Annotated in this window: 100 protein-coding genes, 7 tRNA genes, 4 pseudogenes and 1 riboswitch (1 of these 112 running past the window's edge); of the genes and pseudogenes, 74 read left to right on the top strand and 37 right to left on the bottom strand. The window is 63.9% G+C overall.

What is annotated here, in order from left to right:
* From J2X98_RS13610 to J2X98_RS13595, 4 genes are all read left to right on the top strand, one after another.
* Positions 1-381: the 3' portion of a nucleoside hydrolase gene (locus J2X98_RS13610; protein ID WP_307309024.1), read on the top strand. The gene continues 645 nt to the left of window position 1, outside the view; the window shows 381 of its 1,026 coding nt (coding positions 646-1,026); its start codon lies beyond the left edge, outside the window; its stop codon occupies positions 379-381.
* A 145-nt stretch (positions 382-526) separates the two neighbouring features.
* On the top strand, positions 527-1,417 hold the full coding sequence (locus tag J2X98_RS13605) for an ECF transporter S component (protein WP_307309022.1): 891 nt from the start codon (positions 527-529) through the stop codon (positions 1,415-1,417).
* 10 nt (positions 1,418-1,427) lie between these two features.
* Positions 1,428-2,216 carry an energy-coupling factor transporter transmembrane component T gene (locus J2X98_RS13600; protein ID WP_307309020.1) on the top strand — a complete coding sequence of 263 codons (789 nt, stop codon included), beginning with the start codon at positions 1,428-1,430 and terminating at the stop codon, positions 2,214-2,216.
* Positions 2,209-3,825: an ABC transporter ATP-binding protein gene (locus tag J2X98_RS13595; RefSeq protein WP_307309018.1), complete on the top strand. Its 1,617-nt coding sequence runs from the start codon at positions 2,209-2,211 to the stop codon at positions 3,823-3,825. The genes J2X98_RS13600 and J2X98_RS13595 overlap by 8 nt, the downstream gene beginning before the upstream one ends.
* On the opposite strand, the gene J2X98_RS13590 is transcribed toward J2X98_RS13595, so the two are convergent.
* The 9 genes from J2X98_RS13590 to J2X98_RS13550 form a co-directional block, all read right to left on the bottom strand.
* Positions 3,762-5,993 carry a 3-hydroxyacyl-CoA dehydrogenase NAD-binding domain-containing protein gene (locus J2X98_RS13590; RefSeq protein ID WP_307309016.1) on the bottom strand — a complete coding sequence of 744 codons (2,232 nt, stop codon included), beginning with the start codon at positions 5,991-5,993 and terminating at the stop codon, positions 3,762-3,764. The genes J2X98_RS13595 and J2X98_RS13590 overlap by 64 nt on opposite strands.
* On the bottom strand, positions 5,990-7,270 hold the full coding sequence (locus J2X98_RS13585; RefSeq protein WP_307309014.1) for a thiolase family protein: 1,281 nt from the start codon (positions 7,268-7,270) through the stop codon (positions 5,990-5,992). Before J2X98_RS13585 ends, J2X98_RS13590 begins: the two co-directional genes overlap by 4 nt.
* Before the next feature lie 121 nt (positions 7,271-7,391).
* Complete coding sequence (locus J2X98_RS13580; RefSeq protein WP_141940943.1) at positions 7,392-8,726, bottom strand: HRDC domain-containing protein; 1,335 nt, start codon at positions 8,724-8,726, stop codon at positions 7,392-7,394.
* A 12-nt stretch (positions 8,727-8,738) separates the two neighbouring features.
* Complete coding sequence (locus J2X98_RS13575; RefSeq protein ID WP_141940944.1) at positions 8,739-9,425, bottom strand: DUF3000 domain-containing protein; 687 nt, start codon at positions 9,423-9,425, stop codon at positions 8,739-8,741.
* Positions 9,426-9,483: 58 nt separating this feature from the next.
* Positions 9,484-10,581 carry a threonine aldolase family protein gene (locus tag J2X98_RS13570; protein ID WP_307309066.1) on the bottom strand — a complete coding sequence of 366 codons (1,098 nt, stop codon included), beginning with the start codon at positions 10,579-10,581 and terminating at the stop codon, positions 9,484-9,486.
* Positions 10,582-10,623: 42 nt separating this feature from the next.
* A complete protein-coding gene (locus tag J2X98_RS13565) occupies positions 10,624-11,367 on the bottom strand; it encodes an SDR family NAD(P)-dependent oxidoreductase (protein ID WP_307309009.1) in 744 nt (247 codons plus the stop codon).
* Complete coding sequence (locus tag J2X98_RS13560) at positions 11,364-12,731, bottom strand: DUF6421 family protein (RefSeq protein WP_307309006.1); 1,368 nt, start codon at positions 12,729-12,731, stop codon at positions 11,364-11,366. Before J2X98_RS13560 ends, J2X98_RS13565 begins: the two co-directional genes overlap by 4 nt.
* Before the next feature lie 197 nt (positions 12,732-12,928).
* Positions 12,929-13,390 carry a peptide-methionine (R)-S-oxide reductase MsrB gene (gene msrB / locus J2X98_RS13555; protein WP_307309063.1) on the bottom strand — a complete coding sequence of 154 codons (462 nt, stop codon included), beginning with the start codon at positions 13,388-13,390 and terminating at the stop codon, positions 12,929-12,931.
* Between the two features lie 59 nt (positions 13,391-13,449).
* Entirely contained in the window at positions 13,450-13,941 is a 492-nt protein-coding gene (locus tag J2X98_RS13550; protein ID WP_141940948.1) for a hypothetical protein, read from the bottom strand.
* A gap of 156 nt (positions 13,942-14,097) precedes the next feature.
* Between J2X98_RS13550 and J2X98_RS13545 the strand changes: the two genes are divergently transcribed.
* The 3 genes from J2X98_RS13545 to J2X98_RS13535 are packed head-to-tail and all read left to right on the top strand — an operon-like array spanning position 14,098 to position 17,837.
* A complete protein-coding gene (locus tag J2X98_RS13545) occupies positions 14,098-15,369 on the top strand; it encodes an alpha/beta hydrolase family protein (protein ID WP_141946262.1) in 1,272 nt (423 codons plus the stop codon).
* 1 nt (position 15,370) lies between these two features.
* On the top strand, positions 15,371-16,942 hold the full coding sequence (locus J2X98_RS13540; protein WP_141940949.1) for a succinic semialdehyde dehydrogenase: 1,572 nt from the start codon (positions 15,371-15,373) through the stop codon (positions 16,940-16,942).
* A gap of 40 nt (positions 16,943-16,982) precedes the next feature.
* On the top strand, positions 16,983-17,837 hold the full coding sequence (locus J2X98_RS13535) for an SDR family oxidoreductase (RefSeq protein ID WP_307309000.1): 855 nt from the start codon (positions 16,983-16,985) through the stop codon (positions 17,835-17,837).
* Here J2X98_RS13535 and ybaK read toward each other — a convergent pair.
* From ybaK to J2X98_RS13520, 3 genes are read right to left on the bottom strand one after another with little or no spacing between them, the layout of a single operon-like run.
* Entirely contained in the window at positions 17,820-18,320 is a 501-nt protein-coding gene (ybaK, locus tag J2X98_RS13530) for a Cys-tRNA(Pro) deacylase (protein WP_141940951.1), read from the bottom strand. The two genes, J2X98_RS13535 and ybaK, sit on opposite strands and share 18 nt — an antisense overlap.
* A gap of 10 nt (positions 18,321-18,330) precedes the next feature.
* Positions 18,331-18,780: a SufE family protein gene (locus J2X98_RS13525; RefSeq protein ID WP_141940952.1), complete on the bottom strand. Its 450-nt coding sequence runs from the start codon at positions 18,778-18,780 to the stop codon at positions 18,331-18,333.
* A gap of 30 nt (positions 18,781-18,810) precedes the next feature.
* Positions 18,811-19,734: a sulfurtransferase gene (locus J2X98_RS13520; RefSeq protein WP_141940953.1), complete on the bottom strand. Its 924-nt coding sequence runs from the start codon at positions 19,732-19,734 to the stop codon at positions 18,811-18,813.
* A 215-nt stretch (positions 19,735-19,949) separates the two neighbouring features.
* Here J2X98_RS13520 and zapE point away from each other — a divergent pair, with 215 nt between their 5' ends.
* Complete coding sequence (zapE, locus tag J2X98_RS13515; protein WP_307308996.1) at positions 19,950-20,987, top strand: cell division protein ZapE; 1,038 nt, start codon at positions 19,950-19,952, stop codon at positions 20,985-20,987.
* Positions 20,988-21,002: 15 nt separating this feature from the next.
* On the opposite strand, the gene J2X98_RS13510 is transcribed toward zapE, so the two are convergent.
* From J2X98_RS13510 to J2X98_RS13480, 7 genes are all read right to left on the bottom strand, one after another.
* Positions 21,003-22,211 carry a benzoate/H(+) symporter BenE family transporter gene (locus J2X98_RS13510; RefSeq protein WP_307308994.1) on the bottom strand — a complete coding sequence of 403 codons (1,209 nt, stop codon included), beginning with the start codon at positions 22,209-22,211 and terminating at the stop codon, positions 21,003-21,005.
* Positions 22,212-22,367: 156 nt separating this feature from the next.
* A complete protein-coding gene (locus J2X98_RS13505) occupies positions 22,368-22,631 on the bottom strand; it encodes an antitoxin (RefSeq protein ID WP_307308992.1) in 264 nt (87 codons plus the stop codon).
* A 145-nt stretch (positions 22,632-22,776) separates the two neighbouring features.
* Positions 22,777-22,848: transfer RNA gene (locus tag J2X98_RS13500), tRNA-Val, on the bottom strand.
* A gap of 33 nt (positions 22,849-22,881) precedes the next feature.
* Positions 22,882-22,954, bottom strand: a tRNA-Gly gene (locus J2X98_RS13495).
* Between the two features lie 52 nt (positions 22,955-23,006).
* Positions 23,007-23,078: transfer RNA gene (locus J2X98_RS13490), tRNA-Val, on the bottom strand.
* Positions 23,079-23,116: 38 nt separating this feature from the next.
* Positions 23,117-23,187, bottom strand: a tRNA-Cys gene (locus J2X98_RS13485).
* 47 nt (positions 23,188-23,234) lie between these two features.
* Positions 23,235-23,307 (bottom strand) — tRNA-Gly (locus tag J2X98_RS13480).
* 308 nt (positions 23,308-23,615) lie between these two features.
* Between J2X98_RS13480 and J2X98_RS13475 the strand changes: the two genes are divergently transcribed.
* The 14 genes from J2X98_RS13475 (at position 23,616) to hisF (ending at position 34,923) form a co-directional block, all read left to right on the top strand.
* Positions 23,616-23,687: transfer RNA gene (locus J2X98_RS13475), tRNA-Val, on the top strand.
* 103 nt (positions 23,688-23,790) lie between these two features.
* Positions 23,791-24,651, top strand: a complete 861-nt coding sequence (locus J2X98_RS13470; protein WP_307308988.1) for a cytochrome — start codon at positions 23,791-23,793, stop codon at positions 24,649-24,651.
* A 74-nt stretch (positions 24,652-24,725) separates the two neighbouring features.
* A complete protein-coding gene (def, locus tag J2X98_RS13465) occupies positions 24,726-25,328 on the top strand; it encodes a peptide deformylase (protein WP_141940958.1) in 603 nt (200 codons plus the stop codon).
* Positions 25,325-26,245, top strand: coding sequence for a methionyl-tRNA formyltransferase (gene fmt, locus J2X98_RS13460; protein WP_307308984.1), 921 nt, complete (start codon positions 25,325-25,327; stop codon positions 26,243-26,245). Before def ends, fmt begins: the two co-directional genes overlap by 4 nt.
* Positions 26,242-27,864: an RsmB/NOP family class I SAM-dependent RNA methyltransferase gene (locus J2X98_RS13455; RefSeq protein ID WP_307308981.1), complete on the top strand. Its 1,623-nt coding sequence runs from the start codon at positions 26,242-26,244 to the stop codon at positions 27,862-27,864. Before fmt ends, J2X98_RS13455 begins: the two co-directional genes overlap by 4 nt.
* 69 nt (positions 27,865-27,933) lie before the next feature.
* A complete protein-coding gene (gene rpe, locus J2X98_RS13450; RefSeq protein ID WP_141940961.1) occupies positions 27,934-28,611 on the top strand; it encodes a ribulose-phosphate 3-epimerase in 678 nt (225 codons plus the stop codon).
* Positions 28,612-28,652: 41 nt separating this feature from the next.
* Positions 28,653-28,802: riboswitch (FMN riboswitch) on the top strand.
* Between the two features lie 171 nt (positions 28,803-28,973).
* Positions 28,974-30,113, top strand: a complete 1,140-nt coding sequence (gene ribD, locus J2X98_RS13445) for a bifunctional diaminohydroxyphosphoribosylaminopyrimidine deaminase/5-amino-6-(5-phosphoribosylamino)uracil reductase RibD (protein WP_141940962.1) — start codon at positions 28,974-28,976, stop codon at positions 30,111-30,113.
* Complete coding sequence (locus tag J2X98_RS13440) at positions 30,113-30,787, top strand: riboflavin synthase (RefSeq protein ID WP_141940963.1); 675 nt, start codon at positions 30,113-30,115, stop codon at positions 30,785-30,787. Before ribD ends, J2X98_RS13440 begins: the two co-directional genes overlap by 1 nt.
* Complete coding sequence (gene ribB, locus J2X98_RS13435) at positions 30,784-31,539, top strand: 3,4-dihydroxy-2-butanone-4-phosphate synthase (RefSeq protein WP_307308971.1); 756 nt, start codon at positions 30,784-30,786, stop codon at positions 31,537-31,539. Before J2X98_RS13440 ends, ribB begins: the two co-directional genes overlap by 4 nt.
* Positions 31,536-32,270: a GTP cyclohydrolase II gene (gene ribA / locus J2X98_RS13430; protein WP_307308968.1), complete on the top strand. Its 735-nt coding sequence runs from the start codon at positions 31,536-31,538 to the stop codon at positions 32,268-32,270. The genes ribB and ribA overlap by 4 nt, the downstream gene beginning before the upstream one ends.
* 32 nt (positions 32,271-32,302) lie before the next feature.
* On the top strand, positions 32,303-32,791 hold the full coding sequence (gene ribH / locus J2X98_RS13425) for a 6,7-dimethyl-8-ribityllumazine synthase (protein ID WP_307308967.1): 489 nt from the start codon (positions 32,303-32,305) through the stop codon (positions 32,789-32,791).
* 102 nt (positions 32,792-32,893) lie between these two features.
* Entirely contained in the window at positions 32,894-33,157 is a 264-nt protein-coding gene (locus J2X98_RS13420; protein WP_009358176.1) for a phosphoribosyl-ATP diphosphatase, read from the top strand.
* Between the two features lie 85 nt (positions 33,158-33,242).
* Positions 33,243-34,103 carry an ATP phosphoribosyltransferase gene (gene hisG, locus J2X98_RS13415; protein WP_307308963.1) on the top strand — a complete coding sequence of 287 codons (861 nt, stop codon included), beginning with the start codon at positions 33,243-33,245 and terminating at the stop codon, positions 34,101-34,103.
* A gap of 43 nt (positions 34,104-34,146) precedes the next feature.
* Positions 34,147-34,923: an imidazole glycerol phosphate synthase subunit HisF gene (gene hisF / locus J2X98_RS13410; RefSeq protein ID WP_307308960.1), complete on the top strand. Its 777-nt coding sequence runs from the start codon at positions 34,147-34,149 to the stop codon at positions 34,921-34,923.
* Between the two features lie 132 nt (positions 34,924-35,055).
* On the opposite strand, the gene J2X98_RS13405 is transcribed toward hisF, so the two are convergent.
* Positions 35,056-35,700: a TIGR03085 family metal-binding protein gene (locus J2X98_RS13405; RefSeq protein ID WP_141940969.1), complete on the bottom strand. Its 645-nt coding sequence runs from the start codon at positions 35,698-35,700 to the stop codon at positions 35,056-35,058.
* A 112-nt stretch (positions 35,701-35,812) separates the two neighbouring features.
* Between J2X98_RS13405 and hisI the strand changes: the two genes are divergently transcribed.
* The 11 genes from hisI (at position 35,813) to pyk (ending at position 51,215) form a co-directional block, all read left to right on the top strand.
* On the top strand, positions 35,813-36,289 hold the full coding sequence (gene hisI, locus J2X98_RS13400; protein ID WP_307308958.1) for a phosphoribosyl-AMP cyclohydrolase: 477 nt from the start codon (positions 35,813-35,815) through the stop codon (positions 36,287-36,289).
* A gap of 109 nt (positions 36,290-36,398) precedes the next feature.
* The gene (locus tag J2X98_RS13395) at positions 36,399-37,961 is read left to right on the top strand and encodes an anthranilate synthase component I (RefSeq protein WP_141940970.1); all 1,563 of its coding nucleotides are present in this window, start codon (positions 36,399-36,401) and stop codon (positions 37,959-37,961) included.
* Positions 37,961-38,635 carry a Trp biosynthesis-associated membrane protein gene (locus J2X98_RS13390; protein ID WP_307308954.1) on the top strand — a complete coding sequence of 225 codons (675 nt, stop codon included), beginning with the start codon at positions 37,961-37,963 and terminating at the stop codon, positions 38,633-38,635. Before J2X98_RS13395 ends, J2X98_RS13390 begins: the two co-directional genes overlap by 1 nt.
* Before the next feature lie 105 nt (positions 38,636-38,740).
* Positions 38,741-39,028, top strand: a complete 288-nt coding sequence (locus tag J2X98_RS13385; RefSeq protein ID WP_056333411.1) for an HGxxPAAW family protein — start codon at positions 38,741-38,743, stop codon at positions 39,026-39,028.
* Positions 39,028-39,849 carry an indole-3-glycerol phosphate synthase TrpC gene (gene trpC / locus J2X98_RS13380; protein ID WP_141940972.1) on the top strand — a complete coding sequence of 274 codons (822 nt, stop codon included), beginning with the start codon at positions 39,028-39,030 and terminating at the stop codon, positions 39,847-39,849. Before J2X98_RS13385 ends, trpC begins: the two co-directional genes overlap by 1 nt.
* A gap of 127 nt (positions 39,850-39,976) precedes the next feature.
* Complete coding sequence (gene trpB / locus J2X98_RS13375; protein ID WP_307308949.1) at positions 39,977-41,296, top strand: tryptophan synthase subunit beta; 1,320 nt, start codon at positions 39,977-39,979, stop codon at positions 41,294-41,296.
* Positions 41,297-41,307: 11 nt separating this feature from the next.
* Complete coding sequence (trpA, locus tag J2X98_RS13370; RefSeq protein ID WP_307309058.1) at positions 41,308-42,141, top strand: tryptophan synthase subunit alpha; 834 nt, start codon at positions 41,308-41,310, stop codon at positions 42,139-42,141.
* Between the two features lie 3 nt (positions 42,142-42,144).
* Positions 42,145-43,311 (top strand): prolipoprotein diacylglyceryl transferase, encoded by a 1,167-nt coding sequence (gene lgt, locus J2X98_RS13365; RefSeq protein ID WP_307308945.1) that lies wholly within the window; start codon positions 42,145-42,147, stop codon positions 43,309-43,311.
* Positions 43,312-43,572: 261 nt separating this feature from the next.
* Positions 43,573-48,186: a glutamate synthase large subunit gene (gene gltB, locus J2X98_RS13360; RefSeq protein WP_307308943.1), complete on the top strand. Its 4,614-nt coding sequence runs from the start codon at positions 43,573-43,575 to the stop codon at positions 48,184-48,186.
* Positions 48,179-49,636: a glutamate synthase subunit beta gene (locus J2X98_RS13355; protein ID WP_141940976.1), complete on the top strand. Its 1,458-nt coding sequence runs from the start codon at positions 48,179-48,181 to the stop codon at positions 49,634-49,636. Before gltB ends, J2X98_RS13355 begins: the two co-directional genes overlap by 8 nt.
* Positions 49,637-49,712: 76 nt before the next feature.
* Positions 49,713-51,215: a pyruvate kinase gene (pyk, locus tag J2X98_RS13350; RefSeq protein ID WP_307308939.1), complete on the top strand. Its 1,503-nt coding sequence runs from the start codon at positions 49,713-49,715 to the stop codon at positions 51,213-51,215.
* Positions 51,216-51,346: 131 nt separating this feature from the next.
* On the opposite strand, the gene J2X98_RS13345 is transcribed toward pyk, so the two are convergent.
* Positions 51,347-51,952, bottom strand: a complete 606-nt coding sequence (locus J2X98_RS13345) for an ANTAR domain-containing response regulator (RefSeq protein WP_141940978.1) — start codon at positions 51,950-51,952, stop codon at positions 51,347-51,349.
* 204 nt (positions 51,953-52,156) lie between these two features.
* On the opposite strand from J2X98_RS13345, the gene J2X98_RS13340 reads away from it, so the two are divergent.
* Positions 52,157-52,238 (top strand) — tRNA-Leu (locus J2X98_RS13340).
* A gap of 899 nt (positions 52,239-53,137) precedes the next feature.
* On the opposite strand, the gene J2X98_RS13335 is transcribed toward J2X98_RS13340, so the two are convergent.
* From J2X98_RS13335 to J2X98_RS22245, 5 genes are all read right to left on the bottom strand, one after another.
* Entirely contained in the window at positions 53,138-54,181 is a 1,044-nt protein-coding gene (locus J2X98_RS13335; RefSeq protein WP_307308936.1) for a ketopantoate reductase family protein, read from the bottom strand.
* A 43-nt stretch (positions 54,182-54,224) separates the two neighbouring features.
* Complete coding sequence (locus J2X98_RS13330; protein WP_307308933.1) at positions 54,225-55,124, bottom strand: intradiol ring-cleavage dioxygenase; 900 nt, start codon at positions 55,122-55,124, stop codon at positions 54,225-54,227.
* A gap of 16 nt (positions 55,125-55,140) precedes the next feature.
* Complete coding sequence (locus tag J2X98_RS13325) at positions 55,141-56,214, bottom strand: maleylacetate reductase (RefSeq protein WP_307308932.1); 1,074 nt, start codon at positions 56,212-56,214, stop codon at positions 55,141-55,143.
* 38 nt (positions 56,215-56,252) lie between these two features.
* Positions 56,253-56,660 (bottom strand): nuclear transport factor 2 family protein, encoded by a 408-nt coding sequence (locus J2X98_RS13320; RefSeq protein WP_307308930.1) that lies wholly within the window; start codon positions 56,658-56,660, stop codon positions 56,253-56,255.
* 255 nt (positions 56,661-56,915) lie between these two features.
* Positions 56,916-57,671, bottom strand: coding sequence for a helix-turn-helix domain-containing protein (locus J2X98_RS22245; RefSeq protein ID WP_373460887.1), 756 nt, complete (start codon positions 57,669-57,671; stop codon positions 56,916-56,918).
* Positions 57,672-57,936: 265 nt separating this feature from the next.
* Between J2X98_RS22245 and J2X98_RS13315 the strand changes: the two genes are divergently transcribed.
* The 8 genes from J2X98_RS13315 (at position 57,937) to J2X98_RS13280 (ending at position 65,309) form a co-directional block, all read left to right on the top strand.
* Positions 57,937-58,725 (top strand): SDR family NAD(P)-dependent oxidoreductase, encoded by a 789-nt coding sequence (locus tag J2X98_RS13315; protein ID WP_307308927.1) that lies wholly within the window; start codon positions 57,937-57,939, stop codon positions 58,723-58,725.
* 174 nt (positions 58,726-58,899) lie between these two features.
* Positions 58,900-60,009 carry a sugar ABC transporter substrate-binding protein gene (locus tag J2X98_RS13310; protein WP_307308924.1) on the top strand — a complete coding sequence of 370 codons (1,110 nt, stop codon included), beginning with the start codon at positions 58,900-58,902 and terminating at the stop codon, positions 60,007-60,009.
* Positions 60,009-61,550: a sugar ABC transporter ATP-binding protein gene (locus tag J2X98_RS13305; protein WP_307309057.1), complete on the top strand. Its 1,542-nt coding sequence runs from the start codon at positions 60,009-60,011 to the stop codon at positions 61,548-61,550. The genes J2X98_RS13310 and J2X98_RS13305 overlap by 1 nt, the downstream gene beginning before the upstream one ends.
* An 85-nt stretch (positions 61,551-61,635) precedes the next feature.
* On the top strand, positions 61,636-62,589 hold the full coding sequence (locus tag J2X98_RS13300; protein ID WP_307308921.1) for an ABC transporter permease: 954 nt from the start codon (positions 61,636-61,638) through the stop codon (positions 62,587-62,589).
* Positions 62,582-62,962, top strand: a complete 381-nt coding sequence (locus J2X98_RS13295; RefSeq protein ID WP_307308919.1) for a hypothetical protein — start codon at positions 62,582-62,584, stop codon at positions 62,960-62,962. The genes J2X98_RS13300 and J2X98_RS13295 overlap by 8 nt, the downstream gene beginning before the upstream one ends.
* Entirely contained in the window at positions 62,959-63,666 is a 708-nt protein-coding gene (locus J2X98_RS13290; protein ID WP_307308916.1) for an SDR family NAD(P)-dependent oxidoreductase, read from the top strand. The genes J2X98_RS13295 and J2X98_RS13290 overlap by 4 nt, the downstream gene beginning before the upstream one ends.
* A 13-nt stretch (positions 63,667-63,679) precedes the next feature.
* Positions 63,680-64,738, top strand: a complete 1,059-nt coding sequence (locus J2X98_RS13285) for a 2,3-butanediol dehydrogenase (RefSeq protein ID WP_307308912.1) — start codon at positions 63,680-63,682, stop codon at positions 64,736-64,738.
* Positions 64,739-64,922: 184 nt separating this feature from the next.
* Positions 64,923-65,309 (top strand): nuclear transport factor 2 family protein, encoded by a 387-nt coding sequence (locus tag J2X98_RS13280; RefSeq protein WP_307308910.1) that lies wholly within the window; start codon positions 64,923-64,925, stop codon positions 65,307-65,309.
* Between the two features lie 45 nt (positions 65,310-65,354).
* Here J2X98_RS13280 and J2X98_RS13275 read toward each other — a convergent pair whose 3' ends face one another.
* Positions 65,355-66,593: an IS256 family transposase gene (locus J2X98_RS13275; RefSeq protein WP_373460889.1), complete on the bottom strand. Its 1,239-nt coding sequence runs from the start codon at positions 66,591-66,593 to the stop codon at positions 65,355-65,357.
* A gap of 514 nt (positions 66,594-67,107) precedes the next feature.
* Positions 67,108-68,139, bottom strand: coding sequence for a LacI family DNA-binding transcriptional regulator (locus tag J2X98_RS13270; RefSeq protein WP_307308904.1), 1,032 nt, complete (start codon positions 68,137-68,139; stop codon positions 67,108-67,110).
* Positions 68,140-68,290: 151 nt separating this feature from the next.
* Here J2X98_RS13270 and J2X98_RS13265 point away from each other — a divergent pair, with 151 nt between their 5' ends.
* The 23 genes and pseudogenes from J2X98_RS13265 to J2X98_RS13150 form a co-directional block, all read left to right on the top strand.
* Positions 68,291-69,667 carry an FAD-dependent oxidoreductase gene (locus J2X98_RS13265; RefSeq protein WP_307308901.1) on the top strand — a complete coding sequence of 459 codons (1,377 nt, stop codon included), beginning with the start codon at positions 68,291-68,293 and terminating at the stop codon, positions 69,665-69,667.
* Positions 69,667-70,671: a zinc-dependent alcohol dehydrogenase gene (locus tag J2X98_RS13260; protein ID WP_307308899.1), complete on the top strand. Its 1,005-nt coding sequence runs from the start codon at positions 69,667-69,669 to the stop codon at positions 70,669-70,671. The genes J2X98_RS13265 and J2X98_RS13260 overlap by 1 nt, the downstream gene beginning before the upstream one ends.
* 50 nt (positions 70,672-70,721) lie before the next feature.
* On the top strand, positions 70,722-72,095 hold the full coding sequence (locus J2X98_RS13255; RefSeq protein WP_307308895.1) for an MFS transporter: 1,374 nt from the start codon (positions 70,722-70,724) through the stop codon (positions 72,093-72,095).
* Between the two features lie 153 nt (positions 72,096-72,248).
* Complete coding sequence (locus J2X98_RS13250; protein WP_307308892.1) at positions 72,249-73,097, top strand: sugar phosphate isomerase/epimerase family protein; 849 nt, start codon at positions 72,249-72,251, stop codon at positions 73,095-73,097.
* Positions 73,094-74,242 carry a dihydrodipicolinate synthase family protein gene (locus tag J2X98_RS13245; protein ID WP_307308888.1) on the top strand — a complete coding sequence of 383 codons (1,149 nt, stop codon included), beginning with the start codon at positions 73,094-73,096 and terminating at the stop codon, positions 74,240-74,242. The genes J2X98_RS13250 and J2X98_RS13245 overlap by 4 nt, the downstream gene beginning before the upstream one ends.
* Positions 74,243-74,335: 93 nt before the next feature.
* Positions 74,336-75,019 carry an SDR family NAD(P)-dependent oxidoreductase gene (locus J2X98_RS13240; protein WP_307309055.1) on the top strand — a complete coding sequence of 228 codons (684 nt, stop codon included), beginning with the start codon at positions 74,336-74,338 and terminating at the stop codon, positions 75,017-75,019.
* 153 nt (positions 75,020-75,172) lie between these two features.
* Positions 75,173-76,360, top strand: coding sequence for a glycerate kinase (locus J2X98_RS13235; RefSeq protein WP_307308885.1), 1,188 nt, complete (start codon positions 75,173-75,175; stop codon positions 76,358-76,360).
* Between the two features lie 143 nt (positions 76,361-76,503).
* Positions 76,504-78,111: a GMC family oxidoreductase gene (locus tag J2X98_RS13230; protein WP_307308882.1), complete on the top strand. Its 1,608-nt coding sequence runs from the start codon at positions 76,504-76,506 to the stop codon at positions 78,109-78,111.
* Between the two features lie 12 nt (positions 78,112-78,123).
* A complete protein-coding gene (locus J2X98_RS13225; RefSeq protein ID WP_307308879.1) occupies positions 78,124-79,236 on the top strand; it encodes a LacI family DNA-binding transcriptional regulator in 1,113 nt (370 codons plus the stop codon).
* Between the two features lie 240 nt (positions 79,237-79,476).
* Positions 79,477-80,586 (top strand): sugar ABC transporter substrate-binding protein, encoded by a 1,110-nt coding sequence (locus tag J2X98_RS13220; RefSeq protein WP_307308877.1) that lies wholly within the window; start codon positions 79,477-79,479, stop codon positions 80,584-80,586.
* A gap of 71 nt (positions 80,587-80,657) precedes the next feature.
* Complete coding sequence (locus tag J2X98_RS13215) at positions 80,658-81,617, top strand: ABC transporter permease (protein WP_307308875.1); 960 nt, start codon at positions 80,658-80,660, stop codon at positions 81,615-81,617.
* Positions 81,581-83,131 carry a sugar ABC transporter ATP-binding protein gene (locus J2X98_RS13210; RefSeq protein ID WP_307308872.1) on the top strand — a complete coding sequence of 517 codons (1,551 nt, stop codon included), beginning with the start codon at positions 81,581-81,583 and terminating at the stop codon, positions 83,129-83,131. The genes J2X98_RS13215 and J2X98_RS13210 overlap by 37 nt, the downstream gene beginning before the upstream one ends.
* Positions 83,132-83,133: 2 nt before the next feature.
* Entirely contained in the window at positions 83,134-84,141 is a 1,008-nt protein-coding gene (locus J2X98_RS13205) for an ABC transporter permease (protein WP_307308870.1), read from the top strand.
* Between the two features lie 120 nt (positions 84,142-84,261).
* Positions 84,262-85,374: a Gfo/Idh/MocA family protein gene (locus tag J2X98_RS13200; RefSeq protein ID WP_307308867.1), complete on the top strand. Its 1,113-nt coding sequence runs from the start codon at positions 84,262-84,264 to the stop codon at positions 85,372-85,374.
* 10 nt (positions 85,375-85,384) lie between these two features.
* Complete coding sequence (locus J2X98_RS13195; RefSeq protein WP_307308865.1) at positions 85,385-86,410, top strand: aldo/keto reductase; 1,026 nt, start codon at positions 85,385-85,387, stop codon at positions 86,408-86,410.
* A 60-nt stretch (positions 86,411-86,470) separates the two neighbouring features.
* Positions 86,471-88,006 (top strand): aldehyde dehydrogenase family protein, encoded by a 1,536-nt coding sequence (locus J2X98_RS13190; RefSeq protein ID WP_307308862.1) that lies wholly within the window; start codon positions 86,471-86,473, stop codon positions 88,004-88,006.
* Between the two features lie 871 nt (positions 88,007-88,877).
* Complete coding sequence (locus J2X98_RS13185; protein ID WP_307308856.1) at positions 88,878-89,942, top strand: IS110 family transposase; 1,065 nt, start codon at positions 88,878-88,880, stop codon at positions 89,940-89,942.
* 84 nt (positions 89,943-90,026) lie between these two features.
* Positions 90,027-90,527: pseudogene (locus J2X98_RS13180) on the top strand (transposase); the annotation flags it as partial.
* Positions 90,528-90,577: 50 nt separating this feature from the next.
* Positions 90,578-91,592: pseudogene (locus J2X98_RS22320) on the top strand (IS30 family transposase); the annotation flags it as partial.
* A 93-nt stretch (positions 91,593-91,685) separates the two neighbouring features.
* Positions 91,686-92,132, top strand: a complete 447-nt coding sequence (locus J2X98_RS13165) for a helix-turn-helix domain-containing protein (RefSeq protein WP_307308847.1) — start codon at positions 91,686-91,688, stop codon at positions 92,130-92,132.
* A gap of 47 nt (positions 92,133-92,179) precedes the next feature.
* A complete protein-coding gene (locus tag J2X98_RS13160) occupies positions 92,180-92,986 on the top strand; it encodes an IS3 family transposase (RefSeq protein ID WP_307308845.1) in 807 nt (268 codons plus the stop codon).
* A 28-nt stretch (positions 92,987-93,014) separates the two neighbouring features.
* Positions 93,015-93,188: pseudogene (locus tag J2X98_RS22315) on the top strand (IS30 family transposase); the annotation flags it as partial.
* 27 nt (positions 93,189-93,215) lie between these two features.
* Positions 93,216-93,950, top strand: a pseudogene (locus tag J2X98_RS13150) (IS256 family transposase); the annotation flags it as partial.
* Between the two features lie 135 nt (positions 93,951-94,085).
* Here J2X98_RS13150 and J2X98_RS13145 read toward each other — a convergent pair.
* Positions 94,086-95,114, bottom strand: coding sequence for a DUF4192 domain-containing protein (locus J2X98_RS13145; protein WP_307308842.1), 1,029 nt, complete (start codon positions 95,112-95,114; stop codon positions 94,086-94,088).
* A 656-nt stretch (positions 95,115-95,770) separates the two neighbouring features.
* On the opposite strand from J2X98_RS13145, the gene J2X98_RS13140 reads away from it, so the two are divergent.
* The gene (locus J2X98_RS13140; RefSeq protein WP_307308840.1) at positions 95,771-95,974 is read left to right on the top strand and encodes a hypothetical protein; all 204 of its coding nucleotides are present in this window, start codon (positions 95,771-95,773) and stop codon (positions 95,972-95,974) included.
* 171 nt (positions 95,975-96,145) lie between these two features.
* Here the strand turns inward: J2X98_RS13140 and J2X98_RS13135 are convergent, their stop codons facing one another.
* The 8 genes from J2X98_RS13135 to chvE form a co-directional block, all read right to left on the bottom strand.
* Entirely contained in the window at positions 96,146-97,732 is a 1,587-nt protein-coding gene (locus tag J2X98_RS13135) for an IclR family transcriptional regulator (protein ID WP_307308837.1), read from the bottom strand.
* A 476-nt stretch (positions 97,733-98,208) separates the two neighbouring features.
* Positions 98,209-99,648, bottom strand: a complete 1,440-nt coding sequence (locus J2X98_RS13130; protein ID WP_307308833.1) for a sugar porter family MFS transporter — start codon at positions 99,646-99,648, stop codon at positions 98,209-98,211.
* A 370-nt stretch (positions 99,649-100,018) separates the two neighbouring features.
* The gene (locus J2X98_RS13125) at positions 100,019-100,951 is read right to left on the bottom strand and encodes an intradiol ring-cleavage dioxygenase (protein WP_307308830.1); all 933 of its coding nucleotides are present in this window, start codon (positions 100,949-100,951) and stop codon (positions 100,019-100,021) included.
* 44 nt (positions 100,952-100,995) lie between these two features.
* Complete coding sequence (locus J2X98_RS13120) at positions 100,996-101,934, bottom strand: aldo/keto reductase (protein ID WP_307308827.1); 939 nt, start codon at positions 101,932-101,934, stop codon at positions 100,996-100,998.
* Positions 101,935-102,063: 129 nt separating this feature from the next.
* A complete protein-coding gene (locus J2X98_RS13115; protein WP_307308824.1) occupies positions 102,064-103,143 on the bottom strand; it encodes a maleylacetate reductase in 1,080 nt (359 codons plus the stop codon).
* A 69-nt stretch (positions 103,144-103,212) separates the two neighbouring features.
* Positions 103,213-104,454: a multiple monosaccharide ABC transporter permease gene (gene mmsB / locus J2X98_RS13110; RefSeq protein ID WP_307308821.1), complete on the bottom strand. Its 1,242-nt coding sequence runs from the start codon at positions 104,452-104,454 to the stop codon at positions 103,213-103,215.
* The gene (gene mmsA / locus J2X98_RS13105; RefSeq protein WP_307308818.1) at positions 104,451-105,989 is read right to left on the bottom strand and encodes a multiple monosaccharide ABC transporter ATP-binding protein; all 1,539 of its coding nucleotides are present in this window, start codon (positions 105,987-105,989) and stop codon (positions 104,451-104,453) included. The genes mmsB and mmsA overlap by 4 nt, the downstream gene beginning before the upstream one ends.
* A gap of 73 nt (positions 105,990-106,062) precedes the next feature.
* Positions 106,063-107,184 (bottom strand): multiple monosaccharide ABC transporter substrate-binding protein, encoded by a 1,122-nt coding sequence (chvE, locus tag J2X98_RS13100; RefSeq protein WP_307308815.1) that lies wholly within the window; start codon positions 107,182-107,184, stop codon positions 106,063-106,065.
* A gap of 347 nt (positions 107,185-107,531) precedes the next feature.
* On the opposite strand from chvE, the gene J2X98_RS13095 reads away from it, so the two are divergent.
* The 8 genes from J2X98_RS13095 to J2X98_RS13060 all read left to right on the top strand — a co-directional run.
* Positions 107,532-109,139, top strand: coding sequence for an IclR family transcriptional regulator (locus J2X98_RS13095; RefSeq protein ID WP_307308812.1), 1,608 nt, complete (start codon positions 107,532-107,534; stop codon positions 109,137-109,139).
* A 153-nt stretch (positions 109,140-109,292) separates the two neighbouring features.
* On the top strand, positions 109,293-110,375 hold the full coding sequence (locus J2X98_RS13090) for a Gfo/Idh/MocA family protein (RefSeq protein ID WP_224025931.1): 1,083 nt from the start codon (positions 109,293-109,295) through the stop codon (positions 110,373-110,375).
* 20 nt (positions 110,376-110,395) lie between these two features.
* Positions 110,396-111,262, top strand: a complete 867-nt coding sequence (locus tag J2X98_RS13085) for a sugar phosphate isomerase/epimerase family protein (protein WP_307308807.1) — start codon at positions 110,396-110,398, stop codon at positions 111,260-111,262.
* 90 nt (positions 111,263-111,352) lie between these two features.
* Positions 111,353-112,366 (top strand): inositol 2-dehydrogenase, encoded by a 1,014-nt coding sequence (gene iolG / locus J2X98_RS13080; RefSeq protein WP_307308804.1) that lies wholly within the window; start codon positions 111,353-111,355, stop codon positions 112,364-112,366.
* A 137-nt stretch (positions 112,367-112,503) separates the two neighbouring features.
* Entirely contained in the window at positions 112,504-112,752 is a 249-nt protein-coding gene (locus tag J2X98_RS13075; RefSeq protein ID WP_224025934.1) for a hypothetical protein, read from the top strand.
* 68 nt (positions 112,753-112,820) lie between these two features.
* On the top strand, positions 112,821-113,507 hold the full coding sequence (locus tag J2X98_RS13070; RefSeq protein WP_307308798.1) for a substrate-binding domain-containing protein: 687 nt from the start codon (positions 112,821-112,823) through the stop codon (positions 113,505-113,507).
* Positions 113,508-113,604: 97 nt separating this feature from the next.
* On the top strand, positions 113,605-114,801 hold the full coding sequence (locus tag J2X98_RS13065) for a thiolase family protein (RefSeq protein WP_307308795.1): 1,197 nt from the start codon (positions 113,605-113,607) through the stop codon (positions 114,799-114,801).
* A gap of 3 nt (positions 114,802-114,804) precedes the next feature.
* Positions 114,805-115,343, top strand: a 539-nt coding sequence (locus tag J2X98_RS13060; protein ID WP_307308792.1) for a 3-oxoacid CoA-transferase subunit A, incomplete at its 3' end; no start/stop codon positions are given.

The following is a 115,343-nucleotide window of genomic DNA, read 5'->3' as shown; positions in this document are numbered from 1 at the left end:
GGCGCCGCCGTCCCGGAACTGGTACTCCCTGAAGACCCGGAAGGCCGTCGCAGTACCTCCGACAACACCCTCATCAGGCACCTTTCCGACGCACTGCGCTTCTACTTCGAGTTCCACCGCCTCTACGACCAGGGGTATATCGCTCACGTCCACGACTTTTTCGCCGCCGGAGTAGCCGCCGGGACTGTGGAGTACACCGACCGCCCTGCCACCGTCGACGTCGAAACGGATTCGCCGCTCCTGGTGGGGACCACCGTGGCGGACTTCCGGGGCCTGTGGGGCGCCGCGCCGAATGCCAGGATCGTGTCCGGCAACAATCCGCAGCAGGCGTTCCGGGAGCTGGTATCCGCTGTCGGGAACCTTGCCCGGCGCGTGGGATGAAAGGCCCCCGGCGGGGAAATCGCCGGTAGAATGGGCTGCGGACCGGCCCGGCGCAGTTGCCGCCGGCTGCTGCCGAGGTGACATAGGCAGCGACACCCAGCCCGGTACTGCCGGGCCACTGCCCGCACCCAAAGGAACATTCCCCATGTCATCGTCCTCCCTGACGCTCCCGGCCCAGGAACGCCCGGCGGCCCGCCGGCGGCTGCTGGAAATCCTCGGCGCGCTGGCCATCGCAGCCACCTACGTCTACCTGGTCCTCAACCAGCCTGCAGACATCACTGGCGGCCCGGGCAGCGCCTCTGCCCTGATTGCCCTTACCGGCTTCCTCGCCGGCGCAGTGCTGCTGATCGTCGCCGTCCTGCCCACGCTGCCCGCTTCCACCCTGGTGCTGATCCCGGTGGCCCTGGTCCTCAACATCGTGCTCGGCCAGTTCGTTGGCAGCACGCTGGTGCCGTTCTACCTCGACGCCATCGGCACCGTGCTGATCGCGGTCCTGGCCGGCCCGGCCGCCGGCGCCGCAACCGGCGCCCTGGGCAGCATTGTCTGGTCCTTCTTCAACCCCACCGTGCTTCCGTTTGCCGCCGGCGCTGCGCTCATCGGCTGCCTGGCCGGGCTGGCAGCACGGTACGGCCTCTTCCGCCGGTTTTACCTGGCGCCGGTCGCCGGCTTCGTCACCGGAATCATTGCCGGCGTGGTGTCCGCGCCCGTGGCTGCTTTTGTCTTCGGCGGTACTTCCGGCGTCGCCACCGGCGCGATCGTCAGCGCCTTCCGCGCCATGGGCGACACCCTCCTGGCCGCCATCACCAAGCAGGCACTGATCTCCGACCCCATGGACAAGGCCATTGTGTTCACCATCGTGGCCCTCCTGGTCTACGCGCTGCCCCGGCGCGTACGGCAGCAGTTCCCCTTCATCCGGCGCCACCGGGTCCTCGCCGGTGACAGTGCGGCCACGAAAACCGGGCTGAACGAGCCGGCCAGCGGCAGCGCCTCCGGCCCGGCACCGGGTTCAACCCACGGGTCCGCGCGGAACGGCTGACGCTGACACCGTGACAGTATCCGCGGCAGGAGGCGCCCCGGCGCCGGCCAGGCGGGAGCGGCTCAATCCGCTGACCCGGCTGGCCGCCGCCGGAAGCACTGCGGTCATTACGACGGCGGCAGCAAGCTGGCCGCTGTCAGTTGCCGTCATTGCCGCCTGCCTTGGCCTGTCGGTGGCGGGCGGCAACGCCCGCCGCGTCGTGCCGGCCGCCGCGGCAGTCATGGTCCCCCTTGGCCTGTCACTCCTGGCCCTGCACGGCTTGTTTTTCCCCGAGGGAAGGACCCTCCTGGCGGCGTGGGGCCCTGCCCGCATCACGGCAGAGGGTCTGGACTTCGCCGGCCAACGCATCCTGCAGCTGGCGGCCGTGGTGGTGGCCCTGCTGCTGTTTTCGTTCAGCGTCAGCGTCCCGGACCTCGTAGCGGCGATGTCGGCCCGCGGAGTGCAGGGCCGGTTCGCCTTCGTGCTGGCGTCTACCCTGACCCTGCTGCCGGCCATCGGGCTGCGGGCGCGGCGGATCCGGCAGGCGCAGGAAGCCCGCGGCCTGGTCATCTCCCGGAGCCTGGTATCCAGGATTGCCGCCTTCCGGCTGCAGGCCATACCCCTGGTCCTGGCCCTGATCGAGGATGCGGGGACCAGGGCCGCCGCCCTGGAGGCGCGTGGACTGAGCAGCCCCGGGCCGCGGACCAGCTACCGGGAGGTGCCCGATTCCATTGCCCAGCGCACGGTACGGGCCATCCTGGTACTGGCGGCACTGGCAGCAGTGGTCCTCCGCGTGGTGCAGGCGGCATCAGGTGCCTGAGAGCATCACCGCGGGCGGTCCGGAGAACGCAGCCCGTACCGGCAACACGGGTCCCTCACTCCGGCCGGTGCTGGCTGCCGGTATCCGGGACTTCTCCTTCCACGACGGGCGCGTCCCGGCACTGCGCGACATCGCTGTTTCCTTTGCGCCAGGTTCGCTCACAGCTGTCTTGGGCGGCTCCGGGAGCGGCAAGTCCACCCTGGGCCGCCTGCTTGCCGGCTGGCTGCCCCCGGGCGCCTACGGCACGCTGGCAGGGTTCCTGGAGCTGTCCGGCACCCGGCTGGAGTTCGACGGCGGCCCGCAGGACCCGCGGATCAACCCGGCCCAGTGGGGCAGGCAGGTTGGTTTCGTCCCGCAGGACCCGGCTGCCGTTCTCTCCACGGTCCGTGCCACGGTGGCCGAAGAACTGGCGTTTGGCCTGGAAAATGCCGGCACGGAACCGGCAGCGATGAAGGCTGCGGTGGAACATACGGCCCGGCTGCTGGGACTTACGGGCCAGCTGGGCCACGACCCTGCGCTGCTTTCGGGCGGCGAGTTGCGGCGGCTCGCCATTGGCTGCGCCATCATTGCCGGACCTCCGGTGCTGGTCATGGACGAGCCTTTTGCCTCCCTGGACGCGGCAGGCGTGGATGACCTGGCCGCCGTGGTCCGTAGCCTCCTCAAGCACGGTACCGCCGTCGTAATCCTCAGCCAGACGGTTGAACCGTTGCTTGAGGAAGCCGGCACCTGGGTGGTGCTGTCAGGCGGGACCATCCTGGCCAGCGGGCGGCCGGCGGCAATGGGACCCACGTCAGGAGTGCTGCCGGCTGCGGTCCGGCGCGCCGGCGGGCAGGGCGGCGCCGAAGTGCAGGAGGGGGTGTCGCCGCGCATGCGCCGGCCCTCACCGCACCAGCCCGCGGCACCGGCGCTGCAGCTTCGCAACGTGTCCTTTACATACCCCCAAACGCCGGCAAGTGGAAGAACACGACCGAAACAGCGGCCGCCCGGGAACCGTGACCGGGGGCCGCTGGTGCTGCAGGACATCTCCCTGGCCGTGCACCCCGGGGAAATCGTGGCCATCACCGGGCCCAACGGCGCCGGCAAGTCCACGCTCCTGCGCCACTTCAATGGGCTGCTGCGCCCCACCTCGGGCACGGTGGCGGTCTGCGGCACGGACATTGAAGGGACCCCGGTGGGGCGGGCCGCTGCGTTGGTGGGCCTGCTGTTCCAGCAGCCGCGCGACCAGTTGTTCGAGCGGACAGTGCGCCGGGAAGTCGGGTTCGGCCTGGAACACCTGGTTGGCCGGGCAACGGCAGAGGACCGGGGGGCCGCAGCACTCCAGGCAGTGGGCCTGGCTGACATGGCTGAAGAGCATCCAGCGGAATTGCCGGCCTCCGCCCAGCGCCTCCTGGCGCTGGCAACCGTCCTGGCCCGGAAGCCGGCCGTCCTGGCCCTCGATGAGCCGACGGTGGCGCTGGACGGCGACGGGCTGGCCCTGCTCGACGCAGCCGTAGGGTCGGCAGCGGCGGAGGGCGCCGCCGTCGTGCTGGTCACCCATGACCTGGGCTACGCACGCTCGGCGGCGCACCGCATCGTGGCGCTCGACGGCGGCCGGCTGCTGCCGGCCTGACCGGCTACCCCTTGGCGGGGGCGGCGATACCCGCTGCCAGGGAACCGCCTGCCGTTCACCCGCTCCGAGGCGCCCACCCGGTCCAGGTAGGGGGTGATGCCGCCCAGGAACATGGGCCAGCGGGCCCCGAGGATCATGCAGAGGTCGATGTCCTCCGGGCCGGCCACCACGCCCTCGTCAAGCATCAGGCCGATTTCTTCAGCCAGGGCATCCTGGACGCGGAGCAGCACCTGCTCTCCCGTGGAGGGGCTGGAGCCAAAGGACATCAGCTCCAGCGTCGACTCCGGGATGGCCCGGGAGCCGTCCGGGGCTGCCTCCCAGAGCGCCTTGACGTTGTTGTCGATGAGCTTCTTCAGGTTGGTGGAGACGGGGAAGCGGTCGCCGAAGGCGGCGTGCAGCGACTCCTGGACATGCTGCGCCACGGGCAGGCCCACCATGGCCAGCAGCGTGAAGGGCGTCATGGGCAGGCCCATGGGCCGCAGCGCGTTATCGGCCACCTCTGCCGGGGTGCCTTCGTCGAAGGCCGCCGTGACTTCGCCCATGAGCCGCAGCAGGATGCGGTTGACCACGAACGCGGCGGCATCCTTGACCAGCACGCCGGTCTTCTTCAACGCCTTGGCCAGCTCGAAGGCGGTGGCGAGCACCGCATCGTCGGTCCGCGGGGCACGGACGATCTCCAGCAGCGGCATGACAGCCACCGGGTTGAAGAAGTGGAAGCCCACCAGACGCCCGGGGTGCTTGAGGTCCGCAGCCATTTCCGTCACCGAGAGGGAGGACGTGTTGGTGGCAAGAATGCACTCCGGTGCCACGATGCCCTCCAGTTCGGCGAACACCTGCTTCTTGATGTGCAGTTCCTCGAAGACCGCCTCGATCACGAAGTCGGCGTCAGCGAAGGCATCCTTGGACACGGACCCCGTCACCAGCGCCTTGGTGCGGTTGGCAGCGTCCTGGCTGACGCGCTTCTTCGCCAGCAGCTTGTCCACTTCGCCATGGACGTAGGCCACGCCCTTGTCCACCCGCGCCTGGTCGATGTCGGTCAGGACCACCGGCACCTTCAACTGGCGGGCGAACAGCAGGGCAAGCTGGCCGGCCATCAGGCCGGCGCCCACCACGCCCACTTTCGTGACGGGGCGGGCCAGCTTCCGGTCGGGGGCCCCGGCGGGCCGTTTGCCGCGCTTCTGCACCAGGTCGAGGAAAGCGTAGACCGTGGAGCGGAACTCGTCCGTCTGCATGAGGTCAGCCAGGGTTTCGCATTCCAGCGCCGCGGATTCCGCTGCTGTCATGCTGCGGTTGGCCTCCAGGAGGTCCAGGACCTTCGCGGGCGCGGGGGAGGCATTGGAGGTCTTGGCTTCGACGAATTTGCGGCCGGCTTCCACCGCGGCGGTCCAGCGGGCTTCGCTGTCCGGGGAGGAGGGGTCGACGGCGTTGGCGCGCTCCGGGACCACCTCGCCGGAGATGACGCCTGCAGCCCAGGCCAGCGACTGCTCCAGGAAGTCGGCCGGCTCGAAGAGGGCGTCCGCGATGCCAAGGCCGAATGCCTGGCTGCCGGAGAGGGCGCGGTTGTTGCTGAGCGGGTTCTCGATCATGACCTTGACGGCATTTTCCGGTCCCACCAGGCGGGGGAGGATGTATACGCCGCCCCAGCCGGGCACCAGGCCCAGGAAAGCCTCGGGCAGCGCCAGGGCGCCTGCTCCGGTGGACACTGTGCGGTAGGTGGACTGGAGGGCGATCTCCAGTCCACCGCCCAGGGCAGCGCCGTTGATGAAGGCGAAGCTGGGGACGCCCAGGTTTGCCAGGGTGGCATAAACGTCGTGTCCCAGTTGGGCCATCCACAGCCCGTGCTCGCGCTTTTCCAGCGATTTCACGGCGGAAAGGTCGGCCCCGGCCACCAGGTAGTGGGGCTTGCCGGTCACGCCGACGCCCACGATTTCGCCGCGGGCTGCGCGCTCCCGCAGGCCCTCCAGCACGGTGCCGAGTTCCACCAGGGTGTTGGGGCCGAGGGTGGTGGGCTTGGTGTGGTCCAGGTCGTTGTCCAGGGTGACCAGGGCGAAGGTGCCCGGGCTTGGTTTCCCTGCGGTTGCCGGCAGGACGATGTCCTGGACGTAGGAGTGGGTGACGTTTTCGTTGGGGAAAAGGTCCGCCAACTTGCGGAAATCTGCGGCGCTCATGCCAGGGCTCCTTCGGAAACGGCAGCGGTGGTTGTGTCCTGCGAGGGGGTGCCGCTGTAGTCGGGGTGGTGCGGGTTTTCCCAGATCACGGTGCCGCCCATGCCCAGGCCCACGCACATGGTGGTGATGCCGTAGCGCACGGACGGGTCCTCTTCGAACTGGCGCGCCAGCTGGATCATCAGCCGGACACCGGAGGACGCGAGGGGGTGTCCCACGGCGATGGCGCCGCCGTAGCGGTTGACACGGGGGTCGTCGTCGGCAATGCCGTAATGGTCAAGGAAGCTCAGGACCTGGACGGCAAACGCCTCATTGATCTCGAACAGGCCGATGTCGTCGATCGTCAGTCCCGCGTTCCGCAGTGCCTTCTCGGTGGCGGGCACCGGGCCGATGCCCATGACCTCCGGCTCCACGCCCGCGTAGGCGTAGCTGACCAAACGCATCTTCACGGGCAGTCCCAGCTCGGCGGCGGTGTCTGAGGACGCCAGGACCGCGGCAGTGGCGCCGTCGTTGAGTCCCGCTGCGTTCCCGGCCGTGACCCGGCCGTGGGCGCGGAACGGCGTGCGCAGTCCGGCGAGGTCATCCAGGGTGGTGCCGGGACGGGGAGGTTCGTCCTTGCTGTGGACGGTCCAGCCTTCCCCGGGCTTCCGGGCCGCAACCGGGACCAGGTCGGGCTGGACTTTCCCGTCACGGTAGGCCGCGGCAAGCTTGTCCTGCGAAGCAACGGCGTAGGCGTCCGTGCGCTGCTTGGTGATGGCGGGGAAACGGTCGTGCAGGTTTTCGGCCGTGTTTCCCATGTTCAGGGCGGCAGGGTCCACCAGCCGCTCGGACATGAACCGCGGGTTGGGGTCAGCACCGGAGCCCATGGGATGGTGGCCCATGTGTTCCACGCCGCCGGCAATCACCACGTCGTAGGCGCCGAAGCCGATGCCGCCTGCGGTGGTGGTGACGGCGGTCATGGCACCGGCGCACATGCGGTCAATGGCAAAGCCCGGGACCGTGCGCGGAAGGCCCGCCAGCAGCGCGGCGGTGCGGCCAAGGGTAAGGCCCTGGTCACCGGTCTGGGTGGTGGCGGCAATGGCCACTTCGTCAATGCGCTCCGCCGGCAGGGACGGGTTGCGGCGCAGCAGGCCGCGGATGCACTTCACGATCAGGTCGTCGGCGCGGGTTCCGGCGTAGATTCCTTTCTCGCCGGCCCTGCCGAAGGGTGTGCGGATGCCGTCCACAAAGACGACGTCGCGGACAGTGCGCGGGGATGCGCCGTTTCCGTGCTGGCTCACGTGTTACTCCTCATCGAGACGTAGCGCGCCGGGTGCATGCCGGAAGGCGGCAGCAACCTGACGTGGGTCACACCGATGTTACTCGTGAGTAACTTAGCCCGCAAGGGCTGGCCGGAGACGCTTACTGGCTCCCCGCGCCTGCGGAGGCCTTGGACTCCTTGCGTGGCAGCGGCTGCGGGTTCAGGAACGCGGCCGTAATCAGGGGGGCCGTGAGCTCCACCTGCCACTGCCGGGCGCCAAATGCCCGCAGCTCGGCGGAGACGGACTCTTCGGTGACCTCTGCCGGTGGCCGCCAGGCAACGCGGCGGAGGTAGTCGGGTGTCAGGAGGTTTTCCAGTGGAAGGTTCAGTTCCTCGGCCTTTGCCTGCAGCAGTGGCCGGGCGGTGCCGAGGCGCGCGGCCGCTTCAGGGTCGCGGTCTGCCCAGACCCGCGGCGGCGGCGGGGCATTGGTGGCCAGGTGCAGCGGCGGCAGGTCGTCAAGGGCTCGGGCCGCCGATATGCAGCGCAGCCAGCGCGGGGCTTCTCGCTGGGCGGCACGGCCGTGGAATCCCTTGGTGGTGAGCAGCTGCGGGACCGTGGAGGGCATAGCCTTCGCGGCCGCTACCAGGGCGGAGTCGGGAAGCAGCCTGCCCGGCGCCACGTCCCGTTTTTGCGCCAGCGAATCGCGTTCCAGCCACAGCTCGCGGACCGCGGCGAGCTGCCGGCGGTCCCTGATCTGGTGCAGGCCGGAGGTCTTGCGCCATGGGTCAACCCGCGGGGGAGCGACGCCCGCTTCCAGGATGGCGGCGAATTCCTGTTCGGCGTACTCAAGCTTGCCATCGGCCTGCAGCAGCTCGATCAGTTCCTCGCGCAGCTCGGTGAGGACTTCGACGTCCAGCGCGGCGTAGCGCAGCCAAGGCTCCGGCAGGGGACGGGTGGACCAGTCGGCGGCAGAGTGTTCCTTGGCCAGCCCGAATCCCAGCAGCTGTTCGATGACGGCGGCGAGCCCCACCCGGGGGAGTCCGGCCAGGCGTGCGGCGAGCTCCGTGTCGAAGAGCTTGTCCGGCCACATGCCAAGTTCGGAGAGGCACGGCAGGTCCTGGGTGGCGGCGTGCAGGATCCATTCGACGCCGCGGAGGGCGTCGTTGATGATGCCCAGGTTCCCGAACGGTTCCGGATCTATCAGCCAGGTCCCGGCTCCTTCGCGCCTGATCTGGACCAAGAACGCGCGTTGCCCGTAGCGGAATCCGGAGGCGCGCTCCGCGTCCACGCCGGCGGGCCCGGTGCCCGCGGCGATGGCGGCGGCGCACCGCTCCAGGCCGGACTGGGTCTCGATGACCAGCGGAACACCGTCCCTGGGGGAGTCCAGGTCAATGATTTCGGGGATGGGGCTGTCAAAGCCCTCCACCGTGATGTGGGGTGCGGCAGCAGCAGCCGGGACGCCGGCTGTGGTGTTTTCCGGAATGTTTGGGGTCATGATGCCCCCAGTTTACCGGCCAGTTCCATAACCATTCTGCTGTCTGCGCCGGGGCGGGAGCGCGGTCACGCCGTCGGGTAGCGGCGGGAGGCCGGCGAACGTGCACACCATGTCGGACCACGCTTCGAGGTGGGCCTGGACATCGGAGGAGGCGGGGGTCCAGGAAGCGCGGAGTTCGATGTCGATCGACCCCGGCCTTTCGGCCAGGGTGCCGAAGCTTTCGGAGAGGACGCGGGTGGCCGTGCCGCCTGCTGCCCGGTAGTCCGCATGGTGGTTTTCCAACGCCTCCACCAGCCAGGTCCAGGCCACTGTTCCCAGCATCTGGTCGTTGCCCATTTCCGGTTCCAGTTCGGCCCGGATGTAGGTGACGATCCGGAATTCCCCGTCCCAGACCGCTGAGCCGTCAGGGTCATGCAGCAGGATGAAACGGCCCGTTGCCAGCTCCGTTTCGTCGTCGTCCGGGGTGGCGGCAGAGGTTCCGGACGCGGCTGCGAAAGCCAATGCCGCCGGTCCGTGGACGGGTGTGGAAGGGGTGCCGGAGCCGGGTGCCATAACTTCGGCGCCCAGCGCGACGGCGAAGGGTGCCAGCCGAGCGGGGGCAGGGATCTCTGCGAGGCGCAGTTCCTTGCGGCAGCGGGCTTTCCTGAGGGTTCCCAAGGCGTGGAGAAAATCCGGGGGAACCTGGTCAAGTGCGTTCACCTTGGCAGATTACGGGCCGGGGCGGGGCGGGGCCGGAAGGCTCGCCGTCGGTCGCCCGTCAGCGGGCCTGGCCGTCCCGGTAATCCCGCAGTTCATGGCGGATTGCGGCAGCAAAGGAATCGACATCCTCCTCCGTGGTGTCAAAGGAACACATCCACCGGACTTCCCCTGCGGCCTCGTCCCAGTCGTAGAACCGGAAGGAACTGCGCAGCCTGTCGGCCACGCCGGGTGGCAGGATGGCGAAGACGCCGTTGGACTCGGTCTTTTGCGTGGGCCGGACGCCCTCGATGGTGTCCACGGCGGCGCGCAGCCGGGTGGCCATGGCGTTGGCATGCGAAGCCGAGCGCAGCCAGAGGTCGCCTTCCAGCAGGGCGACGAACTGGGCGGACATGAAGCGCATCTTGGAGGCCAGCTGCATGTCCATCTTGCGCAGGTAGACCAGGCCGTGAGCTGCCTCCGGGTTCAGGGCCACCACCACTTCGCCGAAGAGCAGTCCGTTCTTGGTACCCCCAAAGGACAGGATGTCCACCCCGGCATCCCGGGTGAAGGCGCGCAGCGGCACGCCCAGGTGGGCGGCCGCATTGGCCAGCCGGGCACCGTCCATGTGCAGCTTCATTCCCTTGGCATGCGCGTGCGTGGCAATGGCGCGCACCTCGTCCGGGGTGTAGCAGGTGCCCAGTTCCGTGGTCTGGGTGATGGAGACGGCGAGCGGCTGGGCGCGATGCTCGTCTCCCCAGCCCCAGGCTTCACGGTCGATCAGCTCGGGGGTCAGTTTGCCGTCCGGCGTGGGGACGTGCAGGAGCTTGAGGCCGCCGATGCGCTCCGGGGCGCCGTTCTCGTCCATGTTGATGTGCGCGGTGGAGGCGCACACCACCGCACCCCAGCGGGGGAGCAGTGACTGCAGTGACAGGACATTGGCGCCGGTGCCGTTGAATACCGGGAAGCATTCGATGCCGGGGCCAAAGTGTTCAACCATCAGTTCCTGCAGGCGCGCGGTGTAGTCGTCCTCGCCATAAGAGACCTGGTGCCCCCCGTTGGCCGCAGCGAGCGCCGCCAGGACCTCCGGGTGGACACCGGAGTAGTTGTCGGAGGCGAAGCCTCGGACGTTGGGGTCGTGGAGCCGCAGCGCCGCGCCGGTTTCTGCTGTTGTCGTCATGGGATTGCTCACGCTTTCAGTGTAGGTACAGTCCTGGCGGCTTCAGCCCGCCAGGAGGAGCCGGGCGCCGTTGAGTTCTGTGGACGGAGTGCCGAAAAGCCGGACGACGGCGGCAGCCAGGTCAGCGACATCCGTCGCTCCCGGGAACTTTCGTTCGGGATGGGCTCGGCGCAGGTCGTCGTCCACCAGTGCCTTAACCACCAGGATGCTGGCGGCTGCCTGACCGGTCCCGGCTTCGGCAGCCCGCCGGAAGCCGTCCGCCACGGCCAGGGTCCACGCCTCGGCTGCCGCTTTTGCGGCGACATAGCTGGCCACCGCCGCAGTGGGTTTCGCAAGGGACGTTGAGGAAACCATGGCGAACCTGCCGGTGGCGGAGGCGGCGATGTCATCGAAGAAGACCCGCGAAACATTCCGCAGGGTGGTGACCGCCCCCCGCTCCAGGAAGTCCCAGTCGTCGTCGGTCTGGTCGGTGATTCCCTTGGCCCCACGCCAGCCGCCCACCAGGTGGATCACCCCGTCCACGGTACCGAAGGCGGCGGTGACGTCGTCGCGCAACCGCCTGACCTGTTCCAGAACCGCAAGGTCGCACGTGAAGGGGGTGACGCGGTCGCCCGCTTTTTCTGCCGCCTGCCTGATCCTCGAGGGATCAGAGCCCACCGTGGCCACGCGGTGGCCCGCCGCGGACAGTGCCCGGGCGGCGGCGATCCCGGACGCGCCGCTGCCGCCCGTCACCAGGACGGTGAGGGGGCCGGGCCCGTGTCCGCCGCCGCCTTCGGAACCGGTCACAGTGCGGTGCGGCCGGTGATTCCGGCAGTTGATTCAATGACGGGGCGCATCTTCTTCTCCAATGCCTCGTAGAACATGGACAGCGGGAATTCGTCGTCCAGTACCTGGTCCGTGAGGCCCCGGGGCGTTCCCGAAAGCGGCAGCGCGTCCGGGCCCTTGGCCCACACGGAGGCCGGGTTGGGGGTGACGGTTGCCGAGACCAGCTGGTAGGCCGCCAGCCAGTGCGCGGTCTTGGGCCGGTCGATGGAACGCCAGTACAAATCATCAATGCTGGCCCCCAGGGCGATGACTGCGTCCGCCACCTCATCCCAGTCGATGGTAAGCCGCGTATCCGTCCAGTGCAGCACGTGCTGCTGGTGAAGCCAGGCGAAGAGGAGCTGGCCGCCCAGGCCGTCGTAGTTGCGCACCCGGGTGCCGGTGATGGCAAAGCGGAAGATGCGGTCGAACAGGATGGCGTACTGCACCAGCTTCGCGTGGCGCCGGGTTTCGGGGTCGGCGTCGTCATCCTTTTCAATCCGGACTGACTCGCGGAACGCCGTCAGGTCGCAGCGCAGTTCTTCCAGCGAGTACAGGAAGTAGGGCATGCGCTGCTTGATCATGAACGGATCGAACGGCAGGTCGCCGCGCATGTGGGTCCGGTCATGGATCAGGTCCCACATCACGAAGGTGGCCTCGGTCAGGTCCTGGTCCGCGAGCAGTTCCGCAGCGCCCTCAGGGAGCTCCAGCGAGGTGATGTCAGCGGCAGCCTTCAGGACGCGGCGGAACCGGGCGGCCTCCCTGTCGGCGAAAATGGCGCCCCAGGTGAAGGTGGGGGTACGGCTGACCGCTACGGTCTCGGGGAAGAGGACCGCGGAGTTCGTGTCGTAGCCCGGGGTGAAATCGATAAAGCGGATGGGGACGAACAGCTTGTTGGAGTACTCGCCGGCCTCCAGCCCCGCAATGAACTCCGGCCAGATCACCTCGACCAGGACGGCCTCCACCAACCGGTTGCTGCTGCCGTTCTGGGTGTACATGGGGAAGACCACCAGGTGCTGCAGGCCGTCACGGCGCTGCTCCTGCGGCTGGAATGCCAGCAGGGAGGACAGGAAGTCGGGGACGGCGAAGCCGCCGGCGGCCCATGCTTCGAAGTCTGCGCAGGCGGCGCCAAGGTATTCGCGGTCGTGCGGAAAGGCGGGGGCCAGGGCCTGGACCGCGGCAACGATTGACTTCACGTGCCCGGCTGCCTCCGCGTGGTGGTCGGCGTCGGGGACGGAACCGTCCTGGACCTGCAGGACCTGCAGGTCGGTTGCTGCCGCCTTGAGCCGGAGCCAGTCTTCGTTCTGCGCGGAAATCCCGGTTACGGCGGTGGTCAGGGTCTCTGTCATCGTCGGCTGCCTTTCTGGTTGCTTGCCTCTCTGGGGAGCGTAACAAGCAACCAGCAGGTCTTATGCCAAAAGGGGCAATCCATAAGAAAAGCTTAGGCTCGAGGTTTTTCCCGGGCTCTCGAGACCAGCCCTTGCTGTGGCATCAGCATGGCCGGGGCATGCGGCCCCGGCCCTGTGCTGGCAGGTCCTTCGGCGGCTTAGTCCCGGGACTGCCCATCACCGGCGTCGCCCTTGGCGACCAGCCGAAGGGAGACGGAGTTGATGCAGTAGCGCTGGTCCGTGGGAGTGCCGTAGCCCTCGCCCTCAAAAACATGGCCCAAGTGTGAGTCGCAGGAGGCGCACCGCACTTCGATCCGGTCCATGCCGAGGGTCCGGTCATGGATGTAGCGCACCTTGCCCTCAGTCAAGGGGGCCCAAAATGACGGCCAGCCGCAGTGCGAGTCGAACTTCTCGTTGCTGGTGAACAGTTCGGCGCCGCAGGCCCGGCACTGGTACACCCCCTCGGTATGCGTGTCCCAGTATTCACCCGTGTAGGGCCGTTCAGTTCCGGCCTGCCGAAGGACGTGGTACTCCTCCGGGGTCAGTTCCTCACGCCACTGCGCATCGGTTTTTTGGAGTGTGTTTGCCGCTGCGGTGTCTTCCTGGCCGCCGCCAACCATGCCCGTTGCCTTGTTACCGAAGATGCTGTTTCCAAAGATGCTCATAGCATTCCCAACGCTCAGGAGTCGCCGATAAATCCCGAGCCGGCATACAGGTGGAGAACGGGGACCCCAAGCTGGTCCTGTGCCTTGTTGGCCCAGTCGGTGTGGAAGGTGTCCGACACGGCGTGCGGCCGGGTGATGACCACGGCCTGGCCGGCTCCCGTTTCCCTGACCTTCGCCACAAGGCTGTCCACCGCCTTGCCCTCCACTACCTGTCCTGTGACGCCGGAGCCCAGTCCCGCCAGTGCAGCGAGTGATGCGGCAAGGGTTTCGTCCGCGTGGGCGCGCTCAGCGGCGGCGTCCGGGTTGCGGTCGGCCAGCTCGCGGAACGCCTTGGCAACGTCCAGCATGGACAGGTTCTCCAGGAAATCCACCAGCAGGTGCCGCTCGGTGTTTGCCGGCACCAGGACCAGCAGGCGGCTGTCCGTCCCATCCACCAGCCGTTCAATGTTCACGCGGTCGTCCGCGCCCAGGGGTTCTTCGGTCAGGATGACGATGGGATCACTCATGGCCTTAGCCTAGCGCCCGGAGCTGCTTCCACGGTACGCCCGGGACACCGGCGGGGACGGTGCGGCGACGTGCCGGAACCGGCCCGGAATGCGGGCATCGGCGGCCCGGCCGGTAAGAATAGTGCCATGGCACCTTTCCGGCGAGCGCGCCCCGCAATGACTGCACCCACCAGGGATTCAGGCGTGATGTCGCCCGGGGCAAAGTGGGCCGTTGGCGGGGCGATCGCGGGCGGTTCGGTGGCGAGCCTGTTGGGAATGGGTTCCTCGGCGCTCGCCGTCTATTTTGCGCGGCGCGTCATCACTCCGGCCCGGCAGCGGGCGGCTGACAAGGAAGTGCTGGCCGTCATCCGCGATGGGCAGAAGCAGCAGGTGATCTTTGCCGCCAATGAGGACACCACCGTGGAGGGCGTTTACGGATTCTTTTTCGACGGCGGCAAAGGGCACGCGCGGATCGGGCGCATTATTTCCTACTCGCCTGCCGAACGGACAGTCCTGCGCGAAGTTGAGGCGGTCTACAGCGGCGACCTCTCTACGGCACGCTGGGGATGGTGGAGCGGGGCCACGTATCCTGACCCGGCCGCCGTCGGACTTCCTGTGGAGGACGTGATGATCCCCGTGGAGCGCGGCGAAGCGCCCGCCTGGCTGGTCCGGGCAAAAGGCGCCGCGCGGACATGGGCCATCATGGTGCACGGGCGCGGGGCTACCAGGCAGGAGGCGCTCCGCGCGGTGGGGCCGGCCCTGGAACTGGGCCTGACCAGCCTCCTGGTGTCCTACCGGAACGACGGACTGGCGCCCTCGGCCGACGATGGGCGGTACGGCCTGGGGTCAACGGAGTGGCAGGACATTGAAGCCGCCATCGAGTACGCGGTGGCCCACGGAGCCGAAGAGATTGTCCTCTTTGGCTGGTCCATGGGGGGCGCCATCTGCCTGCAGACGGCGGACCTCTCCCGCCACCGCCATCTCATCCGGGCGATGGTGCTCGACGCCCCGGTCATCGACTGGGTCACGGTGCTGGCGCACCACGCGCAGCTGAACCGGATCCCGTCGCTTGTAGGCCGGTACGGGCAGCTGATGCTGGGCCACCCGCTGGGACGCCGGCTCACCGGCCTCTCTGCCCCGGTTGACCTCAAAGTCATGGACTGGGTGTCCCGGGCTGTGGAGCTGCGGACGCCCACACTCATCATCCACAGTGTTGACGACGAGTACGTGCCGTACGGGCCCTCCGCGCTGCTCGCCGAACGCAACCCGGACATGGTGACGTTCGAAACCTTCAACCACGCGCGGCACACCAAGGAGTGGAACGTGGATCCCGAACGCTGGGAGCGTCTCGTGAAGGCCTGGCTCCGGCAGCAGCTTGCCCCGCGCCTCAACCCGGGCGCCGGGCTCACGCCGGGCGGCCCGGCCCGGCAAACTCCTGCGGGGGCATGACATGGCACCACGGCATGCTGGAGTGACCGTAACCGACCGGGGCCGCGACGTGGCAGCGGGCCTTCCGGAACTGGTGGCCGCGGCAGCAGGGCGGCCAACCCAGGCGTCCAACGCTCCCTTCGACGGCTCGCTGGTAGGCGAAGTGCCTGTATGCACCACCGACGACGTGGACTCTGCCACAGCCGGCGCCCGCGCGGCTCAGCGGCACTGGGCAGGTCTGCCCGTCGCTGAACGCGGGGCCGTGATTCGCCGCTTCCGCGGACTGCTGCTGGACCGGGAACAGGACATTCTGGACCTGGTCCAGGCGGAGAGCGGGAAATCCCGGCTCAGCGCCTTCGAGGAGTTCGCCGACGTTGTGCTGACGGCCGACTACTACGAGCGGAATGCAGGACGATATCTGCGGCCACGCCGCCGAAAGGGTGCTGCCCCCGTGCTCACCCGTGCCACCGAGTACCGGGGGCCCAGGGGAGTGGTGGGCGTCATCAGCCCCTGGAACTATCCCCTGACCCTCGCGGTTTCCGACGCGATTCCCGCGCTGTTAGCGGGAAACAGCATCGTCCTGAAACCGGATTCGCAGACGCCCTTTACGGCCCTGCTGATGCTCAAGCTGCTCCGGCAGGCAGGCCTTCCCACCGACCTGTTCCAGATCGTCACCGGCCCCGGCACTGCGATCGGTCCGGCCCTGATTGAGCGCGTCGACTTCCTGATGTTTACGGGGTCCTCCCAGACCGGCAAAACCGTGGCCCGTCAGTGTGGCGAACGGCTGATCGGGTTCTCCGCCGAACTCGGCGGCAAGAACCCCATGCTGGTGCTGGCTGACGCCCAGGTGGGCAAGGCGGCCAGCGGCGCGGTGCACGCCTGCTTTTCCAACTCCGGCCAGCTGTGCGTCAGCATCGAACGGATCTACGTGCACGCCGACGTTTACGAGAGCTTCCTGACGGCCTTTACTGCGGAGGTCAAGCGGATCCGGATGGGTCCGGGCCCGGACTGGGACATCGGCATGGGTTCCCTGATCAGTGCCGCCCAGGTGGATCGGGTGGAACGCCACGTCCAGGATGCCCTGGCCAAGGGGGCGCAGCTGCTGGCCGGCGGACGGCGGCGGCCGGACCTGGGGCCATTGTTTTACGAACCAACCGTGCTGGCCGGAGTTACGGCGGACATGCTGCTTGCCCGGGAGGAGACGTTCGGGCCGGTGGTTGCCGTGTACCGGGCAGCGGACGACGACGAAGCCGTCGCCCTGGCCAACGACTCGGACTTCGGGCTGAACGCCAGCGTCTGGTCCGCCCGGCGCGGGGAGGCTGTTGCGCGCAGGCTCCGTACCGGCACCGTCAACGTCAACGAAGGCTACGCCGCCACCTGGGCATCCCATGACGCGCCCATCGGCGGAATGAAGGACTCCGGCGCCGGCCGGCGCCACGGCCGGGAAGGCATCCTGAAGTACACCGAGCCGCAGACCATTGCCGTGCAGAGGCTGCTCCGGGTGGCGCCTGCCCCAGGAATGTCCAACCGCACCTATTCACGAATCATGAAGGGCGCCATCACCCTGATGGGCCGTTTTCCCCGGGGCCGGTAAACGCACTTGCCCCTGCCGCACGAACTCCAGGAGAACTGATATGGCCAGAGGAACCCGTCTTTCCGGTGCAACGCTGTTGGTCACGGGCGGTGGAAGCGGGCTGGGCCGGCGCATGGCGCTGGGGGCGGCCCGGCGCGGAAGCCGCGTGGTGATCTGGGATGTGAATGCTGAAGCCGGCGCAGCGGTCTGCGGCGAGATCAGGGCGGCCGGAGGGTCAGCCGAGGCCCATGCCGTGGACGTCACCGACAGGGAAGCGGTGGCCGCTGCCGCCGCCGCGGCCGGGCCCGTGGATGTCCTCATCAACAACGCCGGGGTGGTCAGCGGGCAACCGCTCCTTGATGCCACGGAAGAGGCCATCGAACGGACCATGAAGGTCAACGTCATGGCCCTGTCCTGGGTAACGCGTGCCTTCCTCGCGGGGATGGCAAGCCGGCGCCACGGAACCGTGGTCACCGTTGCCAGCGCCGCCGCGCTGGTGGGGGTCGCCCGGCAGACCGACTACTCCGCCAGCAAATTCGCCGCATTCGGCTTCAACGAGTCGCTCCGCGCCGAGGTCCGTGCCGCCAAACTAGGTGTCAACACCCTGGTGGTCTGCCCGTATTACATCGACACCGGGATGTTCGACGGTGTCCAGACCCGCTGGCCCATGCTCCTCCCGATCCTCCAGGAAGAGGACGTGGCAACCAAGGTCCTCGATGCCATCGAGGCCGGCCGACGAAAGCTGGTCCTGCCGCCGCTCGTGAACGTGCTGCCGGTCCTCCGGATCCTTCCGGTTAACGCCTTTGACCGGCTCATGGACGTCCTCGGAGTCAACCGGACCATGGACAATTTCACCGGCCGTCCCAATAGCCGTGAAAAATCTGCGAACGGCGGAGGTCTACCCGGCCGTCAGTGAGCTGATGGGCGCCGCGACGGCGTCCGTCAGCCGCACCAGATCAGCCGGGGCGAGTTCAATGTCCAGGCCCCGCCTGCCGCCCGACACCAACAGCGTGCCAAGTTCCAGGGCACTGGCATCCAGCACGGTGGGGGACGGCTGGCGCTGGCCGAGCGGGGAAATGCCGCCGAGTACGTAGCCGGTGCGCCGCTGGGCCGCGGCGGGATCGGCCATCGCAGCCTTTTTGGCTCCAAGCGCAGCGGCCATGGCCTTCAGGTCCAGCGTGCCGCTCACCGGAACGATGCCGACCGCGAGCCTGCCCTCAACCTCCACCATCAGCGTCTTGAAGACGCGGGACGGATCGATGCCCAGGGCTTCAGCAGCCTCGGCGCCGTAGCTCGCAGCGGACGGATCATGGGTGTAGGGATGAAGCACAAAGGGAACCCCGGCCGCGGTGAGGACCGCTGTGGCCGGGGTTCCCTGGGAGCTGTTTTTGCGTGCCATGAAGGCGAAATCAGGCCTGGCTGCGGGACGCGGCGACCTTGCGCTTGATGCGGCCCAGCATGGCGGTCATGCCGCGCATGCGCAAGGGGGTAATGGCCCGGGTGAGTCCCAGCAGTTCCGGCATGTCGTCCGGCACAGCCAGGATTTCGTCCGCGGTCAAGCCGTCCAGGCCCTCGTGCAGGACACCTGCAAACCCGCGCGTGGTGGGTGCCTCGGCGGGCGCCTTGAAGAACAGGTGGACGGCGCCGTCGTCGTTGTTCCCTGTCTCGATGGTGAGGAACAGCGGCGACTGGCACTCCACCACCTGCTCAAGGAGCTCGGGATGGTCCTTGAGCCGGTCCGGAAGTTCCGGCAGCCCCTCGGAGAACTCCAGCAGCAGCTGCAGCCTCTCGGGCTCGGACAGGGCCTGGAAATCGTCCACGATGGCCGCCAGGGCGGAGGGCAAAGCTTGAGTAGTCATCGTTCCAAGTCTACGCGGGGAAGGCCTGCGTCAGGCTCCGACGGCGACGGGGACAGAACCCCGCTCGGCGCCCTTGACGATGGGGACCCGCACGGCGTTGCCCCATTCGGTCCAGGATCCGTCGTAGTTGCGCACGGATTCGAAGCCCAGGAGGTACTTGAGCGCAAACCAGGTGTGGCTGGAACGCTCGCCGATGCGGCAGTAGGCCACCACGTCGTCACCTTCGGTCAACCCGGCCTCGCCCAGGTAGATCGCCTCCAGCTCCTCCCTGCTGCGGAAGGTTCCGTCCTCGGCAGCGGCGCGGGCCCACGGGATGGAGGCGGCGGTGGGGATGTGGCCGCCGCGCAGGGCGCCCTCTTCCGGGTAGGCCGGCATGTGGGTGCGCTGGCCCGTGTATTCCTCGGGGGAGCGGACGTCTATGAGCGGCTTGCCCAGGTGGGCAAGGACGTCATCCTTGAACGCACGGATGGGGGCGTCGTCGCGCTCCACCACCGGGTAGGTGCCGGCGGCGGGGGCGGGCTTGTCCTTCGTCAGTTCACGGCCTTCGGCAATCCACTTGTCCCGGCCGCCGTCCAGCAGCCGGACGTCCTCGTGACCGAACAGAGTGAAAACCCACAGGGCGTACGCCGCCCACCAGTTGGACTTGTCACCGTAGATGACCACGGTGCTGTCACGGGAAATGCCCTTCGACTCCGCCAGCTTCGCGAAGGCCGCGCCGTCAACGTAGTCCCGGGACACCTCATCGTTCAGGTCCGTGTGCCAGTCAATCTTGACGGCACCGGGAATGTGGCCCGTCTCGTACAGCAGCACGTCCTCGTCGGACTCCACAACGACCAGCTCGCCGTTTGCCACCGCGCCGTTCTCGATGGCAGCCGCGAGCCACTCGGTGGAAACGAGCCGCTCGGGGTGGGCGTAGGCTGCGAACTTCTCATTCTGTTCAACCGGGTAGGGCATGGTTTGGCCTTTCATTCAGAGCACGGGAAACCGTGGAACCGGCATTGGAACCTGTTCCCACCCTAGCCAGCGCCCGTCGCGTTGTCCGTATTCCGTTAATAGGACGAAATGTTGCCTTGGTCACGCATAGCGGCGGAAGGCGGGCGCCGGGCAGGGGGAGGCAGCCCGTTGCCGGTATTCTTTCTGGGGACCAACCACGAGCAGAACGGACCACCTTGGTACAGATCGAACAGCTTGCCGCCCGCACTCCGGCAGTTTCGGTGGACGAACTCCTCAAAGGCTTTTATCCGTCGCCCCGGTTCGGGGAGGTTTCCTTTTCGAGCTACCGCCCGGACCCCAAGCAGCCCAGCCAGGCGTCGGCCGTGCGTGCCCTTGAGGGATTTGCCGACGGCGTGGGGTCGGGTAACGGGGGCGGCCTCTTCAAGAAGCTGTTTGGGAAGAAAGACGAATCCCGGGCCGGGATCTACCTGGACGGCGGCTTCGGCGTAGGCAAGACCCACCTGCTGGCGTCCCTCTGGCACGCCTCCCCGGGCCCGAAGGCCTTCGGTACCTTCGTGGAGTACACCAACCTGGTGGGTGCCCTCTCCTTCCGGAAGACCGTGGAGGCGCTGAGCACCTACAAGCTGGTCTGCATTGACGAATTCGAACTGGACGATCCCGGCGATACGGTCCTGATGTCCCGTCTCATGCGCGAGCTCTCGGACGCCGGGGTCAAGCTCGCCGCCACCTCCAATACGCTTCCGGGCTCGCTCGGGGAGGGCCGGTTTGCCGCCGTTGATTTCCAGCGCGAGATCCAGGTCCTGGCGGACCAGTTCGACGTCATCCGCATCGACGGCGAGGACTATCGTCACCGCGGCCTCCCCGCCGCCCCCCAGCCGCTGAAGAACAGTGAACTCAGTGCCCACATGAAGGCCGAGTTCGATGGCAAGACCGTGGCCCAGGACGAGTTCTCCACGCTGATCCACCACCTGGCCGGCGTGCACCCCAGCCGGTACCGGCAGCTGATCGACGGCATCGACGGCGTGGTGTGGCGCAATGTGGAAACCATCAAGGAACAGGCTGTGGCACTCCGCTTTGTGGTCCTGGCGGACCGGCTTTACGACAAGGACGTCCCCATCCTTGCCAGCGGCGTGCCCTTCGACAAACTGTTCACCGAGGAAATGATGGCCGGCGGTTACATGAAGAAGTACTTCCGTGCCGTTTCCCGCCTCACCGCCCTGGCCCGTGAGGGCCAGAACCACGAACCGTCGTAGCGGTATCCCGCCGCGTCACGCTGCCCGCGGCTTCAGCACAAACCGCACGGCCAGCCCGGCGAGGAGCGCCCAGAACGCCGAGCCGATGCCGGCGAAAGCGAGGCCCGAAGCCGCCATCAGGAAGGTGACGGCGGGTGCGATGCGGTCTTCCGGGTCTGCCAGGGCGGCCGAGACCGCCGTGGCGAGGGTTCCCAACAGAGCCAGCCCGGCCACGGCCTGAAGCATTCCTGCCGGGGCCTGGCTGACCACCGACACCAGGGCCGTGGAGAAGGCAGCGAGCACCAGGTAGGCCAGGCCGGAGGTAAAGCCGGCCACCCACCGCCTGCCCCTGTCCGCACCGGCTTCCTCCCCTGCGGCCAGGGCCGCGCTGAGTGCCGCAAGGTTGATGGCGTGGCCGCCGAAAGGTGCCCCCAGGACCGTTCCTGCCCCGGTGACCAGCATGGCCGGCCGCCACGGAGTTTCGTATCCAAACGACCGGAGGACGGCTACGCCCGGAACATTTTGCGAGGCCATGGTCACCACGAACAGTGGAATGGCGATTCCCGCCACGGCCTGCAGGGTGAACGCGGGTGTGGTCCAGGCGAGGGCGGGCACCAGGGCTGCAGGCTCAACAGTTGTCCCTGCCGATGCGAGCGACGTTCCGATGACGGCCAAAGCCACCAGCAAGGCCCCGGGGACAGCCCACCGCGGAGCGAACTTCATCATCACCAGCCAGCAAAGAATGACCGGCCCCACGAACAAGGGGACCGTACCCAGGGCCTTGAACGGGGCCAGGCACAGCTGCAGCAGTACCCCGGCAAGCATCGCCTGGGCCAGCGACGACGGAATGCGGGCCATCAGCCGGCCGAGCGCCGGCACCAGGCCGGCCAGGGCCAGCAGCAGCCCCGCTGCAAGGAAGGCGCCGACGGCGGCGGGCCACCCGCCGTCGGGCATTCCAGACGCCGCAAGCAGTGCCGCGCCGGGGGTGGACCAGGCCAAAGTAACCGGAACTTTGGAGCGCCATGCGAGCAGCAGGACGCCGAGTCCGACGGCGAGGGTCAGCGCCAGCAGGCCGGACGCGGCCTGGCCGGCATCGGCACCAACCGCCCGGAGCCCTGCCAGCACTACTGCGAATGAGGAGGTGAAGCCCACCAGCGCGGTGACGATTCCGGCAATGACCGGCCGTGAATCGGTCCGGGGCGCTCCGGCCTTGTCTGTCTGTGGCGGTGCGGGGGACTTGGGCATACCGGCAGGTTATCGGGGTGCCTGCAGGAAGCGGGAATTGGGACGGCCGCCGTCGTGCGATGTGCCCGGCCCTTTAAACGCCAAAGGCGCGGGCGCCGCCTCCCGGCGGGACCCGCGCCCCGTTGACGTGCTGGGGCAAGGCCCTGGCCAAATCCTCTACGGAGCCCTGTCCACCGGCGGAACCGGATTTCCAGGAGCTGCCGGGGGAACCGGTCCGGCGGCAGGTGCCTGGCCCGGGGTTCCGTTTCTGTCAATGAGCTTGGAAGCGCCATCCTGGATCTTGTCGACGTGGCCCGCGTACTTGCCGCCGGTCCTGGTGTCGACGAAATCGCCGGCCTTGGTGATGCCGTCCTTGATGGCCTGCTCGTTGTCGTGGATGAGACCCTGAGCTTTGCCCTTTAGATCGTCAATCAAACCCACGGGCACCTCCCTTCTGTCGCGGAGCCAGGTCGCTCCTCGCGCATTCGATCCTATCGGGGGCCTGCAGGCGTGCCAAGGGAAATCCGTTCGCCGGGAGCGGATGCCGGGGCAACAAAAAAGCAGCTCCGGAGAGCTGCTGTTCGTGTGGGCGATACTGGGATCGAACCAGTGACCTCTTCCGTGTCAGGGAAGCGCGCTACCGCTGCGCCAATCGCCCGGAACCGGAAGACCGGTAAGTGGGATAAAAGAGAGCGGACGACGAGATTCGAACTCGCGACATCCACCTTGGCAAGGTGGTGCTCTACCAGCTGAGCTACGTCCGCGTGCAGGTTGTCCAGGTTAACCCGGGATACTGCGGGCAAGTTGCCTTGCCAGTGGGCGATACTGGGATCGAACCAGTGACCTCTTCCGTGTCAGGGAAGCGCGCTACCGCTGCGCCAATCGCCCATTGAATCCGAAAGATCCGGAAACCATGGTTTTCACCGAGGTGGGTACGGGATTCGAACCCGTGTATACGGCTTTGCAGGCCGCTGCCTCGCCTCTCGGCCAACCCACCGTGTTAGCGTCAATTCCGAAGAATGTTTGCTGTGACAGTGTCCTGCGAGCGGACGACGAGATTCGAACTCGCGACATCCACCTTGGCAAGGTGGTGCTCTACCAGCTGAGCTACGTCCGCATTTTGGAGGGTTGATTCCTTGCCGTTTCCGGCATTTCCTCGCGTTCCAACGAGTAAAAACAATATAGGAGGTTCCGGGAATCTCCAAATCGGCCCGGCCCGGGGAACCGTCAACCCGCCTGCTTCCCAGCATTCACGCGGGTTCTGCCAAGTTACAGACGTGTAATTTGCGACGGTGGCGAGGGGGCTTAAAGGGGCAGGATGCGGCTGGCTCCGCGTCCGGCGGCCTGCTTCCAGGGAGCGCTGTCGGCTGCGGAATGTCCAATTTTTGAATTGGGGCAGAGGTGGGCTAGCATTCAAATGCATCGGGGCGATTGGCGCAGTGGTAGCGCGCTTCGTTCACACCGAAGAGGTCACTGGTTCGAACCCAGTATCGCCCACCGCAGAGGTCCGTTTCCGCTCATCAGCAGCGGAAACGGACCTTTTTTGTGTGCAGCTCCTGCCTCCGGAGCTTTTGTCGGCCCCCTGTGAAAGAGTCTTTCCATGACTGATCCGCTTCTCGCCCACGCCACCGAATACGGCCGGATGTACGCACGGTCAACGTCTGAGCAGTTCTCCGTACCCTCCATCACCACGGTCATCAGCCAGCAGCCGCACGGCCTCGATGGCTGGTTCGGCTACATGGGGGCAAGCAGCCTGGCCAACGACCCCCTGCTGTCGGACTGCCTGGGCAGCCCCGCCAAGATCAAACAGGCCATCAACCGTGCGGCCAAGGCTGCCGAAACCTACCGGGACGACGCCGCCCGGCGCGGGGACCGGGTGCACTACTACTGCGAGCAGGTGGCGTTGCGTGCACTGGGGCGCCCCCACGCCATGAAGGAAGCCCGGGAAGCGCTGGGCGCCAACGGAGAGGAAGCCTTCGCCGTTCGTTTCGACGAATGGTGGGAGCTCTTCAGGGTTGAGCCCATCGCCCCGGAAATAACTGTCTGGAACGACTCCGTGGGCTATGCGGGGACCCTTGACCTCGTGGCACGGATCAACGGGCGCATCTGCCTGATCGACTACAAGACCAAGGGCACCACCCGGGACGGGCTGGTAAAGCCCCTGGATGACAAGGTGGTCATGCAACTGGTGGCCGGCATGAAGGCCGAAGAAAGCCTGGTGGACCCCGAGGCCGGAACGTGGGAACCGTGGAAGTACGGGGAAAATCCGGTCCTGCTGGCCGTTGCCATCGGCGAGACGGAGGTCCGGCCCGTCCGGGCCAACCCCGAGGTCCTTAAGCACCACTGGTGGAAGTTCTGCGCCCTGCGCCGCGTCTGGGAGCTGTCCGCTGACACCGTCAGTGCCGGCACGGCCCTGCTGCCCATCGCCCCTCCGCCGCTGGCACAGGCCCGCACCGCCTAGGTCGGTCCAGCCGGGGTGACTGCACCTAAACTGGATAGGTTCCCTTTGCCGCCAACCGTGAGGACAAACAGCGCATGGCTATTCTGAATATCCGCATCATCGGGGATCCTGTGCTGCGCACAGTTGCCGATCCCGTGACGGAATTCGGACCCGAGCTTGCCAAACTGGTCGCCGACATGACCGAGACCATGGAGGATGTGGACGGCGCCGGCCTTGCCGCGCCCCAGGTCGGAGTCAGCAAGCGCGTCTTTACCTACCGCATCGACGGTGTGGAAGGGCACATCATCAACCCTGTCCTGGAGAACAGCGGGGACTACCAGCCGGACCACGTGGAAGGCTGCCTCTCCATTCCGGGCCTCGGTTTCCCGGTCCGCCGCTTCCGCGCCACGAAGGTCACCGGGGTGGACATGCACGGCAACCCGGTCTCCATCGAGGGGGAAGGGATGCTGGCGCGCTGCTTTCAGCATGAGAACGACCACCTGGACGGCATTCTCTACACCGACCGCCTGGAGGGTGAGGACCGGAAGGCGGCGCTGCGGTCCATCCGCAACGCCAACTACGACGCTGTCACCGAACGCACCACCGCCAAGCGTGCCAAGAGCGTGGGGTCGAGTTTCGGCGGCGCCAGCGTTGGTGGAGGCAGTGCTCCCGGCTCCAGCTTCGGCGCAGCCGGGTGAGGGTCCTTTTCGCGGGGACTCCCGCCGTCGCTGTCCCGTCCCTGGATGCCCTCGTCGACGCAGGATTCGACGTCGTCGCAGTCCTGACCCGTCCTGATGCCCCCGTAGGCCGGAAACGGGTGCTGACGCCATCACCGGTTGCCCGGCGCGCTGCGGAACTGGACATTGAGGTTATCCACGCCGCGCGCGTCGATGCTGAGGCGGTCGCCAAAATTTCCGCTGTCCATCCGGACGTGGCGGCCATCGTGGCCTACGGCGGACTGGTGCCTCCTGCTGCCCTGGACATACCGCGGCACGGCTGGGTCAACCTGCATTTCTCTTTGCTGCCCGCCTGGCGGGGCGCGGCTCCGGTCCAGCGATCCCTCATGGCCGGCGACGACGTCACCGGTGCCGTCACCTTCCGGCTCGAGGAGGGACTCGACACCGGTCCGGTCTTTGGCACCCTGACGGAGGCGGTTAAACCCCAGGACACGGCGGGCGACCTGCTGGAGCGGCTCTCCCACAGCGGTGCGGTCCTGCTGGCGCAGACGTTGTCGGCGATCCAGGCCGGGAAAGCGTCGCCGCAGCCGCAGTCCGGCGAGGTATCGCTCGCACCGAAACTGACCTTGGAGGACGGTCACCTCAACTGGTCCCACCCTGCGCTTGCCATCGGCAGGCAGGCCCGTGGTGTTACCCCGGAACCCGGCGCCTGGACGCTGCTGGACGGACAGCGGTTGAAGCTCGAGCCTGTCCTGCTCCGGCCGGACGTTTCCGAACTTGCCCCGGGCGCCGTGCAGTTGCAGGGGAAAAGCGTGCTGGTGGGGACGGGATCGCACGCGGTGGAACTCACCCGGGTCCAGCCCGCCGGGAAAAAGATGATGGCTGCAGCCGACTGGGCACGCGGTATGAATTCTCTGGAGAGTGTGGTGTTCGAATGAGCGGATCCGGCGGCAACGCAGGCGGACCGGGCAGTGCCGGGGGACGCGGCAGCGCCGGGAAAAGCGGCCACGGCGGACAGGCGGGCGGCGGCCGCGGCAATGGCGGACCAAGGGATGCCAGCAGGCGCAACGCCAAGGGACGGGAGCGCAACCGGGGCCCGCAGCAGAATTTCACGGAGCTGGCGCCGTCGCAGCGGACCCGGCGTGCCGATCCCGCCCGCCTGGTGGCTTTCGAAGTGCTGCGGGCGGTGGCAGAGGAGGACGCCTATGCCAACCTGGTGCTGCCCGCACGGATCCGGCATCACCGCCTGGACAAGCGGGATGCCGGCTTCGCTACCGAGCTGAGCTATGGAGCCCTGCGCGGGCAGGGCACCTACGACGCCATCCTGGCGCGCTGCGTGGACCGGCCCCTGGCCCAGCTGGACCCTGCCGTTCTCGACGCCCTGCGTATTGGCGCGCACCAGTTGCTGGCCATGCGGGTTCCGGCGCACGCGGCACTGGACCAGACGGTAGGGCTGGCGCGGGCCGTCATCGGTGCCGGCCCCTCCGCCCTGATCAACGCCGTCCTCCGCAAAGTGGCCGCCCGGACCCTTGAGGAATGGCTGGACCTGCTGGTGGAGGGTGAAACCGACGCGACGAAGGTTGCCTCGCTCCGGTATGCCCACCCTGAATGGATCGTTCGCGCCATGCGGCAGTCGCTGGTGGCGCACGGGCGCCCGGCAGCAGAGATCGACAGCCTGCTGGAAGCAGACAATGCGGCCCCGGTGGTCAACCTGGTGGCCCTGCCCGGCCTTGGCAGCCTGGCCGAGGCACTGGACAACGGCGCCACTCCAGGGGAACTGGTGGAAGGATCCGCACTCTCCAGCGGCGGCGATCTTGGCCGGCTGGCATCCGTGCGCGCCGGCACCACCCGGGTGCAGGACGTTGGTTCCCAGCTGGTGGCAAGGGCGCTGGCCGCCGTGGATGTGGGCCCGGGACCAGAGCGGACCGGTGCTGACGCCGAGGCATCATCCGGTGCGGGGGAGGCGTGGCTTGATCTCTGTGCCGGCCCCGGCGGGAAAGCAGCGCTCCTCGGCGCCCTGGCGCATCAGAGGGGTGCAACGCTCCTTGCCAATGAGCCTGCTCCGCACCGCGCCAAGCTCGTCAGCCAGGCCCTGTCCGCTGTCCCCGGGGCCAGTTGGCAGGTCCGGACCGGCGATGGCCGGGACGTGGGCGCCGAGCAGCCGGAACGGTTCGACCGCGTGCTGGCCGACGTTCCCTGCACGGGCCTCGGAGCACTCAGGCGCAGGCCGGAGTCCCGGTGGCGGCGCTCGCCCAAGGATATTGCGGATCTTGGGCCTCTGCAGCGCGAACTTTTGGGCTCCGCCCTCGCGGCAGTGCGGCCCGGGGGAGTAGTGGCCTACGTGACCTGCTCGCCCCATCCGGCAGAAACCACCGCCGTTGTAGCCGACGTCCTGCGCAAGCGGGACGACCTCGAACTCATCGACGCCGGGGCCGCCCTGGACGCGGTCAGCCTGACGGGAAGCCTCGGCGCCGGCCATGAGTCGACGGCACAGCTCTGGCCCCACATCCACCACACGGATGCCATGTTCCTGGCGCTCATCAAAAAGAAGTCCTGACCAAAGCGGTCCAGCGCAGGAATGCGCTTCGTCCGTAAGACACCCGCACCTTCAGCGAAAGGCACATCCGTGACGCAATGCTGCATCAACCCGAGCATCCTCTCCGCCGACTTCGTCAACCTTGAAGCAGAACTGCAGCGGATCAGCAACGCCGACGCCGTGCACGTGGATGTCATGGACAACCACTTCGTCCCCAACCTGACCATTGGGCTGCCCGTGGTGCAGCGGATCCAGGCAGTCAGCCCTGTTCCGCTCGACGCCCACCTCATGATCGCCGATGCTGACCGGTGGGCGCCCGGGTTCGCCGATGCCGGCCTGGCCTCGGTCACCTTCCATGCCGAAGCGTCGATTGCACCCATCAAGCTCGCCAGGGAACTGCGCAGCAGGGGTTCAAAAGCCGGGATGGCCCTCCGCCCCGCGACTCCGGTGGAGCCCTACCTGGACATGTTGCCTGAGCTGGACATGCTGCTCATCATGACCGTGGAACCGGGCTTCGGCGGCCAGGCGTTCCTGGACATCACCCTGCCCAAAATCCGCCGCGCGCGGGCTGCCGTGGACGGCTCCGGGCTGGGTGTGGCCATCCAGGTGGACGGCGGCATCACCGAAGAAACCATTACCCGCGCCGCCGAGGCCGGTGCCAACGTCTTTGTGGCAGGCTCTGCTGTTTACGGTGCTGACGATCCGGCAGCGGCCATCGACCTGCTGCGCAAGGAGGGCAGCCGGACGTTACGTGCGGCGACGGAATAACCGGGACCTCGTGCGGGTTATGGCACAATAACAAAACACACATACGTGCTCCGGGGTCGGTGTAAGTCCGAACCGGCGGTGACAGTCCGCGACCCGCGAGCCGGTGTCCTCTTCATGGGGATTCCGGCGGACGGTTGAACCGGTGGAATTCCGGTACCGACAGTTAAAGTCTGGATGAGAGAAGCACGTACAGCTGTATCTGCGCAGCCATTGGGCCGCGCAGCGTTCTGCTGTCGTATCCCCGGAGCCATCGCGGTTCAACAGGGAAGGAACGACACACGAATGAACCCCCAGCGATGGCTCTTTGACGCCGAAACTCCTGCCGCCTCCAGGGCAGGTACCCGCTCCGCATCGGCAACCGCATGACGGGCGCCGTGGAACTGCAGCCCGCCGCCGGGGTGGTCACTGCCTTCACTCCTGATGAAACCCGTGCCATGGAACAGGCCCTCCAGGCTGCCCTGCACGGCCCGCGCGGCGCGAACCCCCTGGTGGGTGCCGTCGTCGTCAGTCCTGAGGGCCGGCACCTGGTCACCGGCTATCACCGCGGCGCCGGCACGGCACACGCCGAGGCTGACGCAATAACGCAGGCCGCTGCCGCAGGCCTGGACCTCACCGGCTGCACCATGGTGGTCACACTGGAACCCTGCAACCATGTGGGCCGTACCGGCCCCTGCACGGAAGCGATCATTGCCGCCGGAATCACTGATGTGGTGTACGCGGTGGACGATCCCCACGATCCTGCCGCCGGCGGTGCCGCGACCCTGCGCGCTGCCGGTATCCGCGTCCGCAGCGGCCTGGGTGCAGAGGAGGCGCTGGACCTGAACCGCCAGTGGTTCGAAGCAGTTGCCGCCAAGCGTCCGTTCGTCACCCTCCACATCGCGCAGACCCTGGACGGCCGGATCGCCGCGGAAGACGGCACCAGCCAGTGGATCTCCAGCCCGGAGTCGCTCGCGGACAACCACGGGATCCGCAGCCGCATCGACGCCATCCTGGTGGGCACGCAGACAGTGCTGGTGGACAACCCCCGCCTGACGGCACGGGATCCGCACGGCAACCCCGCCCCTCGGCAGCCCGTGCGTGCCGTGATGGGGCTCCGCGCGATCCCCGACGATGCCGCCATCCACGGCGACGACGGACTGGCCGTCCACCTCCCCACCCGCGACCCGCACGAGGCCCTGTCCCTGCTGTATGGAGCCGGCACCCGGCACGTCATGGTGGAAGGCGGTTCAAGCATCCTCAGTTCCTTCCTGTCTGCGGGCCTGGTTGACGAGCTCATCGTGTACCTGGCGCCCACCCTCCTGGGATCCGGCACCCCGTCCTTGAACGGACTCGGCATCACGAGCCTTCCCGACGCCCAGCAATGGGAATGGGACGCGTCCGACGGCGGCGCGGTGCGGACGCTGGGACGGGACCTGCGGCTTCATCTGAGACCGCAACGGAAAGTTGCACTTGACCAACCACCAACCCGCGACAGCGCGGAACAAGCCCAGGGAGGCTACTGATGTTCACCGGAATTATTGCCGAGCAGGGGCAGGTGCTGTCCGTTGAGCGGGACGGGGACACCAGCGCCACCCTCAGGCTGCACGCACCCGGCTCCACCGAGGGCCTGGCACTGGGCGGCTCCATCGCCGTCAACGGGGTGTGCCTCACGGCGACCGCGATCGACGGCAAGGACTTCAGCGTGGACGTGATGGGCGAGACCCTGGTCCGCAGCACCATCGGCGAACTCGCTGCCGGGGACCGGGTCAACCTGGAGCGCTGTGTTCCCGCAGGCGGACGCCTTGACGGGCACGTGGTGCAGGGCCACGTGGACGGCGTGGGAGTCCTGCTGGAACGTGAAGCCCAGGGAAACTGGGAGCGGCTGCGCTTCGGCGTCCCTGCCAACCTGGCGCGCTACATCGCGGAGAAGGGGTCCATCGCCATCGACGGTGTCTCCCTGACGGTCACGGCAGTCAGCCCGGCGGGGGAGCAGGAACCCTGGTTTGAAGTAGGCCTGATTCCCACCACCCTTGCCGAGACCGGCCTGGGCACCAAAACCAGCGGCAGCCGGGTGAACCTCGAAGTCGACGTCCTGGCCAAGTACACCGAACGCCTGCTTGCCTTCCGTGGCGACGGTGTCCCGGCAGGTGCCGCAGCCGTTGCCGCTGACGCAGCAAGCGCGGGAGGTGCACGGTGAACGCCGCAGTGCGCGTGGACGCCGGCGTTGCCCCTGGCGCCGTGACGGAACCCGTGGCCGCCCACCCCGCGGCGGTGCCGGCAATGGGGCTGGATTCCATTGGGGACGCCGTGCGCGCCATGGCGGCCGGCCGGCCCGTGCTGGTGGTGGACAACGAGGACCGCGAAAACGAAGGCGACATTATTTTTGCCGCCCAGCACGCCACACCGGCCCTGATGGGCTGGACCATCCGGTACAGCTCCGGAGTGATCTGCGTGCCGCTGACAGGAGAGCGCGCCGACGCCCTGGCCCTGCCGCCCATGACCGCCGTGAACCAGGACGCCAAAGGCACCGCCTACACGGTCTCCTGCGACGCCGCCACCGGTGTCAGCACGGGAATATCCGCCACCGACCGCGCCCTGACCGCCCGCATCCTGGCGGACCCGCACGCCGGTCCCGCTTCGGTAACCCGACCGGGGCATATTTTCCCGCTCCGGGCAGTTGACGGAGGTGTGCGGGAACGCCAGGGCCACACTGAGGCCGCGGTGGACCTGTGCCGCCTTGCCGGGCTGGAGCCTGTCGGGGTGATCGCCGAAGTGGTGTACGACGACGGGGAAATGATGCGCCTGGACGGACTCCGTTCGTTCGCAGCTGAACATGGGTGCCCCCTGATCTCCATCGAGGACTTGGTGGCGTATCTTGAAGCCGGGGCCGGGGGAGTTCCGCAGGAAAGTGCCCGGGTGGCCCCGGGCGAAGAGAAGGAGAAGCGATGACGGCAGCGGCAGCCAGCGACGACAGCCACCAGGACGGTCACCGGACGCCCCACACGGTGTCCGGTGCGGCGCCCCATCCCGTCAGCGGAGGGCCGATTGTGCAGCTGCCCACCGCCTTCGGCGATTTCGTGGCGCAGGCATGGACGGACCTGGTGACCGGCGTTGAGCATCTGGCCGTCAGTTCCCCCAGCGCGCCCAGTGACGGAAAGGCACCCCTGGTCCGGTTGCACTCCGAGTGCCTGACCGGCGATGTCTTCGGCTCCTACCGGTGCGATTGCGGCGAACAGCTCGCCTTCGCCTTGGAAATGATCCGGGACAACGGCGGCACCCTCCTCTACCTGCGCGGGCAGGAAGGCCGCGGGATCGGCCTGGCCAACAAGATCAAGGCCTACGCGCTGCAGGAGGCGGGCTTCGACACGGTGGAAGCCAATGAGCAGCTGGGCCTGCCCGTCGACGCCCGGTGCTACAAGGCCGCAGCCCAGATCCTTGCCGAGATGGGCCTGCACGAGGTGCGGCTGCTGAGCAACAACCCGGACAAGCAGAACAGGCTGGCCAAGGCAGGGGTGAAGGTCGTGGAAATGGTCCCCACCGAGGTGCCATCCCGCGAGCAGAACATCCGGTACCTGCGCACCAAGAAGGACCGCATGGAACACCGGCTGCTGCTGGACACCCATAATGCTCCGGTGCCGGTCACGGCCCCGGACGCTTCTTACGACCACGAACAAGACTGAACTTCCAAAAGACGAACGGAACACAAGAACACATGAGCGGACACGGCGCACCCGACATCGACCTCAGCACCCTCAGCCCGGCGGAGACTTCGCAGCTGAAGCTGGCGATCGTCGCAGCCAGCTGGCACACGCAGATCATGGACGGCCTCCTGGACGGCGCGCTCCGGGCAGCCAAGGACGCCGGCATCGCCGAGCCCACGGTGCTGCGGGTTCCCGGCAGCTTTGAGCTGCCCGTTGCCGCTGCGCGGCTGGCACCGCACTTTGACGCCGTGGTTGCCCTCGGCGTCGTGATCCGCGGTGGTACCCCGCACTTTGACTACGTCTGCCAGGCGGCGACGTCGGGACTCACCGACGTCAGCGTGTCCACCGGAGTGCCGGTGGGCTTCGGCGTCCTCACCTGCGACAACGAACAGCAGGGCCTCGACCGCGCCGGCCTGCCCGGCTCCAAGGAAGACAAAGGCCACGAGGCAGTGACGGCGGCGCTGGCCACCGCCGTCGTCCTCAAGCAGTACCGCAGCTAGCAGCGGACCAGTGGCGGGCGCGGTGTGTATTCGCTCACATCGCGCCCGTCATCCAACGGCCCGGGAAGCGCCCGTGCGGCCGCAGCAAGTAGGCTGGAGGGCGTGAAGAATTTCGAGACGCTGTTCGCTGAGCTCAGCGAGAAGGCAGCCACCCGCCCGGAAGGCTCCCGCACCGTCGCTGAATTGGAGTCCGGTGTTCACGGCATCGGGAAGAAAGTCGTTGAGGAAGCAGCCGAAGTATGGATGGCTGCCGAATATGAATCCGATGAAGCCGCGGCAGAGGAAATCTCCCAGCTGCTGTACCACCTGCAGGTTCTGATGCTCGCCAAAGGCCTGACCCTGGAAGACGTTTACAAGCATCTGTAGCCACCGGTCCGGCGCACTGTCGCCGGTCCCGCCGTGGCCTGCACTGCCTGAAAACAAAGACCTTCCACCCAGAAAGAAAATCCCCATGCTGCGAGTAGCCGTCCCCAACAAGGGCTCCCTGTCCGAAGCCGCCTCCGCCATGCTCTCCGAAGCCGGATACCGCCAGCGGCGCGACAGCCGCGAGCTGGTCATGGTGGACCCCGACAACGACATCGAGTTCTTTTTCCTCCGCCCCCGCGACATCGCGGTGTACGTGGGCCAGGGAACACTCGACGTCGGCATCACCGGCCGCGACCTGCTGCTGGACGCCGAGGTCGAAGCCGAAGAGCTGCTTCCGCTGGGATTCGCCGCCTCCACCTTCCGCTTCGCCGGGCCGGTGGGCGACTTCAGCTCTGCCGCAGAGCTTGAGGGCAAGCGCCTCGCCACCAGCTACGACGGCCTGCTCCGCAACTACCTCGCCGAACGCGGCATCAACGCCAAGGTGGTCCGGCTCGACGGCGCGGTGGAATCGTCGGTCCGCCTCGGCGTTGCCGACGCCATCGCCGACGTCGTCGAAACCGGCAACACCCTCAAGGCCGCCGGCATGGAAATTTTCGGCGACCCCATCCTGAAGTCCGAGGCCGTCCTGATCCGGCGGACCGGCAAAGGCGGCGCCGCCAACGGCACGGCCAAGGAAATCGACGTCCTCATCCGCCGCCTCCAGGGCGTCCTCGTGGCCCGCCAATACGTCCTGATGGACTACGACATCCGCAAGGAGCTGGTGGAAAAAGCAGCCAGCCTGACCCCGGGACTGGAATCACCCACGGTTTCCCCGCTGCGCGACTCGGACTGGGTGGCAGTGCGCTCCATGGTGCCCAAGAAGGAAACCAACCGGATCATGGACGAACTGTACGACCTCGGCGCCCGCGCCATCCTGGTCAGCAGCATCCACGCCTGCCGCATCTGACGCCCGTACCCCACCCCAGCAGCACCGGATTCCAGGAGTTCCCATGGCAGTAGCAGTACGCGTCATTCCCTGCCTCGACGTCGACGCCGGACGCGTCGTCAAGGGCGTCAACTTCGAGGGTCTCCGGGATGCCGGAGACCCCGTGGAACTCGCCCACCGGTACGACAACGCCGGCGCCGACGAACTGACGTTCTTGGACGTCACCGCGTCGTCGGGTAACCGCGAGACCACGTTCGACGTGGTCCGCCGAACCGCCGAGGAAGTCTTCATCCCGCTCACAGTCGGCGGCGGTGTCCGTGGCGTGGCCGAGGTGGACAAGCTCCTGCGCTACGGCGCCGACAAGGCCTCCATCAACACCGCCGCCGTGGCACGGCCTGGCGTGATCGACGAGATCACCAGGCACTTCGGATCCCAGGTCCTCGTGCTGTCCCTGGACGCCCGCCGCACCCGTCCGGGATCCCAGCCCACGCCGTCGGGGTTTGAAGTGACCACCCACGGCGGCCGCACCGGCACGGGCATCGACGCCATCGAATGGGCCAGGGAAGCGGCTGACCGCGGGGTGGGGGAGATCCTGCTCAACTCCATCGACGCCGACGGCACCAAGGACGGCTTTGACCTCGAACTCATTAAACTGGTCCGGGCGGCCGTCAGGGTTCCCATCATCGCCTCCGGCGGTGCGGGGGAGCCCGCCCACTTCCCGCCGGCCGTCGCTGCAGGTGCGGACGCCGTCCTCGCCGCGTCCATCTTCCACTGGGGACCGGACAACATGATGCACCAGGTCAAGGACGCCATCCGCGAGGCCGGCTTCGAAGTCCGCTGACCCTCAATTGACCTGCTGGGCCCACGCCCGCCGGGTTCCCTGGCCGAGCTTGCGAGGTTAGGGGGCGGGTGGGAGGGCCCACGCCCGCCGGGTTCCCTGGCCGAGCTTGCGAGGTTAGGGGGCGGGTGGGGACTAAAGCCCTACTTCGGCTGACTGGAGGAGTGCGACGGCGTCGGGTTGGCCTTCGAAGGTGACCAGGGCATGGCGGGTGCGGCCATGGGCGTGCATCAGCAGTTCGCCCGGCTCGCCGACGATCGCCACCGAAACAGGGGCGCGCTTGGCCACGTGCCGCGGGCCGGACGGGCGGACGAGGACGATGCCCAGGTCAACGCCGCGGTACAGGATGGCGGCGCGCTTGACCAGTTCGTCCCAGAGCGCATCGGAGTAGGCCTCGTCAAGGGCCCTGGGGGCCCATCTGTCCACGGCGCGGCGGACGTCCTCGGTGTGCACGAAGTACTCGATCAGATTGGCGCTTTCGTCCAGGGCTTTGATGCTCATCGGCGAGAGCGCCGGCGGCCCGGCGCGGAAGGTGTTCACCAGCCGGGCGTAGTCCTCGTTGCTGGTGAGTTTGGCCGCCAACTTTGCGGTGGCCTGGTCCGATGCCTTGGCCAGGCGCTTGATGACCAGGCCGAGCCCGACGGCGGCTTTCCGCTCGCGCAGGTACAGATGCGCGGCAAGGTCCCTGGTGCGCCAGCCCTTGCACAGCGTGGGCGCATCAGGGCCGGCCGCAAGCAGGGTTTCGGCCAGGACTTCTCGGGACGGTTCGACGAAATGCATCACTTGTGAAACTAGCACGAGAGCTGTCGAGTTGGGCAGCATCGGAGGGGCCGGTGGCGTGCCGTTGTTCACAACAGGAGACAGGCCCCGCAGAGGCACTAGACTTGACCCGATGTCTGAGCAGCCAACCCCCGTCCACACCGCAGGATCCACGGTGTCCGCACCCGCGCAGTCCGTGCCGTCGTCGTCCCTTGATTCCGCGGTGCCGTCCCCCGCGGCATCCGTGCCGGCCAGCCCCCTTCCCGAGAAGCTGGCGGCGGCCCTCAAGCGTGACGCCGCAGGCCTGGTGGCCGCGGTGGTGCAGCAGTATGACACCAACGAAGTCCTGATGCTCGGGTGGATGGATGACGAGGCCCTCCACCGCACCATGACCACCGGCCGGGTCACCTTCTACTCCCGCTCCCGCCAGGAGTACTGGCGCAAGGGCGACACCTCGGGGCACGTCCAGTGGGTCAAATCGGTGGCCATGGACTGCGACGGCGACGCGCTGCTGGTGCGCGTCGACCAGGTGGGTGCCGCCTGCCACACAGGCACCCGGACCTGCTTCGACGGCAGGGGCCTGGACGTGGTGGCAGGCCAGGCAGGCTAAGCCGAGCCCGCTGCCCCGGCGGCCCATGCCAGGCCGGGGCCACCCAGCAAGCACACCCAAGGCGCCGGCATTGCCGGGCCTTCCGAAGAACAGGCGGACAAGCATAGCCATGCAGGACCTCGGAACCATCAGCCCAAGCCTCGAGGAATTCCGGGAACTCGCCGGCCACAGCCGCGTCATTCCCGTCAGGCTCAAGGTCCTGGCCGACGCCGAAACCCCCATCGGCCTGTACCGGAAGCTGGCCCAGGGCCAGCCAGGCACGTTCCTCATGGAATCAGCCGCGGTGGGCGGCGCCTGGTCCCGCTACTCCTTCATCGGCGCCAGGTCCCGCGCCACCCTGACCACCAAGGACGGCGAGGCGCACTGGCTGGGTGAACCGCCCGCCGGCGTGCCGGTCAGCGGCAGCCCCGTGGACGCCATCCGCGACACCATCGACGCCCTGCGCACCGACCGGTTCGACGGGCTGCCTCCCTTCACCTCCGGCCTGGTGGGCTTCCTGGGCTGGGAAACCGTCCGGCACTGGGAGCGGCTGGTCAGCCCTCCCGAGGACGATCTCCAGCTGCCGGAAATGGCCCTGAACCTGGTCACCGACATGGCCGTGCATGACAACGTGGACGGCACCGTCCTGCTGATCGCCAACGCCATCAACTTCGACAACAGCTCGGAGCGGGTTGATGAGGCCTGGCACGATGCCGTGACCCGCGTGAAGGAACTCCTGGCCAGGATCAGCGCCCCCGTGGTGCAGCCGGTCTCCGTGCTGGCACCTGCCGCCCTGGACTTCGCATCGAGCGTGCAGGAACGCTGGGACGAGGCGGAGTACCTGGCCGCCCTTGACCGCGGCAAGGAAGCCATCGTGGATGGCGAAGTCTTCCAGGTGGTTATCTCGCGCCGGTTCGAAATGGAGTGCAAGGCCTCCCCGCTGGACGTCTATCGTGTCCTGCGCAACACCAACCCCAGCCCCTACATGTACATCTTCAGCCTCGCAGACGCCGAGGGCCGGGAGTACTCAATTGTCGGGTCCTCGCCGGAAGCGCTGGTGACGGTCACGGGGCAGGAAGTCATCACGCACCCCATCGCCGGCTCCCGCCCCCGTGGAAAGACGGTGGAAGCCGACAAGGCCCTCGCCGAGGAACTCCTGGCGGACCAGAAGGAACGCGCAGAGCACCTGATGCTGGTGGACCTGTCACGCAACGACCTCTCCAAAGTCTGCGTGGCAGGCACCGTGGACGTCACCCAGTTCATGGAGGTGGAGCGTTTCAGCCACATCATGCACCTGGTGTCCACGGTGGTGGGCCAACTGGCACCACAGGCGAAGGCGTATGACGTCCTGAAGGCCACATTCCCGGCCGGCACCCTTTCCGGCGCGCCCAAGCCGCGCGCCCTGCGGCTCCTCGATGAGCTGGAACCGCACCGCCGCGGCATCTACGGCGGCGTGGTGGGCTACCTCGATTTCGCCGGAGACATGGACATGGCAATCGCCATCCGCTCCGCCCTGATTCGCGAGGGGCGCGCGTACGTCCAGGCCGGCGGCGGCATCGTCGCCGACTCCGTGAATCCCACCGAGGCCCTGGAGACCGTGAACAAAGCGGCCGCCCCGCTGCGCGCCGTCCACACTGCCGGATCATTGCACAACATCTCCGCGGAATCCCTCCCCGGCGGGACGGAGTCCTGATGTCGGGCCCGGAAGCAGCCGCAGGCCGCCCGAAGACGGCGGGGAAGGCCGGTAAGGCAGCCAAAGCGGGCCGTCCGGCCAAGGGTTCCACGCCGGTGTGGGCGCGCAAGTCCAACCTGGTGCTGCTGATCACCCTCCTGGCGCTTGCCGCGTTCGGAACCACCACCCAGACCTGGCTGACCGCCACCCTGGACCCCAACCAGATGGGCCAGGCAGCAGCTCAAAGTGGCATCCCGGTGCAGGGAAGCAAAGCCGCCACCGCGGTAACGGCACTGGCCCTCGTGGCCCTGGCCGGCGGCCTTGCCGCGGCCATCGCGGGCAAAATCGCCCGCTGGGTCATCACGGCCATCATCATCGTTGCTTCAGCCGGTGTGGTCACGGCCGCGGCAGCCGTCCTGGCCGATCCCCTCGCAGCCGCCCAGGGAACCATCGCAGGCGCCACCGGCGTCTCCGGCAGCCAGGCGCACGTTGAGGTCACCGCCTTCCCGGTCCTCGCCGTCGTCGCGGGCTGCCTGCTGGCTCTGGCCGCACTGCTGCTCCTGCCGGCGTCCCGCTACTGGAAGACGCGCACCAAATATGACGCACCCGCGGTGGCGGGGACCGCTGCAGCCTCCGGCCCCATGGACGAGATCGACAGCTGGGACCGGCTTTCCCGCGGTGAGGACCCCACGTAGGGCCAACGGCCACCAGCGCCGCTACGGGCGCCGGGTCCGGCGGTACGCGGGTGGCAGCCAAAAAATGGCAGAATGTAAGCAGTATCCATCCTGAGGAGATTTTCCATGAGCAAAGCACCTGCGTCCGTTTCCAAGTCAGGCACCCGCACGGTTGCCCCCGGCGCCATTGACCACAGCCAGGAACTGGGCCACGGCAACAGCCCGGCCGCCTGGACCTGCGTCATTGTCATGCTCGTAGGCGCACTCATCGCAGCCATCGCCTTCGTCATCGCCAGCACCCCCATCTTCATCGGTGGCGCCGTGGTGATGGTCATCGGCCTGATCCTCGGTTATGTCATGCGCAAGGCAGGCTACGGCGTCGAAGGCAGCAAGCTGAAGAACTCCGGCCACTGATGGCGACTGTTCTCGACGACATCAACGCCGGTGTCAGGGAGGATATGGAGGCCAGGAAGCGGCTCGTTTCGCTGGCTGAGCTGAAGGACCTGGCCCAGGCCGCGGCACCTGCCCGTGACGCCTGGGCGGCCCTCGGCGGCACCTCGCCAACCCGGGAACAGCTGAAGGTCATCGCCGAAATCAAGCGCCGCAGCCCCTCCAAGGGCGATCTCGCCAGCATCGGCGATCCTGCCTCGCTCGCCAGGCAGTACGCCGACGGCGGTGCTTCCGTCATCAGCGTCCTCACAGAACAGCGCCGGTTCAGCGGGTCCCTGGCGGACCTCGACGCCGTGCGCGCCGCCGTCGACGTCCCGCTGCTGCGCAAGGACTTCACGCTCGATGAGTACCAGATCTGGGAAGCCCGTGCCCACGGCGCCGACCTCATCCTGCTCATCGTGGCCGCACTGTCGGACACGCAGCTTTCCGACTTCAGCGCGCTCAGCCGGGAACTCGGCATGAACGTGCTGGTGGAGACGCACACCGAGGACGAGATCGAACGGGCTGTCGCGGCCAACGCGCGGATCATCGGCGTCAACGTCCGCAACCTCAAGACGCTCGACGTCGACCGTTCCGTCTTTGCCTCGCTGGCGGGGCTGATCCCGGCCGAGGCGGTCGTAGTAGCCGAGTCGGGCGTCCGCGACGCCGACGACGTCACGCATTACGCCGCAAGCGGCGCCAACGCCATACTGGTGGGCGAGGCCCTGGTAAGCCACGCCACGCCACGGGAGCGCATCGCTGAGTTCACGGCCGCCGGCGCCGCCGCGATCGCTGCGCGCAGCTGAGACACCACCGCACCATCCGGCTTCCGGCAGGGGCAGCGGCACGCTGGCCCCGCAGGGCACGCCTACCGTTCCGGCCCTGTGCCGGAACAGCACTTTTTGACCGCCAACTTCGAACAGGACAGGACTGATGGCTCAAGCACCCTCAGGAAACGCTGACAACAACACCGCGGAAGCATTCCTGCAGGGCGGATCCCTCCGCCACGCCCCGGGGCCGTACTTCGGCAACTACGGCGGCCGATGGATGCCTGAGTCGCTCATTGCCGCCCTGGACGAACTTGAAGAAACATTCAACAAGGCCAAGGACGATCCCGGGTTCCGGGCGCAGATCGCGGACCTGAACAAGAACTACTCGGGCCGCCCGTCGCTGCTGACCGAGGCCAAGCGGTTCTCCCAGCATGCCGGGGGAGCACGGGTATTCCTGAAGCGTGAGGACCTGAACCACACCGGGTCGCACAAGATCAACAACGTCCTGGGCCAGGCGCTGCTTGCCAAGCGCATGGGCAAGACCCGCATCATTGCCGAGACCGGCGCCGGCCAGCACGGCGTCGCCAGCGCCACCGCTGCCGCCCTCATGGGCCTGGAATGCGTGGTGTACATGGGCGCGGAGGACTGCCGCCGCCAGGCTCTGAATGTCGCCCGGATGGAACTGCTGGGCGCCAAGGTCATCCCCGTCACCAGCGGATCGCAGACCCTCAAGGACGCCATCAATGACGCCCTCCGTGACTGGGTGGCCAATGTTTCCACTACCCACTATCTGCTGGGCACCGCCGCCGGCGCCCACCCGTTCCCCGCCATGGTCCGGTACTTCCATGAGGTCATCGGTGAAGAAGCCCGCGCCCAGATCCTGGAACAGGAAGGCCGCCTGCCGGACGCCGTCTGCGCCTGCATCGGCGGAGGCTCCAACGCCATCGGCATCTTCCACGGGTTCCTGGACGACCCTTCCGTCAAGCTTTTCGGCTTCGAAGCCGGCGGCGATGGGGTGGAGACCGGCCGGCACGCTGCCACCATCACGCTGGGCAAGCCGGGCGTCCTTCACGGCGCGCGCTCCTACCTGATGCAGGACGACGACGGGCAGACCATCGAGTCGCACTCCATCTCCGCCGGCCTGGACTACCCCGGGGTGGGCCCCGAGCACTCCTACCTGTCCGACATCGGACGGGTCAGCTACGAGCCCATCACGGACAGCGAGGCCATGGACGCGTTCCGCCTCCTGTGCCGCACCGAGGGTATCATCCCGGCTCTCGAGTCCTCCCACGCCCTGGCCGGAGCCATCAAGGTGGGGCAGCGGTTCGCCGCTGAGGACGCGGCCTCGGCCGGCGAAAAGATCATCATCGTGAACCTTTCCGGGCGCGGCGACAAGGATGTGGCCACCGCAGCCGAATGGTTTGACCTGTTGGACAAGAATTCCGCCGAATCCGAGATCGGCAAAGAGGGGGAGCAGCTGTGAGCAGCGCAGAGATGGCCGGCCATGCAGAGACGGCCAGCAAGGCGGCAGCGGCGATCGACCGGGCCCGGTCCCAGGGGCGCGCCGCCCTCATCGCCTACCTGCCCGCCGGGTACCCCAGCGTCGAGGATTCCATTGCGGCCGGCATCGCGGCTGCCCGGAACGGCGCGGACCTGATCGAAATCGGCATTCCTTATTCGGACCCTGTGATGGACGGGCAGGTTATCCAGGCCGCCACCACCGAGGCGCTGGCCAAGGGCTTTCATGTCAGCCAGGTTTTCGACGTTGTTGCCGGCATCACCAGCCAGACCGATGCAGCCGTCCTGGTCATGACCTACTGGAACCCGGTGGTCCGCATGGGCGTGGACGAGTTCTCGCGCAGGCTGGCCGGGGCCGGGGGAGCCGGGCTCATCACCCCGGACCTCATCCCCGATGAGGCCGGCGAGTGGATGGAAGCCTCGGAGAAGTACGGCCTGGACCGGGTGTTCCTCGTGGCACCGTCCTCCACTCCCGAACGCATGCAGCGCACCGTGGATGCAAGCCGCGGCTTCGTCTACGCCGTCTCCATCATGGGTGTCACGGGCGCCCGCTCCTCGGTGAGCTCTGCCGCCAAGGATGTAGTCTCCGCAGCGCACGGTGCCGGTGCGGAGCGCGTCTGCGTTGGCCTGGGCGTATCCAACGCCGGGCAGGTCCGCGAAATCGCTGCCTACGCGGAAGGCGTCATTGTGGGCACCGCCCTCGTCAAGGCGCTGGGCGACGGCGGCGTGGATGCCGTCGCCAGCCTCACCAAGGACCTCAGCACCGGGCTCACCAGGGAAACCGGCTCCACGCAGGAAGCCGGGGCGTAAGCCATGCAGGCACTCCTTCAGGCGGCCGCCCTGTCACCCGCTTTGGTACCAGCCAGCATCCCCAGCCCGGGCTGGTCCGGGTTCGACATCCCCCTGCCGTGGGGCAACCTGCGGATCCACGCCTATGCCCTGTGCATCCTGGCGGGAATCGTCGTCGGCCTGTGGCTGACCTCCGTCCGCTGGGCCAAACGCGGCGCCCCTGAAGGCAGTGTCTGGGACATCGTCATCTGGGCGATCCCCTTCGGCATCATCGGCGGCCGGCTGTACCACGTCGTGTCCTCACCGGACGCCTACTTCGGTCCCAACTTCGACGGCACCGGTGACCTCTCCCTGATCCCGCAGATCCAGCGGGGCGGGCTGGGAATCTGGGGCGCCGTCGTCCTCGGTGCCATCGGTGCCTGGATAGGCTGCCGCCGCAGCGGCGTCAAGCTGAGCGCCTTTGTTGACGCCGCGGCTCCCGGCTTGCTCCTCGCCCAGGCCATCGGCCGGTGGGGCAACTACTTCAACCAGGAACTCTTCGGCGGTCCCACCACCCTCCCCTGGGGCCTGCAGATCGACCCCAACAACCCCAACTTCCCCGCGGGCATGCCTGCGGACACCCTGTTCCACCCCACGTTCCTCTACGAATCGCTGTGGAACCTCGCGGGCGTGCTTGTACTGCTCGCCCTGGACCGGCGCTTCCACTTCCGCCGCAGCCGCCTCTTCTGGCTGTACGCCATGTACTACACCCTCGGCCGCGTCTGGATCGAACTGCTGCGCATCGACGATGCGGAGCAGATCAGCCTCTTCGGGGTCACCACCAGGCTGAACGTGTGGACCAGTATCTTCGTGTTCCTGGCCGCCCTGGCCGCGTTCATCCTGTTGGGCTTCAAAGGACGCCCGGAACCGGACAGCGTCTACCTCCCAAGCCATGAGCCGGCCGCCGAGCCCGCCAGGGTCCCGGATCCTGGGACAGTCACAAATGTCCGTGCTCCGGACACTGTTGTCTCAGATAGTGGTTCGCGTGGTAATCTCCCTGATAACCACAGCGGTTCCAGGCACGCTTCCGACCCCACGGAAGAGGCCGAGGCTGCACCGGCGGGCGCCAAGCCCGGACCGGATGCAACGGCTGCCGGACACTCCGGCAGCACAGCCACCGGACCCGCGCCGGAGGCCGGCACCGGCAAGTAGGACGCCGGCCACGCAGGGCAGCAGAGCCACCGCTCGAAGGGCCCGAAACCACAACGTCGTGGCATGGGGCATTCTCTTGACAGCGTGAAGCTGCTGTCCGGTGGTGCCCCGGGCAGGGGCCTGCGTAACCGTTAGTTCAGCAGGCCGCGCTGACCTACAATTTCCAGTAATCAACACTTTGTTGTGCCCCTGCAACGGCGCCGACGAGTGGGGCCAACGGTGTCCCTTCCATACGCACGATCAGGAGGAAGGACGTCTCCCATGACCCAAACTCTTAACACTCCCAGCTGGTCCGAACCGGATCAGCCTGAGGCTGCATTGTCGCCGTTCAAGCGCTTTGCCGCCATGCCGGAGGCTGCCGGGCTGTACAACCCGGAGCAGGAGAAGGACGCCTGCGGCCTGGCGATCATCGCCACCCTGCGCGGTGAGCCCGGGTATGACATCGTCGACGCCGCACTGACCGCGCTGCGCAACCTTGAGCATCGCGGCGCCGTGGGCGCTGACGAAGGCACGGGTGACGGTGCCGGCCTCCTCATGCAGATCCCCGACGAGTTCTTCCGTGCCGTCACCGAGTTTGAGCTGCCGGCTCCCGGCCAGTACGTTGCCGGCACCGCATTCCTTCCTGCCGAGCAGCGCGAAGCCGCAGCTGCCAAAGCCGGAATCGAGGGCCTGGCCGCCGACGAAGGACTCAAGGTCCTCGGTTGGCGCGAAGTGCCCGTGGTCGCCGACCTCGTTGGCGCTATGGCGCGTGCCTGCATGCCCTACTTCTCCCAGCCGTTCCTCGCCGCCGCTGATGGTGGGGAACTGGACCGCAACGAACTGGACTCCCGTGCCTGGCGCATCCGCAAGCGCGCCCAGAACAAGTTCGGCGTCTACTTCCCGTCGCTGTCCTCCCGCACCATCGTCTACAAGGGCATGCTCACCACCGCCCAGCTGGAGCCGTTCTACCCGGACCTCTCCGACAAGCGGTTCAAGACCAAGCTTGCGATCGTGCACTCGCGCTTCTCCACCAACACCTTCCCGTCGTGGCCGCTGGCGCAGCCGTTCCGGACCATTGCCCACAACGGTGAAATCAACACCGTCAAGGGCAACCGGAACTGGATGCGCGCCCGGCAGTCCCAGCTCGCCAACCCGCTGCTGGGCGACTCGCCGGAAGAGCTGTACCCCATCTGCACCCCCGGTGCCTCCGACTCCGCATCCTTCGACGAGGTAGCGGAGCTCCTCTGGCTGTCCGGGCGCCCCATCACGCACTCGATCATGATGATGATCCCGGAGGCCTGGGAAAACCACGCCACCATGGATCCGGCACGCCGCGCTTTCTACGAGTACCACTCGCTGTTGATGGAACCATGGGACGGCCCCGCCGCCGTTTCCTTCACCGACGGAAACCTCGTTGGTGCCACCCTGGACCGCAACGGCCTGCGCCCCGGCCGCTTCTGGATCACCGAGGACGGCCTGATCGTCTTCGCCTCAGAAGTCGGCGTGATCGACGTCGAGCCCTCCAAGGTGGTCAAGAAGGGCCGCGTGTCCCCGGGCAAGATGTTCCTGGTGGACACCGAGGCCGGCCGCATTATCGATGACGAAGAAGTCAAGGCCGAAGTGGCCGCGGCCAACCCGTGGGCCGAGTGGGTCAAGGACAACCTGATCGACCTCAACGAGCTGCCCGAGCGCGAGCACGTGGTGCACACGGCCGCGTCCGTGAACATCCGCCAGCGCACCTTCGGCTACACCACCGAGGAACTGAAGATCCTGCTGGGCCCCATGGCCCGCACCGGGGCCGAGCCCCTCGGCGCCATGGGCTCGGACACTCCGGTGGCCGTGCTGTCCAAGCGCCCCCGCTTGCTCTTTGACTACTTCGTGCAGTCCTTCGCGCAGGTCACCAACCCGCCGCTGGATGCCATCCGCGAGGAGCTGGTCACGTCCCTGACGTGCGCCATCGGGCCCAACGGCAACCTGCTGGACACCAAGCAGGTGCGCCAGCCGCAGGTCCAGTTGCCGTTCCCGGTGATCAACAACGACCAGCTGGCCAAGATCGCCAACATCGAGGATGCCGACGGCAACCGCGTGGCCATGAAGGTCCGCGGCCTTTACCGCCCAGAAGGCGGCGAGAACGCGCTGCGTGCCCGGCTCACGGAGATCTGCGAGCAGGTTTCGGGCGCCATCAACCGCGGAGTGCAGTACATCGTGCTCTCCGACCGTGACTCCAATGCACAGTGGGCGCCCATCCCGTCCCTGCTGCTGGTCAGCACCGTGCACCACCACCTGCTGCGCAGCGCCAACCGCACCAAGACCGCCCTGGTGGTGGAGGCCGGCGACGTCCGCGAGACGCACCACGTTGCCGTACTGATCGGCTACGGAGCATCCGCAGTCAACCCCTACCTCGCCATGGAATCCGTGGAACAGCTCATTGCCGCAGGCGACGTCACCGGGGTCACCCCGCAGGACGGGGTCTACAACCTGATCAAGGGCCTCGGCAAGGGCGTCCTGAAGATCATGTCCAAGATGGGCATCTCCACGGTTGCCTCCTACACCGGCGCCCAGACGTTCGAAGCCCTGGGCCTCGGACAGGAACTGGTGGACGAGTTCTTCGCCGGCACACACTCCCAGCTGGGCGGCGTGGGGCTGGATGTCATCGCAGCCGAGGTTTCCGCACGCCACCAGATGGCCTACCCCGACGGCGGCATCGAGCAGCCGCACCGGCCCCTGCTGGGCGGCGGCGAGTACCAGTGGCGGCGGGACGGCGAGCCGCACCTCTTCAACCCGGAGACCGTCTTCCGGCTGCAGCACGCCACCCGCGAACGCCGCTACGACATCTTCAAGGCCTACACCAGGGGCGTGGACGACCAGTCCACCAACCTGATGACCCTCCGCGGCCTCCTCAAGTTCAAGAACGACCGCCCCTCCGTGCCCCTTGAGGAAGTGGAGCCGGTCTCCAGCATCGTCAAGCGGTTCTCCACCGGGGCCATGAGCTACGGCTCCATCTCCCAGGAGGCCCACGAGACGCTGGCCATCGCCATGAACCAGCTGGGCGGCAAATCCAACACCGGTGAAGGCGGCGAGGACGTGGACCGCCTCCTGGATCCGAAGCGCCGCTCCGCGGTCAAGCAGATCGCGTCCGGCCGGTTCGGCGTGACCAGCCTGTACCTGACCAACGCCGACGACATCCAGATCAAGATGGCGCAGGGTGCCAAGCCCGGCGAAGGCGGCCAGCTGATGGCGCAGAAGGTCTACCCGTGGGTGGCCCGCACGCGGCATTCAACCCCCGGCGTGGGCCTCATTTCCCCGCCGCCGCACCACGACATCTACTCCATCGAGGACCTCGCGCAGCTCATCTACGATGCCAAGCGCGCCAACCCCTCGGCGCGGGTGCACGTGAAGCTTGTCTCCGAAGTCGGGATCGGCACCGTGGCGTCCGGCGTGACCAAGGCGAAGGCCGACGTCGTACTTGTCTCCGGACACGACGGCGGCACCGGCGCCTCGCCGCTGAACTCGCTCAAGCACGCCGGTGTTCCGTGGGAGCTTGGCCTCGCAGAGACGCAGCAGACCCTGATGCTCAACGGCCTCCGCGACCGCGTGGTGGTCCAGGTGGACGGCCAGCTCAAGACCGGCCGCGACGTTGTCATCGCAGCGCTGCTGGGCGGTGAGGAGTTCGGTTTCGCCACCGCACCGCTGGTGGTGGAAGGCTGCATCATGATGCGCGTCTGCCACCTCGACACCTGCCCGGTAGGCGTCGCCACCCAGAACCCCGAGCTGCGTGCACGCTTCAGCGGCAAGCCCGAGTTCGTGGTTAACTTCTTCGAATTCCTCGCCGAGGAAGTCCGGGAGATCCTGGCCGAGCTTGGCTTCCGCAGCCTTGAGGAAGCCATTGGCCACGCCGAGGTCCTGGACACCCGGGAGGCGATCGACCACTGGAAGGCCGACGGCCTGGACCTGGACCCGATCCTGCACGGCCTGGAGTTCGACGATGACGCGCCGCTGCGGAACATGACCGGGCAGAACCACGAGCTGGATAAGCACTTCGACCAGCGGCTGATCACCATGGCCACCGAAGCGCTGACCGACCGCAGCCCGGTGAAGATCACCGTGGACGTCATCAACACCGACCGTTCAGTGGGGACCATGCTGGGCCACGTCGTCACCAAGACCTTTGGCACCGACGTCCTGGCGACGGACACGATCGACATCACCCTGAACGGCACCGCCGGCCAGTCGCTGGGCGCCTTCCTGCCGGCGGGCATCACCCTGCGGCTGTACGGCGACTCGAACGACTATGTGGGCAAGGGCCTCTCCGGCGGCCGGATCATTGTCCGCACGGACCGTACCAACGTCTTCAAAGCGGAGACCAATGTCATCGCCGGCAACGTGATCGGCTACGGCGCCACCAGCGGCGAGATGTTCCTGCGGGGCCAGGTGGGCGAACGCTTCCTGGTCCGCAACTCCGGTGCCACCGCCGTCGCCGAAGGTATCGGCGACCACGGCTGCGAGTACATGACCGGCGGCCAGACGCTGATCATCGGCCGCACGGGCCGCAACTTCGGTGCGGGCATGTCCGGCGGCACCGCCTACGTCCTTGACCTGGACACTGCCAAGGTCAACAAGGAAGCCCTGCAGTCCGGCGAACTCCAGCTCCGCGAGCTGGACGCCGAGGACCGCGACATCGTCCACGGCCTGCTGGTCAAGCACGTGGAAGAAACTGACTCCCAGCTGGCGGCGCGCCTCCTCGAGAACTTCGATGACACCGCCGCCCGCATCACGAAGGTGCTGCCGCGCGACTACGCGGCCGTGCTGCAAACCCGTCTCGACGCCATCGAAGAGGGCCTTGACCCCGACGGCGAAGAAGTATGGTCTCGAATCCTGGAGGTGACCGGTGGCTGATCCACGCGGATTTCTGAAAGTACGCCAGCGTGAAACCCAGCCGCGCCGTCCCGTTCCCGTCCGCATCATGGACTGGAAGGAAGTCTACGAGGCGCAGGAAAAGGGCACGCTGAAGGCACAGGCCGGGCGCTGCATGGACTGCGGCATCCCGTTCTGCCACCAGGGCTGCCCGCTGGGCAACCTCATTCCCGAGTGGAACGACCTCATGTGGCGGGACAAGGGCGAGGAAGCGATCGAGCGCCTGCACGCCACGAACAACTTCCCCGAGTTCACCGGCCGGCTGTGCCCGGCACCCTGCGAGGCGTCCTGCGTGCTGGGGATCAACCAGCCCGCCGTCACCATCAAGCAGGTGGAAGTCTCGATCATTGATGAGGCCTGGGACAACGGCTGGGTCAGCCCGCTGCCGCCCGCACGCCTCACCGGCAAGACCGTTGCCGTCGTCGGATCCGGCCCCGCAGGACTGGCCGTGGCCCAGCAGCTCACCCGCGTTGGACACACCGTTGCCGTCTACGAGCGGGACGACAAGATCGGCGGCCTGCTGCGGTACGGCATCCCCGACTTCAAGATGGAAAAGGAGCAGGTGGACCGCCGCGTCGAGCAGATGAAGGCGGAAGGCACCCGCTTCCGGACCGGCGTCGCCGTTGGCTCGGACGTGACCTGGGAGCAGCTGCGCCGCCGGTACGACGCCGTCGTGATCGCCACCGGTGCCACCGTACCGCGGGACCTGCCTATCCCGGGCCGGGACCTCGACGGCATCCACTTCGCCATGGACTACCTGGTGCCCGCCAACCGCGCCGTTGCCGGCGAGACCATCGAGAACCAGATCAACGCCCACGGCAAGCACGTGGTGATCCTGGGCGGCGGCGACACCGGTGCCGACTGCCTGGGCACCGCCCACCGGCACGGCGCTGCATCGGTCACCACCCTCGCCATCGGCAAGCAGCCGCCGTCGGAGCGTGCCAGCCACCAGCCGTGGCCGACGTTCCCCACCCTGTTCGAGGTGGCCAGCGCCCACGAGGAAGGCGGCGAACGCACCTACCTCGCCTCCACCGTCGAGTTTGTTGGCGAAAACGGCAAGCTGACCGGCGTCAAGGTGGCCGAGACCGAATTCGTGGACGGCAAACGCCTGCCCAAGGCTGGCACCGAGCGGATTATCCCCGCGGACCTGGTGTTCCTGTCCCTTGGTTTCACGGGCGCCGAACCGGCCGGGATCGCCGAGCAGGTCCACGCAGAGTTCGACGGCCGCGGCAACGTTGCACGCGACGGTTACTACATGACCAACACCGAAGGCGTCTTCGTTGCCGGTGACGCCGGCCGTGGACAGTCCCTGATCGTGTGGGCCATTGCCGAGGGCCGCGCAGCCGCTGCCGCCGTGGACAAGTACCTCATGGGAAGCACCATCCTTCCCGCGCCCGTCGCGCCGACGGACCGCGCCATCGCCGTCCTCTAGCCGCTGACCCGGGGATGCACCGAGGGTTCACCTCGCCGACAACTTAACCAATGCAAGAGACCAATAGGGTAGGTATATGAGACGCGCAAAAATTGTGGCTACGTTCGGCCCGGCAATTGCCAGCTACGAAAACACCCTCGCGGTGCTGGAAGCCGGCGTTGACGTCGCCCGCATGAACATGAGCCACGGCGACTACACCGTGCATGACAACACCTACGAGAACGTCCGCAAGGCGGCCTCCGACCTGGGCAAGGCCGTGGCGATCATGGCCGACCTCCAGGGCCCGAAGATCCGCCTGGGCCGTTTCGTTGATGGTCCGCACGCCCTGGCCGTCGGTGACATCTTCACCATCACCACCGAGGACGTCCCCGGTACCCAGGAAATCTGCTCCACCACCCTGAAGAGCCTCACCGAGGACGTCAAGGTGGGCGACGCCCTCCTGATCGACGACGGCAAGGTGGCCTTGCGCGCCATTGAGGTAGACGACGTGAAGGTCGTCGCCGAGGTGACCGTCGGCGGCATGGTGTCCAACAACAAGGGCATCAACCTTCCCGGCGTGGCCGTGAATGTTCCCGCCCTGAGCGAGAAGGATGAGGACGACCTTCGCTGGGCTATGCGCCGCGGTGTGGATCTGGTGGCGCTGTCCTTCGTTCGCGACGCGTCCGACATCACCCGCGTGCACGAGATCATGGACGAAGAAGGCCGCCGCGTGCCGGTCATCGCCAAGATCGAGAAGCCGCAGGCCGTTGAGCAGCTGCCCGAGATCATCGACGCCTTCGACGCGATCATGGTGGCGCGTGGCGACCTGGGAGTGGAGCTTCCGCTGGAGGAAGTGCCGATCGTGCAGAAGCGCGCCATCGAGCTGGCGCGCCGCTGGGCGAAGCCGGTCATCGTGGCCACCCAGGTGCTGGAGTCCATGATCGACAACCCGCGCCCGACCCGTGCAGAGGCGTCCGACTGCGCCAACGCCGTCCTGGACGGTGCCGACGCCGTTATGCTGTCCGGTGAGACGAGTGTGGGCAAGTACCCGATCGAGACCGTGAAGACCATGGCCCGGATCATCGAGTCCACCGAGGTCCACGGCCTGGAGCGCGTCCCCCCGCTGGGGACCAAGCCCAGGACCCGTGGTGGCGCCATCACGCGTGCCGCCGTCGAAATCGCCGACCAGCTGGACGCCAAGTACATCTGTGCGTTCACGCAGTCCGGCGACTCGGCCCGCCGTCTGTCCCGCCTGCGGCCCATCAAGCCGGTCTTCGCATTCACCCCGGTGGAGCAGGTCTGGAACCAGATGGCCCTCACCTGGGGCATCCAGCCGGTGCTGGTGCAGATGGTGGACCACACCGACGCCATGACCGCGCAGGTGGACCGCAGCCTGGAGGAAATGGGTCTGGTGGAGGACGGTGACCTGGTGGTCATCGCCGCCGGTTCCCCTCCCGGAAAGGCCGGTTCCACAAACTCGCTGAAGGTGCACAAGGTGGGCGACCTTGCCGACTCGACCCGCGGTGGAGAAGTTACCAGCAACAAGGAAAAGCTCGGCCCCTGGCCGGAAAAGAAGAAGAAGAACCAGGTCCAGGCCTAGTCTTCGGGCAACGAAAAGGACCCCTGCCTTTTGGCGGGGGTCCTTTTTGCTGCGGTGACCGTTGTCTTTTGTGACGGTTCCTGCTTTGGTGCCGGGCCGTCGTCGTAATCGATCCGGCCCGGCCCGGCGTGCTAGTTGACCTGGTTGATGATGGTTTCGGCGACCTCGCGCATGCTGAGGCGGCGGTCCATGGACGTCTTCTGGATCCAGCGGAACGCTTCCGGCTCCGTCAGGCCCATCTTGGTGGTCAGCAGGCTCTTGGCGCGCTCAACGAGCTTGCGGGTGGCGAACTGCTCCTGCAGGTCCGAAACTTCGCCCTCAAGGGCCTTGATTTCCTCGTGGCGTGAAAGTGCGATTTCCAGCGCGGGGATGAGATCGGCAGGCGTGAACGGCTTGACCACGTAGGCCATGGCGCCGGCGTCGCGGGCGCGCTCCACCAGTTCCTTCTGGCTGAAGGCGGTCAGCAGCACCACGGGGGCGATGCGGGCCTTGACGATCTTTTCGGCGGCCGAAATGCCGTCCATGACGGGCATCTTGACGTCCATGAGGACCAGGTCCGGCTTCAGTTCTTCGGCAAGCTGGACGGCCTTCTCGCCGTTGTCCGCCTCGCCCACGACGTCGTAGCCTTCACCGCGCAGGATCTCGATTATGTCGAGGCGGATGAGGGTTTCATCTTCAGCCACAATGACGCGGCGCGCCGGCTGGGACGTGGGCTTGGACTCCGTCTGTTCAGTCACGGGATCTCCTTGAAAAGGTACGGCGGGACATCACTATCTTAGGTGCCACCGCGGCTGTACTTGGCTTGCAGGGGTTCGTTTGCGGCGACGGCGGCGCGATTCTGGAATTCAGCCTATCTGCATGTAGAGTAATTCCGCGTACGTGAAGCGATCGCGTTGCTCACAGTCAGCTGTGGGCGTACCGTCTTGCTTCCCGTATTCCGCGCCCGAGTGGCGGAATTGGCAGACGCGCCGCACTCAAAATGCGGTATCGAAAGATGTGTGGGTTCGAGTCCCACCTCGGGCACGACGTATTCCCTCGTCAGGGGCGATTTTGCTTTGACGTGTTGACAAAGCTTGCACTGAGGCGCCTCTGACGCTGTGGGTGCGGGCTTTCGCCTGGTTGCCGCGGAGCCTATTCAGTTGTGCGGGGTGGGTTCGAGTCCCTGGCTGGTTGGCCTTCCTCCTGCTGGGAGTGTTCTTGTGGTTTCCTCGTTCCCGTCTTGTTGGGTGGGCCGTTGGTGGCCTACACCTATTCATGTGCCCGGGAGGGACTACAACATGACGTGGCATGTTGGCTATGCCACGTGCTGGGATCCGACGCCAGAACCGCCGGAGGTTGCGGTTGGCCGTTCCTTGTCTTACCAAAGTGAGTGTGTACAGTGTCCACACTCACGTCTGCTTTATTAGCGGCCGCAGACGGCAGATGTCTGGTTTGGACCGAGGAGTTCCTTGCGACCGGCATCAGGAAAAGAAAACAGAACTGCAAGCCAACGTCCTGGCGCCACAGCCTTATGTCAGATTGGGGTGTAGCTCAACGGCCGCTGCGGGGACCGCACCTTGTCCATCGATGGCCGATCTTTTCAGCGGGGGAGTTAGTCGCTTGATTGTGGTGGTGTGGGCAAGAAGTGATAAACGGCTGCCTCGGAATCTTCGGCTCTATGCACGCGCGTGGCGAGGAGCGGTATAGCCGCGAGACAAGCAAGGGCTGTTGCGGCCGCAGCGAAGCATTCAGTGACAGCTCTGCATTCGTCAACTGACATGATTTTCCCTCTCATTGGTTGCTACCCGACAGCACGTTAGTAAATGGAGCTGGATGGGCGGTGACGGGCCGGCCGAACATTAACCACTCGGCCAAGGAAGGGGAAGGGGTGCGTGGGCAGCACCCCTTCCCAATTTGCTCGGGACCTCCTCGGCCTAGACTCGTCAGTCCGATATCGCCATGAATTCCTTCACGAGTAGGGATGCATTCTCCGGGTTCGGGGTGAGCTCCCCGCGCTCGATTCGTTCTGCCATCTCGAGGATGATTTCGTTGACTGGCGCTGAGCCGCCGAGTTCACGACGTTTGGTGACGATGTAGCCGCTGAAACCGTCAATTTCGGCCCGGCGGCCCTTCTCCCAGTCCTGCAGGACTGCGACCCTGGTGTCGGGCAGCGAGTAGCTTGCGAGAACAGCATCCAGGAGGTCCACGGCATATTGGTCGTCTGCTGGAACTTCGTCAATGGTCTTGCCGAAAATTGGCAGCATGGTGATCCCGAGGTCCTCAGCCAATCGGTAGGCTTCCCTGCCAGCGGCGTCCATGACTTCGCGCATTCCTTCGAGTTGGACGGCGGACATGAGCGGGAGTCCTACCAGCGCTGACGGCAGCATTTCAGGGATGTTTGCAATCAGTTTCATCCACTTTGAGGACCTGATGTCCTGGCTAACTTCCACTGTGCCTGCGGCCCGGAGCACGCTTGCAACCTGGTCGATTCCCTCAGGGTTGGATCCGTCGTAGGATCCGACGGTGAACCACGTCCCGGATGGGGGAATTTGGCGAACAACGACGCCTGGATCGTACATATTGGCTGCTATACCGAGCACGGCACCAACGGTGCGTTCGGCGCCAAGAATCTCGGCGTAGTCATCAATCGTCATGCCGTTTTGCAGGCCAACCACGAGTGATTTTTCGTGGAGGACGGGCTTGATGAGTTCACAAATCCAGCGAGAGTCGTAGGTCTTGACAGAGATGAATACGATGTCGAACTTGTCTCTCAGTTCGGCCACCTGACAGATGTGGTATGCGCGTACTTGGGTATTCCGGGTGGAGTCCGGCATATGAACGGTCAGCCCGTTTTCGCGCATGGCTTCGACGTGGGCTGGCCATTGTTCGATGAAGGTTACGTCGTGTCCGGCTTCAATCATGTCGGCGCCGATTGATGCGCCGTTGGCGCCGGTGCCTACGACAGCGATCTTGAGTTCCTGGTTCATTTGGTTCCCTTTTACTTGGTTATCTCGTGCGTGGAATGAAGGGTTACTGGGAGTCTTCGGGTGCCAGTACGATGTCGAACCGCGTGCGAGCCCAAGTGGTATGGCCGAGGTCGCGTCCGTCCGGTGTGGGGGTTCCGGGAGATTGTTCGACAAAGTCCTTGATTAACGATTGTTTGACTCCAAAGACTGTGTCGTATTTCAACAGTTCGTCGCCTGCAACGAAGATGTGGGTGACGAGGGTTCGGAGCCCCTGGGCACTCACCATGAAGTGAAGGTGTGATGCACGCATGGGCGAGCGGCCTGTTGCCTCCAGCATGCTGCCGACAGGGCCGTCGTGCGGAATCGGATATGGCGTTGGGGTCAAGCCCCAGAAGCTATACCTTCCTTCCTCGTCTGCGAGGAGGTGGCCGCGGCCGCTTACCCGGCCATCGGCGTACTGGACGTCATAGAAGCCGTCCTCGTCTGCCTCCCAGACCTCGATCCGGGCGCGTGGGACGGGGTTCCCATAGGTGTCGGTTATCGTTCCCTCTATCCAGCAGGGCTGGCCGGGGGCGGCACCTGCGATGTCTCCTCCATTTGGGATCTCTGGAGCGTCGTTGACGAAGAATGGTCCGAAGACTGTTGCCTCAGTCGCTTCGCCGACAGCTTCGTTGTTGACGTTGATGGTTTGCATGGAGACGCCCAGGACGTCGGATAGCAGGATGAACTCCTGTCGTCTGTCATCGGTAATGTGTCCGACGGCGGTGAGGAATTCGATTGCTTTGTTCCATTCGGCCTCGGTCAGCCTTACCTCGCGTACGAAGGCGTGCAAGTGCGTGACAAGTGACTGCATGAGTTGCTTTAGTCGTGGGTCGGCGCAGTTGGCGAAGGATGCCTGGACGTTTGCGGTGAGGGTCTCCTCGATGGTCTTCTGCCTTACGGAGACAGGTGCTTCTGTGCTCATAGTCATGTCCTGACCCTTAGTCGCTGAGAATCTTGGGGTTGTCGCCTTGTAGTGCCGCGGTGAGCAAGGTCGTGAGGTTCTCGGGAGTGCACTTACGCGGATTCGATTCTGGGACGGCTGCCAGGATGATTTGAACAGCTTCGGGAATGTACTCGGCTTTGAATCCAAAGTCCTGAAGGGCGCGGGGTGCATCGAGCGCCTCGCGAAGTTGGCGCAATCCGTCATTCGCATCGTCGGATCCGAAGGCGCCCGCGATCCTGGCCGCCGCTTCCGGAGCTTGTGGGGCGTTGAACGCGAGGACATACGGCAGGACTGTAGCGTGGGTTTCGGCGTGGGGCATGTTCCATGTGCCACCGAGTACATGACAAATTTTGTGGTGCAGGCCTGATCCTGCGGACGCAAAAGCCACGGCGGAAAGATAGGCTCCATACAGCGCCATTTCCCGGCCTTCATGACCGGTAGGATCCTGTTTTATTAGGGGCAGTCCACGATTTAGCGCCCTTATCCCTTCCGCGCCGAGAGCTGCGTTAATTGGATCGGCCCGCGGCGCCCACATGGAGTCGACGCAGTGTGCAAGCCCGTTCAAACCGGATGCGACAGACAGTTCCACGGGCAGGGAGAGTGTCAGGTCCGCATCGTAGATGACTGTCGCGGGCAAAACCCGACTATCAATGCCTGTTGTCTTCCGTGCGCCTTCGGTTAGCCCCCATACGTTTGTAGCCTCGGACCCAGCGTATGTTGTCGGAACGGCGATGATCGGAAGGCCGGAGGTCAAGGCAACGGCTTTGGCGAGTCCAGTGGTTGATCCCCCGCCGACGGATACGAGGAGGTCGATTCCGTGCTCTGCGGCGGCGGAACGCGCCTTCTCAGCCTTTTCGGCCGGCACGTGCGGGGCGACGTCGCTATATGTCAGCGCAACGTCCACGTCTCGCGCCACTGATTCGGCGATGGCGGATTCGGCTTCCGAGGCGATGAGCATGACTTTCGATGCGCCCATAGTCCTGATTTCTTCTGCCAGGTGTTGCCCGGCTTTGCCAGAGCCGAAGAGCACGCGCTGGCCGAGCGTTTCATGTGTGAATTCCAAGCTCAAGGTTGTCACCAATCGTTTACTGAGTTCGATTTCGAGTTTTAGGTGGCGGATACGGAAGAATCGATGGGAAGGACTGTGGGCTGGTAGGCAAGGAATTTCCACCTCGAATTTTCCTTCACCCAGACGGCAAGGCAGCTATTATCTAGCTCCAACTCCTTGCCGCCTGCCGTTAGGGAGGCCCGCATCCCTCCGGCAACCACAGCAACAACGTCCGTGGCCACAATCCTTTCAATCGGATGTTCTATTTGGTGGTACCGGTAAAATCCTGCTTCGCACTTCTTTACGTACGACTCCAGAGAGTCGCGATCGCCGTTTGAGTGGGTGTAGATGAGATCTGGATGGCAGAGGGCGCTGAACGCGGCCAGGTCTCCTGTGAGGATGGCTTTGTAGCGCTGGTCTTCCAGGTCCCGGATCTCCGCTTCGGAAGAAGAGTTCCCTGCTTTCACTTGCATGACCTCCATGAGAGGGGGGGTGCCCCTGGGGAGCAGAGTGCAGAACACTCCGGATGGCTGTGGGACGGGGTATGGTCCGCGTCACATTTGATACCTAAAGGTAAATGCTAATTAACACCCTGTCAACCGTGACTAGACACACGAATGGAATACGGCAGGCATGACGGAGGATGGCTCGTCGTGTCTTCGACGGTTCGTGGGCCCCTGCTACGACGTTTTGCCGGACCGGCCCCACTCTGGCTTCTGCTATTAGTGTCCGGTTCCGGAGGAGGTTGAGGACCGACCGACTACGAACCATATGGCTACACAGGGGTCTGGGTATGGATTGCTGAGCCGATGAGGGATGGACGAATCGAAGTTCACGCTGTCACCAGGGCGCATTGTTTGTCGCGCGAAGCCGACTTGTACGTCTAGTTGCCCTGAAAGGATATGAAAGTATTCCTTGCCCCCGTGGTGCATGATGTTGTCCGGCGGGCAGGATTCCGTTCCACTTCCGTAGGTAACGCGGAGGAATTCAACCTCCGGATCGTCGGCCGGCGTCAGTCGTTCCCAGCGCACTCCTCCTAAGAGGATCTCAGCCCGCCCCTCCGCCCGCTGCAGGCCAGGAAGCTGCCCAGTTTCCGGCAGCCTGACAACATTCTTGGAGTCGTCTCCCGTTCTGGCGGGCTGCATCTGTCTCGTCGGCGTTGGGGGTGAGGCTTCTGGGACCAAACCCGCTGGGGGACGGAGGATGAGGGCCTCTTCATCGCCTTCCCGCATGACAGAGTCCAGGGTTAGCCCGAGTTCGGAGACAATCGTGTAGAGGGTGCCGACAGAGGGTGCTGCCTTGTCCCTTTCCACTTGGGAAAGGAAGCTGGCGGAAACACCTACACGCCGAGCAAGTTCACGAAGTGAGATTCTTGCAGCTTCGCGCGAGGCGCGAAGGCGGGCGCCGAGTAGCGGGCCCCCGCTGCTTCCTGCTGCCGCGATTGGCCCCTGCGCCGCATCAAGGGAAGTTTCTACCACGATACCTACTTTGCGTTGCCCTACTTGAATAGCCTGTATTTAGGCAGTATCTGCCTCCGCATCCGCGTGAAGAGACGCAATACACGTGAAGCCAGGAGCCTAGCTGCGCCCCCGAAACACACCGCCATTCGCGTGCTTTCGCGCCATCAGAAGCGACTTTCTCGCCTATTGCGACTCTTGACATGTGATGCAGATTACGTACACAGTACCATGTGCACTAATAGTAAACACTAGCGTCTAGTGAAACGACACAGGGAGGTTTGCATTGAGTTTAAGTTCAGAACCAGAAGGAAAAGTAGCGTTGGTGGTGGGTGGTGCCGGCGCCGTTGGACGCGCGGTCTGCAGGCGGTTCGTGGAAGAGGGGTATGCGGTAGTAATTGCGGACGCGCGCGGTCTCGACGCGGCCAAGTCAAGCTTGGGGCGGCATGCCAGCCGCGTGAAGGATCTCATTGAGGTGGACCTAAGGGAAGAGAATTCGGTTGCGGCCATGGGTCGGCGCCTGGAGCAATCAGGGTCCCTGATTGATGCTCTCGTGATTGTGGCCGGCGTCCAACAGCCTGCCGCTACCGTTTTGAAACTTGAAACATCAGACTGGGATCACGTCATGGACGTTAACCTGCGGGGACCGTTCCTGGTGTGCAAACACATTCTCCCCCGCCTGACACCTCATTCCTCGAGCTCGGTGGTTATTGTGGGGTCATTCTGGGCCTACGAGGGCCACGCATTCTTCTCCGCCTACTGTGCGTCCAAGGCTGGCCTTAGGGTGTTCACTCAGTCGCTGGCCGCGGAAATGGCTCCTTCGGGGATCCGGGTGAACATGGTAGCTCCAGGAAACATTGATACGCCGATGCATCACAATGCCATCGAAGCCGAAGCCGCAGAGCGGGGAATTTCCGTCGACGAGATGCGCAGCTTGGAGTGGGCCAAAATTCCGATGGGGAAGCCTGCCGATCCCCTGGAAATTGCAGACGCCGTTAACTTCCTGGTCGGAGCTTCGGCTTCGTACATCACCGGCTCGTCAATCGACGTCAACGGCGGCGTCGTCTTCCGTTAACTATTCGGGGACGAGATATTTCCTACTGATGTGTATCAGGACTGTACAAGCCGTGTGATGTGGCATATAACAGTAAGTGGCACAACTCACACGGCCGATGCAGCTGCAATGCTGCAGCTGCATCGAACCCAAGCTAATGGACGGGACGTCCGTTCAAGTTAATCAGGAGACTCAATGAAGAATCGTCCAGCTTCTGCTTCGGCTTTCGGCCTCCCGTCGACAAGCTCACGCCGATCTGTTTTGAAGGGCGCCGGGTTGCTCGGACTGGCCGCTCTTTCAGGTGGCGGCCTGGTGGCTTGCGGCCAGTCCAATACCGGGAGCAGCGGGGGATCGAACGCCAACACAGTGAAATTGGGACTCTCTGTTCCGTTCCTGACCACACCATTCTTTGCCGTCCTCGACGCCTACACAAAGTCCGAAGTCCAGGCGCAGGGCATCAGCATGCTGGAGACAACGAACGCTAATCAAGATGCGGGTAAGCAGCTGACCGATGTGCGTTCGCTGGTAAGCCTCGGAGCAACGGGCATCCTCGCCGGTGTCGTGGACAACAAGGCAATAAAACCCGCGCTTGACTACTGCGAGCAGCAGAAGGTCCCGTTCGTGGCTCTGGATGATGCTCCAGGGGCCGGAAAGGTCTACATCGTAGTCAGGGCTGACAACAAGGAAATGGGCGCCACTTCAGCCAAAAAGATGGCTGAACTCATCGGGGGGAAGGGTAAAGTCCTGTCCCTCCAGGGCGATCTCGCTACCACTAATGGTAAGGACCGCAGCGATGGGTTCAGGGAATACATGCAGGCCAACCACCCGCAAGTTGAAGTTATCGAACGAGCCGCGAAATGGCAGGGGCCGCTGGCCGGCAGCATCACTGCCACGATCCTTACCCAGACGCCCGATCTGGCAGGGATCTATATGCAGGCCGATACAACCTATGGTTCTGCGGTGCTTGCAAGCCTGAAATCAGCAGACAGGCTTTACCCGGCCGGCAACCCCAAGCATATGCCCCTTGTCGCGATCGATGGCGGGGCAGAAGGACTTGACGCCGTCAGGAACGGCACCATCGATGCCATCGTTTCACAGCCCCTCGACGGTTACGCGAAATATGGCGTCGAGTACGTCAAGAAGGCTGCTGCTGGTGAACAGCCTAAGACCGGGAAAACCGATCACAACAGTGAGATCGTTGAATTCCAGGGCAACCTGATGGATCTGCTGCCCGCCACGCTCGTAACAAAGGACAACGTAGATGACAAAGCTCTCTGGGGTAATTCCCCCAAAGCTAAAGCGTGATGCATATGGAAATCCCAACGCAGCATGAACAGCCGGGCAGGCCGCTCATAGAGGTTGACGACGTCTGGAAAGCATTCGGTGCGACGAAGGCACTTAATGGAGTAAACCTTCAGGTCCAAGCAGGTCGGACCCATGCACTTGTTGGGCGTAACGGTGCAGGAAAGTCGACATTGGTTTCGACCATGACAGGACTTGTCGTCCCCGATAAGGGCCAGATTTTGTTCGACGGCGAACCGGCCCCCTCGGTTCGTACTCCGAAAAAATGGCAGGAAAAGGTGGCCTGCGTCTATCAGCACCGGCGGCTGGTGCCGCAACTCAGCGTGGCCGAGAATCTCCTGCTGAACAACTTTCCCGTCCACGGCTCCCGCATCACGTGGAAGGATGTGTATTCCCAGGCAGACGCGATGCTTGGGGCCTGGGGTATCGACGTGGATCCCCGCAAGGAGGCGTCCAGCCTAAGTGTTGAAGACGCTCAGCTGGTCGAAATTGTCCGTGCGCTCTCGGGAGGCAGCCGTTTCGTCATTCTTGACGAGCCCACAGCGCAGCTGGTCTCTTCAGGAATCCGCCGGCTGTTTAAGGAACTCTTGCGCCTCCAGGAAGCCGGCGTGACGTTCCTGTACATCTCACATCACCTGGATGAGATCGAAGAACTGTGCCAGGACGTCACCGTCCTCCGCAACGGCCGCGTCGTCGCGACAGCACCTGTTGAGGACATGCCACAGGACAAGATCGTCGCCGCCATGGTCGGGGATGCCCAGTACGCATCCGTAGATCGTCGGCGAGAGAATTCGGTCTTAGCTCATCATGGCGGTGTACCGGCGATTCATTTGGACAAAGTCAAGGTTGAAGAGCTCGAAGAACCAGTCACTCTTAGCGTCGCACCGGGTGAAGTCCTCGGAATTGCCGGCCATGCCGGCTCCGGTTCCCGCCACTTGGCTGCTTCCCTCGTTGGACTGGTCCCGCTTGTCAGTGGCCGCGTATTGCTGGGCGGAAAACCTGCCAACGTGTCAACCCCAGCACGAGCCATTGCCGCCGGTATCGGCTATGTACCCGAGGACCGACACCGTGAGGGCTACGTGCCGATGCTGTCAATCGAGGACAATATCGCCACGTCAGTCCTTCCGCGTCTAGGCCGGTGGGGCTTCGTAAAACCCCAGGAACGGCGACGTCTGGCCTCGAATCTGAGCCAGGAACTCGACGTCGCCTGTTCATCCACGGACCAGGCCGTGGGGAGCCTCAGCGGCGGCAATCAACAAAAGGTAGTCCTGGCCCGCGCCATGGCATCCCGACCTGAGGTCCTCATCCTTGTCCACCCAACGGCCGGGGTTGATGTCGCATCGAAGGACACGCTTTTCGATGCAATCGAGCGTGAACGCCAGCGGGGCGTCGCCGTGATCATCGTCAGTGACGAAGTGGATGAACTCAGGGGCTGCGACCGGGTACTGGCGTTCATGCGAGGACGTCACGTCAAGAGTTTTGGATCAACATGGGAGGCCCGCGAAATCGTCGCCGCCATGGAAGGAGTGGAAGAGCATGTCTGAACAACTAAGCGTACAGAAAGCCCAGGGCACCGGAACACACCCCAGAGGCGCGACCCGGTCGGCAGAGCCATGGTACAAGTCTGCCATGGCAAAGCACGAGTTTGCTTTGGTCCCTGTCCTGCTGGTGGTCACCATCGTCGGCGCACTGGTAAGCCCGGTGTTCCTCAGCCAGCGCAACATTATCAACTTGCTGCAGCAATCCTCGGAACTTGCCATCGTCGTGGTCGCCCTGAGCCTGGTTCTGATCAGCGGGAAATTTGACCTTTCCCTGGAATCCACTTTTGCCCTGGCGCCCATGCTCGGAGCGTGGCTCGTGCTTAGCCCGATTGTGGGCGGTTCCGGCGTTAACCTGCCGGCCTGGCTCGGAATTCTGATCATCCTGGCCACGGGCATGGCTGTCGGCTTGATCAATGGTTTCCTCGTTATCAGGCTTGGGCTAAACGCTTTCATCGTCACTCTCGCCATACTGATACTTCTCCGCGGACTCACGCTGGGACTGGTCAGTGGTCGGACGCTCTTTGAGCTGCCCGACTCCTTCCTCTATCTGGGTCAGGCAACGTGGCTGGGAGTTCCGGTTTCATTGTGGGTCGGCGGCATAGTGTTCATTCTCGCCTCGCTGGTCCTTCGCTATCACAGCATTGGTCGCGCCCTCTATGCCATCGGTGGAAACGCCGAGGCCGCACGCGCTGCCGGCATTAACGTCGCCAAAATCCAATGGAGTGTGTTCATCGTGGCCGGGGGTCTGGCGGCCCTTGCCGGGCTAGCTCTTGCGGGAAGGACTGCGTCGGTGACCCCCTCCCAAGGAACGAACCTGATCTTCAGTGCGTTCGCAGCCGCGGTTATCGGCGGGATCAGCCTCAACGGCGGGCGGGGCACCATGCTCGGCGCGTTCCTCGGAGTCCTCCTGCTGGCGGTTATCACCAACATTTTGACGCTGTCGCAGATCCCCTCCTTCTGGATTGACGCCACGAACGGTGCTGTCATCCTGATCGCCATCCTCATTTCCCGTGCCACCGCTGGGAAGGAAGCAGTTGATTAGCGCCACGGACACACGCACGATCCGTCTGGCATATCCCAAGGAACCGAACTGGTATGCCTCGCTGTCGGACGTCATTGTGGAGGCGACTTCAGCGCTGGCGGCCGCCGCCAGGACTGCACCGCAGACCAGCCTCATCCTCGTGCTTCACGGCCAGCCGGACACACCAATACCGGCCCACATCCGTTTGAGCGCGAAGGAAGCGCTCCGCAGCCTCGTCCACACCAGCGTCTTGGAAGAGCCCACTCTTCGCGTAAACCTGCTCATCGCCCCGACATCCGATGGCCCTGACCTCCAGCTCACACTGGAGTACCTCTCCGGACCTAACGGGGAGTTCGTCCAAGGAGCCACGATCGACCTGGGGGAAGCGGCATGACCGTCGTCATTACAGGGATCGCCGGGGGCATCGGCCGGGCTGCGGCTGCTCAGTTCAAGGACCGTGACGTCGTCGGCCAGGATCTGAACACCCCGGATTCCCCGTCCGAGCTGGCAAGGCAGACCGTGGCCGGAGACTTGCGCGATGCCTTGACGCTCGAAGCCATCAAAACGGCCCTCGGCGACAATCCGCTGGACACGCTGGTTCTCGCCCACGGCATAGCCGGTGCAGGAGCGCTCAGGGACATCAGCGACGGTGACACCAGACGGATCATGTCGATCAATTTCGAAAGCGTCATCGAAACCTGGGAGTACTTCCGTTCGGATTTGGAACGCAGCCGCGGAACCTTGGTCGTCCTGGCCAGTCAGGCCGCAGTCGTCGCGGAAGCCGGCAACGGCGTCTACTGCGCCTCGAAATCTGCGCTCTTGGGTTGGGCCCGAGGAATGGATGCCCAGACCGGCGTGCGCCTGCGCGTACTCTGCCCCGGAGCTACGGAAACGCCCCTGCTAAAGCGAGCCCTTGAAGGCATGGCAGCCTCCCAAAACATAAGCTACGAGCAACTCCTGGGCCGGCGAAACCGGGCCGTGCCGGTGGGCCGACTCGGCCGGACTGAGGAAATGGGCGCAGCTATCCGCTGGCTCGCCGACCTCCGCTCCACCGACCTCGTCACAGCCACCGTATCCGGTGGCGAAGTTCTCAACTAAGGAGAAAGACCGAATGCTAGCCGCACGCTATTACACAGCAGGGGACATCCGCGTCGAAGAGGTCGCGGACCCTGTGATCTCCCAGGCGGACGACATCATTGTCGAAGTCGCTCTCTGCGGGATCTGTGGAACCGACCTGCACGAATACCAGTCCGGACCCATCGTCACGCCCAAGTCCCCGCACCCCCTGACCCACGCTCAGCTTCCCCAGATCCTCGGTCATGAGTTCTCCGGAACCATCGTGGAAAAAGGGCCTGCCGTATCCGGCCTTGCGATCGGCACCAAGGTGGCCATTATGCCGTCGGTCGTGTGTCATGAATGCTACTTCTGCCGCCGCGGAATGCAGGCCCTCTGCACCAAATTCGCCAGCCTTGGCCTGAGCGCAGAATCCGGAGGGCTGGCCCGGTATGCCAAGGTCAAGCCCTACAACATCGCCCCCCTCCCCGAATCGATGAGCTTCGAAGAGGGAGCCCTGGTCGAACCGGCAGCAGTTGCCGCCTACGGCGTCGATCGAGGAAATCTCGTGGGCGGCGACAACGTTCTTATTATCGGAGCAGGGCCCATCGGAATCCTGAGCGCCCTCTATGCCGACGCCATGGGTGCAGGCACCATCGCAATCGTTGAACCCAATGCACAGCGAGCGAAACTGGCCCGGGAGCTCAACGTCGGCCCCGTCCTTGATCCAACGGCTGAAGAAACCGACGACGCTCTGCGGGAAGTGACACAAGGACTCGGAATGGACCTCACCATTGAGTGCTCCGGAACCGGAGCGGGCCTCGCGTTGGGCATCGACCAGACGCGCCGCCGCGGCGGCATCGTTCAAACCGGACTACACACCAAGCCCGCCCAGATCGACGCCATGAGACTGTCGGAAAACGAACTCACAATATACGGAAGCTGGTGCTTCAGCATCAATGACTGGCCGCGCGTCATCAGGCTGATTGAACGAGGCAAGTACCCGGTGGAGAAGGCTCTGACCTCTGTCATCGACATCAAGGACGTGGTCGGCCGGGGATTCGACGCCCTCTCGGACCCCAACGGTAACGATCTGAAAATCCTTGTCAGGCCCTGATCATGACCTGTTGGCAGCGGCTTCCGCTCATGTCTTGGGAGATATCCACACAACTCCGTTGTCTCAAGTCAGGATGCTGGGCACCCGGGGTTACGACTCGGAGCATTCAGGATCGAAAGGCTGCTGTAGCCACACTTAACCACCGCCAGACCAGTTCGGCGATAACCAAAGCAAGGAAAACGCTATGACGAACGCTGGCATGACCGCGCAAACATCAGTCCGCCGCTTGGAAGACCGTCGCTTTCAGGCTGTTCTCGAGCAGGACTTCGACGTGTTGGAAGACTTATCCCACAAGCGGCTCGTGTATTCGCATTCGGGCGGAAACCGCGATTCCTTAGAAGACTACGTCCGAAAACTCCGTACCGGCAGCCTTAGATACCACCGGATCGATCATCATATCGAAGACGTCCTGATCATTGACGACACGGCATTGGTTTTGGGACAAATGGAGGCGGATGTAACCGTGAACGGGCAGCAAAAGACCCTGAACAACAGGTACCTTGCCGTCTGGGTTCAAGAGTCCGGTGCCTGGAAATTTATCGCTTACCAGCCCACTCCCAAGAAGTTTTGACCTCGCCAGCGACTGTCCGATTTTCGGTGGATCCGCGGTTGGCATTTAGTTGATTCTTCCGTCGAAGCTGATGGCGAAGGCGTTCAGTGCCGGCTTCCATCGTGTGGCCCATCGTGCCCTGCCTTTGCCTGTAGGGTCCAGGGCCCGGGTGGCCAGGTAGAGGCATTTCAGGGCCGCCTGCTCGGTAGGGAAATGGCCGCGTGCCCTGACCGCGCGCCGGTAACGGGCGTTGACGGATTCGATGGCGTTGGTGCTGCAGATGACCCGCCGGATTTCCACGTCGTAGTCCAGGAACGGCACGAACTCGCTCCAGGCGTTCTCCCACAGCCGGGTGATCGCCGGGTACTGCCGGCCCCATTTGGTTGAGAACTCCACGAAGCGTTCCTTCGCTGCCGCCTCTGAGGGTGCTGTGTAGACCGGGCGCAGGTCCTTGGACATCTCGTCCCAGTACTGGCGGGCGGCGTAGCGGAAGGTGTTGCGGATCAGGTGCACGATGCAGGTTTGGACCACCGCCAAGGACCAGACGGTGGTGATCGCCTCTGGCAGGCCCTTGAGTCCGTCGCAGACCGTGATGCAGACGTCCTCCACACCCCGGTTCTTGATTTCGGTCAGCACCGAAAGCCAGAACTTTGCCCCTTCGCCGCCGTCCCCGGCCCACAGCCCGAGGATGTCGCGTTCGCCGTTGACGCTGACGCCGATAGCGACGTAGACCGGCCGGTTCGTGACCTGCCCATCGCGGACCTTGACGTGAATCGCGTCGATGAACACCACCGGGTAGACACGGTCCAGGGGACGGTTCTGCCACTCAGTCATCTCGCCGATGACCTTCTCCGTGATCCGCGAGATCGTGTCCTTGGAGACCCTGGCGCCGAACACCTCTGCAAAGTGAGCGGCGATCTCCCCGGTTGTGAGGCCCTTCGCGCTCAGCGACAACACGATCTCATCCACACCGGTCAACCGTCGCTGCCGTTTCCGAACGATCTGCGGATCGAACGTCGAACCGGTGTCCCGCGGCACGTCGATCTCCACCGGCCCGATCTCGGTCAGCACCGTCTTCGTGCGCGTGCCGTTGCGGGAGTTCCCGCTGCCGCGCCCGGACACGTCGTGCTTTTCGTATCCAAGGTGTTCGTCCATTTCGGCTTCCAACGCGGTCTCCAGGACGTTCTTGGTGAGCCGGTTCAAAAGCCCGTCCGGGCCAACCAGCTCAATTCCTTGCTCTCTGGCCTGGGCCAGGAGCTGCTGCGCTAACTCTTGCTGATCCACATCAGTCGCCATGGGATCCATGGTGTCGCTCATGATCAGTCCTCCCCGCCAGGCAACACCCGGCGTGTCAGGCCAACCATGGATCCACCGTTATTCAGACAGTCCCCCTCGCCACTCCCCGTCGATAATAAAGCCGATAATGGAGATTTCGTCAGGGGGCCGTTCCGTTTGTCCCGGGTGCCTAAACGATACCCGCACGTTCGTGTGGCGGCGTCAGAATAGTGCGATGTCCCGGTTCACTGACAGTGGTTCACGACGTTCTAAGATCCCACCCGGACAGTCGGAGGGGAAGAATCCGGCCGGGGGAGCGTGAAATAGCCCAATGAATCTGGACTCGGCGACGTCCCATTGGGTCAGTGGGGCTATGCCACCTGTTGTGAAGGGGCGGGGCGTCGAGGACAGGTGGCTGCTTCACCATCGGGCCAAGTCATCCCTTGTCAGACGCTTTTGGCGTCAGGTTGGGGTGCGATCCAACTGCACACTTCTCCCTCCGTAAGGTGGCCTTTCTAAAGGTGCAGCTGTTTCGATTAGCTCGTTATCCAAACTGTTGGGAGCGGGCTTGACCGGACGTTGCCTTAGCGGTTGTTGAGCCTATGCTGAGTTCAAATCTCGGAGGCTCGGGAACAGATGGTTGAGCGCTGGCACTTGCAATGTACCGTGCAGCTAAGCCACCCAATTCAACGAGTGGCAGGGTCATGGTTGTGAGACCGAATACTGCGCCGCCTCGGGTGCCGCCGATGCCGGCTACAGATACATCCTCGGGAGTTCTATATCCGGAGGTCCACAGGTAGGCAAGGACACCGACGGCAATTTCATCGTTGGCGCAAACTATTGCTTCCGGAAGCGAGCCCTCTGCAACGATGCCCGCGATGGCATTTCGTCCTGATTCCTGGCGCATTCCTGTTCGACCTACAACGTGGGGGACCAGCTGGGCTTCAAACATAGCCCTTCGGTAGCCGTCCGCTCGTTGCTCAACTGCCGTCAGGCCTGGAACGCCGCCGATGAAGGTAACTCTGCGATGGCCCAGCGACAGCATGTACCGCGTGAGCTCGTAGGAGGCTTCCACATTGTCAATGATGATCTTTGTAGAATCAAAGCCCCGGGGCGCAAGCGCCACGACCCTGGTTCCGGCTCTTACAGCCATGTTGACGTCACGGGCCAGTTCAGCTGTTCCGGGGGCTCCTTCTATGTCGCTGCCACAGAACACGATACCCGATGCCTGATGTTCACGAAGGACACGGAATTTTGTTCGTTCCTGCTCCGGGTCCCGATTGGCATTTGCCAAAATTGTGACGTAACCGGACTTCGCTGCTTCAATTTCAATGCCGCGGGCCAGTTCCGCGAAATAAGGGTCGAGTATGTCGCTCGCAATGACACCGATGATCTTGCTTCGTTGTTGCTTCAGGGCTTGAGCAGCCGCACTCGGGGTATATCCCAGCGTCTTGGCCGCCGTTTGCACGCTGTCGCGGACATCAGAGGAGACTGGATGTGCCGAGCCGTTGAGAACACGAGAAGCAGTGGCCACGGAGACGCCAGCTAGTTCGGCTACTTCACGCAATGTTGCCAAGGTCCAACTCCTTTGGTGTGTCAATCCGGACTTAAGCCTGGTTGACAGGTGGCTTATCTCACACTAGCTTAATGGTAAACCTTTGCCATTGCCAAGCAGATTCTTATGGATATAGTGGCAAACGTTTACCACTGAAACTCAAGGGAGAGACATGACCGACCTTTCAAAGCCCTTCGATCTGATCGTCGTCGGAGCGGGAGCAGCAGGACTCGCAGCAGCCAACCGAGCCACCGACCTGGGTGGACGTGTTCTGCTCTTGGAAAAGGGAGACGCCCCTGGCGGATCAGCTGCCCTTTCTGCCGGCATCCTTTGGACCGCGCCCAACCTGGACGTACTTCGCCGCATCCAGCCCGATGGTGACCCTGTCCTCGGACCGCTTGTCGTCGAAGGATACGAGCGGGCCGTGCAGGACGTGCGTGACTCAGACATCAAGGTCTCCGATGAATGGCTCGATCACCTGGAGTGGGGCCGTGCCTGCAAAATCGACATTCAGGACCTCATCGCCAAGTGGTCCTCCAAGGTCAGCAATACCGGCGGTGCCATGCTGACAGGAGTCAGCAAAGTTGACCTCGTCGTCAATGAGGGCCGGGTTTCCGGCGTGACCTTTCTCCACAACGGAGAAACCAAGACGGTGTCCGGCACGGCCACGCTGCTGGCCACAGGAGGATTCCAGGGAGACCCGGAGCTGAAGCAGAAGTTCATTGGCAACGGGGCGGACGACATTGCTGTCCGGAGCAATCCCCAGTCAGTTGGTGACGGCTTCCGTCTGGGTGCTGCCGCGGGAGGCGCGGCCAGCCGGCACCTGTCGGGCTTTTACGGCCACACACTTCCCAGCCCGCTCCCCGTTTCCCCTGAAGTGTTCCTGCGCCTGACCCTCTACTTCTCCGCCTACGGCATCATCGTCAACCGGCTCGGCCGGCGCTTCACCGACGAGTCCCTGGGCGACGAAGTCTCCAACCAGGCTGTCGTTCGCGAGCCCGGCCAGCGGGGAGTCCTTATTTGGGACGACGAAGTGCAGCAGAACCGTGCACTGGCCGTGCCATATCCCAGCGGCATGGCCCTGGACCGTCATGCTGAGGCAACCAAGCTGGGCGCCCGCACTGCCGAAACCGAGACCTTGGAGGAACTGATTGAGGTAGTGGCCAGCTGGGGCGTTGACCGTGCAGGTCTTACGACCACGCTGGAGAACTACCAGCGTGCCACCAGCGGAGACTCCGTAAGCCTGGATGCACCGTTGCCCGAGCGTCCGAGCCCGCTGAAGAAGGGCCCTTTCCGCGCGGTCGAACTTCAGCCGTGCATCACAATCCCCTTCGGCGGCCTGCGCGTGAACGGTGACAGCCAGGTCCTGAACCGTGACAACCAGCCGGTGCCCGGTCTTTTCGCTGCAGGCGCAGACGCCGGCGGGGCACAGGACCGGCGTTACGTAGGCGGCATCATTTTCGGTCTCGTCTTCGGCCGACGGGCAGCGGACGCAGCAATGGCCAATGCACCCATCCCAGCCGACGGCGACGAGCTGGCTTCCGTCTAATGGACACCACAACGCAGTTCCGCGGAGTCGCCTGGACGGGGCCGGAACAGTTGGCCCTTGAAGACCGCCCGTCACCTCAACACACCACCAGCAACGAAGTCGTCATCCGTATCGAAAGCGTCGGTGTCTGCGGGACGGATGTGACGATCTGGAGGGGCAATTACCCGGGCGTACCTGCCGGAACGGTTCTCGGGCACGAATTCGGGGGAACCATCGTAGAAGTAGGCGCTGATGTCGCGGACCGGGCCATCGGCCAGCTGGTAGCCGTTGACCCCAACATCGTCTGCGGCCACTGCCCCGAATGTGCAACCGGCTCGCGGGCCCTGTGCAGCGAACGCCGCCTCATGGGCCTTGACCTCGACGGCGGACTTCAAACACAAATCACCGTCGACGCATCACAGACGATCCCGGTCCCTGGGAACCCTGACCCGAAATCCTTGGGCCTCGTTGAACCGCTGGCGGTGGGTGTCCACGCCTGCTCGCGCGCCGGAGTCACCTCCGGTGCGCGGGTGGGCATCATAGGAGGCGGAGCGATCGGCATGGCCTGCGCCCTGCAGGCCCGAAGCCTTGGCGCCGGCAGCGTCACCATCGTCGAACCGGATGCGCTCCGCAGGGCAACCATTGGGGAGTACGGCGTCACTGCCATCGCGCCCGGGGAAACCCCGGCAGAACGCTGGACTGTCGCTATCGACACGGTAGGAAACGGCACCACCATCAGCGCAGTCATGGGTCTGATGGAACGGGGCTCCACAATTTGCGTGGCCGGACTCGCCGAAGGCGGAACCCTGCCGCCTTCAAAGGATCTCGTCCACCATGAACTCACGCTTACGGGAACCTTCTGCTATACCTCGGAAGACCTCCACACAGCTGCCGAGCTTTTGTCCATCCACGGCCTCGCTGCACTGCCCAACGACCTCGTCCACGGCCTCGATCAGGCACCCGCAGCTATCGCTTCTTACGCGGCCGGACACCTCGGCCGCGGCAAAACGATAATCATCCCGTAGATAACGCTCAAGCCGCCCCCGCAACTGAATCTGCAATGAAGGAGACGTCAGTGAACAACTCGCTGCAGCACACTTACTCCCACCCGCCCGAGGCAAAGAAAAACAGTCCTCTTCGCGCCGCCGTCGCCGGCATGGCGGGCGGAACACTGGAGTATTACGACAACTACATTTACGCGCTGGCCGCTGCCTTGGTTTTCGGGAAGATCTTCTTCCCGGAGACTGGCAGCGTAGCGACCATTGCCGCACTCGCGACCTTTGCCGTCTCGTACGTGGCGCGGCCGATCGGCGCGATCCTCCTGGGACACTTCGGAGACCGAATCGGCAGGAAGAAAGTCCTGGTGGCCATCCTCGTCCTCATGGGGTCAGCCACCTTCCTGGTGGGGTGCCTGCCCAGCTATGCCCAAATCGGTATCTGGGCACCCATCCTGCTGGTCACTCTTCGAATCCTGCAAGGCATCTCCGTCGGGGGTGAGACCGCAGCGGCAACAGTGCTCACGATTGAGGTTTCCCCGGAGGGCCGCCGTGCTTTCTTCACCAGCTTTTCCCCTAACGGAATCGTCGCCGGCTTCGTCCTGGCAACCCTGATTTTCGTGCCCATATCGGCACTGCCGGAAGACCAGCTTCTCAGCTGGGGATGGCGGATTCCCTTCCTGTTGAGCGCTTTTGTTACTCTGGCCGGATTCATCATCCGCGCCAAGCTCGATGAACCTGAAGCCTTCGTGGAAGCCCAGAAGGAACACACCCTCGTCAAGGTACCGGTTGTTGAGGTGTTCCGCTCCCACTGGGCCTCCATCATCCGAGTGACGTTCTGCTCCCTCGCTTTTGCAATTGACACCGTCATTAAGGTCTTCGCTCTCTCCTTGGCTACCGGGGTCTATGCCATCCCGCGGAGCACCATGCTCTGGGTTCTCATCGTCAGCCACGTGTTTGCTCTCCTGACTCAGCCGCTGCTCGCAAGGCTGTCTGACTGGATCGGACGGAAGCCGGTCTTCATTGCGGGAAACATCGGCTGCGCGCTGATGATCTTCGCGTATTTCGGATCCATTCAAAGTGGAAACATTCCGCTGCTCTTCCTCACGGGGTTCCTCTCCGTGGCTTGTGCTTACGCGGCCATCAACGCCACGTATCCGTCGTTCTTCGCGGAGATGTTCAATCTCAAAGTCCGCCAGACAGGCATGGCCTTGGGTCTCCAGATCGGCCTGATTGCCGCTGGCTTCGCCCCCAGCGTGTACACGGCACTCACCGCAGGTAAGCCGGGGGACTGGATGCCCGTCGCAGTCATTTCCGCCGTGATCTCCTTGCTCGCGGTCCTAAGCGCTCTCACCGCTAAAGAGACCTTCAGGACCCCGCTGGACCGACTCGGAAACCCAATTTCCACAACACCGCGCCACACCGCAGCGGTTCTGACCGCAGACCGCTCATAAGTCAGCTCTTCCAACGCCAACCTGTCCTCACCACCGTCCGGGACGAAAGCTTGCCCACGTGTGTAGGCCGGGAGGGTCCGCTTCAACCACGCGATGCCCTCACTGGTGGAAACAGCACCCAAACGTCATAACAGCAGCCAACGAGGAGAAATCATGGAGTTAAGCCTCAACCAGGCCACCACCCGCCCGTATCCGCTGATCCCTACCGCTGAAGCAGCGATGCGGGCGGGAATCCGGCACATCGGCCTGTGGATTGAACCGGTAGAAGAGACCGGCATTGCACGCACCCAACAGCTGCTCGCCGACACCGGCCTGTCCGTCAGCTCTGTGTGCAGGGCCGGCTTCCTGGCCGACAAAGAAGGTACAGATCTTCAGGCCGCCATCGAGGGCGTCAAGAGAGCTCTCGACCTGTCCCATGAAGTCGGCAGTCCGATGCTGACCCTGATCGCCGGCGGCCTTCCGGCCAGCGACCGCAGCATCGGCCACGCCGAACAGCGGTTACGCAAAACACTCGAGGAGTTGGAGCCGCACGCACGGCAGGCCGGTGTCCGGCTGGCCCTCGAACCGCTGCACCCCCTGTTCGTAGACAGCCGCAGCATTGTGACCACGATCGGCCAGGCTCTGCGTGTCATCAAGGACCTGCCAGTGGAAACAGTCGGAATACTCGTAGACGCCTACGCCACCTACTGGGACTCCAATTTCCACGACGATGTAGTAAAGGCCGGGCCGAGGATTGCCGGTTACCAGGTCAGCGACTTCGCTCTGCCGTTGCCAGTCCCCGAAAACATGAACGGCCGCCTGTTCCCGGGAGAAGGCAGCATCGACCTGGCCTCCCTCACCGCCTCAGTCCGCGGCGCCGGCTTCACCGGGCCCGTTGAGGTCGAAATCTTCAACGACGACATCTGGAAGTTGCCGCTGGAAACCATCATCGAACGCACCGTAGCCGGCTTCAACCGCTACGTCGCCGAACCCGTAAACGCATTGGAGCACCAACCCGCATGAGCACCATCGAACTGCCCAGCCCCGGCGGGCAACACCGGACCATCGAACTCGCAGCGCCTGCCGACCTTGAAACCGGCAGCGCACCACCCACGTCCCGCATCGTCTATGCCGCGGGCCACGTCGTGGCAGACCCCCTGCTGGCAAGTGCCGCTTCATCGGCCATTGACTGGGACGCAACGCTGAAGATTCGGCATGAGCTCTGGGGCCTTGGCTTGGGCATTGCCGAAAGCATGGATACCGCCCAGCGCGGTATGGGCCTCGGGCCCAAGGAAGCACTCACCCTGGCCCGGCGTACACTGGCCGAAGCACGCACTGTCGGCGGGTCAGTCGTTGTCGGGATCGCAACCGATCAGCTCGCCCCGGGTCCCCATCCGCTCAAAGACATCGCGGAAGCCTACATCGAGCAACTGGCCGACATCGAGGACGCGGGAGGAAGCGTTGTCATGATGGCCAGCCGCAACCTGGCCCTCTCGGCAAAAGGCCCGGACGATTACCTCGAGGTCTATGGCAAGGTGCTCGATGCGGCACAGCGGCCAGTCATCCTGCACTGGCTCGGCTCCATGTTTGATCCTGCTCTCGATGGATACTGGGGACACAGCTCCATCCCGGATGCATCCGAGACTGTCCTGGCGCTCATCGAAAATAAAAAGGACAAAGTCGCCGGCATCAAGATCTCATTGCTGGACAAGGACCACGAAGTAAGTTTCAGGCGCCGGCTGCCCGAAGGCGTCCGCCTCTTCACCGGGGATGACTTCAACTACGCCGACCTGATCGCAGGGGACGAACAAGGGCACAGTGACGCTCTTTTGGGTGCGTTTGCCGCGGTTCCGCGCTTCGCGTCCGCAGCGTTTGCCAAGCTCGACCGCGGGGATGTCACAGGATTCCGCCAAATCCTGGAACCGACCGTTCCGCTGAGCCGCCTCATCTTTGAAGCCCCGACCCAGTACTACAAGGTCGGCGTTGTCTGGTTGAGCTATTTGACGGGCTGGCAAAACCACTTCCGCATGCTCGCCGGATTCGAATCGGGCCGCTCAGTGATGCATCTGGCTGACCTGTTCGAATCGGCGAACAGCATCGGCCTGTTCCCGGATCCGGAGACGTCCGCTGCCCGTGCTTCGGCATACTTCCGCGCTCAGGGCCTCTGAGGGGTGAGGACCGGTAGCATCCTCGGCAGTGCTGGTCAGGAACAGGAGAATAACGTCCCCAGCACCCGCCGGACAGCGCCGCTGCGCTGTCTGGTGGTGGGGGCTGCTTCCGGCATAGGCCAAGCAGTAGCGGATCGGCTCAGTAGGAACGGGAACACAGTGATCCAGGCCGACCTGCCGGGCGCACACTGGCCGCGGGCGGACGGCCAGGTTTCAGTTGACATCGCAGACAGCGAATCGGTGCACCGCGCCGTCGACCAAACCGCATCCTTCCTCGGCGGCTTGGACGTCGTGGTCAACACGGCCGGAATCCTCGGCAAGGTCCAGCCCTCTTCGGCAGAAACCGTCGAGGAGTTCGACAGGTTGCTCCGGGTCAATTTGACCGGGGCTTTCGCCCTGTCCAAAGCGGTCCTGCCGCTCATGGTCGACAACGGCTTTGGCCGGCTGATCCACTTCTCCTCGACCGCAGGCAAGGAGGGGGTTCCCCTGATGGCCGGCTACTCCGCGAGCAAAGCCGGCATCACAGGCCTGATAAAAGCCCTCGCCAAGGAGTATGCAACGACAGGGGTCACGGTCAACGCAATCGCTCCGGGCAAGATCGACACTCCTCTCATCAGCGGCAGGCCACCAACACCTGCAGACCTCCAGCGAATCCCTATGGGGCGGCTGGGCACACCGGCAGAGGCAGCGGCGTTGGTGGAGTACATCGCTTCACCCGAGGCGTCCTACACGACGGGCTTCGTCTTTGACCTCTCCGGAGGCAGGGCCGTCTACTAGCCCAGCCCCGTCCCTGAAAACCGATACAGGCCCGCCCTTACGGGCGGGCCTGTCCGCATTGGATGGCCTGCGCGCTGGCCCGATTACCCCCCCGCACCACCGTCTGCCCGGACACCATGCCGTACACCCGCTGCACGGCGCGAAGGAAAAAACATGCGAATAGTGATAGCAACAGACAAATTCAAGGGATCCTTGTCCGCCACGGAGGCTGCTCACAGCCTTAGCCGCGGCATCAAGGCAGTCTCACCGGAGGCCGTCATTGAGGAAATCCCGATCGCAGACGGCGGGGAGGGAACCCTGGATGCAGCCATAACTGCCGGCTTTACCAGACACCTCGAAACGGTTTCCGGCCCGACCGGGCAACCCGTGAGAGCCGCATACGCAACCCGCGGCCACAAAGCCGTGATCGAACTGGCCCAGGCCTCAGGTTTGGCTTTACTCCCTGGTATGACCCTGGATCCGCTCGGAGCAACCAGCTTTGGGACCGGACAACTGGTCCAAGCCGCATTGAACCGCGGCTGCACCGAGATAATTATCGGCGCCGGCGGAAGCGCGAGCACCGATGGGGGAGCAGGCCTGCTCGCCGCGCTCGGCGCAGAGTTCCTGGACGCTGACGGTTCTCCTGTAGCAATGGGCGGCGGGGCACTTCGGGAGATCGCCAGCGTCAACCTGGACGGTCTGGACCATCGGGCGCAATCGGCACGCTTCGTCCTGGCCAGCGACGTTGATCACCCATTGCTGGGACTCCACGGTGCAGCTGCCGTTTTCGGCCCCCAAAAGGGGGCCAACGAGCACGACATCAAAAAGCTGGAAGGCGGCCTCGCCCACTTCGCCCAGATGCTGGAGACGGAAATCGGACCCCGCTCCCGCGATGCCACAGCCGCCCCCGGAGCCGGATCAGCCGGGGGAGTGGGGTACGGGCTGATGGCGGCCCTGGGCGCACGGCGCGAATCCGGCGTGGAGTTGGTCCATCAGTTGACCAACTTTGAGCACCGTCTGGAGGGAGCTGACCTCCTCATCAGCGGCGAGGGCCGCCTGGACCACCAAAGCCTGGGCGGCAAGGCCGCCGTCGGCACCGCCAAGGCAGCCATGGCCCGAGGGGTCCCCGTCATCGCCGTCTGCGGCAGCACAAGTCTGACTTCACCCGAACTTCAGGCAGCCGGGATCTCACGGGCGTACAGCCTCCGTGATCTTGAACCCAACCTTCAGCGGTGCCTTGAGAACGCCTCATCGCTTCTGGAAACCACGGGCAGGATCCTCGCGGAGGATCTCCGGTACGCCGAAAGCACCAGAGGCTCACAGCCCCCTGCCACGCAGCGACACAGCTCCGGGCAGTTGTAGCAAAGGTGAGAGAGCGCTTACTCAGCGTTGCGAGTAAGAGGCAATAAATCGCGTCTTGACAATGAGACGCGCACCACAGACCATTGAGTAAGCGCTTACTAGCGATACTCAAACCCCTCGCCCGTCCAATCAAGGGAGATTCCGTGGCACATGAAGAAAACTTTGACTATGTGATCGCTGGAGGCGGCACCGCCGGCTCGGTCCTCGCCGGCCGCCTCAGCGAAGACCCGAGCGTAAGAGTGCTACTGCTGGAGGCAGGCCGCTCGGACCGTCATCCATTTATCCAGGTACCTGCCGGCTTCGCCAAGCTGACCGCCGGTCCATACCAGTGGGGCTACGTCAGTGTCCCGCAGAAGCACTGCAACAACCGCGAAATCCCGCTCGCGCAGGGCAAGGTGCTGGGCGGCGGCGGATCCATCAACGCCCAGGTCTTTACCCGCGGCGTCCCGAACGATTATGACGGCTGGGCGAAGGACTACGACTGTGCCGGATGGTCAGCAGAGGAAGTACGCCAGTACTTTATCCGCTCTGAATCGAACGCGCGCCTGTCCGCCCCTTTCCACGGAACTGAAGGACCGCTGGGCGTTTCTGACCTGGCGCATCCGCACGAGCTCTCGAAGGCCTTCGTGCGGGCCGGGCAGGAATTTGGCTTGCCCTACAACGGAGACTTTAATGGGGCGGACCAGTACGGCATCGGCTTCTACCAGACCACCACCAGGAACTCGCAACGGTGCAGCGCGGCCACGGCGTACCTCCGTCCGGCGAGGAAGCGGAAGAACCTGGAAATCCGCACGTCCATCACGGCAAAGCGGATCGTCATGACGGGTCTTCGCGCCACCGGGGTAGAAGTCATCGAGAACGGCACGACGCGGACGTACACCGCCAGCCGCGAAGTCATCGTCTCATCAGGAGCCTTTGGTTCCCCGAAGCTCCTGCAACTGTCGGGCATTGGAGATCCTGAAGACCTCAAGGCAGCCGGCGTCGACACAGTGCACGCGCTGCCCGGCGTCGGAAAGAACCTGCAGGATCACACTGACCTGGACATCATCTACGAGCTGAACCTCTATGGCAGCATGGACAGGCTGAACCGGATCAGGACCGCAACCGCGATCGCCGGACTGCAGTACCTGGCGTTCAAATCCGGGCCCCTGGCCTCAACCATCGTCGAAGCCGGCGGTTTCAGCTACGGAAATAAGAGCGAAAAGACCCCGGATCTGCAGTTCCACTTCCTTCCCGCGGCCGGCGTTGAAGCGGGAATCGCATCAGTCCGCCCAGGCTTCGGGGCGACGCTGAACTCCTACTTCGTCCGGCCCCGCAGCCGCGGCAGCGTCAAGATTGCATCCTCTGACCCAAACGCTTCCCCCTTGATCGACCCGAACTTCCTTGCTGACGACTACGACGTAGAGATGGCCATTGAAGGTGTCCGCCAGAGCCGGGCAATCATGGACCAGCCCTCCATGGCGCCGCACATCAAGGCCGAACACCTCGCTGGTGGGGAAAAGGTCAATACAAAGGATGAGTACGTGCGGTTCGTCCGGTCCCATGGGCGGACCTCGTATCACCCTGTGGGCACCTGCGCTATGGGAACCAGCGACAACTCTGTCGTCTCGCCCGAGCTGAAAGTCCACGGAGTCGAGGGTCTGAGGGTGGTGGACTCGTCTATCATGCCCCGGATCGTCAGTTCTAATACCCAGGCGCCCACGGTTATGATCGCAGAAAAGGCTGTCGACATGATTCGGGCCTCGAACTAGGAGTTGGTACTCGTGTCGGCAGCCCACAGCGGCGAAGTAGGCGCGGAGGCTATCAGGCCTCCGGGTGCGACGGTGAGGCGTGCGCCTTCCCGTAGCAGTCGAAAAAGGGAAAGCAGCGAGAGTCTGAACCAGAACGGACACCGCGTCACTATTGACCAGGTAGCCAGGGAAGCTGGCGTCTCCACGGCCACAGTTTCCCGCGTTCTTGCCGGCATCGGGTCTGTGAACGCAACAATGGCTGCTGAGGTCAAACGCGTCGCCGCTACGCTTGGGTACCGACCCTTCGGTGCTGCAAGGGACCTGGCGTCTGGCCATCACCGCAGCATCGGCGTTGTCGTTCCCGACCTGGCAAACCCCTATTTCTATGACATCATTCAATCCGCTCAAACTGCGGCGGCAAAAGATGGTTACCGGATGCTCATCGCAGATTCGGGGGGCGATCCTGCGACGGAACTGAGCATGTGCGAGGATCTGCTGTCCCAAGCCGGCGGCTTGATCGTCCAATCCTCCCGAATGGATGTCACAGCGCTGAAATCCCTTGCAGCCCATAACAGCCCCGTTGTTTTGATCAACCGGGTCGAATATGGAGTGGACCTGCCGCATGTGGGGGTGGACAACTTCTCCGCGATGCTGGAGATCTGTCATCACCTCACGTCGCTGGGCCACAGCAAAGCGGTCTATCTTGCCGGGCCGGCCAGTTCCTGGCAGAACCAGGAGCGCTGGCGTGCAATCCAGCAGGCCCGCATGATGGGCCTCGAAGCAACTGCAATCACAGCAGAGCCGACCATCCAGGGAGGATATGCCGCCACCGATGCGGCCCTGGTCGAACGCCCCACTGCAATAATCGCGTTCAATGATCTGGTGGCAAGCGGCGTACTCGCCCGGCTCAGGGAGCTCGGGGTGGACGTTCCAAAGAAAATGTCCGTGACCGGATTCGATGACATTGTGTTCGCGAAGTTCACGCAACCCGCGCTCACCACGGCCGTCACCCCCCGCGCAGTGCTCGGCGAGCAGGCCTGGAAGATTCTCAAAGCGAGGCTAAACGGTCACGCACTCCCGGAAGTGCCCCTGGTAAAGGCAGAAGTGCTCATCAGGGACTCCTCGGCAGCACCCCCTGAGCGCTAGACAGGAAAGCCTATTGTGTAAGCCAAATCACGTGTGCTTGAATTAGTAAGCGCTTACTTTGAATCGAACCCGATAAGTTACAACTTCAGCCTGACACCGGGTGAACGGACAGTAAGCGCTTACTGACAGTCAAGAGAAGTTGAACAACCTTTCGGACCTGCAGCGGCCAAGGCCGTCCGCTCAAGCAGTATGCGTCCACCTTTTATTTCGAACGGCCCCTTTTCAGAGAAGGAACAACCAATGAAGATTTTCCGATTCTCTCGCGTCGCCGGTGCCACCGGTGCCATCACGGCCATGCTCGCCCTCAGCGCCTGCGGCGGAGCGGTCACGTCCGGCAGCCCTGAGGCGCAGAAGACCACCGGCAGTTGCAAGCCTGAGGACGTCACCCTCGTCCAGTCTGGCCGCGGCCTCGAAAACGAGTACTACGTTTCCATCGACGCAGCAGCCCGCAAGTTCGCCGCTTCCAAGGGCCTGGAATCGAAGTACCAGTGGATTGCCAGCGACGGTGACTCCTCCAAGCAGCTCGGCCAGATCAAGTCGATTCTTGCCAAGGGAGGCAACTGTGTCGTGATCAACCTTGACGCCAACGAGTCCTCCCTGGTCCCGTCAGTGGTCAAGGAGGCCGAAAAGGCCGGCGCATGGCTCGTCACGCAGTGGAACAAGCCCGACGGCATCAGCCCCGAGACCAGCTCCGCGCACTGGGTGGCCCACATGTCCGTGAACGGCGTGCCGCAGGGTTACGACACAGCCAAGGCGCTCTTTGACAGCATGGGCGGCAAGGGATCCATCGTCGCACTTCAGGGCATTCTGGATAACCCTCCCGCCAAGGAACGGTTCGCTGGCCTTCAGAAGGCTTTGAAGGAATTCCCCGGCATCACGCTGCTCGAAGATCAGACCGCAGAGTGGGACCGGACCAAGGGACAGAACGTGACGCAAACCTTCCTGACCAAGTACGGGGACAAGATCGGCGGTGTGTGGACAGCCAACGATTCCATGGCGCTGGGCGCACTCGAGGCCGTGAAGAATGCCGGCAAGCAGGGCACCATCAAGGTCAGCGGTATTGACGGCCTGGCAGAGGCGGTCAAGAACGTGGAGAATCCGCAGAGCGGCTATGTCGCCACGACGCAGTCCACCGCTGCCGCGCAGGCCGCGTATGGCCTGGCTATCGGCCTGGCCGCGGCGACCGGTGAATTTGATCCCGCCAAGGAACCAGCGGGGCACCGGTCCTTCTACCTCAAGCCGCTCCCCGCGATCACCCCCTCGACCACGTCCAGCGTCCCTGATCCTGCCGATATCTCGAAGTTCGACATGTCCAACATCTGGGCCCAGACGGGTGACCCGATCAAATGAGCGGAAAGCTTTCCACTGAACGGCCGACACAACCGGCCCCGAAGCAAACGAAGAAAAGCCCCGCGGGCTGGATGGCTGCGTATTCAGACAAGGTGCCGTTTGCCGCGCTGATCGTACTTCTCATGATCGTGCTGGTGATGTTGTTTGTGAACCCGTCATTTCTGTCCGGCAACAACATCCGGGCCTTGGCGGAACAAAGCGCAGTCCCGGTCGTCGTTGCCGTCGGGCTGACATTCGTCATCTTGATGGGCGGGATTGACCTGTCCGTAGCTGGAGTCATGGCTGCGGCGTCCCTCAGCAGCGCGCTTCTGCTGGCCAATGACCGCAACACTCTGAGCCTGGGACTATGGGTCATCCCCGCCGGTTGCGCCGTGGGCGCGGCTCTGGGGCTCCTCGCCGGGCTTTCCGTCTCGATCCTCCGGGTACCGTCCTTTATCGTCACGATCGGCACCTGGCAGATCGGGCTCGGGATCGGCCTGCTTCTCTTCGGCGGTAAACCTCCCCGTGTCCTTGATAACGGAGTCCGCGACCTCGCCAACGGATCAGTGGCCGGCGTGGCCGGCGTCGTCTGGCTGGCCGTCCTGGTCGTTGCCATCGGCTGGTTCGTCCAGACAAGGACCCGGTTCGGGCGCTACGCCTACGTCATCGGTGGCAGCGAAGAAACCGCTTTGCTCTCCGGCATCCCCGTCAGGAAGTACAGGACGCTGTCCTTCGTTGTCGCCGGCGCCGCCGCCGGTCTTGCCGCCGTGATGGCCACAACCAGGACCGGAGTCGGCGATGTCGGCATCGGCGGCAGCCTCCTCTTCACGACAATCGCTGGAATCGTCATCGGCGGAACCCTCCTGACCGGTGGCCGCGGAGGTGTCGCACACTCCGTCGTCGGTGTCATCGTCATCGTTGCCATCGCCAACGCCATGGTCCTTGGCGGAGTCAGCTCCTACATCCAGCAGGCAGTCCAGGGCGTTGTGGTCCTCGTCGCTGCCACCGTCGCCCTATGGCGGTCCCGACAGAGATTGCGAGTCGTCAAGTGAACAGCGCTCCCGCCCTGGAACTGCGCCAGGTATCCAAATCATTTCCCGGCGTCCGGGCACTCAAAGACGTATCGCTGGAGGTCAGGCAGCACGAAGTTGTCGGGCTGATCGGAGAAAACGGCGCCGGCAAATCCACCCTGCTGAAGATCCTCACCGGCATACAGCGTCCCGACAGTGGAACGATGCTGGCACAAAACTCAGAAGTGGTCCTGCGCGGCGTCACCGAAGCCAACCGGCGCGGTATCGCCATGGTCTTCCAGGAGCAATCCCTGCTGGAAAACATCACCGTCGGGGAAAACGTTCTGCTCGGCAATGAAGGCGAAACCGTCCAACACGGGATCTACCACTGGTCCAAGCTCAATGAACGTGCACAGGAATACCTCGACATCGTGGGAGGAGGCTTGAAAGCCGAGGCACCCACCCATCAGCTGTCGTTCGCAAAGCGGCAAATGGTCGAGGTCGCAAAAGCGTTGGCCTCCGGTCAGCGCGGCAGCCATGACCCGGTCATCCTCCTCGACGAGCCCACATCCGTGCTTGAACATGAGGAAATCCAGACGCTTTTCCGGATCGTCCGGGAACTGCGCAAACGCGCCAGCGTCGTGTTTGTCTCACACCGCCTGGAGGAAGTCCTGGAAATCTGCGACCGGGTTTACGTGATGCGCGATGGAGAAGTTGTAGGGGAGTGCGTCCCTAGCGAGGTGACCATGGACGAAATGTTCTCGATGATGGTTGGACGTGAACACCACGCCGGGTACTACCACGAATCCCGGCAGCTCGAGGCCCGGCCGGAGGTACGTCTGGAGGTCATCAACCTCTCCGGCAGGTCCTTCCATAACGTGTCGTTCACCATCGCGCAAGGTGAGGTCGTCAGTCTGATGGGTGTACAGGAAAGTGGCCGCGAAGACATCGGCAGGGCCATTTTCGGCGCCATCCCCACTACCGGAGGTACGGTCCGCCTCGATGGCAAACCGCTGGAGCCCCGAACCCCAGCAGACGCGGTCAGCAAAGGCGTGGGCTACATACCTTCCGAACGCAAGGTGGATGGTGCGGTGCTGGCGATGAGCGTCGGGGAAAATCTGACCCTGGCCCACCCCGACCGTGTCAGCAGCGGCCCGTTCCTCAATCCGGCTCTCGAAAAGAAGACCATCAAGAGCTGGATCGAGACCCTGCGCGTCAAGACACCCTCTGCTGAAACTCCCATCCGGAACTTGTCAGGTGGCAACCAGCAAAAGGTGGTCCTGGCCAAATGGCTTTTGGATCCAGAGCTCAAGCTCCTGATACTGGACACCCCCACCCGCGGCCTCGACGTAGGGGCAAAAGCCGACGTCTATGCACTGATAAGGGACCTGGCGGCCAAGGGGCTCGCCGTCCTGCTCATCGCAGACACTCTTGAAGAGGGAATATCGATGAGCCACCGTGTTCTGACGATGAAAGACGGCCGCATCACCGGCGAGATGGCGAGTACGCCAGGAAACCGGCCCCACCGTACCGATGTTCTCGAAAAGATGGTCTAACCATGACTGGACAGCATTCCATGGCCACTGGCACGACGCCACAGGCAACATCCTCCGCGCCGGCGACCAGCAAGCTGAAGCAACTGCATCATCTGGGCTTGGCTCCGGTGCTGGTGCTCATCGTCCTGGTCATTATCGTCAGCGCATACGACAGCTCCTTTCTGAGGTTCCCCAGCCTCATGTCCCTCCTGGAGCAATCCGCGCCGCTGGTACTGCTGGCTATCGCGCAGGGACTTATCGTTCTGACCGGACGCATCACTCTGGCCAACGCCGGCCTTGCAAGCCTCGCGGGCGTCCTGCTGGCCAAAATGCTGGACACTATGGGTGCGGGGGCCGTCCCGGCAGTCCTGATCGTGTCAACGCTTCTTGGCCTCATCATTGGCATCATCCATGTCGGCACCCAGCTCCCGTCGTTCATCGTGACACTGGGGTTCCTCGGTGTCTTCGCCGGACTCGCGCTGTGGCTCTCCGGCGCGGACTCCATCCTCGTCACCAGCGGATACGGCAATGTCGAATGGATCTCCTTCCGTCTGTACGGGGTCCCGATTTCATTCCTCATTGTCCTGCTGCTCACGGGAGTGCTGATGGCGGTCATGAAGGTATTTCCCCTGGGCCGGCGCATTCGTGCCGTCGGCTTCAACGAGCGGGCAGCAGCCTTCAGCGGCATTCGCACCACCCGGGTTGTTGTCCTGATCTTTGCACTGTCAGGCGCCTTCTCCGGCCTCACCGCCGTCTTCCAAGTGGCCCAACTTCAATCGGCCGGAGCAACCACCTCGGATTCGCTGCTGCTGCCCAGCATTGCTGCCGTCATCGTTGGAGGGGTTTCCATCTCAGGCGGCGTTGGAGGAATCGGCAGGATCCTGCTCGGCTCCCTCGTCATCGCCCTCCTGAGGGTCGGACTTGACCTCGTTGGCGTCGACTCGGCGTATCAGCCCATCCTGTACGGCCTCATCGTAATTCTTGCCATTGCGGCCACCGTAGACCGCAGACGCGGGACGGCAGTGGCTTAGCCAGGAGGAATCTGTCGCTGCTTCAAAAGCAGCCGAACAACGGAACCCTATCTGCAACGGCCGACCGATCTGCAGGCAACCCATCACAACCAGGCGTCAAAGCCTGAAGGAGTAAACCACATGAGCAAGAAGCTACGTATCGGTATCGCCGGCTGCGGCAACATCGCGGACAACCATTTCCAGGCATACAACTCGGTGAGCGATGTCGAAGTCGTTGGAGTCTGCGACGTTGACCTTGGCCGGGCCGAACAGTTCGCCGCAGAGCGGAATATCCCGCACGCGGCCGGCAGCGTCGCAGGTCTTCTGGATCTGGATATCGACATCATCAGCGTCTGCACCCCCCACCCCACCCACGAACAGGTCGTGGTCGAAGCAGCGCAAAGGGGCGTGCACATTCTTTGTGAGAAGCCCATCGCGATCTCGTCAGATTCTGCCCGGCGAATGACGGCGGCGGCCAAGGAAGCCGGGGTGAAGCTGGGCGTGCTGTTCCAGCGGCGTTTCTGGCCTGCAGCCCAGAAGCTCCGGGACGCCATTGACGACGGGCGGATCGGCCAGCCGATTCTCGGAAGCTGCTCGATCCTGCTCCACCGGGATTCGGCATACTACGGCTCGGCGGCGTGGCGTGGGACGTGGGAAACGGACGGCGGCGGAGTCCTGATGACGCAGGGCATCCACTACATCGACCTGCTTCAGTGGTACATGGGTGACGTTATCGAGGCAAGTGCACAGATCCGCACCCTGGTGTTCAAAGATGAAATTGAAGTCGAAGACGTCGCCGTGGCCACCCTCAGTTTCGCCTCCGGCGCCGTCGCCACGGTCACCGCGACCACCGGGGCCGACCCCAGCCTCGGAGCCCGCGTTCACGTTATTGGCTCCCGTGGGGCATCCGCCAGTGTCAGCGAATTCCCCGAAGGAGCGGAGGGCGTTTGTGATCTCTGGGCCATCCCGGGCGAGGCGGACCACGTTGACCTTTTCGACAAGGGCCTCGGCACCAATATCCCGATCGCTCAGATCAACGCCGAACTCATGCCTTTTCACCGGCTGCAGGTCGCCGACTTCGTATCCGCAGTCCTCAATGACAGCGAGCCTGCTGTCACCGGCGAAGAGGCACTCAAGTCGCTGGAGATCATTGCCGCGATCTACGAGTCAGCCCGCCTGGGCAAGCCCGTCCAGCCCCGCTATTCCAGCACTGCCGCCACCGAAGGCGCGGCAGTCGTAGGCCAGAGGGCATAGGAGACCCGAGATGCGGGCACAGCACAAACGTCCCCTGGGGCGAACACCCCTAGACCTGAGCACGATGTCCTTCGGCGCCACCCTCATCGGAAATTTCATGCGGCCCATCAGCGATGCCGCAGCCGTGGAGCTCGTTGACCAGGCATGGGACTTGGGACTGAGGACTTTTGACACCGCGCCGCTGTATGGCCACGGGCTTAGTGAACTGCGGCTGGGCCGTGCCCTGCAAGGACGCACCAGAGCAGATTACGTCCTGTCGACAAAAGCCGGCAGAGTCCTGACACCTGCGGACCCGGCGACCATCGACTCGGGCCTATGGAAGGATTCTGCACCCTTTGCCGCCGCCTTTGATTACTCGTACGACGGCATCATGCGCTCGGTCGAGGACAGCCTAAAAAGGCTGCTCACCGACCATCTCGACATCGTTTACATGCACGACGTCGATCGCTACACCCATGGCAGCAAACAACCGCAGATGTTCCGCCAGGCAGTCGATGAAGGCTTTCCCGCCCTGGTCAAACTCCGGGACGAGGGAGTCGTCACGGCCATTGGCTTTGGCGTGAACGAGGCTGACGTTTGTCTTGCCGCAGTCAAGGAAACGGATTCAGACTGCGTGCTGCTCGCCGGCCGTTACACGCTCCTGGAGCAGGAACCCCTCGACGATTTGCTGCCCACCTGCGAAAGCAGAGGCATCGGTGTCGTGCTCGGCGGTGTGTACAACAGTGGCATACTCGCCACCGGACCGAGGGAAGGGGCAAAATTCAACTACGGTCCGGCCCCCGAGGACGTCATGGACCGCGCCGGGCGTATCGAGGCCATCTGCCAACGGCACGACGTCCCGCTTCCCGCGGCCGCCCTTCAATTCGCCGCTTCCCACCCTGCCGTAACAAGCATCTGTCTAGGCTCGCGCACTCCAGAGCAACAACAAAACAGCGCCGCATTCCTGGAACTTCGCATCCCCGAGCAACTCTGGCAAGACCTACGCCAGGACGGGCTGCTTAGGCCGGATGCCCCAATACCCGCAGGCTCCGACTAAGCCTCGGCCAAGAACAAAAACACCTGCTAGGCCACGCACCATCATCGATAGGAGATTGACGTGAACGTCGAGCTGAACGTCCAAACACCACCCACGGAAACTGCGCTCCGCACCTACGGCCACTACATTGGGGGAAGTGAACGCGCCCAGGGAGAAAAGACAGTGGACCGGAACTCCCCGGCAACCGGCCAGGTCGTCGCCCGCTACTCGTCGGGTACAACCGAAGAGACCAAAGAAGCCATCAAGGCAGCCCGGGACGCCTTCGACGAGGGCACCTGGCCCCACCTGTCCGGACAGGACCGTTCCCGCGTCCTGAACCGTCTGGCATCATTGATGCACCGCGACTTCGAAAAACTTGCCCGCATCGAGGCAGAGGAAACAGGCAAACCCCTTCGCCTTGCACGAGGAGACGTCCAGGGCAGCATCGGCTTGACCGAATACGCTGCGGCCCTGGCACTGACCATGCACGGCGACGTCCACACCAACCTGGGCCCCGGCTTCACCGGACTTGTGACACGCGAGCCGGCCGGTGTCGTCGGAATGATCACGCCCTGGAATTTTCCGCTGCTGCTGCTGATGCAAAAACTCCCCTTTGCCCTGGCGGCGGGCTGCACAGCCGTTGCCAAGCCAGCAGAGGTCACCTCGGGAACAACCCTGGAAATAGCCAAGCTAGCCACAGAGGCCGGCGTTCCCGCAGGCGTCTTCAATGTAGTAACCGGGCGTGGTTCTGTGGTGGGCCAGCAGCTGGCTGAGTCCGAATTCGTAGACGTACTGTCCTTCACCGGCAGTACAGATGTTGGCCGGCGGATTATCGAGGCCTCCGGAACAAACAGCAAGCGGCTCTCCATGGAACTGGGCGGCAAAGCAGCAACAATCGTCTTCCCAGATGCAAACATCGAAGAAGCCGTCGAAGGCGTCCTGTTCGGCGTCTTCTTCAACCAGGGCGAGTGCTGCGTCTCAGGAGCCCGCTTGCTCGTCCACGAGGAGATCGCGGACACCTTCCTGGCCGCTCTCGTCGAGCGCGCCCAGCGGCTCGCCGTAGGGCAGCCCCTGGACGAAGACTCCGACATTGGAGCTTTGATCCATGCCGATCACCTGAAGACCGTTCTGGACTACATCACCCTGGCCCAGGAACGAGGAGCAAAGGTGATCACAGGCGGAAAGCAGCTCGACACGGCAGACCTGCGGCAGGGCTACTTCGTCGCCCCCACGATTCTCGACCAAGTGGACCCGGCGAATCCTGCCTTCCTCGAAGAGATCTTCGGACCCGTACTCACCGTGACCCGGTTCCACAGCACCGACGAAGCCATTTCCCTGGCAAACGCCGTGGAATTCGGACTGGCCAACACGATCTGGTCCAAGAACATCGACACGGCCCTGTCCGTAGGACGCGCCCTGCGCAGCGGCACGGTATGGATCAACACGACGATCGACGGGGCACCCCAGCTGCCCGGCGGAGGCGTCAAGAACAGCGGATATGGCAGGGAAATGGGCCAGGCTGGCTTTGACGAGTTCACCGAAATCAAGACCATTCAAATCAGGACCGGAAAGCACGAGCCGTTCTTCCGCGACGTCGACAACACAGGAGCGGGCTAAATCATGCAAACCCTGCAGGCAGACCCTGTCGTCCAACGATCGCCGAGCGCCTTGGCCCTGAACCACATGCTGGCCCTCACTCAGAAGTTTTGGGCAGCCTATTCGGAATACGCCTGGCACTACACTGGCATGCTTTGCGAACAGCACAAAGGCCACGCACCAAAGGCGTGACTAACGAGGTAGCCCGAGCAAACAAGAAGGGATGATGAACCTTGGCCCACCAGGACACCGTTGGACAGAACTGGTTGCACTTCCAAGCCGGGGACCGTGTAACCGTAGCCGAATTCGGAAATTCTCCTTATGAAGCCACCGTCGTACAGACCAGCGAAATAGGCGCCCTTTGGGTCCTCCCCGATACTGGCTCGGGGCGCAGGGTGTTCGACAGTAGAGAACACGTGGTCATCAAGCACTGCGGTTGGGGAATAAACGAGCCCACATAAACGTCGTCCGGACCACTCAGGACGGAGCAAGCCCCCTCTGGCAGCTGAACTGCCGCAGGGGGCTTCTTCACGCGGCCTGAGTTCCCAAATCGGCCAAAGGCACACGAATGCGCGGCCGTCTCCTACCCACCCGCTCCTCTGACTATCAGCGAGCCGATAATGAAGATTCCGTAAAGCTGGCAGGGGACTGTCTGAATAACAATGAAGATGGAGTTGCGGCTCCGGGCGGGTCTGACTTGCTGATTAACTGACGTGCTCTCGGGCATTGTCCTGACACCGACGGGTCGGCGCGTGCCGGGGTCGCGCTCGTTTCGGGTGGCCGGACCGGGCGGGACGTGACTTCATAGGACCTTGCTCGATCAATGACTCGTCATTGTTGTGTCCGCCCGGCCTGGCGAGGTCATCCCTCATCGAAGGGAGACACCACCAGCATGAGCAACAACGCGCAGACGACGCAAGCAGTGATCGTCATCGGAGGCATCGACGCGCACGCCGACACTCATCATGTCGTCGCGCTCGATACGACCGGGAAGATACTCGGCGACCACCCTTTTCCCGCTTCATCACGCGGATATCGTGACGCGCTGGACTGGTTGGCAAAGTTCGGGTTAATTGACAAGATCGGCGTCGAATCCACCGGTTCGTATGCGGCCGGCATCACACGGTTCCTCCTCGAATCAGGTGTCGATGTCGTGGAAGTCAACCAGCCGCACCCGCACCTGAGAGCGCGCCGCGGCAAAGACGATTCGATAGACGCTGAAGCAGCAGCGCGCAAAGCGCTCTCGGGGCAGGCCACCGCGATCCCGAAGGTCACCACGGGTGTTGTCGAGTCGATCCGTGTGCTGCGCTTGGCCCGGGAATCCGCGGTTCGTTCCCGCACGAGAACGATCGTCCAACTGCGCAGTCTTCTAGTCACAGCACCTGCGCAGCTGCGGGAGCAGCTCACGGAACGGTCCGCAGCCGTGCTCGTGGCACGATGCGCGGGTTTGCGGCCTGATCTGGATCGTCTTGATGACCCGCTTCAAGCCACAAAGCGTGCACTGCGCGCCATGGCCCGGAGGATCCAGATGCTCGATGAGGAGATCAACGAGACCGACGCCTCACTCAAACAGCTCGTCGAGCGCACCGCGCCGACGCTGACGTCCAAGCTCGCGATCGGGCCAGGGCACGCCGCGCAGCTGTTGATCACCGCCGGGCAGAACATTGAGCGGCTCCACTCCGAGGCCGCATTCGCCAGAATCTGCGGCGTCGCACCGATCCCGGTCTCCTCCGGCAAGACGCATCGCATGCGCCTGCACCGAGGCGGTGATCGTCAAGCCAACGCCGCGCTCCACATGATCGCGGTCTGCCGGATGCGCTACCACCAGCCCACCATCGACTACGTCAAGCGACGCCTCGCTGAAGGACTGTCGAAGAAGGACGTGCTCCGATGCCTCAAACGCTTCATTGCCCGGGAGGTCTACCACGACCTGAAAACCGACCTTGGACTCACTTGACGTTTATAGGACCGTCGGTGGATCCATGGTTGGCCTGACACGCCGGGTGTTGCCTGGCGGGGAGGACTGATCATGAGCGACACCATGGATCCCATGGCGACTGATGTGGATCAGCAAGAGTTAGCGCAGCAGCTCCTGGCCCAGGCCAGAGAGCAAGGAATTGACCTGGTTGGCCCGGACGGGCTTTTGAACCGGCTCACCAAGAACGTCCTGGAGACCGCGTTGGAAGCCGAAATGGACGAACACCTTGGATACGAAAAGCACGACGTGTCCGGGCGCGGCAGCGGGAACTCCCGCAACGGCACGCGCACGAAGACGGTGCTGACCGAGATCGGGCCGGTGGAGATCGACGTGCCGCGGGACACCGGTTCGACGTTCGATCCGCAGATCGTTCGGAAACGGCAGCGACGGTTGACCGGTGTGGATGAGATCGTGTTGTCGCTGAGCGCGAAGGGCCTCACAACCGGGGAGATCGCCGCTCACTTTGCCGAGGTGTTCGGCGCCAGGGTCTCCAAGGACACGATCTCGCGGATCACGGAGAAGGTCATCGGCGAGATGACTGAGTGGCAGAACCGGCCCTTGGACCGTGGGCAGTGTCTAACGGTCGTTGCGAATCCTGATCGTGAGGGATTCCAATGCCCAGGTACGCCCCGAACAAGATGTCGCCTGAAGCCAAGCGTCGGTATTTCGAGCTGATCCGGCAAGGGCTCAGTGGCTCTGCTGCCTCGTCTCAGGTCGGCGTGTCGCTGAGCTGCGGCTCGTTGTGGTTCATCGACGCTGGCAGCGTGGACTTTGTAGACAGGCCGATCAGCCGCCGATACCTGACCCAGGATGACCGGATTGAAATTGCAGATGGCCTCGCCGCCGGCGAGTCAGTGAAAGCAATCGCCGCTCGGATCGGGAAAAGCTATCAGAGCGTCTACCGGGAGATTTCGCGCAACCGCAAGCCAGATGGCCGCTACCAACCCTGGTACGCCCATGGCCAAGCCCATCAACGTAGGCTAAGGACTAGAGAACGCCGCCTCGCTCTGGATAAGGCGCTCCGGGACGTCGTGGCCGGAAAGCTTGATAAGCATTGGTCACCCGCGCAGATCAGTCGCTGGCTCAGGCGCCGCTGGTCCAAACGCAGGTCCTGGCATGTCTGCGCCGAGACCATCTACGAAGCCGTCTACCGTGGCCTCATTGCCGCGCAGGACAGCCTCACACTTCGCACTGGCCGGACGTACCGTACCGCCATAAACGTGACGCGGCAGGACCCGTGAAGGGACGTTGAAGCAGTCCACCAACATGAAGCCGATTAGCCAACGCCCTGCAGTCGTCGAGACTCGCACCCGCATAGGGCACTGGGAAGGCGATCTCATCATCGGCACCGGTCAACGCTCAGCCATTGCCACGCTCGTCGAACGCAAGTCCAGGCTCACAGTCCTCGTCCCGATCCGGGGTGGGCGGACAGCCCAGATCGTCGGTGATGCTCTCATCCAGGCGTTTGCGATCCTTCCAAAAGCTCTCCGGGGGACGCTGACTTGGGATCAGGGCAACGAGATGTTCCACCATGAACGAATAGAGCGGGAGACGGGACTTCGTATCTACTTCGCCGATCCGCATTCCCCGTGGCAGCGCGGGACGAATGAGAACACGAACGGCCTGCTGGAGTGGTCCCCGGAAGTTGGACACTCAATTTAGGATCCTTCTTCCAGGAGTAGTCAGATGTACTTGAGAAGCACGTTGAGTCACTCCGATGCAGTGTCTTCTATCGAGTTGTTCGAGCAAGGGCTGACTGCGAAGTCCGTCGCGCTGGCTCTTGCTTTAGCACCTAACCCTGTCCAAATGATGTATCAACGATGGCAGGTACGAGGATCGGGTGCGCTGATGACAAGAGACCGTAGGCAGTACGACATCGAAACCAAGCTCTTGATCGTGCGACGTCATCTTCAGGGCGTTTCCGGACGCGTCCTGGCCAAGGAGTACGGCCTTCCCTCTCCCGGCGCCGTCACGAACTGGACGAGAATTTACCGGCGCGATGGTGAAGACGGCTTACGCCCGAAGAAACGGGGCCGCCCACCGCTCAATCGCGAGAAACCAGTTCCCGAGAGCGAGGTCGAGCAACTCCGAGGGGAGAACGAGCGGTTGCGTGCGGAGGTGGCTTACCTGGGAAAATTGCGGGCCTTGAGGGAACAGAAACGACGCTGAAAGTTCAAGCGATCAATGACCTCAAGGCCCATCATCGGCTGCCGCTTTTGCTGCATCTGGCAAAGATTCCCCGGTCCACGTTCTACGACCACCGCAACCGGCTTACCCGGCCAGATCGGCACGCGGAACTCAAAGAAGCCATTCGTCAGGTCTTCACGCAGGCGCGAAGCGCTTACGGGCATCGACGCGTCCTGGCCATGCTCCTGCGACAGGGATGGACAGTATCGAAGAAGACCGTGCTGAAGCTCATGCGGGGGCTCGGATTGCAAAGCCCGGTCCGTCGCCGGCGCAGATACAACTCCTTCCGCGGCGAGGTCGGTAAGGCGGCTGAGAACGTGTTGAACCGCCAGTTCGAGACCGCGGTCAAACACACCAAGTGGGCCACCGACATCACCGAATTCACGGTGGGCACCTCCAAGGTTTATGTCTCACCGGTCCTTGATCTCCATGACAACCGGATCGTCTCTGTCATGGCAGGTCCGTCTCCGAGCGTCAAAATGGTCACCGATGGCCTTCGCATTGCAATCAGCGGCCTCGCCCCGAACGAGCAACCCCTGGTGCATTCAGATCAGGGGTTTCAGTACCGGCATCCGCTCTGGCAGGACACGCTCCGCGAAGCCGGGCTGACTCAATCGATGTCCCGTAAGGGCACCTGCTTGGATAACGCCACCATGGAAGGGTTCTTCAGCCACCTCAAAGAGGAATGGTTCCGGATCCAGCAACCCAGGACCATCGAGCAGTTCCACGCTGGTCTAACCGAGTATCTGCGTTGGTGGAACAGCACCCGAATCCAACGGAGACTCGGCTACCTCAGCCCCGACGAATACCTGGCTCACAACCTCGCCACCGCGTAACGTTTAATTAGGAGTCCAACATTTAGGGACCACTCCACTGCTGCGCCAGTACTTTCCCAAGGGCACCGATCTGGGCCTGATCACCGATGAACGGCTACGGGAAGTCAGCATCGAACTAAACGACCGGCCACGGGAATGCCTAAATGACCGCACCCCATACCAACTCATGGCACGATGGAAACACCAGCTCCGCACCACTTAATTCGCAACGATGGCTGGAAACCGCCGTGTCTACCCGGTGGTGTTCATTGATGCTATCCACGTCAAGGTCCGCGATGGGCAGGTCACGAACCGGCCGGTCTACGTCGCTATCGGCGTCAGCGTCAACGGCGAACGCGACATCCTCGGGCTGTGGGCCGGGGACGGCGGCGAAGGGGCAAAGTTCTGGCTCTCGGTGCTGACCGAAATCAACAACCGGGGTGTGGAGGACGTCTGCATCACGGTCTGCGACGGACTCAAGGGCCTGCCAGAGGCGATCACCACCGTCTGGTCCTTGGCGGTGGTCCAAACCTGCATCGTGCACCTGATCCGCAACACCTTCCGCTACGCCGCCCGCCAGTACTGGGACGAGATGTCCAAGGACCTGCGCCCGGTCTACACAGCACCCTCAGAGGCGGCAGCGAAGGAACGCTTCGTGGAGTTCTCAACCAAATGGGGCCGGCAGTACCCGGCGATCACCCGGCTGTGGGAGAACGCCTGGAGCGAGTTCGTGCCGTTCCTGGACTACGACGTGGAAATCCGGCGGGTCATCTGCAGCACCAACGCCATCGAATCCGTCAACGCCCGTTACCGGCGCGCGGTCAGGGCACGCGGCCATTTCCCCACCGAGCAGGCGGCCCTGAAATGCCTCTACCTCGCCACCCGGGCCCTGGACCCTACAGGCAAAGGCAGGGCACGATGGGCCACACGATGGAAGCCGGCACTGAACGCCTTCGCCATCAGTTTCGACGGAAGAATCAACTAAATGCCAACCGCGGATCCACCGAAAATCGGACAGTCCCGCTGGCAGTGATGTTCCCATTTCAGGCTGCTCACCTGGGCGAGCAGGCGAACCTACTGGGCTGTGGCACTGTTCCAAATGCATCCTCACGAGTAGGGCCTAGTCGAAGGGTAGGGCCTTGTAGGCGGTGGTCTTGTTCATGTTCCAGCCGGCGACGAGGCCGGACCCGATCATTTGGTCGCTGAGGCGTGCGAGTCGGTAGGCGGGGTCGGAGTCGAGGGCGAGTTGGAGGAATTGGTGGGCTTTGCTGCCTCTGCCTTCCCACCAGTTAATGTATCCGATGGTGGTGAGGACCGGGGCTGAGTGTTGCGGGCTGGTGCGGGTGTAGGCGTGCAGGAGCAGTTGTTGTGCCCATTCGATGCGTGACCATTTGGGGGCCCCGTCGGTTTGGGCGAAGAGGATCCGTTGCATGGGCTCGTCGATGCCAGGGATGTCGGCGATGAGCCGGTCGCGGATGGCTGTGAACTGGAGGTTGGCGACCAGGGCGTGGCAGTCGTCGTCCGTGGGGTATGAAGTTGTGTCGAGCATGTTAGCCCACAGTTCCCGGGCCCGCTGCGTTGCAGTACCAGTGGGGAGGGTTCGAATGGTGTCCATGTGGTGTTCGACGGCGGCGGCCTTGGCAAGTGCCTCTCGGGTGATCGGGAGGATGACGCGGTTGGTGGGTTGGACGGCGCTGCCGCGGTAGATGAATTCGGCATTGATGGCGCTGGTTTGGGTGTCGCTGACGGGCAGGGCGAGGGTGGTGCCTGGTTCGCCGTCGTAGGGGGAGAAGGTGTCGTCTCCGACGAAGAGGCCGTCGCGAATGGTGATGCCCTGTTCGGCGAGGACGCCGGTGAGCGCGGCGATGGTGCCGGCATGGGGTTTGGGCTGTCCGGGCTGACAGGGTTCGCTGGTGTAGACGGCGAAGAGGAGAGACGTGGCGGTGGTATCCGACATGAGGTAGTGGGCGACCGTGCGTGCGTAGGGGAGTTCCTGGCCGGGTTGGCGGGGGAGGTCGATGCGCAGGGTCGCGCCGATGCTGTTGTTGTTCAGGGTGATGCAGACCAGGCTTTCCTTGGGCCAGAAGCCGAGCGTGTGTCCGATGAAGCTGAGCACATCCGGTGGTGTCTTGATGGTGAGCTTTTCCATGTCCCGTTTCCTTCATCGATGTGATTGCCGTGGTTTTCTGCGGTTGTTGGTGGTGGGCGTCGTTCTGGTAGGGGACCACCCGCTGGGTGCAGGGGCCGGAGTGCAACTTGGGGGACCGGCAACGGGGACGAAAACTTCATCCGCAGGCACTGCTTCTACCGTGAGTGTGGCGAAGTTTTCGGTTTCGGGGCCGGCGCGGTAGCGCCCTGGTTGCGCGAAGGACCCGCCCAGCGATCATGGGACGTATCAGAATGACAAGCAGCGATGGAACTTCCACTTGTCTATCGAAGCGAAGGAACGAAGCGGCATGACTTCGGCACCAGCAATGACCCCGTTTGCATGGCGCCTCTTTCGTGGTTCCCGCTCTGTCAGTCCCTGCCGGCCACAGAGTTCATATGTGTTTCGGCCGAGGGCTGTTTGATCCCTGTTGGCTCGGGGCGCCGCTCGACGGTGGCCGTTTCCAGGAGAAGGGTGGAAGGGTGGATGCCCCTCGAGGATTTCAGGGTTGCCCTTTAGCACGGCAGGGATTTCTGCTGCGACGCGACAGGATTCGAATCCGAAGCCGCCGCTACCAATGGTGTTGGCGCCATAGGAACCGACCTCCCGACGCGGAACTCCTAGGGGTAGGGTGTGCCCTAGCTGACGAAGGAGTCACGATGAGTTACAAATATCGAACTGTTCGGGTTCGCGGTACTGAGTTGGTTGGAACAATTGCCAGGAAGCATGGGGGTGCGGCTGAAATCTACGAAACGTCTAAAGACCTGAGCACATCAGTAGTTCCGGTGTTCTTCGAGGCAACGGGTGAAATCCGTTTCTTCGACAGGTCAGTGCTGGAGGACGTTGTGGCACCAGCCACTTAAATCCGCCTGGGCCATACCGGTGCGGCCGCGCCGGCCCGGTCTGTGTGACCCGTTTAGGGGCAAATGGGGGTGTGGGCAGTGTGGACACCTAGGTTCATTTAATTGCTGCGTGGCCCGGGCCAGGAGCTCGGGTGCTCCTTTGATCTGCCAAAATCCAATCAGCCTTGGCTTTCATCGGGTTAGGTTGACCGATTGAATGCAGTCATCTGGTGCGCCAAAATATCTTGAAAGCCGTCGTGCTCCATCGCAGGCCAATTCGATGATGCCGGGAGAGGATTCCGGTTGATGGAGTATGGCGTCTCGGAGGCCGCTGACCGAGAGGGAGGCGATGACATGGCCACGGTGATCAAAGATTGGGGCACCGACGGCTGCCATCCCGGTGGTTACTTCGTCGTCGCTCAAGGCGAAGCCGGCATCGCGGATTTCTTTGAGCTTTCCATAGAACTCCGTTCGGGATCGAGCGCCCAAACTAAATTCCGCGCTCTGGCTCAGGAGCGCAGCATATTCCTCCCAGGATGGGGGAGTGTCGAAAGCCAACAGCGCGCGCGGGGCGGCACCGATATGTAACGGCAAAGAGCTTCCAAGGGCCAGGCGGCGACTGTTCACTCGCCTACCGTCTATGCGCTCGATGCATACGGCCCGAGTACCGCTCCTGATGCACAGAAGTACTGTCTCCCCGGTTTCATTGTGGATTTCGCGAAGCACGGGCATCGCAGCCCGGCGCAAGTCGAGTTGGCTTAGCAGACTTCCCGCCAAGGAAATCATCTTACTGCCGACGCGATAGGAACCGCGGTGGCCGATCTGTTCTATCCAACCGGCCTCAACAAGGGTTCCCAGCATGCGGTAGACCGAGCTGATGTGTTCGCCTGTGAGGCTGGCCAGTCTGGCGGAGGTTGCGACTCGTTCGACAGCCAACGCGTCCATGAGCGAGCTGGCCTTCGTCAGAACCGATTCCTTCGACTCTGGCTTACTAGACTCCTCATTGGCGCTTGGGACCAGCTTGAAGTCTTTCATGAGATCGGTCAGGGTCTGGGCGGCTGCTGCAAGCACGGTCTTGGCTTCCTCCTGCAGCTTGACTACGTGGTCCACCAGACCCGCCGCCGTTAGCGCGCCGAAGATGCTGCCGTCCGCATTGAATACGGGAAATCCCACGGCTGCGATCCCATCGACAATCTCGTTGGATTCCATCCTCCAGCCCTCGCGTTTGGTCTCTGCGACCAGTTGGCGGAGGGTCTCGGCGTCAACGGGCGTCCTTGACGCCAATTTTTCGTAGGGGGCGTGGGCGAGGACCTCTTCGAGTATTTCCGGGGATTGCCATGCCAGGAGGACATGTGATGCGGCACTAGTGTGAAGGGGAAGGATCCGGCCGGATGAAAGCTCGTGGAGATCAACTTCAGTGGAATCTACCTGCTCCAAGCAGACTGCTGTACCGTTGCGTGGTATCCAGAATGCAGCAGTTAGACCAAGCGAAGACTGGATCCCCTCGAGCAACTTGATAAGGGCTTCATGATCGAGGAGAGCGTCGGTTGCCGCGTCCGCCAACCGCAAGATCCCCGTGCCCAATTCAACGAGTCCGCCAGGTGCACGGCGGAGGATTCCAGACTCTTCCAGTGATCCGATGATCCGATAAACCGAGGGCCGCGGTTCATCGATAGCTTTTGCCAGATCTGCCGGGGTCGAGGGGCCGAGAACGGATGCTTTATCCACCAATTGTGTGGCCTTAAGGACCAGCTGAATCAGGTTTGCTGATTGTGGCATGTTTGCACCTCTCGATCGAACAACCACGCACTAACAGGCGGTGTGAATCGGGAGAGCCGCATACGAACATCATTCTGCTTCGCACCAGGTGGAAAACTGCGGTGGGAACGAGCACTGTTCTATGACGACGACACAAGCCGATTGTAGTGCACGAACATCCTGTCCACTATATGCGATATGGACCGCCATGAGAGCTCGCTGAGTACATAGGCTGTCGCGGCGGTTCGCTATGGCGGTGTTGATACCGACGTCCTGATTCCCGATGCGTATACGGCACCACCTGCTAAGAGCAGGGCTGAAACGGCTACGGCAATGGGCCAGAACCACGGAAACAGGGCCGGACGCGTCATATAGCTTTGCTGGCCGTCGAGCCAGGCCAATACCGTGTCGCGGCTGCGCAACGGATTTGAGGATGGCGGCCGCACTGACTGGGCACGGGACGTCGAGTGGTCCGGATCGCTCAACACCTTCGCCGCCTACTTCGGGCTGCTCAAAGCCCCGGATTTGAAGGTTTCTTCGAACTCCTCGAGGCTACGGCCTCGGGTCTCGGGTAGGAATTTGACCGTGAAAGCGATGGCAACGAATCCAATCACTGCGAACACAAGGAAGGTTCCGAATCCCATTACGGCTACCAGCGCCGGGAACATTAAGGCAACTACAGCGTTGGTCAACCAAAGAACCAGAACCGACGCGCCGATCATGAGTCCACGCATGCGGAGGGGGAAGATTTCAGAAATCATGAGCCACGCCAGCGGCCCGATCGTTGCCTGCATCATGGCGATGAACATGAGGATGAACGCTAGAAGAATCCAGGGGCGGATCAGGCTGTCCTCTGGCAGGAGGATGCCCACCAGCCCGACGCCGATGTGGGCTGTGGTTGTTCCAATGAATCCCGTGATCATCATGCTGCGGCGGCTGACGCGGTTGATGATGTAGAGCGCAACGAGCATGGGCAGCACAGATGCAACGCCGTTGAGAACGTTGAAGCTGAGGGCGGCATTTCGGTCAAACCCTGCCTGTTCCAGGACTTGGGTGCCGTAGTACATCATCGAGTTGATGCCCGTGAGTTGCTGGAAGATACCAATGCCGAATCCGATGAAGAGTAGGCGTCGGGTCCACGGCGTTGTGAGGACCTCTTTCCAAGAACCGAGTCGCTCCAGTCGCTCCTCTTCAGCGAGTTCATGGACTTCCGCCATTTCCGCGGCCGCGCGCTCTGGGGAGCGCATGGTTCTAAGGACTGCGAGGGCTTCGGCGTTCCGTCCCTGGGAGACAAGCCAGCGGGGGCTTTCCGGCATCCTAAGCATTCCGAAGAAGAGCACGAATGCAGGTACTGCCGCCACTGAAAGCATGTATCGCCAGACGTCGGGGTTACTGGCGAACGTGTTGCCGATGATTGCGTTGATCAGGAAAGCCAGGAATTGGCCGGTGACGATCATGAGCTCGTTACGCGAAACCAGGCTGCCTCGTTTTTCGAAGGGTGCCACTTCGGCCAGGTACACGGGGACCGTTACGGACGCACCGCCAACTGCCAGGCCCAGGACAAACCTGAAGACAAGCAGTACGTCAAAGCGCAGTGATAATACTGAGCCGGAGGTTCCGATGAAAAAAAGGACCGCGAGGGCGATGATGAATGCACGGCGGCCGTATCGATCGGAAATTCGTCCGCCGAGGAAGGAGCCGGTTGCAGCGCCGATGAGCAGGACGAAGGTGACCAGTCCTTGTTCCCAGGGAGTGATGTTGAAATAGCTGCTTATGAAGGAAAGCGCGCCGTTGAGCACGCCGGTGTCATAGCCGAAGAGAAGGCCACCAAAGGTCGCGATGACGGCCACCATCCCCAGACGTTTGTTGTAGTTCCCCTTGTCCAATGGCGGCAGGTGCCTGGTGCCGCGTTGAGGGATTGTGTCGAGATGTGCCATGTCAGCGCTCCTTCAGAGTGCAGTCAGATAGAAATGATGGTCGCGTTTCGTCACACCGTTGTCCACCGTTCAGCGGTTGCACTTCGCTTAGGAGAATCAGGTTCTGAAGCGGTGATCCCGCCAACCGAGTACCAGCTTCCTACGCCGAAAAGAGGACGCGAAGCCTTGTGGCGTCCTTGGCGCGACGCTCACCGACGCCGGTGGAGGATGTAGCGGAGCCGGCCAAAGTGGAGGATTGTGACCTGAACGCCCGGGAACCGGGCTGGGAGCAGGGATGCTCGTTCCCGGGCATTCGGCTGCTGTCTCCTTGCGTCTGCAGCGGCATTCGAACGCGACACCTGGTGGATCACCCAGGCAGGGTGGTGCGAACCTAGTCCGCTGCCGGCGGCAGGACGAGGTCAAACCGGGTCCGCGCCCAGGCACGTCCTCCAAGTTCGCGACCGTCGGGAGTGGGAGTGCCGGGGTCTTGCTGTACGAAGTCTTTGATCAAAGACGCCTTGACGCCGAACACTGTGTCGTATTTCAGGAGTTCATCACCGCGGACAAAGATGTGGGTAACGAGCGTCCGAAGTCCGGGTTTGGTGACCATGAAGTGAAGATGCGACGCGCGCATGGGGGATCGTCCTACGGCTTCAAGCATTTTTCCGACCGGACCATCATGCGGAATGGGATAGGGGGTGGGGGTCAGTCCCCAGAAGCGGTAGTTTCCGTCGTCGTCGCTGTAGAGGTGGGCGCGGCCGGAGACGCGCTGGTCGCTGTACTGGACGTCGTAGAAACCGTCTTCGTCGGCTTCCCATACCTCGATGCGGGCGTTGGGGACGGGGTTTCCGTCGGTGTCCTTGACCGTTCCTTCGACCCAGCAGGGTTCCCCCGGGGCTGCACCGGCGATGTCTCCGCCGTTTTCAATCCGGGGGGCATCTTCGACGAAGAAGGGTCCGAAGACTGTGGCTTCGGTGGCGTCACCGTAGGCTTCGTGGTTGACGTTGATGGTCTGCATCGATGCTCCGAAGACGTCTGAAAGCAGAATGAACTCCTGTCGCCGGTCGTCGGTTATGTGGCCGACGGCCGTAAGGAACTCGATGGCTTTGTTCCACTCTTCCTCTGTGAGCCTGACATCGCGGATGAAGGCATGCAGGTGGGTTACGAGGGACTGCATCAGCTGCTTCAACCGTGGGTCCTGGCAGTCTTCGAATGAGCGCAGCACGTTGCGGACCAGTTGTTCCTCGACGTTTTGCTGGGCCGCGGACACCTGCCCGGAGCCGGGGGTGCTTTCGGTTTCTGGGACACGGGTTTGCTGGGTCATTGTGGTTTCCTCGTTGTTGTGATGTCGGGTATGCAGTCCGGGGCTTAGGGTTGCGATGCCTCGTCGAGCAGCTGCAGCTCCTTGTCACTCAACTGCAGATGCAGTGAGTCGAGAAGGGTGGAGAGCTGGTCGGTGGTGCGTGCGCTGGCGATGGGGGCGGCCACTCCTTCCTGGGCGGCAAGCCAGGCCAGCGCGACGGATGCCGGCTCGGTGGCGTGTTCTCCGGCGACGGCCCGCACCGCGTCAATGACCTTCCGGCCCTGGGGGGTGAGGTACTTCTGCGCATCGGAGGCGCGGGGGCTTTCGATGTCTTCCTCGCCGGTGTATTTGCCGGTCAGGAATCCGTGCGCCAGGGAGTAGTAAGGGACGACGGCCAGACCGTGGGTGCGCGCCAGGGGCAGGATGTCGGCTTCTATGCCGCGTTCGACGAGGTTGTATTGGGGTTCAATCACCATGGGGGCATGAAAGCTCTCGTCGGCCGTGATCTTCAGCCAGTCTTCGATCCGCTCCGCCGTGTAATTCGATATGCCGATGCAACGGACCTTGCCTTGGTCTACCAGCTCCGACATCGCCGCGATGCTCTCTACGAGGGGCGTGCTCGGGTCGTCGAAGTGGGCGTAGTAGATGTCGATGACATCGATGTCGAGCCGGGTCAGGGAGGCGTCGACGGCGGCTCGGATCGTCTCCGGGGCCAAACCTGCGAACTGCGGGTGGTGGCTTACCTTGGTGGCAATGACCAGGTCGTCGCGGTCGGACCGTCCCGCCAACCATTTCCCGATGATTGTCTCTGACTCTCCTCCGGAGTTACCTTCGGCCCAAAAGGAGTACGAATCAGCGGTGTCCAGGAAATTGCCACCACCGTTTACATAACCGTCCAGGACGGCATGCGATGTTTCGGTGTCTGCGGTCCATCCAAAGACATTCGTGCCGAGGGCCAATGGGGATACGGCTATTCCTGGGGCAATGGTCCTTTTGGTGACCAAGGTCTACCTCCTAGTGTTTCTGCAAGTTGCGATTGGGCGGGTGGTTTGCCGGGGGCCGCACGGACCCTACGGTAGTGGCTGGCTGGTGCACTACCGAGGGTCCGTGATCCTGCCTTCTTATCCGGTGGATTAGAAGGTGGGGTTAGCGCTCGGCGGCTTGCCTGCCCATGCTGCATGCAGAATGCCGCGGACATCATCGAAGGTGATCGGGCGGGGGTTGCCGTAGGACCGGCTGGTCGCTTCTTCGGCGATGCGGTCGATGTCTTCTTCCTTCATGCCCAGCTCAGCAAGGGTGCGGGGAGCACCGAGTTCTCCGGCGATCTGCCACAGTCTCTCGGCGGGGTCTGCAGCCCCACCAAGGGCGCGGGACAAGGCGGCGGTAGCATCGGGGGCTGCCGGTTGGTTGAAGGCCAGAGCGTGGGGGAGGACGACCGTGTGGGTCTGGGCGTGCGGCAGGTTGAGGGTACCGCCCAGTGCGTGGCACAGCTTGTGGTGCAGGGACATCGTGGTGGCGCCAAGGCAGGCGCCACAAAGCCAGGAGCCGTAGAGGGCATTGCTTCGGGCTTCAGGGTCAGAGCTGTTGGCTACGATGGCCGGCAGTGCGGCTGCCAGTGCCCGGACGCCTTCCTCAGCCATCAACGAGATGATCGGTGTGGCATCAGGAGCGTAGAGGGCCTCCACAGCGTGGGCGATGGCATTGATGCCGCTGGTCACCGACATGCCGGCAGGCAGGGTAGCTGTCAGTTCGGGGTCGTAAACGACGCTGCGGGGCAGGACCCGGGGATCCTTGCCTGTTTCTTTACGCCCGTCGGTCGTCAGCCCCCACACGGGGGTCATTTCTGATCCTGCGTAGGTGGTGGGTACGGCAACGATGGGCAGTCCATGTTTGAGTGCGATTGCCTTGCCGAGCCCGATGGCCGAGCCGCCGCCGACGGCTACGCAGCCGTCCGCACCGACCCTGGCGGCTTCGTCGCTGGCGCGCTGGGCTACCTCGTTCGGGACGTGCATGACTGCTTCGGGGAGCACCCCGACGCAGCGGTCACCGAGTGCCTGGGCCACTCGGTGGCCGGTGTCTTCCTGCTCCGGGGAGCAAAGGACCAGGACTCGCTTGAGCCCGATCTGGTCGAGTTCCTCGGGCAGGGTTGCCAGGGAATTGACGCCGAAACGCACCCGCATGGGGAGGGCTTCGTACACAAACTGGTGGGTCATCGGATGATTCTCCTTAGTGGGAACTTCTCTGGTGAACGGGGGCGTTCACCGGTGGCTTTCGAGGAAGGGTTAGCGTGAGCCGGCGCGGCGCTTGTTGTAGATATCGAACGCGACGGCGAGCATCAGGACCAGGCCCTTGACGACGGACTGAACCGACTGGTCGATACCCATGAGCTGCATGCCGTTGCTCATCACGGCCATGATGAGACCGCCGGCCATGGCGCCGACGACTTTGCCGACGCCGCCGGTAACGGCCGCGCCGCCGATGAAAGCTGCAGCGATGGCGTCGAGTTCGAACATGTTGCCGGCCCCTGGCTGTGCGCCGTTGGAGCGGGAGGAGTAGACGATGCCGGCCACGGCGGACAGGAAGCCCATGTTCACGAAGATCCAGAAGTTGACGCTGCGGACCTTGACGCCGGACAGGGCTGCGGCGACGCGGTTGCCGCCGATGGCGTAGACCTGACGGCCGAAAACGCTTCGCTGCATGATGACGCTGTAGACCATGATGAGGATGGCCAGCATGATCAGCACGACCGGCATGCCGCGGGCGATGGCAAGCTGCCAGGCGAAGACCATGACTGCGATGGCGATGACGAGGATTTTGGCGATGAACAACGGAAATGATGGGACGACCTGGTTGTAGCCGATCAGGGTTTTGCGGGTCCGGTACTGGTTGAAGGCGTAGCCGATCACGGCGATGGCGAAGATGAGGAGGGTGAAGATGTCGTATCCGGCGCCTCCCAGGAGGCCGTTGAGGAAGCCGGAAGCGATTTGGCCGTAGTCAGCCGGGAAGGGGGAGAGGGAGACGTTGTTCAGTACGACCAGGGTCAGGCCGCGGAAGAGGAGCATGCCGGCGAGAGTGACGATGAACGCCGGAATTCCGACGTAGGCGACCCAGTAGCCGTGCCAGGCTCCAATGGCCAGACCAGTGGCGAGGGCGGCGACGACGCCGACCCACCACGGTTGGCCGTGCTGGATCACGACGGTCGCCGAAACGGCGCCGGTCAGAGCTACGACCGAACCCACCGACAGATCGATGTGCCCTGCGATGATCACGATGACCATGCCGATCGCCAGGATCAGGATGTAGGAGTACTGCAGGACGATGTTGGTGATGTTTCCGGGGCCCAGTGAGGCGCCGCCGGTGAGCGCTGCGAACAGGGCCACGATCGCCACGAGCGCGACGTAGATCCCGCTGGTGCGCAGGTTACGGGTGAACAGCTCGCGGATTTCGCTGGTTCCGGTATTGACGACCGCTGCTGCGGCCGGCGCATCTTTCCTTTGGGATCCCCGGGGGGCTGTCACGGTCATGCTGTGAGTTCCTTCTCTTTGGTCATGAGTGTCATGAGGCGTTCCTCGGAGGCGTCAGCCTTGGGCAGCTGCCCGGTGATCCGGCCTGCGGAAAGCGCGTAGATGCGGTCGCAGGTGCCGAGCAGTTCGAGCAGATCCGAGGAGATGACCACGACTGCCTTTCCGGCGTCCACGAAGCTGTTGATGAGGGTGTAGATTTCGTATTTCGCGCCGACATCAATGCCGCGGGTGGGTTCGTCCAGGATCAGTACCTCGGGATCCGTGAGCAACCACTTCGAGAGCACGACTTTCTGCTGGTTCCCGCCGGAGAGTTTGCCGACGATCGATTTCACGTTGGGGGCCTTGATGTTCATCGATTTCATCGCGAACTCGGCTGCCCGGGCTTCTTCGTGGTGGTTAACGAAGCCCCAGCTCGCCAGTTTGCCCAGTGCTGCGGCTGAGACGTTGCGGGCGATGTCATCGATGAGGTTCAGGCCGAAGGCTTTGCGGTCTTCGGTGGCGTAGGCGATCCGTGCTTCGATGGCTGCGGCGACGGATCGGGTGTGGATCTCCTTGCCGTGCATGAAGATTTTGCCTGATACGTACTTGCCGTAGGAGCGGCCAAACAGACTCATCATCAACTCGGTGCGTCCGGCGCCCATGAGCCCGGCGATGCCGATAACCTCTCCGGCGCGAACTTCGAAGCTTGCATCATCGACGACCAGGCGGTCCTGGGTGGGGTGCTTGACCGTCCAGTCCTCCACCCGGAGAACGACCTCGCCCGGGTTCGAGTCACGGTCGGGGTAGAACGCTTCGAGGTCCCGGCCGACCATCCCGCGGATAATGCGGTCGACATTCACGTCGGGATCCGCCATGTCCAGGGTTTCCACGGTCTTCCCGTCCCGGATGACGGTGGTGTGGTCTGCGATCGCTTCGATCTCATTGAGTTTGTGCGAAATGATGATCGAGGTGATGCCGCGGTCGCGAAGCGCCCGTACCAGATCAAGCAGGTGGGCGGAGTCATTGTCGTTGAGCGCCGCGGTGGGCTCATCGAGGATGAGCAGCTGCACTTCCTTGGACAGGGCTTTTGCGATTTCGACCAGCTGCTGCTTGCCAACGCCAAGCTGCCCCACCGGGGTGGTGGGCTCTTCCCGCAGACCGACGGAGGCGAGGAGTTCGGCGGCCTCGGCGTTCGTCTTGTGCCAGTCGATCAGTCCCGAGGCTCCGCGGCGTTCATTGCCCAGGAAGATGTTCTCGGCGATCGACAGGTCAGGCACGAGGGCCAGTTCCTGATGGATGATCACGATGCCGGCATGCTCTGAATCCCGGATGCCGGAAAAGGAACACGTCTGGCCCTTGAACAGGATGTCGCCCCCGTAGCTCCCGGCGGGGTAGACGCCGGAGAGGACTTTCATGAGAGTGGACTTGCCTGCACCATTCTCGCCGCAGATGGCGTGGACCTCTCCGCGTTCCACGGCCAGCGAAACGCCGGACAGCGCTTTAACGCCGGGGAAGGTCTTGGTGATGGATTGCATTTCCAGGATGTGGTCGGCCATTGGCCCGCCGTCCTATCGGTCTTGTAGGGGAGAAGGGGCCGGGAGGGGCACTGGGTGCCCCTCCCGGGGGCACTTACTTAAGGCGGCCAGCTGCAACCTGTTCAGCGGTGTAGTAGCCGGAATCGATCAGGGCGGACTTGATGTTGTCCTTGTAGATCGGCTGGATCGGTACCAGGAACGAGGGGACGATCTTGGACCCGTTGTCGTAGGACTTGGTGTCGTTGATTTCCGGGTCCTTTCCTGCCAACAGGTCCTGGGAGGCTTTTACAGCCTGGGCGGCCAGGGCGCGGGTGTCCTTGAATACCGTGGAGAACTGGACACCATCGTTGATGGACTTGATGGAGGCAACCTCGGCGTCCTGGCCGGTGGTGACAGGCATGGGCTTGGGCTGTGATGACAGCGTCGGGCCGTAGCCGGCGTTGTGAAGGGCGGTGATGACGCCGCGGGCGATGTTGTCGTTGGGGGTGAGGACACCGTCCAGCTTGGCGCCGCCGCCGTTGTAGCCGGCGGTCAAGAGGTTATCCATGCGCTCCTGCGCCTTTTGCTGCGACCAGTTTTCGGTCGCCACCTGGGAGAGCTTGTTCTGCCCCGACTTCACCACGAGGGTGCCGTTGTCGATGTACTTCTGCAGCACAGACATGCCGCCGTTGAAGACGAAGGTTGCGTTGTTGTCATCAAGCGATCCACCGAAAAGCTCGATGTTGAATGGGCCCTTTGCAGATCCTTCGGTACCGTCCTTATTGAGCACACCGAGGCCAATGAGCAGCGAGGTGGCCTGCTGCGCCCCGACCTTGAAGTTGTCGAAGGTGACGTAGACGTTCACGTTGGGGCTGTTTCGGACGAACCGGTCGTAGGAAACGATCGGAATCTTCGAGCCTGCTGCCTGCTGCAGCTGCGGGGCCAGTGCCGTTCCGTCCAGCGGAGCCAGGATCAGCAGGTTCGCACCCTTGGTCATCATCTGGTCCACCTGCCGCTGCTGGGTGGGGATGTCATTGTTCGCGTACTGAAGGTCAACCTGGTAGCCGGCCTTTTCAAGACCATCCTTGATGGCCTTGCCGTCCGTGATCCACCGCTCTTCGTCCTGGCTGGGCAGCGATACGCCGATTCGGGTGTCACTGGCTGCCTTGGGAGCGCTGCCCGCCCCGGCGCCGCCGCCGGCGCCGCCACCTGCACAGCCTGCAAGCACCAGTGACATAACTGCCGTTGTAGCGAACAAGCAAATCTTCTTAAACACCGTTCTCCTCCTTTGGAGAGCCGCGTGACGCTGAAGGCGTCAGCTCTGCGTCGGCATGACCGCCGCGCCGAAATTCATCTGTGATTGCGAGCACTTGGTGCCGTACAATGGACACCATGTTCGCACAGTACCAGCTATTGAAGCTAGTGGTGTTCCAAATTACATTTCGACGGGCCAGTTGAAAGCCTTTCCGGAAAGCTATGAGGGCAGCGAACATCCTTGACTTGAAGGAGTCAGGCGCGGCGCATCCGCGCGAGCGAGGACGCGAGTGCTAACTGTCCCGGGAGGGGCAAGAAAAGAGGCGGTTGGTGAACACCATTCAGCTGTTGATGAAGGCCAGCCAGGTCATAGACGAACTGGCTCGAATCGGCCAATCGACACCGGCGGAACTGGCCAAAGTAGTGTCCGAGCCCCGGCCGACCGTTTATCGGATCGTCGCAGCCCTGGAGCAGGAGAAACTCGTACGGTCGGGCGGTGACGGCAAACTTGAGCTGGGGACTGGAATTCTCAAGCTTGGTGACGCTGCGGCGGACGCCCTTGTGGACCGCTCAGAGCTGCGGTCGCAGCTGCGGTGGGTCCGTGGGCAGCTTGGCATGAGCGCGTTTTTCTGCGTGCTGCGGGAGTACGGCGCTGTTTGCCTGGATCAGATCCAAGGGGCGGACGTTGACCTGCTCGGCCTTGCGCCGGGTCGCACCCTCCCTCTGCACGCTGGCGCCGCACCGCAGGCGCTGCTGGCGTTTGGGTCACCCGAATTCCGGGAGTCCGTGCTGGCCTCGGGGCCATACCCGAGCATTGCTTCACAGACACCGCTGTCCGGCGAACAGTTGCGGGAAAGAGTGGACCGCACGGCCCGCCGCGGATGGAGCGTTGAGGACAGCGAGGTCATCGAGGGCGTCGCCTCAATCGCCGTTCCTGTGTTCCGCCGGGACGGCACTCTGCTTGGGGCCATGTCGGTCGCCGGCCTTCGCGCTAATGTCCAGGGGCAGGAAGAGAGAGCTCACCGGATACTCAATGCCGCCGCCAAGGCCATCGCGGCCTCCATGGCGCAGGAAGACCCCAACGACACGCGGGACGCTTCGCGTCTGGATCCCCCCGAAGGCTCTGAACGGGACTCGCCGCGCGCGCCCGCAGTGATCGCCAAAGCCAGCGCATTGATGAACGCTCTCGCCGAGGAACGGATTGCCACCTCTACCCGGCTGACGGAACTTCTCGAGGAACCCCCGAGCTCGGTCTATCGAATGTTGGCCACCCTGGCGGAAGCCGGCTGGGTGGAACAAATCGGACACCGCGGGGCGTACCGGATCGGAAGCAAGCTGCTGTCCCTCTCCAGCGAACTTACCCAGCGCTTGGACATTCGTCGCGCAGCGGCTCCTGTCCTGCGCGAAATCCATGCAAAGACGGGGGAGACGACCTTCTTGTGCATCCGCAGCGGTACACGGGCTGTCTGCATCGAGCGTATCGACGGGATAAGGGTCAACAGCAGGGTCCTGAAACTCGGCGAGTCCCTTCCACTGCATGTTGGCGCGGCACCCCGGGCCTTGCTCGCGTTCGAGGACCGCTCGTCCTGGGACGAGTACGCGGCAATTGTTGCCAGCAGTGGAGAGCCCTGGCGTGATGTCAGAACCCGATCCGAGTTCTATTCGGGCCTGGAGCAGATCCGGGGCCAGGGCTTTGTGATCAGCGATAACAATGTGACCCCCGGAATCGCTGCCATCGGAGCCCCTGTCTTTGACCATCGCGGTGGGGTAGCCGCCTCCTTGTCTGTCAGTGGCCTTCGCGAGGGCATGCTGTCCCGGCCGGCGGGCGCTGAACCTATCGTCGATCTCGTCCTCGCGGGGGCCCGCGCCTTGTCCGAGTACCTTGGGGCGCCGGCTATAGCCAAAGCGGATGCAGACGTGTCACATGTCATAGCTTGACCCGACGCCCCGTCCGTGACATGCTTCCGGACAGGGTGTCCACTAGGTGACACCGAAACTAAATTTCTCGGCGTGACAGACATGGCTCACCGAACCTGCACGCACACCACCGAAATCGCACCAACCTGGGTGCTCAGTCGAAGGAGACAAGCGTTGGAACCGATCGTCGTAGGACTCTTAGGAATCACACACCCGCACGCTTCTGCCCGGGTTCGCGCCCTGCGTGAAATCGAGGGCGTTGAGGTACTCGCAGCCGCTGACGAGGATTCCCGGCTGAAATACTTCACCGATAAGTACGATATGGAGCCGCGCGACATCGATTCGCTGCTCCAGGATGAGCGCATCAACGCGATCATGGTCCACTCCAAGAGCAAGGACATGGTTCCCCACGCGCTCCGGGCCCTCGCCGCCGGCAAATCCGTCGTCGTCGAAAAGCCGGGCGGAGGCACCGTCGAGGACCTCGAGCGGTTGGCCGAGGCCGAAGCCAAAGCCGCCCCCGGCCTCGTTGTGCAGGTCGGTTACAACGTGCGCCTCGCACAGTCCATCGCCGAGGCCAAGAAGCTAATCGCGGACGGCGTCATCGGTGAAGTCGTCTCGGTATCCGCCCGCGGCGCCGCCCTCGTCGGTGAACACCTGACCGCGCACCTGAACCAACCCGCGGACATGGGCGGCGCCCTCTGGATCATCGGATGCCACATGCTTGACTCCCTGGTCCACATGTTCGGCGCCCCCGACTCGGTCAACGCGCGCGTCCACAAGTCCGGCCGCCTCTCGGATGAGAAGAGCCGCGAGGACTCTGCCGCCGTCCTGCTGAACTACCCGGACATGTCGGTGACCTTCAGCTTTGACGGACACGACCACCTTGAGTGGTTCGAAAGCTCCAGGGTCTCCGTCTACGGGACGGGCGGCATGCTCGAAATCGGCATACTGCCCCAGAAACTCCGTGTGTACGTGGACCAGGACCGCGCCGGGTGGCGGGCCGGATGGACCGAATGGACCCAGAGCTACTTCACCCCGCCCTTCGCCCGGACCGAACTCAATAAGTTCTCGGAACTTCCGGAACTGGAAAACATCAGCAACTTCCACCCTGAGATGCGCGGCTGGGTCGACAGCATCCGCACAGGCGCGCCGGTCGTCGCGCCCGTCGCTGATGCCCTTGCCGTCGCCCGGATCGTTGAGGCATGCTACCGCTCCGAGAAGGAGCAGGGAGCATCCGTCGAGGTCGAGAGCGCATGAACTCCCAGAACAAGGAAACCGTGACTCCACAGCTAATTGCCACCTGCTGGGTGAGTGCAGGGGACACCGCCCCCGGCCTCCCGGACGAGACCAGCCCCATCCCGATCGAGGAGCGCATCGAACTGATCGCCCAGACCGGATGGTCCGGCATCGGTTTGGTGCACCACGACCTGCTGCAGGCCCGCCGAACCATCGGCTACGCCGAACTCTCCCGGATCATCCGCGAGGCAGGAATCGACATCGTCGAGGTGGAGTTCCTGAACGGCTGGTGGACCACCGGTGCCGAGCGCGCCGAATCCGACATCCAGCGCGCCGAATTGTTTGAAGCCGCGAAGGCCCTGGGCGCGCGGCACATCAAGGTCGGAGCCGGCGAGACAGACAACCCTCTTCCGCTGTCGACGATGGCCAGCGCCTTCGCTGATTTGGCGGACGAAGCTGCCGAATCCGGCATACGGCTGGCACTGGAGGCCACGCCTTTCTCCCACCTGCGCACAACCCAGGAAGCGGTCAAGGTCGTCACACACTCCGACAGCCCGGCCGCGGGTCTGATGATCGATATCTGGCACACCCACAGATCAGGACTCTCACATGACGACCTCTGGGACGTCGTACCCATGGACAGGGTTTTCGCCGTGGAAATCGATGACGGACACAAGGACGTCGTCGGCAGCCTCTTCGAAGACACCATCAACAACCGCGCCTACTGCGGCGAAGGGGACTTCGACACCCGCAGGTTCATCCGACGAACACTGGATGCCGGATACAAGGGCCCCTGGGGTGTGGAGATTATCTCCGCCGAACACCGCAGCCTCCCCGTAGCGGAGGGCCTCAAACGAGCCTATGAGACCGCCATGAACTGCTTCCCCAGTACCGTAAACGCCCGCTGACCAGCACCGCGCACGAGGCCGGCCCAGTACGGACCGGCTCTGAACACGCATCGGTGTAAAACCGACTCCAACTTTCTGAAAGGCCACACCATGTCCAACGACAAGCGCCTGCGTCTGGCCCTTTTCGGCTCCGGCCGCATCGGGCAGGTACATGCACGCAACATCGCAGCACACCCGAACATCGATCTCGTCCTGATCGCTGACCCCTTCATCGACGGGGCACGCCGTCTGGCGGAAAGCACCGGCGCCCGCGCCGTGCAGGACCCCGAAGAAGTCTTCGCTGACACCAGTCTGGACGGGGTCATCATCGGCTCGCCCACCAGCACTCACGTGGACCTTATTTCCCGCTCGGTAGCCCGAGGCCTCGCCGTGCTCTGTGAAAAGCCCATCGATCTGGACATCGACACCGTCCTCGCGTGCCGCGAACAGATCAAAGACTCCACTGTCCCCATCATGCTCGGGTTCAACCGGCGCTTCGATCCCTCCTTCGCTGCTGTGCGCGCCAGGGTGGAAGCCGGAGAAATCGGCAAGCTGGAACAGCTCACCATCACCAGCCGCGACCCCGAGCCGGCGCCACGGGACTACATCGCCGGATCAGGCGGCATCTTCAGGGACATGACGATCCACGACCTGGACATGGCCCGTTCCTTTATCCCGAACATCGTCGAAGTCTCCGCAGTGGCCTCCAACGTCTTCAGCAAAGACATCGAAGAGCTTAACGACTTCGATTCCGCCGTAGTGACTCTGCGCGGCAGCGAAGGCGAGCTCATCACCATTACCAACTCCCGTCACTGCGCTTTCGGCTACGACCAGAGGCTGGAAGCATTCGGGCCGGACGGCATGCTCTCGGCGGCCAACGTCGCGCCCACTACCGTCCGCAAATCCGGTGCCAAAGGTACAGAAGAAGCAGACGCCTACTACCCCTTCTTCCTCGAACGCTACCCGCAGGCCTACTACGCAGAGCTGGATGCATTCGCGCACTCCATCCGGAGCGGGGCAACCACCTCACCGAGTTTCGCCGACGGGGTTTCCGCCCTGATCCTGGCGAACGCGGCAGCGGAATCCGCCGTCACCGGCAAAACCGTGAGCGTCGTCGAGCTCTAGCACTCCCCATTGGGGGTTCGCATCGCGGATGCGAACCCCCAATCGCAAATCGCTACGTTATTCAGTTCTATCGCTTCAGCTGCCCGTCCCCGCCGGCGAATACTGCCGCTATGGGCAGCCCAGGATCAAGGAGACCCATGGCAACCGGTAAATGGGCCTGGACTGTCAGCGAAGGCGACGTCGTCGCATGGGCTGACAGGAAGCAGCGCCTCCACGGAACAGTCGTGGAAGCTGCACCGGAGCTCGGCGTCGCATGGATCATCGACATCGTTTACGGGGAACGCCACATGGTGATGATGCAGGATCTTCTTCCTGAATCCCCGGCTGCCCCCGGATTCGCCGTCCCGTTGTCTCAGTTTCAGGCGCCTCAACGGCCGACAAGCTAATAAGAATCCGGGGTGATTCGGCACCTTCCCATCGCTGAGAAGCACCACGAGAAAGAAACGAACCCCCAGTGAAAGTCTTTAGCTCTCCGGCCGTCAAAAAGGCCCTCGATGAAGTCATCGATCTGTTCCAACAGGCAACGGCAGTCGGCGTTGAGGCTGTCTTTGAGCCAACAGGCCAGCTGCTTGGACGCATAGAAGCCCGTGAACCGTTCGATGCGATGATCGCGGTAAGCGGCTCGTTCGCGTCGTTGGGGCCCGTAATCGATGCCAGTACCCTGACACCTGTGGCTCGCGCCGGCATCGGTGTCGCCGTCAACGGCGGCACTTCAGCCCCTGACATCTCGACGGCCGAATCCTTCATCAAGACCATCCGCGGCGCCAGGTCGGTAGCCTACTCCGGTATCGGAGCCAGCGGAGCCTACTTCTCGACACTGCTGGAAGACCTGGGCCTGAGCGAAGAAGTCGGCTCCCACGCCACCGTCGTCAAAAAGGGTTACGTCGCCGAAGCCGTCGTGGACGGCACCGCGGATATAGCAATCCAGCAGCTCAGCGAACTGCTGTTCGTACCCCAAGCCCACATCGTCGGTCCACTGCCCCCCGAGTTCCAGCACTACACAGAATTCTCTGCGGCAGTAAGCGCCGGCTCCACTACACCAGTGGAAGCGCAGTCCTTCGTATCCTTCCTAGCCTCCCCGGCAGCACAAGCCAAATACCTGCAAACGATGCTCGAACTGCCAACGGCCCCCGCCAAATAGAGCGCCATTCCGGAGCTGACCTTCCAGGCCCAGCCGAAACGGCCCACCGCCGACATTTTGTCTTCTCCACCATGACAGCGAAAAGAGACTCCACCCGATGAACCAGGCTTTTGTGTACGACGCCGTGCGCACCCCTTTCGGCAAGTTCGGCTCCGGCCTCGCCGCCGTCCGTCCCGATGACCTCGCCGCGCATGTGATCAGGGAATCCGTGAAGCGCGCCCCCGGCCTTGATCCCGAGCGGATTGATGAGGTTGTGTTCGGCAACGCGAACGGCGCGGGCGAGGAGAACCGCAACATCGCCCGGATGGGCACGCTGCTGGCCGGGCTCCCGGTGTCCATCCCGGGCACCACGGTGAACCGGCTCTGCGGGTCTTCGCTGGATGCGGCGATCATCGCTTCCCGCCAGGTCAACGCCGGCGACGCGGACCTGATGCTCGTCGGTGGCGCCGAGTCGATGTCCCGCGCGCCCTGGGTGCTGCCGAAGACGGAGAAGCCGTACCCGGCCGGGGATATGACCCTGGCGTCCACCACGCTGGGCTGGCGCCTGGTGAACAAGGCGATGCCCAAGGAGTGGACCATTTCCCTGGGCGAGGCCACCGAGCGGCTCCGCGAGAAGTACGGCGTGAGCCGGGAGGCGCAGGATGAGTTCGCCGCGGCCTCGCACAACCTGTCCGCCGCCGCCTGGGACGAGGGGTTCTATGACAACCTGGTGGCTCCGGTGCCGGGAACGGACCTGGTGCGGGACGAAGGGGTTCGCCCCGGCTCGTCCGCGGAGAAGCTTGCGGGGCTCAAGACGGTGTTCCGGACCGAGAACGGCACGGTTACCGCCGGCAATGCGTCGCCGTTGTCCGACGGCGCCTCCGCGGCGTGGATCGGGTCCGAGGCGGCCGCAGGGCTGCTGGGGTTGGATCCGCTGGCGCGTATTGCCGGGCGTGGCGCGCACGCGAACGATCCGCAGTACTTCGGCTACGGCCCCGTCGAGGCGGCGAACAAGGCCCTCGAAAAGGCGGGCATCGGCTGGGAGCAGGTGGGCGCCGTCGAACTTAACGAAGCGTTCGCCGCGCAGTCCCTGGCCTGCATCAACGCCTGGGGTATTGACCACTCCATTGTGAACCGGCACGGCGGGGCGATCGCGATGGGCCACCCGCTGGGTGCTTCCGGGGCCCGGATCCTGGGTACCCTGGCCCGGTCCCTGCAGGCCTCGGGTGAACGCTGGGGTGTGGCTGCGATCTGCATCGGGGTGGGCCAGGGCCTGGCCGTCGTCCTTGAAAACGTCACCGCTGGAAAGGCGTAAGTAATGCTGATTTTTGTTGATTCGGTCCAGGAGGCCGTGGCCGGGATCAAGGACGGCTCCACCGTGATGATCGGCGGGTTCGGCAACGCCGGCCAGCCGTTTGAGCTGATCGATGCGCTGCTCGAGTGCGGTGCCACGGACCTGACCGTGGTGAACAACAACGCCGGGCAGGGTGACCAGGGCCTGGCGCTGCTGATCAAGGAGGGCCGGGTGAAGAAGATGATCTGTTCCTTCCCGCGGCAGTCCGATTCCTGGCACTTCGATGCCAAGTACAAGGCCGGCGAGATCGAGCTCGAACTGGTGCCGCAGGGCAACCTCGCCGAGCGGATCCGCGCCGCCGGTGCCGGTATCGGCGGGTTCTTCACCCCCACCGGCTACGGCACCGTGCTCGCCGAGGGCAAGGAAACCCGGTTCCTGGACGGCAAGTGGCAGGTCTTCGAGACCCCGATCCACGCCGACGTCGCACTGATCAAGGCACTCAAGGCGGACGGGAAAGGCAACCTCGTCTACCGCAAGACCGCCCGCAACTTCGGCCCCATCAT

The organism is Pseudarthrobacter enclensis, assembly GCF_030811655.1.
Taxonomy (GTDB): domain Bacteria; phylum Actinomycetota; class Actinomycetes; order Actinomycetales; family Micrococcaceae; genus Arthrobacter; species Arthrobacter enclensis_A.
This window is presented reverse-complemented; position numbering and strand designations above follow the sequence as displayed.

What these genes read in the sequence shown, in the direction of transcription:
- J2X98_RS13335 (WP_307308936.1), bottom strand. Translation starts at nt 54,181, where the DNA reads ATGAACCAGGAACTCAAGATCGCTGTCGTAGGCACCGGCGCCAACGGC.
- J2X98_RS13250 (WP_307308892.1), top strand. Translation starts at nt 72,249, where the DNA reads ATGGAGTTAAGCCTCAACCAGGCCACCACCCGCCCGTATCCGCTGATC.
- lgt (WP_307308945.1), top strand. Translation starts at nt 42,145, where the DNA reads ATGCAGGCACTCCTTCAGGCGGCCGCCCTGTCACCCGCTTTGGTACCA.
- J2X98_RS13440 (WP_141940963.1), top strand. Translation starts at nt 30,113, where the DNA reads ATGTTCACCGGAATTATTGCCGAGCAGGGGCAGGTGCTGTCCGTTGAG.
- J2X98_RS13605 (WP_307309022.1), top strand. Translation starts at nt 527, where the DNA reads ATGTCATCGTCCTCCCTGACGCTCCCGGCCCAGGAACGCCCGGCGGCC.
- hisG (WP_307308963.1), top strand. Translation starts at nt 33,243, where the DNA reads ATGCTGCGAGTAGCCGTCCCCAACAAGGGCTCCCTGTCCGAAGCCGCC.
- J2X98_RS13260 (WP_307308899.1), top strand. Translation starts at nt 69,667, where the DNA reads ATGGACACCACAACGCAGTTCCGCGGAGTCGCCTGGACGGGGCCGGAA.
- ribA (WP_307308968.1), top strand. Translation starts at nt 31,536, where the DNA reads ATGACGGCAGCGGCAGCCAGCGACGACAGCCACCAGGACGGTCACCGG.
- J2X98_RS13275 (WP_373460889.1), bottom strand. Translation starts at nt 66,593, where the DNA reads ATGGATCCCATGGCGACTGATGTGGATCAGCAAGAGTTAGCGCAGCAG.
- trpA (WP_307309058.1), top strand. Translation starts at nt 41,308, where the DNA reads ATGGCCGGCCATGCAGAGACGGCCAGCAAGGCGGCAGCGGCGATCGAC.
- mmsA (WP_307308818.1), bottom strand. Translation starts at nt 105,989, where the DNA reads ATGGCCGACCACATCCTGGAAATGCAATCCATCACCAAGACCTTCCCC.
- mmsB (WP_307308821.1), bottom strand. Translation starts at nt 104,454, where the DNA reads ATGACCGTGACAGCCCCCCGGGGATCCCAAAGGAAAGATGCGCCGGCC.
- gltB (WP_307308943.1), top strand. Translation starts at nt 43,573, where the DNA reads ATGACCCAAACTCTTAACACTCCCAGCTGGTCCGAACCGGATCAGCCT.
- J2X98_RS13130 (WP_307308833.1), bottom strand. Translation starts at nt 99,648, where the DNA reads ATGGCACATCTCGACACAATCCCTCAACGCGGCACCAGGCACCTGCCG.
- J2X98_RS13185 (WP_307308856.1), top strand. Translation starts at nt 88,878, where the DNA reads ATGAGCAACAACGCGCAGACGACGCAAGCAGTGATCGTCATCGGAGGC.
- J2X98_RS13560 (WP_307309006.1), bottom strand. Translation starts at nt 12,731, where the DNA reads ATGACAGAGACCCTGACCACCGCCGTAACCGGGATTTCCGCGCAGAAC.
- J2X98_RS13405 (WP_141940969.1), bottom strand. Translation starts at nt 35,700, where the DNA reads ATGCATTTCGTCGAACCGTCCCGAGAAGTCCTGGCCGAAACCCTGCTT.
- hisI (WP_307308958.1), top strand. Translation starts at nt 35,813, where the DNA reads ATGTCTGAGCAGCCAACCCCCGTCCACACCGCAGGATCCACGGTGTCC.
- ybaK (WP_141940951.1), bottom strand. Translation starts at nt 18,320, where the DNA reads ATGGCACGCAAAAACAGCTCCCAGGGAACCCCGGCCACAGCGGTCCTC.
- J2X98_RS13265 (WP_307308901.1), top strand. Translation starts at nt 68,291, where the DNA reads ATGACCGACCTTTCAAAGCCCTTCGATCTGATCGTCGTCGGAGCGGGA.
- J2X98_RS13520 (WP_141940953.1), bottom strand. Translation starts at nt 19,734, where the DNA reads ATGCCCTACCCGGTTGAACAGAATGAGAAGTTCGCAGCCTACGCCCAC.
- J2X98_RS13075 (WP_224025934.1), top strand. Translation starts at nt 112,504, where the DNA reads ATGGCAACCGGTAAATGGGCCTGGACTGTCAGCGAAGGCGACGTCGTC.
- msrB (WP_307309063.1), bottom strand. Translation starts at nt 13,390, where the DNA reads ATGGTTGGCGGCGGCCAGGAAGACACCGCAGCGGCAAACACACTCCAA.
- ribH (WP_307308967.1), top strand. Translation starts at nt 32,303, where the DNA reads ATGAGCGGACACGGCGCACCCGACATCGACCTCAGCACCCTCAGCCCG.
- J2X98_RS13305 (WP_307309057.1), top strand. Translation starts at nt 60,009, where the DNA reads ATGCATATGGAAATCCCAACGCAGCATGAACAGCCGGGCAGGCCGCTC.
- J2X98_RS13115 (WP_307308824.1), bottom strand. Translation starts at nt 103,143, where the DNA reads ATGACCCACCAGTTTGTGTACGAAGCCCTCCCCATGCGGGTGCGTTTC.
- trpB (WP_307308949.1), top strand. Translation starts at nt 39,977, where the DNA reads ATGGCTCAAGCACCCTCAGGAAACGCTGACAACAACACCGCGGAAGCA.
- J2X98_RS13580 (WP_141940943.1), bottom strand. Translation starts at nt 8,726, where the DNA reads ATGACCCCAAACATTCCGGAAAACACCACAGCCGGCGTCCCGGCTGCT.
- J2X98_RS13525 (WP_141940952.1), bottom strand. Translation starts at nt 18,780, where the DNA reads ATGACTACTCAAGCTTTGCCCTCCGCCCTGGCGGCCATCGTGGACGAT.
- J2X98_RS13540 (WP_141940949.1), top strand. Translation starts at nt 15,371, where the DNA reads ATGGCACCACGGCATGCTGGAGTGACCGTAACCGACCGGGGCCGCGAC.
- J2X98_RS13205 (WP_307308870.1), top strand. Translation starts at nt 83,134, where the DNA reads ATGACTGGACAGCATTCCATGGCCACTGGCACGACGCCACAGGCAACA.
- J2X98_RS13145 (WP_307308842.1), bottom strand. Translation starts at nt 95,114, where the DNA reads ATGGAAAAGCTCACCATCAAGACACCACCGGATGTGCTCAGCTTCATC.
- J2X98_RS13200 (WP_307308867.1), top strand. Translation starts at nt 84,262, where the DNA reads ATGAGCAAGAAGCTACGTATCGGTATCGCCGGCTGCGGCAACATCGCG.
- J2X98_RS13135 (WP_307308837.1), bottom strand. Translation starts at nt 97,732, where the DNA reads ATGCCACAATCAGCAAACCTGATTCAGCTGGTCCTTAAGGCCACACAA.
- J2X98_RS13455 (WP_307308981.1), top strand. Translation starts at nt 26,242, where the DNA reads ATGAGCGGATCCGGCGGCAACGCAGGCGGACCGGGCAGTGCCGGGGGA.
- chvE (WP_307308815.1), bottom strand. Translation starts at nt 107,184, where the DNA reads ATGTCACTGGTGCTTGCAGGCTGTGCAGGTGGCGGCGCCGGCGGCGGC.
- J2X98_RS13235 (WP_307308885.1), top strand. Translation starts at nt 75,173, where the DNA reads ATGCGAATAGTGATAGCAACAGACAAATTCAAGGGATCCTTGTCCGCC.
- J2X98_RS13125 (WP_307308830.1), bottom strand. Translation starts at nt 100,951, where the DNA reads ATGACCCAGCAAACCCGTGTCCCAGAAACCGAAAGCACCCCCGGCTCC.
- trpC (WP_141940972.1), top strand. Translation starts at nt 39,028, where the DNA reads ATGGCGACTGTTCTCGACGACATCAACGCCGGTGTCAGGGAGGATATG.
- J2X98_RS13220 (WP_307308877.1), top strand. Translation starts at nt 79,477, where the DNA reads ATGAAGATTTTCCGATTCTCTCGCGTCGCCGGTGCCACCGGTGCCATC.
- J2X98_RS13545 (WP_141946262.1), top strand. Translation starts at nt 14,098, where the DNA reads ATGACTGCACCCACCAGGGATTCAGGCGTGATGTCGCCCGGGGCAAAG.
- J2X98_RS13510 (WP_307308994.1), bottom strand. Translation starts at nt 22,211, where the DNA reads ATGCCCAAGTCCCCCGCACCGCCACAGACAGACAAGGCCGGAGCGCCC.
- J2X98_RS13310 (WP_307308924.1), top strand. Translation starts at nt 58,900, where the DNA reads ATGAAGAATCGTCCAGCTTCTGCTTCGGCTTTCGGCCTCCCGTCGACA.
- J2X98_RS13590 (WP_307309016.1), bottom strand. Translation starts at nt 5,993, where the DNA reads ATGAGCGCCGCAGATTTCCGCAAGTTGGCGGACCTTTTCCCCAACGAA.
- J2X98_RS13285 (WP_307308912.1), top strand. Translation starts at nt 63,680, where the DNA reads ATGCTAGCCGCACGCTATTACACAGCAGGGGACATCCGCGTCGAAGAG.
- J2X98_RS13280 (WP_307308910.1), top strand. Translation starts at nt 64,923, where the DNA reads ATGACGAACGCTGGCATGACCGCGCAAACATCAGTCCGCCGCTTGGAA.
- pyk (WP_307308939.1), top strand. Translation starts at nt 49,713, where the DNA reads ATGAGACGCGCAAAAATTGTGGCTACGTTCGGCCCGGCAATTGCCAGC.
- J2X98_RS13385 (WP_056333411.1), top strand. Translation starts at nt 38,741, where the DNA reads ATGAGCAAAGCACCTGCGTCCGTTTCCAAGTCAGGCACCCGCACGGTT.
- J2X98_RS13390 (WP_307308954.1), top strand. Translation starts at nt 37,961, where the DNA reads ATGTCGGGCCCGGAAGCAGCCGCAGGCCGCCCGAAGACGGCGGGGAAG.
- J2X98_RS13245 (WP_307308888.1), top strand. Translation starts at nt 73,094, where the DNA reads ATGAGCACCATCGAACTGCCCAGCCCCGGCGGGCAACACCGGACCATC.
- ribD (WP_141940962.1), top strand. Translation starts at nt 28,974, where the DNA reads ATGACGGGCGCCGTGGAACTGCAGCCCGCCGCCGGGGTGGTCACTGCC.
- hisF (WP_307308960.1), top strand. Translation starts at nt 34,147, where the DNA reads ATGGCAGTAGCAGTACGCGTCATTCCCTGCCTCGACGTCGACGCCGGA.
- J2X98_RS13395 (WP_141940970.1), top strand. Translation starts at nt 36,399, where the DNA reads ATGCAGGACCTCGGAACCATCAGCCCAAGCCTCGAGGAATTCCGGGAA.
- J2X98_RS13330 (WP_307308933.1), bottom strand. Translation starts at nt 55,124, where the DNA reads ATGAGCACAGAAGCACCTGTCTCCGTAAGGCAGAAGACCATCGAGGAG.
- J2X98_RS13470 (WP_307308988.1), top strand. Translation starts at nt 23,791, where the DNA reads ATGACTGATCCGCTTCTCGCCCACGCCACCGAATACGGCCGGATGTAC.
- J2X98_RS13300 (WP_307308921.1), top strand. Translation starts at nt 61,636, where the DNA reads ATGGCAAAGCACGAGTTTGCTTTGGTCCCTGTCCTGCTGGTGGTCACC.
- J2X98_RS13140 (WP_307308840.1), top strand. Translation starts at nt 95,771, where the DNA reads ATGAGTTACAAATATCGAACTGTTCGGGTTCGCGGTACTGAGTTGGTT.
- J2X98_RS13290 (WP_307308916.1), top strand. Translation starts at nt 62,959, where the DNA reads ATGACCGTCGTCATTACAGGGATCGCCGGGGGCATCGGCCGGGCTGCG.
- def (WP_141940958.1), top strand. Translation starts at nt 24,726, where the DNA reads ATGGCTATTCTGAATATCCGCATCATCGGGGATCCTGTGCTGCGCACA.
- J2X98_RS13570 (WP_307309066.1), bottom strand. Translation starts at nt 10,581, where the DNA reads ATGACGACAACAGCAGAAACCGGCGCGGCGCTGCGGCTCCACGACCCC.
- J2X98_RS13215 (WP_307308875.1), top strand. Translation starts at nt 80,658, where the DNA reads ATGGCTGCGTATTCAGACAAGGTGCCGTTTGCCGCGCTGATCGTACTT.
- J2X98_RS13210 (WP_307308872.1), top strand. Translation starts at nt 81,581, where the DNA reads ATGGCGGTCCCGACAGAGATTGCGAGTCGTCAAGTGAACAGCGCTCCC.
- J2X98_RS13550 (WP_141940948.1), bottom strand. Translation starts at nt 13,941, where the DNA reads ATGAGTGATCCCATCGTCATCCTGACCGAAGAACCCCTGGGCGCGGAC.
- J2X98_RS13535 (WP_307309000.1), top strand. Translation starts at nt 16,983, where the DNA reads ATGGCCAGAGGAACCCGTCTTTCCGGTGCAACGCTGTTGGTCACGGGC.
- iolG (WP_307308804.1), top strand. Translation starts at nt 111,353, where the DNA reads ATGTCCAACGACAAGCGCCTGCGTCTGGCCCTTTTCGGCTCCGGCCGC.
- J2X98_RS13065 (WP_307308795.1), top strand. Translation starts at nt 113,605, where the DNA reads ATGAACCAGGCTTTTGTGTACGACGCCGTGCGCACCCCTTTCGGCAAG.
- J2X98_RS13195 (WP_307308865.1), top strand. Translation starts at nt 85,385, where the DNA reads ATGCGGGCACAGCACAAACGTCCCCTGGGGCGAACACCCCTAGACCTG.